A 115343-nucleotide genomic window follows, 5' to 3' on the forward strand; every position below is an offset into this window, starting at 1 on the left:
GTTTTGATGCCTACAATCAAAAGTTTTCCACCCGCTGCCACCTGGGCTTCGCCCAGGCCCAACATCAATTGGAAGATATGTTTCAACGGCAGGGTTAACTTCAAGGCTGGAAAAGGACAGCCGTTTACACAAAATTATTGACGGTCCCAATCATTCATCAGGTGGAGGTCACTCCGGTGCCGAACCATCATGAGCACGTCAAAGGAATTGTGCGCCTGCGCAATGAAGTCATTCCGGTCATTGACCTGAAAAAAGTACTGCGTTACGACGGAGCCGACGATGCCCGCCACGATAAATACATTATCGCAGAGCTGAACCAGGTGAAAGTAGCCTTTCACGTCGAAGAAGTGTCGCGTATTCACCGGATCAGCTGGGAGGATATTGAAAAGCCCAATGCTTTGTCCCAGGGGATTGAAGCCCGCTCCATCGGTATTGTCAAAATGGAGCATGCGATGGTCTTTCTGCTCGACTACGAACGAATTATCAGCGATATCTCCCCGGACACGCTGTTTGACCAGCATCTGCCGGCCTATACGCCGGAACGGGAAAATGCGACCGTGCTGATCGCGGAAGATTCCCCTGTGCTCAAACACTTGATTGCCGATACCCTTGCAGAAGCCGGCTACAAGCGCCACCGTTCCTTTGAAAACGGACGGGAAGCCTATGAATACCTCGAGGAATTACTGAGGGACGGGGGAGCCGCAAGCCTTCCAGATCTAGTGATTACTGACATTGAGATGCCCCAGATGGACGGCCATCATCTTACCAGGAAAATCAAAGAGCACGACCATCTCCGCCACGTCCCGGTCGTTATTTTTTCTTCGCTGATTACAGCGGATTTGTTCCATAAAGGGAAAAACGTTGGAGCTGACGCCCAGGTAAGCAAGCCGGAAATTAATACGCTGGTCAAAACGATCGACAGCTGCATCCGTGCCGCGACCGGTCGCTGACTCCCTGTCCGGACGCCCTCTGCCATCAGGCAGGGGATTTTTTTATAAAAAAATTCGAAAAATATTGAAATAACCGTTGACTGTATTATAACAACGGTATATACTTTGAATTACATTATAACAACTTTAACAAAAAGGAGCGATTTAGGATGCGTCATTTCACAAGATCGAAAGAAGACCGTTACACCCCGGAAGAGGAAAACCGGACGATTCTCGATATGATTAATGACTACCATACCAACACTAAATAACGCTCACGTCTCGAAAAGGCTTCCCGTATGCAAATGCGGGAAGCCTTTTCTGTGTTATAACACTAAAAACAGCCGGGATAGAAAAACAAACATACATTCGCTATAATGGAAGTATGCTGAGGTGAACAATCATGAAAAAACAATCCTTACAGGAGTTAATGCAGTGGATGAAAACTGACTCGTCCATTGCCCCCAATATAGAATTCTGGCACACCGTTGATGAACGGCCGGCGAAAACGGCTGATTTCCCGGCACAGCTGCATGAGCGCCTGCGCGCCGGGCTTGCCGCCCGCGGCATCGATTCGCTCTACACTCATCAGCATTCGGCGTTTGAAGAGGCCTACGGCCGGAGGAACAATGTCGTCACTATTACGCCGACCGCCTCCGGGAAAACCCTCTGCTATAACCTCCCGGTGCTGCAGACGATCATGGACGAGCCGGAAGCGCGCGCGCTGTACCTGTTTCCGACCAAGGCTCTCGCGCAGGACCAGAAAAGTGAAATTAATGAATTTATCGAGGAGATCGGGGCTTCCATTAACAGCTACACGTATGACGGGGACACCCCGCCGACGATCCGACAGTCGATCCGGCGCGCCGGCCATATTGTCATGACTAACCCCGACATGCTGCACTCGGCCATTCTGCCGCATCATACGAAATGGGTGTCGCTGTTTGAACACCTCCGCTATATCGTCATTGATGAAATTCATACGTACCGCGGTGTGTTCGGGAGCCACGTGGCGAACGTGCTCCGCCGGCTGCTGCGCATTGCCCGCTACTACGGGGCAGAGCCGACATTTATCACCACCTCTGCGACGATCGCCAATCCGCGCGAGCTCGCCGAGACCCTCACCGAACAGCCCTTCACACTCGTAGACAACAACGGGGCGCCGCAGGGGAAGAAACATTTTGTGTTCTACAATCCGCCGGTGATTAACGAAGCGATGAATATCCGCAAAGGCGTCCTCTCCGAAGTGAACCGGCTCGCCAACACATTTCTCGAGCAGCACGTCCAGACGATCGTGTTTACGAAAAGCCGGGTGATGGTGGAGGTGATTTTGAGCCACCTGCAGCATTTAAACAGCAAACAGACCGGCCAGCAGAGCCTTGTGACCGGCTACCGCGGCGGCTACCTGCCCAACCAGCGGCGGGCCATTGAGGAAGGGCTTCGCTCCGGCGACATCATGGGCGTGATTTCCACCAACGCGCTCGAGCTCGGCGTCGACATCGGGCAGCTGCAGGTATGCATCATGTCCGGCTACCCAGGCTCGATTGCAAGCGCCTGGCAGCAGGCCGGGCGCGCGGGACGGCGTCAGTCGGAGTCGCTGATCGTAATGATCGCAAGCTCCAATCCGATCGACCAGTACATGATCCAGCATTCCGACTATTTTCTGGAGAAAAATCCGGAAACGGCTCGCATCCATCCCGATAACCTGATCATTCTCGTGGATCATGTGAAATGCGCCGCCTTTGAGCTGCCGTTCCGGGACGATGATACGTTCGGCGGCGTTGACGTGCGCGACGTGCTCGAGTACCTGTCGGAGGAAAATGTCGTGCACCACCGGGGCTCCAAATGGTACTGGATGAGCGATTCCTTTCCGGCGCACGGCATCAGCCTGCGCTCGGCCTCGCAGGAGAATGTTGTCATCATCGACCAGACGGTGCCGTCCGCGTCGAAGGTGATCGGGCAGATGGACCGCTTCAGCGCGATGACCCTGCTGCATGACGAAGCCATCTACATTCACCAGGGCGTGCAGTACCAGGTGGTTTATCTGGACTGGGACGAGAAAAAAGCGTACGTGGAAGAAGTGCGGGTGGACTACTATACCGATGCCAACATGGCCGTCGAGCTGAAAGTGCTCGAAGAGGACAACACGGCGGACTATCCGTCGTACCACGCCGGTTTCGGCGACGTGATGGTGCATGCCAAAGTGACGATTTTTAAAAAAATCAAGCTGGCGACGTTTGAAAATATCGGCTCCGGCACCGTGCACCTGCCGGAGGAAGAATTGCATACAAATGCCTGTTGGATCCATTTCCCCGAAGACACCGTCCAGGAATTTGGGCGCGACACCCTGGAGCAGGCAATGATGGGGCTGGCAAACGTCCTCCGGCATACGGCACCGGTGCGGGTCATGTGTGACCCGTCCGACATCCATGTCGTCCCGCAGATGAAGGCGACCCATTCAGAGCAGCCGACGATCTTTCTGTACGACCGCTACCCGGGCGGCGTCGGCCTGTCGTCCACTATTTTTGCCGACCTGCCCGAGGTGCTCCGCGACTGCGCATCGTTGATTGACGCCTGTCCGTGCCATGACGGCTGCCCGTCCTGCATCGGGTCGGATATTATGCTGAGCGGAAACACGAAAGCGACCGTGCTTGCTTTCATTCACCGGCTTCAGGCCGAACAGGAGGTGAGCCCCGCCCGTGAACATGAAAAATAAACTCAAGCGAATGAAAACGCACCTGCAGGAAGAATCCCCGGCCGCTCCCGCTCCCGCAGAACCAGCCGCCGGCATCAGGCATCTGGAGGAGTGGGAGGCCTTTGGTGCTGTACCGAAACAGTACGACGGAGAAACGATTTTAAAACGCACCGTGACGTATCCGCTCGACTACGTTCACGGCAGCGCTTCGTTTGGCGAGCTGTTTACGGTGTTTGACCGCTGGCAGCAGGAACCCGCCTTTCATCCACTGCATCCGGAAGGGCGCCGGCCGGAGGATCTGCTGTTTTTTGATACGGAAACGACCGGGCTGAAAGGGGGGACCGGCACCACCATCTTTCTGCTCGGCGGCGCGCGCGTGTACCCCGACCGGGTCGAGGTAACACAGTACTTTCTCCCCGGGCCCGAGCATGAAGTGGCGCTGTATCATTATTTTCTGACCGAATGCTATTCGGCGGAAAACCTGGTCACCTATAACGGCAAATCCTTTGACTGGCCCCAGGTGCAGACCCGCCACACCCTCGTGCGCAACCAGGTGCCGAAGCTTCCGGCCTTTGGCCACTTTGACCTTTTGCACGCGAGCCGGCGCCTGTTTGCTGACCGGCTCGAATCGTGCCGGCTGAGCGTGGTGGAACGGGACATTCTCGGGTTTGTCCGCCACGACGACACCCCGGGCTACCTCGCCCCGATGCTGTACTTTGACTATGTGAACGAAGGACTTCCCGAGTTTGTGACCGGCATCCTGGAACACAATGAACAGGATATTTTATCGCTTATTACGCTTTACATTGATATTTCCAAACGAATTCTTGCCGACGGGGGCAGCGAAAAACAGTCGCTTGCCGTCGCCAAATGGTTTGACCAGCAGAAGGAATGGACCAAAAGCGCCCAGCATTACACGGCGATGGTCGAAAACGGGGAAGGTGATGGGGAAACGATGCACCGCTACGGCGTCAACCTGAAGAAACAGCACCGGTACGCCGAGGCAGTCCCCTGGTTTGAAAAGGTCTGGGAGCGTAACGAGGATTCCCGGTATACGCTCGAGGCCGGGGTGGAGCTTGCCAAATGGGAAGAGCACCAGGCGAAAAATCCCGAACGCGCGCTTCTGTATGCTTTAGGTGTGCAGAGCAAGGCGGAACGGGCAGGGCTCAAGCTTCCTGCCGGCAAGCAGGCCGATCTGCACAAACGGCTGGAGCGCCTGATGGCCAAACGGGGGCGGACGTCTTGAGGCGCCTGGCAGCGACCGGCTACAAGCCGGCCGAACTCGGCATCTTCAAAGACGACGCCCCGGAAATTGCCTACATCCGGAAAACGCTCGAGAAGCGGCTGCGGGCCCTGATTGAAGAGGGCAGCGAATGGCTGATTATTTCCGGCCAGCCCGGGGTGGAATGGTGGGCGGCCGAAGCCTGGAACGGGCTGCGGGAGGAGTACGACCATATCCGGCTCGCCGTGCTGGAACCGTTTCTTGAACAGGACTCCATCTGGCCGGAGCACGTCCGCACCGCCTATGCGGAATTAAAACAGAGCGCGGACTACGTGGACGCGATTTCCAAGCGCCCGTATGTGAATCCGTCGCAGCTGAAGGCCAAAAACGACTTTATTATTTCCCATACGGACGCGCTCCTGATTTTATATGACGAAGAGCAGGAGGGCGTGCCGAAGTATATGCTTGCCTCCGCCGAGCGCCGGCAGCAGAGCGACCATTATCCAGTCTATACGATCGTTCCGGAGGACCTTGAGGAAACGGTCCGGGAGGAAGCCGAGCGGGAATGGGACGAATAGGCGCAGGAAGGAAATTGACTTTTTTCATGTATTCTGAAAGAATGTAAGCAGATAAATGCGCGGACGTCCGCCCGGCAGGCGCCGGCGCCCGCGAATGTATCATACAAATAAAGCAGAGGTGGTCCTTGCTGATGGAACAGACACAGTTAACTGCCAAAGACATTTTAGACAAAGATTTCAAAAACAGTGTCAAAGGCTACAACAAAGACGAAGTCGACCAATTTTTGGACATGATTATTCAGGACTATGAGCAGTTCGAACAAAAGGTACGCGAGCTTGAAGACCAGCTGAACCGCTCGCCGGAGCAGCGCACAGCCGCGTCGCCGGAGGGCGACTCCCGCTACCAGCGCACCGTGACGTCGTCGATTTCCACCCGCTCCGAAAGCGGTGCCGGCAATGCGGACACCCCATCGAACGCCGCCGCAGCCGAACCGGCAGCCGGGACAACCAATTACGATATTTTAAAGCGGCTCTCGAACCTCGAAAAAGAAGTATTCGGCAAAAAACTATACGATTAAAGGCGGGAACCGGAAGATATGCGCACCATTCACATTGACGGGGCCAGCGCCGGCCAGCCCGGGCCTTCCGGCGTCGGGATTTTCGTCAGGCACGACGACGGCAGCGTGGAGGAATTTTCCCGCCCGCTCGGATGCCTGACCAACAACGAAGCGGAATTTGAGGCGTGCGTGTACGCGTACGAGCTCTGTCGCGAGCGTGGCTGGCATTCGGCCTCTATCCGTACGGATTCGCAGCTTGTGAATGCCTCGGTGGAAAAACAATTTGTGAAACGAAAGCTGTACCAGCCGTATTTAGCCAAAATCCTGCGTGCTGAAGAAGAACTGCCTCTTTGTTTTCTGAAATGGGTGCCGTCCCGGGAGAACCGGGCCGCCGACCGGCTCGCCAGGCAGGCCGTGCTCGCTTCGCGCAGGGAGGATTCGTGCTGAGCGGCAATTTCTTTTCTTGCTTCTCCCGCCCGGAACCGATATAATGGTTCATGGTCATACAGAGCCGGGAGCCGTTCAGGTGATCGCTGCATGTACCCATGCAGAGGAAAGTCCATGCTCGCACAGCCTGAGACGGCTGTAGTGTTCGTGTCTGACGAAACCATAAGTCAGAGCAGCTCCGTTTCGGGGCTGACGGCGGGGAAACAGCCTGTGTCCCACCGGATATGGCTGGAGTCCCCTGAACAGTGCCACAGTGACGTAGTCCGGCGGGAAACGGCCGGAGTGGAACGCGGTAAACCCCTCGAGCGAGAAACCCAAAATTAGGTAGGGGCGCCTTTCGGAAGGAATACAACGGAACGAAAGGGCAGAAGTTTTCTGCAGATAGATGATTACCACCCGAGTGCAAGGTGAACAGCCGCTGGCAGCACAAGGGAACAGAACATGGCTTACACGAACGGCCCCGGCTTCTTGAAGCAAAACCCCTGGAGGAATTCAGGGGTTTTTTTAGTAGATATGAACGGATATTTCACTCCAAGGAGGAACCTATGACACAACCAACATACACCTTAATCGCCACGGCAACGATGGGGCTCGAAGCCCTGGTCGCCAAAGAAATCAAAGCGCTCGGCTACCGGCACCTGCGCACCGAAAACGGCCGGGTGGAATTCGAAGCGCCCGCCGAGGGCATCGCCCGGGCCAACCTGTGGCTGCGGACCGCCGGCCGGGTTAAAATCAAAATCGGCTCGTTTACCGCCGAAACGTTTGATGAGCTGTTCGAACAGACGAAGGCTCTCCCGTGGGAGAAGTTTCTGCCCGAAAATGCCGAATTCCCCGTCAGCGGACGCTCGGTCAAATCTACCCTGTTCAGCGTCTCGGACTGCCAGGCAATCGTCAAAAAAGCGATCGTGGAACGGCTGAAGCAGTCCTACCAGAGCGAATGGTTCCCGGAAAACGGAGCGCTCTTTAGGCTCGAAGTGGCGCTGCATAAGGATGAAGCCGTCCTGTCGCTCGACACGTCCGGAGCCGGACTGAACCAGCGCGGCTACCGGGAAACGCATGCCCGGGCCCCCCTCAAGGAAACGCTCGCCGCGGCCCTGATCACACTCGCCAACTGGCACCCGGACCACCCGCTGGTGGATTTATTCTGCGGCTCGGGGACAATCCCCATCGAAGCGGCCATGATCGGCCAGAACATGGCGCCCGGCGTAAACCGCTCGTTTGTCAGCGAAACGTGGCCGTGGGCCGAAGCCATGCAATGGGAAACCGCACGCCAGGAGGCCGAAGACCTTCTTCGCGACGACCAGCCGCTGATGATTATGGGCAGCGACCTAGACCCCAAAGCGATCGAAGTCGCCGAGGAAAATGCCAAGGAAGCCGGCATGTACGGCCTGATTACGTTTAAGCAGATGGCGGCACGGGATTTTAAGCCGAAAGGCGAGTACGGGGCGGTGATCAGTAATCCGCCGTACGGGGAAAGGATCGGGGAGCGCGACGAGGTGGAGAAAATGTATCAGGCGCTCGGCCAGATCGCCCGGGAGACGCCGACCTGGTCCTACTACGTCCTGACGTCGCACGAACGGTTTGAAGCGCTGTTCGGCCGGCAGGCGACCAAACGGCGCAAGCTTTACAATGGCAATCTCAAGACGGATTATTACCAGTACTGGGGACCAAGGTCCCCGCGCCCGTCTTAATTGTTCGGGTGGTCGGTGTCCCCGAGCCGGGGGTTATCGAAATGAAGATAGTCGATGGCCGGATGATAGCTGATGGTCATGCCGTCGAGGTACCACTGGTCCTGCGGCTCGACAAAAAAGCGGAGGCCGCCTGCTTCTGTCTGGTAACTGACGGCGGACGGCTCGCCGGGGTCAACCCCGATGGAAAATCCGCCGGAGCCAACGCCGCCAATGCGGACAAACAGGCGCACCGCGGCACCGTCGGCCAGATCCATTTCCTGCTTGTAGTGCTGGCCGGCTTCTTCGGTAATGGTCATTTGCATACGTATCTTTCGCTCCCTTCCACTCTTTGTTATATCATGAAGGAAGGAGCCATACCAAACAGAGTTCATATCAAGGAGGAATCGTCATGCCGGATTATGCACAAATCGAACAGGAGTTTTTGAACGAACAGCGCAGCCTGAATGCCTACGACCAGGCGCTCAGCCTGCTTGGCTGGGACGCGCGGACCGGCGCGCCCAGAAAAGGCGTGGAGGAACGCTCGGAGGTGGTGGGGGCTCTTGCCGCTGAATTGTTTGCCCGAAAAACCTCCGGGCACCTGAAGGACATGAGCCAGCATCTGCTCGAACCGGAAGCGGCGGAGCAGGTCTCCGCCGTTGCGCGGCGGGCTGCGGAAGAGACCCTGGTGGATGTGGAGCGGATGGAGCGCCTGCCCCGGAACGAGTATCAAGCGTTCACCACGCTCACTTCCAAAACGGAATCATACTGGGAAGAGGCGAAAGCCTCCGGGGATTTCGAAAGTTTCCGCCCCTACCTGGAAGAAATTGTGGCGTACCAGCGCCGGTTCGCCGATTACCTCGGGTACGAGGCGCATCCATACGACGCGCTGCTGCATGACTTTGAGCCCGGCATGACCGTCTCGACCCTCGATGATACATTTTCCAAGCTCCGGGACGGCCTGCTGCCGCTTGTGGAACAGGTGAAAGCAGCCCCGGCCCGGCCCGATACATCGTTTCTGCATGCCCATGTTCCAAAGGACCGGCAACGTGCCTTCAGCGAGCACGTGCTCCGGCAGATGACGTACGACTTTGATGCCGGACGGCTTGATGAAGCCGTGCACCCGTTTGCCGTCGGCCTGAACCACAACGACGTGCGGGTCACGACCAAATACGACGAACACGATTTCCGCACCGCCGTGTTCGGTACGATCCATGAAGGCGGCCATGCGCTGTATGAGCAGAACCTCGGCACGGACCTGGCCGGCACCATTTTAGCGGACGGGGCGTCCATGGGCATTCATGAGTCGCAATCGCTCTTCTGGGAAAATTTCGTGGCGCGGACCCGCTCGTTCTGGGAAAACAACTACGGCAAACTCCAGGAGCTTAGCGGCGGCCAGTTTCAGCACGTGGCCCTCGATGATTTTTATTTTGCCGTCAACAGCGTCGAGCCGTCCCTGATCCGGATCGAAGCTGACGAAATGACGTATTCGCTGCACATCATTCTCCGCTACGAGCTGGAAAAAGCTCTGATCGAAGGCAGCCTGCAGGTAAAGGACCTGCCGGAGGCCTGGAATGAAAAAATGAAGCAGTACCTCGGCGTCCTGCCATCCAATCACGCGGAAGGCGTGCTGCAGGACGTGCACTGGGCAGGCGGGGCCTTTGGCTACTTTCCGTCGTATGCGCTTGGCTATATCTACGCCGCCCAGTTTCAGCAGGCCATAGTCCGTGACCTTCCGGCATTCGACGATCTGGTTGCAAGCGGCGACCTTGCGCCGATCCGGCACTGGCTGACCGAACGCGTGCACCAGCATGGGCGGATGAAGCGCCCGGCCGAGATCGTTACGGCCGCCACCGGGGAAGGGACGAACCCGGAGCCGCTGCTCGCTCATTTGTCCCACAAATATCAGAGCCTGTACCGCTGGTCCTGATCCCGCCGGTGCCTCCGGCGGCGAATTTCCGTCCCGGGACGTTTGAAGGAGGCGCTTTTGTGAAATAAAGTAGAGACTCTAATATTTTAGATGTCCCTTGCACCAGAACCATTAGAGGGGGATTGGCATGATTACATTCACTGACATTGCAAAGACGTTTCCGGGCGCTGAACACCCGGCCGTCCAGAACTTCAACGCCACGGTCGAGCAGGGGGAATTTTTCGTCCTGATCGGCCCGAGCGGCTGCGGCAAGACGACGACGCTGAAAATGATCAACCGGCTGATTGAGCCCACCGCCGGCACGATTCATATTCAGGGCAAGGATATCCGGGAATGGGACCGCCACGAGCTGCGCTGGAACATCGGGTACGTACTCCAGCAGATTGCGCTGTTTCCGACGATGACCATCGCGGAAAACATTGCGGTTGTTCCGGAAATGCGGCGCTGGAAGAAAAACGAGATCAAGGACCGCGTCGATGAACTGCTGGAGATGGTCGGTCTCGACCCGGATACATACCGCAACCGGAAGCCGTCGGAACTCTCCGGCGGCCAGCAGCAACGGATCGGGGTCATCCGGGCCCTTGCTGCCGATCCGGACATTATTCTGATGGACGAGCCGTTCAGCGCGCTCGATCCGCTGAGCCGGGAGCAGCTGCAGGAGGACATCCGGGCCCTCCAGCAGAATATCCAGAAAACGATCGTCTTTGTTACCCACGACATGGACGAAGCACTCGCCCTCGGCGACCGGATCTGTCTCATGAAAGATGGCGACGTCGTCCAGACCGGCACGCCCCGGGAGCTGAAAAATGAACCGGCCAACGATTTTGTGCGCGACTTTATCGGCGACCGCCGGGACGAATGGGATACCCCGGTCCGATCGGTCATGAGCGGGCGGGACAGCCAGTACATTGCAAGCGTCCACGATATGCCCGAGATGCCGCTGTACCCGGCGCCGCTCTATATTTTCGACCAGAATGACACGTTTCTCGGCCGGCGGGACGGCGACTCGATCACGTCCCAGAAAACCGTGATTTCCCCGGATCACGTGCTGTACGACGCCCTTAGAACCTTTAATGACACCGAGGCCGAAGCGCTGCCGGTGCTCGAGGAAGGGCGGCTCGTGGGGGCGCTCAGCTACAAAGACGTCATGCAGTTTCTGCAGAAAGCAAAGCTCGCATCCGCAGGAGGTGACACGAAAGCATGAACCTTCTCGAAAATACGTATCAGCTGTTTACTGATGAACAGGGACAGTTCTGGACCCTCGTGTGGGAGCACGTCAATATGAGCCTGATTTCGCTTTTGTGCGCGTCGTTTATTGCGGTGCCGGTCGGCGTGCTTTTAACCCGGCGCCGGTCGATTGCCGAACCAATCATCGGCGTCGCCGCTGTGCTGCAGACGATCCCGAGTCTGGCCCTTCTCGGGTTTATGATTCTCATACTCAACCAGATCGGCACGGTGCCGGCAGTGGTCGCGTTGACCGCCTATGCGCTGCTTCCGATCCTGCGTAACACCTACACCGGCATCGCCGGCGTGGATCCGGCTCTTGTGGAAGCGGCCACCGGCATGGGGATGAATTCCTTCCGGCGCCTGCGCAAAATTGAGCTGCCGATGGCCATGCCGGTGATCATGGCCGGGATCCGGACCTCCATGGTCTTGATTGTCGGGACCGCCACCTTGGCGGCTCTGATCAGTGCGGGAGGCCTCGGTGATTTCATCATGACGGGCATCGACCGGGCAGACAACGCCTATATTCTGCTCGGCGCCATTCCAGCTGCTCTGTTGGCCCTGTTTTTTGACCTGGTGCTACGGATCACAGAACGCACCTCCCAGGGCAAAGCGCTTGCTCCCGTAGCAGTTGTTCTCGGCGTGGCCCTGTTAGTCGTCATCACCCCGGCGCTGGCCTCCACCCAGCAGGAAGAGCTCGTGATCGGCGGGAAGGAAGGGGCCGAACCTGAAATTCTCGCCAACATGTATTCGCTCCTGATTGAGGAAAACACCGATCTTGAGACGAGCGTTGAGGCCGGCCTGGGGAGCACCAGCATCGCGTTTAACGCCCTGGAGTCCGACGACATTGATATTTATCCGGAGTTTACCGGGACCGTTACCGCCAACCTGTATGACCAGGGGGTGCCGGCCGGAAGCACCCGCGAGGAAGTATACGAAGAGGCGCGCAGCCTGCTTGAAGATGACGGCCTGGCCTACCTGGAGCCGATGGAGTACAACAATACGTATGCGCTGGCGCTCCGGCAGGAAGAGGCGGACCGCCTCGGAATTGAAACGATTTCCGAGCTCGAGCCGCATACCGATGAGCTTGTGCCCGGGTTTACCTTCGAATTTGCTGACCGTCAGACCGACGGCTATCCCGCGATTGTCGAGACGTATGGGTTTGAGTTTGACGAAGTGGAAACTCTTGATGCCGGCCTTCGTTCGAATGCCCTGCAGGAGGGCCAGATCGATTTAATTGACGCCTACTCCACCGATGCGTATATCATAGAGTACGGGCTTACCGTACTAGAAGACGACGAAAATGTGTTTCCGCCGTACCAGGGCGCTCCGCTCTTGAAGCAGGAAACCCTGGATGACAACCCCGGCCTGGAAGAGGCGTTAAACCGTCTTGGCGGCCAGATTACCAATGAAGAAATGCAGGAAATGAACTACCAGGTGGACTATGAAAACGCGGATCACCGGGAAGTTGCCCGGACGTACCTGGAGGAAAACAATCTGCTTGGCGGCAATTAACCGCCTGCTAGTTAGTATTTAAAGGAGGAATTCCCAATGAAAAACCCTGAACGACAGGAAATACGGGCCATTCTTGACCGCAGCCAGCGTATCGCGGTCGTCGGCCTGTCAGATAACCCGTACCGGACGTCGTACCAGATCAGCAAAGTCATGCTTGAAGCCGGCTATGAGATCATCCCGGTGAACCCAACGGTGGAGAAAGTGTTTGACATTCCGGCCGTGGACTCCCTGAAAGACATCGAAGGGCACATTGATATCGTGAATGTGTTCCGCCGCAGCGAGTTTCTGAAAGGTGTGGCCGAAGAAGCCGCCCAGGTGGATGCGGACGTCTTCTGGGCCCAGCTCGGCCTGGTGAGCGAAGAAGCGTACGACATTGCAGCCAATGCGGGCATGACGGTAATCATGGACCGCTGCATCAAAGTGGAGCATGCAATCGCATAGCACGATTATATCAACCAGCATTCAACCTTGGCAGGGCTTTCCTGCCAAGGTTTTCCTGTCTGCGGGCAGAAACAGGCCAAAATCGAAACATATGTTCCCGTTCATTGACAAACTGTGTTAGTATGAAATATAACTAGAACGGAGAAGGAAGAAGGGAGAGACAGGAGTGGCAGCAGATAAATCCTATCAATACAATGATGAATCCATTCAGGTACTGGAGGGGCTTGAAGCGGTCCGGAAACGGCCGGGCATGTATATCGGCAGCACGGACAGCCGCGGGCTTCACCACCTGATTTTTGAAATCGTCGATAATTCGGTGGACGAAGCGCTTGCCGGTTACGGCAGCGTCATTGAAGTAACCCTGCACAAAGACGGAAGCGTCGCCGTTTCCGACCACGGCCGGGGCATGCCGACCGGCACCCACAGCTCCGGAAAGCCGACCCCGGAAGTCATCCTGACCGTGCTGCACGCCGGCGGGAAATTCGGGCAGGGCGGCTATGCGACGAGCGGCGGGCTTCACGGCGTCGGCGCCTCGGTCGTAAACGCGCTGTCAGAGTGGCTCGAAGTCACCATTTACCGCGACAACCAGATTTTCACGCAGCGCTTTGAGAACGGGGGCCGGCCCGTCACCACCCTCGAACAGAAGGGCAGCACCAAAAAAACCGGCACGACGATCCGGTTTAAGCCGGACGCTTCGATGTTCAATGCGGTGCACTACCAGTTTGACGTCCTCGCCGAACGCCTGCGTGAAGCGGCATTCCTGCTGAAGGGCACAAGCATCCGCCTGCATGACAAGCGCGACAAAGAAACGGTGTCCGAGGAATTTCAGTTTGAAACCGGCATCCAGGCGTTTGTGGAATACTTGAACGAAGACAAGGAAACGCTCCATCCGGTCGTATCGTTTGAAGGCCAGGCCCAGGACATTCAAGTGGATTTTTCGTTCCAGTTCACCGACGGCTACACTGAAAACATGCTGTCGTTTGTGAACAATGTCCGCACCCGGGACGGGGGCACCCATGAGTCCGGCGCCCGTTCGGCGTTCACCCGTGTACTCAATGACCATGCCCGCAAGCTCCAGCTGCTGAAGGAGAAGGACAAAAACCTCGACGGCAGCGATATCCGCGAAGGCTTGACCGCCGTGGTCTCCATCCGGATTCCCGAGCATCTGCTGCAGTTTGAAGGCCAGACGAAAAGCAAGCTCGGCACCCCGGAAGCCCGGTCTGCCGTGGATCAGTATATTACAGATCGGTTGACGTATTTTCTCGAAGAAAATTCCACGGTCAGCACCATGCTGATCAAAAAGGCGATCAAAGCGGCCCAGGTGCGGGAAGCGGCGCGCAAGGCCCGCGAAGAAGCCCGGAATGGCAAAAAGAACCGGAAAAAAGACGCGCTCCTGAGTGGCAAGCTCACCCCGGCGCAGTCCAAGAACCCGGAGCGCAACGAGCTGTACCTCGTCGAGGGCGATTCGGCCGGCGGCTCCGCCAAGCAGGGGCGCGACCGGAAGTTCCAGGCCGTACTCCCGCTTCGCGGCAAGGTAATTAACACCGAAAAAGCCAAGCTCGATGACATCATGAAAAACGAAGAGATCCGCACCATTATCTATGCACTCGGGGCCGGGGTTGGTACGGATTTCACCCTCGAGGACCGGAATTACGACAAAGTTGTCATTATGACGGACGCCGATACCGACGGCGCTCATATCCAGGTGCTTTTGCTGACGTTTTTCTACCGCTACATGCGCGAGCTGGTGGAAGCGGGAAAAGTCTATATTGCGCTGCCGCCGCTCTATAAGGTCAGCAAGGGCAGCGGGGCCAGACAGAAAGCCGAATACGCCTGGGAGGAAAACGGCCTCCAGGAAGCCATTCAGCGTGTTGGCAAAGGCTACGCCATCCAGCGCTATAAAGGTCTCGGGGAAATGGACGCCTCCCAGCTGTGGGAAACGACGATGAATCCGGAGAGCCGGACCCTTATCCGGGTGACGGTGGAAGACGGCGCCCGCGCAGACCGACGCGTATCCACGCTGATGGGCAATAAAGTAGAGCCCCGGCGCAAATGGATCGAATCCAACGTGGCGTTCGGCATGGAAGAGGACTTGAATATTTTAGATAACACTGATTTGCAGATTATTAAGGAGGAACCGTAAGTGGCTGAGGCAGAACAATACTTGGATCTGCGCCTTGAAGACGTTCTCGGGGAACGTTTTGGGCGCTACAGCAAATATATTATTCAGGAGCGTGCCCTCCCGGATGCGCGTGACGGGTTAAAGCCCGTCCAGCGCCGGATTCTGTTTGCGATGCTTCAAGACGGCAACACCGCGGACAAACCATTCCGCAAAGCCGCAAAAACGGTCGGGAACGTGATCGGGAACTACCATCCCCACGGCGACTCCTCGGTGTATGAAGCGATGGTGCGGATGAGCCAGGAATGGAAGGTACGCGCCCCGCTCGTTGAAATGCACGGCAACAACGGGTCCGTCGACGGGGATCCGCCGGCGGCGATGCGGTACACGGAAGCACGGCTGGCAAACGTTTCGTCGGAGCTGTTGAAAGACATTGAAAAACAGACGGTGGAGCATGTAACGAACTTTGACGATACCCAGGAGGAGCCGACCGTCCTGCCGGCGAAATTTCCCAATCTGCTGGTGAACGGATCGACCGGTATTTCCTCCGGGTACGCCACCGATATTCCGCCGCACCAGCTGGGGGAAATTATTGATGCGGCCGTTGCCCAGCTGGAAAATCCGGCGGTGGCCACCGATGAACTGATGCAGTACGTCCAGGGGCCCGATTTTCCAACCGGCGGCGTGATCCAGGGCAGGGACGGCATCCGCCAGGCGTATGAGACCGGGCGGGGCAAAGTCGTGGTCCGTGCCAAAACGAGCATTGAGCAGGTGCGGGGCGGCCGGGAGCAGATCCTGATTACCGAACTTCCGTACGAAGTAAATAAATCCTCGCTTGTAAAGAAAATGGACGAGCTCCGGTTCGACCGTAAAGTCGACGGGGTCGCAGAAGTTCGTGATGATACGGACCGCACGGGACTGCGGGTCGTCATTGAGCTGAAAAAAGACGCCGATGCCCAGAGCGTGCTCAACTTTTATTACAAAATGACCGACCTGCAGGTGTCCTACAATTTCAATATGGTCGCCATCAACAACCGGACCCCGCAGCTGATGAATCTAAAGCAGCTGCTGGATGCCTACATCAGCCACCGGCGGAGCGTCGTCACCAACCGCTCCCAGTTTGAGCTCGATAAAGCGGAGCGGCGCCAACATATCGTCGAAGGACTGATTAAGGCGATCAGCGTACTCGACCAGGTGATTGATACGATCCGCCAGTCGGAAAACAAGAAAAACGCGAAGGAAAACCTCGTGGAGCAGTTTGCCTTTACGGATGCCCAGGCTGAAGCGATCGTGAACCTTCAGCTGTACCGACTGACAAATACCGACGTCACCCAGCTGGAGAAGGAAGCCGGGCAGCTGGAAAAGGAAATCAAACGTCTCCGCGGCATTCTTTCAAGTGAAAAAAAGCTGCAGCAGGTCGTGAAAAAAGAGCTGCAGGAAGTGAAAAAACAGTATGATGATACCCGTCGTACCGTGATTGAAGCGGAAATCGAAGAGCTCAAAATTGACCGCGAGGTGATGATCCCGTCCGAAGACGTGATTGTTACGGCTACGGCGGAAGGCTACATCAAACGCACGAGCCAGCGGTCCTATGCGGCTTCGAACACCGAACCGCCAGGGATGAAAGAAGAAGACGCCCTGTTGTTTTTCAGCGACATGAATACGACAGAGATGCTGCTGTTGTTTACGAAAAAAGGACAGTTTATCTACCTGCCGGTGCACATGCTCTCTGATATCCGCTGGAAGGATAACGGCCAGCATATCGGCAACATTTCTCCGCTCGATCCGGGAGATGCACTCGTGGCCGTGGTGCCGGTGCAGGAATTCACCGATGAGGATTATTTTGTGTTTATTACCCGCCAGGGCATGATCAAAAAAACCGCGATGAGCGCCTATCAAGCTTCACGCTACGGACGTTCCATGATCGGAATGAATGTCAAGGACGGAGATGAAGTGCTTGCCGTATACCAAACGAACGGGGAGCAGGAACTGTTTCTTACCACCCACCAAAACTACGGCCTTCGCTTCCACGAACAGGAGGTTTCTCCTGTCGGTGTGCGGGCGGCCGGGGTTAAGGCAATTGACTTGAAAGAAGACGATGCCGTGACCGGGGCGCATGTGACGTCGGCGTACGAAACTGAGGATGCCATCATGGTGACCCAGCGCGGCGGTGTTAAACGCATGAGCCTGGATGACATTCCAATAACGAACCGGGCCAAACGAGGCGTTGTCCTGTGGAAAGAGGTCAAATCCAAGCCACACCGGATTATTGCAAGCTACATTATGGCCAGCGAGCCATTTGTGCTCCAGGCCCGCACGAAACACACAACCGTGACGATTGATCCAGCCAAGTACCGGCGGGTCGACCGTTACAGCAATGGCTCCTATGTCATTGATACGAAAAAGCATGGGGTGATTGAAGCGGTATGGAAGGACGTACCTTACCAGTAAACCAGACTCCAGCTGCTTTTATAAAGGACGCTGAACAACCATGAAAGCAGGAACACATGTGATAGGAGCTGTCACAGGAGGGCTTGCCGTGCAGTGGCTGACGCCGGTGCCGTTTGCCTTTTTTGAATGGGAAACAAGCATCTACGTCGCAAGCCTTGTGTTTGGGGGCCTGGTGCCGGACATCTGTCAGCCCAATTCCTGGATGGGGAGGCGGGTGCCGGGCGTGTCCCATCTGATCTCGAAGCTGGTGGGGCACCGCACGTTTACGCACAGCCTGCTGCTCGTCCTGCTCGTCTTCCTGTCCCTTGCCCAGTGGCAGGAGGGATGGGGCCTGGCGCTGCAGTGGGGTATTAGCCTTGGCATTGCCAGCCACATTGCACTCGACATGATGACCACCAAAGGCGTTCATTTGCTGTTTCCGCTGCATTACGCCTTTCGGTTCCCATTCACAACAAAAACCGGATCCACCTTTGGCGAAGGGCTGATCAACGCACTGCTTATCGCCGGATTATTTTATGTGAGCTTTCAGCTGTTTTCCGTCGATCTCACGCTGTAAGCCACAGCAGGCAGAAGAACCTGGGAAGAAGCATCGGTACGAATCTGTACTGGTGCTTTTTTCTTTTTTTGTCTCAAAACATTAAGTTATCTTTGGTATTGAAACAACATATCCATAACTTCCGATAATATATATTATGTTAACTAGAAATAAATCAAGCGCCGCGGGCGCTGATATCAGCTTTATATCTTCGCCTTCCCTTTCAGTCCCCAGCTTTACCTTGCTCACCCTAGCACGTTGACACTGTCTCCTCCGGCAAAATGCGGGATAGTCGCTTCGTTCGTTTCCATTGATGATAATTAATGTCTTCTTCTGTGCGAGGTTTGTCTCCCTGTATGCCTTCGGGCCAGCAAGAATCACGGTTCCTGCTCAAAGCGATTTATTTGAGTGAGCTGTCAGCGGACTTTTGGATTGTCGAGGGTTTTTTGAGAGTCGATGAAAAACAATCGGTTTGCCGTGACGGCATTTTCGTCAGCAAGTGAAATCTCTTGTAGACTCTGATTTTCTTTAAGCTGTTCCCGCTCCAAACGGATTTTTATCTCATTTGCTGTCCCATAATTACCGGCTGCTGTCCCGCTCTCCAATATTTTTGTATTAGTCCCCAGTTCCGTCTGCGTCTCAGAACAAAATGAGACGACACCTGTTTCAATTCTTTCCCGTTGCCAATTGGAAAGGGAGATATTATCAATACCCAAAGACAGCAAAAAAGACCCCCGGAGGAGTCTTTTCTGGTTATTTCTGACTAAATCACTGGAAAAATGGCATTCTATTTTTAGATCACCGCGTGCAAAAGCTGTTTGTATGGCCCTGAAACGCCGCGCACGGACTGGTACGCTTCAAAGGCACGCTGTATGCCCTGCCTGGGGTTAAATTCATGAGAGCGGGCTGCTATGATAAGCATGGCATTGTCCGCTCTTCGCTTGATTAACAAAACTGGCACAGGTCCTACCACGGCTGCTCAGTGATTTCCTGGACTGTCCCCATGTCCTCACTCCGGTTAACCGTAAAGGTAATTTCGTCGCCGGACTGCATCAGCACCGCGTCCGCATCGTTTGAGGTATTGTAGACGTAAAGCCTCTCATCTCCTTCGAGCTTGAACTGAACGAGATTGGCATCTTCGGGGCCAGGAGTAATGGCCATTCGGTCCACTGTCCCGCTCGCTTCTTCCCGGTTTGCTTCACTCGCTTCGACGCCCTCCTCGGTGGAAGCAAGCGCCGAACGGTAATTCTCCAACGCTCCCTGCGCGGTATCGCCAAACGCGTATACATCGGCATCGTTGGCTTTAATGTAGGCATACTGGCGGAACAGCCCTGCAGGGTCAAGTGTATTCACCACCCAGGTAGCGGTGCCGTCGATGTTGTACATGATCGGCATGCTGCCGGTCCATTCTTTCTCCGGGAACTGCCGGTTCACAATGCCACGGGCGCCCTGGGTATCCATCGCACCTGTGTACTCCTCGCCGTTATACAGGCGGAGCTCTCCTGTGCGGGCATTGATGAAGGAAACACCGAGCGTGGAATCGGAGTCTTCATTCGGGCTTGTGAAGTCTGTAAAGTAGCTCATATTGCCATTTTCATCAAAGACGGGCGTCACTTTATTCTCCGTGCCGTTCTCATTTGGAATAAGAACATCCTCTTTTCCAAACATATAGTTGAAAAGCCCCTGGCCGTATTTTCCGTATTTGTCATTCATGTCACTTGCCATCGCCGGGCTGTACGAGCTTTCAATAAACGACGGGGCGTTTTCAGGTTTGTGCTTGGACGCTTCCCCTGTTTGAGGATCAACGACAACGACCTGGGCATTAGTATGGTCGGTATGCCACGTCCAGTCACGGTTCTGGTAAACCGTCTGCACGTACCACGGCTTGCCCTCCTCATCTACTTCCAGGTACGTGCTCCCGCTTTGGTACCAGGCCGGAAAAGCGCTGTAAATGACCCGGTTTAGTTTTTCATTAAAAAAACTGCTGCTCGTGTACTGCATGGAAGCTTCCACAAAGGTCGGGTTGTCGCCTGGGTCCACGGCAGAAATCTGAAAATACCCCGGCGTCCCGTCGCCGCGGAGCCAGCGGAACAAGTTCGTGTAATCGACGTTGGCAACATACATCGGCTCCCCGTCAATCACCTGGGCCTGAATGTCCCCAAAATCATAAAACTGCGCATTATCCACTTCCGACATCGCTTTCTGCATTTTATTGCGGGCGGACTCGGGTGCCACCTGCACCGGCGTTTCCTCTTCGGAAAATAAAGGCGGATTATCGGCCACCTGACTGTTGTTATCGATCGCCTCATGGGTTTTTTCATAGCCAAACAGGCTCCGTACAAGCAGCACGGCTAAAAATAGAAGAAGTACCGCCCCGCCCACCGCAGCGATATTGATGCTTTTCGCAGGCATCCCTTCTCCTGAGGCATTGGCGAGGGCGTAAAAAATACTGCTAAACACCAACAGAGCCACGAGGTTGGGAGCAGCCAAGGACAGCATGGTCCACTGCGGGAGAAAGAAATAGCTGGCAATGACGGCTAAAACAAACGTCAGCCCAAGCGCTGGCAGCACTGCCTTCAGCAGGAGACGCGGACGCATTAAAGAAATAACGAAAGCGGCCGCAAAAGAAAATATCATCACAAGTAACGCAGTAAGTAAAATCGTCAAAAAAACACTCCAAGCATCGTAAAATTAGGTATAGGAATCATTGTCGCTGCCGGCTTGCCCCTGGTTGTTCTTTTCTCATGACAGTGCTTATTGCACTTTCCCCAGGAGTTTTTGCTGAGGCATGGCCCGCCGCTTTTTTTATGTATTTGCCTGTCTCCGGGTGTTCCTGAAGTGTGATCCCTCCCTTTTTCTGAATGGGTATTGGAAACTGGGAATTCCCTCCATCGTCGCACCACCGCATGCCGCTGAATATTCGAAAACCGCAGCCGGAGACCTTATGAATAAAGAGTTCTCCCTCCTTTTTTCGAATTTATGCTATAGATCCCTTGCGAAATTCGCAGCCAGCGCAAAAGTAAATGAATAACTCTATAGTAAAAAAGTAAAAAAATTACTTTAGAGGCGCAAAAACCTCGTGTTTGCCAACGGGACCTGCGGAAAACCAGCCAAAAGAATTATATCAAACGTTCGGATATGATAACATGGACCGCTGCAGAGAATTAAAAAAGCCCTGCTTCCAGGGCTTAAAATTCCACTCGGTCCTGATTGGTGACTACAAGCAGCGTTTTGCCTTTTTGCAGTTCTTCTTCCAGCCGCTCTGACTTTTCCGAGTCAAAGCCAAGCTTCTGCAGCTTGGTTAAAATGGTCTTTGTTTTTCCGCGGAACACATTTTTCAGGCTTGTTCCGAATCCGACCACCTTTACCCCTACTTTTTTCGCGTCCGTTTCTTTTCTCGTCCGGCGGTCATGGTCGTTATCATAGGCCAGGATATACATGTCTTCATCCCGGATGCCATCGTTACGCAGCTTATCAATCGTTTCGCTCAGTGTTTCATCGTTATGGAAAATCTTGAATTTAGGTTCCATTCGCTTCACCTCATTTAATTAATATACGCAGCTTTAGGTATTGGATACTTTTTTTAATTTCTTCAATGTTTTCGCCGGCTTTTGCGCCGGGGCGTTCGTGCCTTCAAATTTTTCTTCTTCGTATTCCTTTTCCTGCTCCCAGGCGGCATTGGTCCCGCTGCTGGCTGACTCCTCCGAAGCGGCGGCTTCGTCCGTTCCGGACGGCGCCTGCACTTCACTTTCCGCTCCGTCTGCAGGTGGTCTCTCCGGATCGTACGCCGCCCCCTGAATTTTTTCGCCGGTATGAATGACGGCTTCCCCGATGTGATAGCGCAGGGTATAAATTTTCTTCTTAATCTTTTTCGGCACCTTGGCCATCGCAAATGCAGACGTCGATACCTTGGCTGCGCGTTTTACATTTTTCACTGCGCATTTGGCTTTTTTTCTCCGTATGCTGCCCGGATTTAATGGCCTGGCTCAAGGGCTCGGTGCTCAGCTTCCGGGCTTTTTTCGCCGCCTGATCCACATTTTTTTCCACTTTTTTGCTGAGGTCTTTGCGCAGTAATGGCAGGGCCCCGCCGATTAAGCTGCCGGCAGCCATGAACGCGTAAGTGAGGTTGTCATTGCCGTTGGAGCTTTTTTTCCTGCTGCTCACTGTTCCACCACCATTCAAAAGTATGATTGCATGTACCATACCCTTATCCCTCTGTTCTTAAGCTAAACTCATACCATAAGCATACTTTAGGTCTAGAGCAACGGATGAGCTGCTCCCGCTCAAATGCCGGCGTTTATCGTATGTACAGCAAACAAGCGGCCCTCGTAAGGCCCGCTTTTCTATCCCTGTATGCCACCTATCAACGCATAAAAGTTATTAATCGGTCCGCTTCTCCGAAGACTCGAGAATCAGGGTATTGTTTTCCTGGCGGATCCGCTGGTCTTTTAACAGCGCCCCCACCGCCCGCTTAAACGCGGCCTTGCTGAGTCCAAATTCCTTCCGGATGGCTTCCGGACTGCTACGGTCCCCGAACGGGAGCGTCCCGTCTGCCTGCTGCAGCCGCTCAAGAAGCAGCTGAGCATCCGAGCCAATCGCTACTTCTTTCGGCGGGTACATCGAGGCGTTTAGCGATCCATCCTCCTGGCGGTGCGTAATCCGGACCTTCAGTTCCTCTCCGACGCGTGGACGGTGCGTCCACTCCGATTCGTGCACAAAGATCTTATAGCGGTCGGCAGTTAACAAAAAGGCACCGAACGGCGGCGAACTATAGACTGTTGCGTTAACCCAGGCGTGGTGCAGGTCCGCCGGTGCCGGCGCCATCAGATGCTGCACATCGTTTTCACTGGCCGGAAAAGCTTTCAGGCCGCTCGCAGTGTACTCCAGGTGCACAAATAGGTTTTCGCCGGGACCGGGCCAGTACGTCTCATCCTGCAGGTAGTCGTGCCGCTCCACCGGAGCCTTCCACCGGTCGTCGACCGCTACCTCGATGCCGTGGTCCGCGTCGCTGGTGACGACCTTCCGCCACATAAAAACCTCTTCCTGCACATCGGGCAGATGCACGTCCAGCCGCTTGTTTCCTGCCCCGTCAAACCAGCTGATTGCTTCTACTTGCTCCCCGGAGGAAAGCTCCCTGGAAACATCCTCTTTGTACAGGCGGGCAATCTGGGCTCCCGAAGCGAGCACATAATATTCCCCTTTGTCATTTAATACGTTCCATCGCTGCATACGTGAAAATAATTGTTTCAATGAATTAGTCCTTTCGTTGTTCAAAATGTTTGGATAAGGCGACAATCATCGCACCCATTCGTTCGTTTTCCGGCACGACATAGTCGTCGACGCCTCTTTCGCGTAAGGCTTCCGCCGTTACTTTCCCCACAGCGGTTGGCACTACCTGGTGCCGGAGCGCTTCCTGCAGCTGCGCGGCCCGGCCGGCGTGCTCTGCATACTGAAACAAGGCATGAACCTGAATCGCGGTCGTAAAACAGATGGCGTCACTTTCTGCATGCAGTAGATTTTCAAGGCACGCAGCTGCCACGTCTTCCTCAGGAGGCATATGCTGGTACGGCAAAATATCGTACACTTCAGCGCCGCGTTCCTCCAGGTACTTCCGGAGCCGGGGATTTTCCATCCCATGCAGCTGGACCGTGACCTGTTTGTGCTGAAAATCATGACCGTCCAACGCCCGCAGTATGCCGGCCGTCGTGCCGTCATCATCCCGGGCGGCAATATCACACTGCAGGCTTTTTAAAACATTAGCGGTTTTGTAGCCGCGGGCCGCTACGCTGCTCTGCTGAATTTTTTGGACAAATGCTTCCCGAATCCCTTCTTCCTCCGCAATATCCAGCATGGCATTCAGCCCCATGCCGGTCATAAAAATACTCCAGTCCACCGGCTGCTCCAGGTATGCCTGCATTGGCGCCCGCAGCTGTTCTTTATTCAGAAACGAGGTGCCCTGGAGCGGGAAGTTCAGCGTCTCTCCTCCTTGCCGGCGAATCAGCTCTTCCATTTCCTCTGTTTTTCGGGACGCAGCAAGAATTACCTGCCGTCCGCTTAATCCTTTGGCCACCCAAATGCCTCCTCTGGTCTTTCTCCGTTTTCTGCATTTACTATATCATGCTTTTTCAGTCTCTAACAGCGGCGCCGCTCTTCTTTTCTGCGGAAAACCTCCCCTTTCCCTGTTCATTTCAAGCTGCCCCGTGTTAGTATGAAACAGACTGTTATTTATAAAGGAGATATGAACATGATCGATGTACAAAACGTTGGGCTCCGGTTCGGAGATCAAATTTTATTTGAAGACGTTAATATAAAGTTCACTCCCGGCAACTGCTACGGCTTGATCGGAGCAAACGGGGCCGGCAAGTCCACATTCTTAAAGATTCTTTCCGGTGAAATTGACTCTCAGAACGGCAATGTAATCATGGATAAAGATTCAAGACTCGCGGTGCTGAAACAGGATCACTTCGCGTACGAAGAATATACGGTTATCGACGTGGTCATTATGGGCCATAGCCGTTTATATGAAGTCATGAACGAAAAGAACGAAATTTACATGAAACCGGACTTTTCCGACGAAGATGGCATGAAGGCCGCCGAGCTTGAAGCGGAATTTGCAGAGATGAACGGTTATGAAGCGGAAACGGAAGCCGCGCAGCTGCTGCAGGGCCTCGGCATCAAAGAGGATTTGCACCAGAAGCCGATGGCTTCGTTAAGCGGTTCCCAGAAAGTAAAAGTTCTTCTTGCCCAGGCGCTGTTTGGCGATCCGGATGTGCTGCTTCTGGACGAGCCGACCAACAACCTTGACGTGCAGGCGGTACATTGGCTCGAAGAATTCCTGATTAACTTTGAAAATACCGTTATTGTCGTTTCCCACGACAGGCACTTCCTGAACCAGGTGTGCACGCACATTGCGGATCTCGACTTTAATAAAATTGAACTGTATGTTGGCAACTATGACTTCTGGTACGAATCCAGCCAGCTCGCCCAGAAGATGGCCCGCGAACAGAACAAGAAAAAGGAAGAGCAGATCAAGGAACTGAAGGACTTTATTGCCCGCTTCAGCGCGAACGCTTCCAAGTCCAAGCAGGCGACGTCCCGGAAGAAAACGCTCGATAAAATTTCACTGGATGATATTAAGCCATCCTCGAGAAAGTATCCATTCGTGCAGTTTAAGCCAAACCGGGAGCTTGGCAAGGATTTGCTGACAGTGGAAAACTTGTCGAAAACGATCGACGGCGTTAAAGTGCTTGATAATGTCAGTTTCACTCTTAACAGCGGCGACAAGGTAGCTTTCGTCGGCGAAGAGGAAACGAAAAAAACCGTACTGCTGCAGATTTTGGCCGGCGAATTGGAGCCGGACAGCGGTGATTATAAATGGGGGCTGACCACCAGCCGTTCCTACTTCCCGAAAGATAACTCTGCATACTTTGAAGGCCTGAATATTAACCTGGTGGATTGGCTGCGCCAATACTCCCCGGATGACCAGAGCGAAACATTTATCCGCGGCTTCCTCGGCCGGATGCTCTTTTCCGGTGAAGAAGTGTTTAAAAAAGCGGACGTCCTCTCGGGTGGCGAAAAAGTCCGCTGTATGCTTTCCAAAATGATGCTGAGCGGTGCAAACGTTCTTATCATGGACGAGCCCACCAACCATCTGGACCTCGAAGCTATCCAGGCGCTGAACAATGGCCTGAAGTCATTTAACGGCTCGGTCCTCTTTACTTCTCATGACCATGAATTTGTTCAGACCATCGCCAACCGGATTATTGAATTCACTCCGGATCGCATGATCGACAAAGAAATGAGCTACGATGAGTATATTGAAGAACAGTATGCACGTGCATAAATTTATATATTTACTTTCAGCACCAGGGCGCGTATGCTCTGGTGCTTTTTTTATGTTTATTCATGTTTTTTATTCTATTAGTGGTATGACTTATTAATATAATTAATACGGTAAATGAAATTTTAATTTATTCGAAAAATCCACGACTCTGTACTAGTCGCGGCGTTGCCGTCATATTTATTTATTTTCTGTTTCATTGATCAGTTCGTGTACCCGCTCTACCGGTACTGCAAGCCCGTAGCGGCCGTTTTCTTCTGTACTACTCGCAAAAACCACTCCGGTCACTTTTCCAGCTGCTGTGATTGCAGGACTGCCACTGCTTCCGTTAAACACAGGAGCATCAAGCACAAGCCGGCCCTTCTCTGTCTCGACGATGGATCCCCGATTGGCTACATCTGAGAACCCGAGAGGATTTCCGATGACGATAACGTCTGAGCCGGCAGACGCACTCGTTTTTGCAAGTGTAATGCCTCCTTCCCACTTCTCTTTTAACATCACGACAGCGAGATCAGCCTGCTCATCTACAGCTTCCACGGTTCCTTCTGCAAGATCCCCCTCTTCAGTTTCAACCGCTACACTGTCCGCTCTTTCCACGACGTGATAATTTGTTATAAAAGCATCCGGGCCTTCTACGAAAAACCCTGTTCCAAAAGACGTTTCCCCATTTTCTGTTGCCCTTATTTTCGTGACCGCCTGCTGCCACTGCTGTACATCCTCCTGCTTGGAAAGCTGATATGAAGCGGTTAAAAAGGACCACGTGTCCAGACGAAAGGTATCAATTAAGTAATAGGCAGATTGGAAAATCAGCATTCCTGTCATCAGCACCGCTACTGCCCGGAACAGACCCCGACGCTTATTTTTTGACGGACGTGGCGGTCCCGGCTCAAAATCTTCCGGCTCGGGTTCGCCTTCGACATGCTCGTCATTGCCTTCGTCTCTTCTCATATAACGCTCCTTTTCCCGCACCTCTTCTCATACTCTACTTCTGTATTATAATGAGAAAAAGAGATTTCCGCAAAAAGGAGGGACTTAACTGGTGAATTTTCTCCAATCATTCTTTAAAAAAAGCATCGAAGACAAAATTTATGACATTGCTGCCCAGCTGGCTTATTACTTTCTTCTGGCCATGCTCCCCCTTTTAATGCTGCTGATCAGTATTATTGGCTTTTTTTCCATCGATACGGACGGTATTCTTTCACTCATTAACGCCTATGTTCCTGGAGGAGCCTTTGTAATCATTCAAAACAATCTGAACGCCATTTTGAATTCACAGTCGGTTGGCCTGTTGTCTCTCAGTACAACAGCTACACTCTGGCTGAGTTTGATGGGCACATTCGCTATCATCCGTGCAATTAATGCTGCCTATCGCCTGAAGATTCCTTCGTTGCTATCCATGTTGGGAAAAGGCATCATTCTCGTTTTGTCTCTGCTTCTCGCCATCATTATATCCTTGTTGCTTCCTATCTACGGTGAACCACTCGGTGCCTTTGTTTTTCGTTTTATCGGCCTTGATGATTATTTCCTGCAATTGTGGAGCTGGATTCGCTGGATCATCAGCTTTTTGGTAATAGGTGCAATCCTTGGTATAATTTACAAAGTAGTACCTAACCGTAAGACCACCTGGCGAGAATCGCTGCCCGGCGCTACACTCGCTCTATTAACCTGGCAGGCTGCTTCCTTTGGATTTTCTTTTTACGTCAGCGTTAGTGATTATTCTATGATTTATGGAAATCTGGGCAATTTAATCGTCTTAATGCTCTGGTTTTACCTTACAGGATTCGCAATCCTGCTTGGAGGAGAATGGAATGCCTGTCTCTACGAGAGGGACAATAAAGCTATCGAAATATAACTTTACCAGCCTAGACGTTTTTCTTAGGAAGACAACAAATGAGTACGCCAGGACCCGGAAGGAATAAGTGGATAATGTTTTGCCTTAGAAAGAGGGTATACATAAATCCATCCTTCCGTTTCCCCTTCGGCATCTTTTACCCATACCCTTTCGTATTCATTTATCTGTCCCGGCTGTTCGTACTGCTCAAGCCAATCCAATACACTTATAGCCGCGTCATTTATTTGTATCCATTCACCTACAACATCCATTCCGTTTTCGTCAACAACAGTCGCAGGGTACGGCCCGGTGTTGTATAAAAATCCCTTCACTTTTCCGCGAACCACATCATATACACTGTTTTCAATGTAGTGATATTTGTTTAATTTTTGCAACAGTGTACCGTATACAAATACTACCTGCATTATATACCTCCTCAAATTGACAAACCTTGCGCCTGAAGCTATAATAATCCTTAGTAAATTAATCAGGATAGTTAACTTTAAAAGGAGAGGATGCTCATGTCTCAAAACCCAAGGGTATTGGACGGCGCTGGGTCACTTTATTTTCCCGGTGGTCCCACGGCAGTGCTCGTCTGTCACGGTTTTTTAGGTACTCCCCAAAGTGTCCAGTATGTGTGCCGCCAATTAGCCCGAAAAGGGTTTACTGTTTCTGCCCCAAGACTACAAGGACACGGCACCTCCTATCAAGACCTTGCGCGCTATACGCACCAGGACTGGATTAAAGATATCCATACAGCCTATCAGTCGCTGCGCGTTAATCACAGCAGCGTTTTCATCGTGGGACAATCTATGGGAGGAACTCTCGCCCTTCATACCGCCGCTTCCTTCCAGGATACTGCTGGCATTGCCTTAATTAATCCCGCTCTCGATGTTCCCGGGATGCAGAGGGCAGTGAGAGAAACTTCTGCTTCCTTCATTAAAGAAGACCGGCCTGATATCCGGTGTCCCCAGGAAGAAGAAATTACGTATTCGCACGTTCCGACAGCTTCCGTGCGCTCGCTGCTTCAACTAACAGCTGCTGTGCGCCCAAAGGTGCGTTCAGTTTCATGTCCCGCGCTTGTCGCAGCATCCCGGATTGATCATGTCGTACCGCCTGCAAATGCAATAGCTATCTATGAAAATCTCTCTTCCACCTCCAAGGCGTTTGAATGGCTTGAACAATCCTACCACGTGGCCACGCTCGACGCTGATCGGGATTTTCTCGCCGACCGCCTGTCCTTATGGATAGCTTCGGTCACTTCCAGCCGCCTTTCTGCTTCTCATAATTAGATTATGTAAACCAAAAGGAGCCGCAGCGTCTGCAGCTCCTTTTTATGCTTCTTCAAAGTAGTCTTTATAAAACCCGCCGATGCGGCCAGTGTTGTCGATAATGAAAATGAATTCGTCCGTTTCGTTTTTAACCGGATACTGCTTTCCAGGGGTTAATACACTGTCGACCTTATATTTGGCTGCTTCAGCATGCTTGCATGTAACGTATCTCAGCGTATCGCTGTTTTTCCATTTCTGATGAATCATCGTAAGCCTCCTAACCATTTTAGTCATTATTATTGTAGCATATCACTTGCTGCAATGCCGTAATGGATAAAAAAGCGCCCCTTCGAAAAGGAGCGCTTCTGGTAAATCTGAATTTTTACAGGACAAACATGCCGGCAATCGAAGCACTAAGGAGTGATACTAAAGCTCCGGCCGCTACTGCTTTCAGCCCCATTTGAGCGATATCGTTACGGCGTGTCGGCGCCAGTGAAGCGAAACCGCCTAAAATAATAGCAAGGGACGACAGGTTTGCAAACCCACAAAGCGCAAAAGTGATGATCGCCTGGGATTTTTCACTGAAGCTGTCAATTTCCGGGGCAAAGTTCGCATAGGCGACAAATTCATTCAGTACTAGCTTCTGCCCGATAAATCCGCCAGCCTGAAGAGCTTCACTCCAAGGAACGCCGATCATAAATGCAACTGGGGCAAATACATATCCAAGAAGTAGTTCAAGCGTAATTCCATCAGCTCCGAACCAACCTGTTACCCACCCAAGCAGCAAATTAATCATTGCAATTAAAGCGACAAATGCGATCAGCATCGCCCCAACGTTTAAGGCAAGCTGCAGGCCGGTAGATGCTCCGCGGGCCGCAGCGTCAATCACGTTATGAGACTCAGTGTCTTTTTCTATTTCAATCTCATCCGTCGTCAAGCTGAGATCCGGTTCCGGGAAAATCACCTTTGCAATAATCAGCCCGCCCGGTGCCGCCATAAAGCTCGCCGCCAGCAGGTAATCGAGCGGAATACCAAGTCCTGCATAGCCAAACAGCACTGAGCCGGCAACTGAGCCGAGTCCCCCGGTCATAACAGCAAACAATTCGGATTTGGTCATGTTTGCCAGGAACGGACGAACAACAAGCGGCGCTTCCGTCTGGCCAACGAAGACGTTTGCTGCTGCAGACATGGATTCGGCTTTACTCGTTTTCAGAAGGGCGGACAGGACACCGCCGATAAATTTGATAATTACCTGCATAACCCCGATGTAGTACAAAATACCGATCAGGGAAGAGAAAAAGATAATAACCGGCAGTACGGTAAACGCAAACGCACCGGTCTCTGTAATACTTTCTCCAAACAAGAAGGTATATCCTTCACTAGCAGTATCGATAACGTCCTGCACACGAACGACCAGCCATTCGAAGGCCGTGCTCCCCCACGTAGAGCCAAGTACTAAAAATGCAAATATAAGCTGGAATAGAAGCCCTACGAGTACGGGACGAAAACGAATTGATTTTTTGCGGGAAGATAGTAAAAAAGCTAAAAACAGGACAAAAACAATTCCCATCAATCCCCATAATATGTTCATATACCCACCACCATGTATGTAAGATTGATCTAATTCACAAAGAATAGATCAAAGTTAATGTATCAAAAGGCGGGCATGAAGTAAATAACTATCTCCTCTTATGCTTAAAAATTGTGTAATTTCTCAATTATCAGTCAGGCCCCTGTGCTTTTAACAAGAAAGCGGTTACGAAATTCACAGGCGTTGAAAATTAGAAAACCCCGGGGCATTTGCCAGGGGTTTCAGCCTGTATAATGTTTACTCTACGCTTAAGCGCAGATCCGGCAAGTGGTTTAAAATAAATTGGGCTTTGTTCGTATCTACTTTCATTTTGAACTGCCGGTAATACTTAAGCGCTGTTTCAAAATGAGCAGGCATATGATGATATTCGTCCATCACACGGTCAAAGGCGTCATAGGCAAGCATTAATGAACTGACCATCTCTGTAAGCGGTAAAATATATTTATCAGTGCCATGGTGCGGAGATGTGCACAGTGTCATTTGCTCTACCTGGTCATCAAAGAAAGCTGCTGCATCCTCCACGTACGGACGGTACACGGATTGGACACTCTTTGCTTTTTCTTCAAAATAGGAGCGCCATTCCCGGCAGAAGCTGATCATGTACGGAAGATCGTCCCGTGTAATAACAATATCAAAGCCGGCCTGCCGGACACGATCCATACTCATTGGTTCCATCTTTTCCTGGTGTAAAGGCAGATAAAAGAATTTGCGACGATACGCTTTCATGCTGCACCCCGTCTTTCTACTATTTTCGGCATATTTTAAAATATTATAACATCTTCCTCCGGTGTTTCCTACTCTTTTCCTTTACTTTTTTCAGGTTGGCCGTCTTCTGTTTACCACTCAAAGGAAAAAGGCATTTCTGTATCCACTGCTCCCCGAATTTTTGTGATCCGCATCGGCTCTGCGTTCAACCAGGAAGCAAACGGCAGGAGCGCCGGGTACCTGTTCCCGCCAATACCCACATATATATTCTTTTCCGCGGGAAGATACTGAGCTGTATGAATGGTGCCTGACCAATGCTCATAGTCATTCGAATAAATCATATCTGTATCATGGTTGAAACGGCGAAAAGCACTATAGACTGTCTCCCGGTTCCAGTCGATGGAACGAATATGGGCTTCACGTTCCCGTGAATTTCCCATTAAATGGCGGTTTTCTTGCTGCATGGACGGTACATTGAAATGATTGGTACAGGCTACTTCTCCTGCTGGACGAACAGCGGTGCCCCGGGGGGAGGCCTCCACCACTGCCCCTTCTCCCGAAGCATCCATCATGGAATAATTGAATGAATGCCGGTGCGGAAGTTCCTGGAGAAGCCGGACGGCCTCTTTTGTAGTACGGCAAGTCTCGAGCACGATACGGAGAAGGTTTGAACAGACAATTCCCGGTTTTGGCTTAATACGGTGCACAAAATGGTAGCCAACAGAGAGCCCATATTCATTCATCGCATCCGAACGGCCGATAATCCGCTGGGCAAACCCTGCTGTTCCGGGACCGCCGGTGGGCTTTGTGAATAAGAACCGCCCTTCATACGTACTCGGCAGGTAATCATAATTTCGAATATACATACCGTTTGCCATCAGCCCGCTGCATCCCGATCGCACTTTTGACGCCTGATAGCCGCTAAACTCCTGAAGCACATCCCGAAATGTCCATTCGAGTCCTTCAGCCAACCCTTTCAATTCTTCCCACAGCCCAGGAACATAAAGCTGGTAAAGTTTTTTGACGTCCTCTACTGGAACATCATATTTTGCAAGTGAACGCTTCAAACGTTCATTATAATGGTAACGTACGAGCGGCGTATGTTTTAAGTAACGGCCCTGCCGGTAGCCGATATCTGCATAAGTTCCTTTGTAAGCTTTTACGTCTACATGAATATTTTTCATTGCTCTTTTGGACTCCTTTGCCCAGCATTTCTATTTGCTTTTATAAGTATAGAAAATATAACTCTTTTTATCGAACCATGTGCTCGGCAGCATAAAAAAACGCCCGGAGTACGGACGTTTAAAATTTATCATTTTTATAAGCAGGACCAGCGCCTTACATCGCTGATGAGTTCGAGTGTTTCACTCTCACGAAAAGCAGTCTGTTCAAGCATTTCTTTGAATAGATAGATGACAATGGTATGGCGGTCCCGGTTATCAATCATTTCTACTCCGGTTTTTCCTTCGTTTCCATGCACAATATCGAGATCCAGGCGTTCGCTCACCTCTTCAATGGAAGTTCTTCCTTTTGGAATATCAAGCACCACTTTGAGGAAATTTTCCCTGTCATCATTAATCATGCCCCAGCGTTTTCCGAACCATGCCCGGCAGCCGGTCATGCTTACTAACGTATATCCGTACGGAGGAGTCGGGACAAGTTTCGTGCTCGCCCACCCTCTTAATTCCATCGCATTTGACAATTCTTTCGCCTTTTCCTGAACGAATGTCAATTGATTTTCCTGTACTTCCATTTTATAGCCTCCTTAACAATCTCGTTTTACCGCTTGGTCTACTTACCACTCCCCAAGATATACATTCGTCCATGTGTGTAAATAAATATATCACAATTGAAAGCGGTTGTCGATAAAATGAAAGAAAATTCAAACAATGTTTATCGGCACATTCACTGAATGCTTTTTCATTATACCTTATTTTCATATTTTTAAAACATCTCGTAAAAATTGTACTTTTACTGTTAGAATACGTTTGAGAGTGTTAATATAAGGAGATGAGTTTTTGAGCTGTTCAGAGGTAAAAGTTCGAGGCGTTTCTCTGGATGAAGAAACAAGATGCGCCCATTATCATACATCGGTCGATATTGTTGCCATGAAGTTTTATTGCTGTGGACGCTGGTACAGCTGCCACACCTGTCATGAAGAAAGTGAAAGCCATCCTATAGCACCCTGGCCTTCTTCGCTCTTTTCCGAAGAAGCAGTTTTGTGCGGAAAGTGCTGGCACACCATGAGCGTGACTGATTATCTTCATGCCGATCACCAATGCCCGAATTGTCATGCGGCATTCAACCCAGGATGCCAGCGCCATGCTTCCCTCTATTTTTCGCTATCACAGGGCTGAGAAATTTTTGAAAACCATTAGGTCTTCCTGACCTTTCTTTTCAACATAAATGCCTTTATTATAGATAAGTCGTTAATAGGTGAAGCACTGGCGGTGTCAAATGACGTTCAAAAACTAATCAGACCACCCAGAAAGGAGTTTGACCCGTCCCGTGAATGCACAAAAAATAACGTACATACTTGCTGCGGTCGTTGTCGCAGGACTGCTCATTTACGTAGGAGTAACAAACTTTGGAGGAAGCGACCAAAGCGGTTCCAGCTCTGAAGAAGAAAGTGCTCAAAATGACTCTAATTCAAGCTCCGGGGCTTCCAGCGACATTGCTTCCGGTTCTAACTACGAGGGCTACGGTGTTAGTACAGACAATGAGCTTGCGACAGAAGCCGGCATGCAAATTCTTGAACAGGGAGGAAATGCGGCAGACGCTGCGGTTGCTACTTCCTTTGCCCTGACGGTAACTGAACCATACGGATCCGGCATCGGAGGCGGCGGTGCGGCTCTTGTGATGAATGGGCCAAACGCTTCCCCGGAAGTTTACGATTACCGTGAAGAAGCTTCTACGACTAATCGTGCTTTAAATGTAGCAGTGCCTGGCTTCGTAAAAGGCATGGCTGCCCTGCACGAAGAACAGGGAAGTGGCCAGTTCACCCTTGCTGAGTTAATGCAACCGGCTATTGATTACGCCGAAAACGGGTATGAAATTAATAGTTATCTGGCCAGCCGCATGTATTACGCTCAACCGAGATTAAACCAGCAAAATTCTCCTGCCTTTTACGATGAGAATGGCAATCTCCTGCAGGAAGGCGATACTCTCGTTCAGGAGGAATACGCTCAAACCCTTCGTACCATTCAGGAAAATGGGCCGGAGAGCTTTTATAGCGCAAATGGAGCTATTGCCCAGCAGCTGACGACCGATTACTCACACATAACCCCGGAGAGCCTGCAGCAATACAATGTGCAAACCCCTGAGGTGGCACAGGGAACTTTTGAAGGTCAAAACGTCTACAGTGCTCCTTCTCCTCTTTCCGGGGTAACGCTGATTCAAATGCTCGGCATGGGCGAGCGCCTGAATATCGGTGAAGCTCTTCAGGGAAACGAAGCGGACTACATTCATATGATGAGCGCCATCACCCGGGAAGCTTATTACCAGCGCCTTGAAAACTTGGGAGATCCGGAGTTTAACGAAATCACCACCGAGGAATATGTGAGTGAGGGTACCATCGATGATCTAGCACAAAACGTCCGTGAAGAGCGTCTGGATACAGAAGAGCTTGAAAACGCGACAGGGTATAATTCTTCCGATGGCCAAAATACGATTACCCACTCGAGCACCACCCATGTAAATGTAATGGATGCTGATGGTAACACGGTGGCTCTTACAAACACGCTGGGTAACTTCTTTGGCAGCGGCCAGACGTCTGCGGGCATGTTTTTAAACAATCAGTTGAACAACTATAACGAGACTCCGTCTTCGCCAAACAATATCGAAATTGGAAAGCGTCCGAGAAGCTTCATTGCCCCTACCATTATTCAAGATCCAGAAGAAGAAACAGTTATGGGCATCGGCTCTCCAGGAGGCTCGCGCATTCCAACTGCGATGGCAGAAGTTATTTTCCGCATGGAATATCTAGATGAGAGCTATGAAGAAGCTTTCGCTGCTAACCGTTCCTTTGTAGATGTTGTCGAAGGCCAGGCAACACTTGCTATTGAAAACGGGGACCAGCCGGAAAATGCAGAACTTATTGAGGAAATCAACAGTAAATACGGGGACCGCTACTTCATCGCCCCTGATAAAGGCCCTTCCTATTTCGGAAACGTCACCTCATTAATTAAAGATTACGACGACGAAGAAATGCAGGGAATTATTGACCAGCGCCGCGGAGGTTCCGCCCAGACTCAATAAAGGAGAAGTGAATGTGAATATCTTAAAGAAAATCGGCCCTTACCTCTTTTTGTTTGCGTTAGTGCTGTTTATGTATTTCTTTAAAGTGGATGCTGAGCTGTCCACCACAGAAGAAGTTGAAATCAACAGCGCACTCAATACACCGCCGGAAACAGAAACTCAAGAAAATACAAATACGCAGTAACTATTTTCTTAGATAAGCGTCTTAGTATTGGCATTGTTTGTGGGAGTGTCTCTTAACACAAGAGACACTCTACGCTTGCAATGAAACGATTACTCCTGACGTAAGCGGGTATGGAATATTGTTGGTGTTATTTGACATTCAAAGGGAGATAATATTAGAGAGCACCGAGGAGGTAAAGCGTCGATGTTATTATTGTACGGTTCATGTATAGCAATTGCGTTAGTGGGCATTTTTGAACTTCGCAGACACCAGAAGAGAGTTGACCAGATACCACTTCGCATCAATGTAAACGGCGTTCGCGGCAAATCAACAGTAACCCGTTTAATTACGGGAATGCTGAGCGAAGCTGATTACAAAGTAGTTGGAAAAACGACAGGCACACAGGCACGCAGAATTTACTGGGATCGGACTGAAAAACCGATCGAACGTTCACTCGAAGGCCCGAATATCCGTGAGCAAAAGGAAATATTGAAGCATGCTTCGAGCCTTGAAGCCAATGCATTTGTCAGCGAGTGTATGGCTATCAATCCGGATTACCAGCGTGTACTGCAGGAGAAATACCTCCAGGCAAACGTCAGCGTCATTTTGAACGTATTTGAAGATCATATGGAAACACTTGGGCCAACCCTGAAATACGTAGCAGAAGCATTCAGCTCGACGATTCCATATAACGGCAAGCTTATTTTGTCCAACGGCCCTTATTTTCATTACTTCAGTGAAATTGCTGAAAAAAGAAATACGGAAGTATACCTTGCCAATCCGGAAGAAATCCCGGACGGCTTTATCGACAAATTCGATTACATGCTGTTCCCGGAAAATATTGCAGCGGCACTTGCCGTCGCCCGGGCAGTTGACATCGACAAGCGTACAGCTCTTTCCGGTATGCTAAATGCCAACCCGGATCCTGGGGCTCTCCGGATTGTTACCCTTGAAGACGGCAGCCGGGAGCGTTCCCACTTTGTGAATGGGTTTGCGGCGAATGACGCCCGGTCGACGCTTGAGATTTGGTCACGCGTACGGTCGTCAAGCTACATGACCGACAACCCGGTGATTATTATGAACTGTCGTGAAGACCGGGTAGACCGGACCGAAGAATTTACAAAGTATGTTTTGCCTTATTTACCGGCAGAGAAATTAATTCTTATCGGCGGAAACGTACGTCCGATCACCCAGGCTTTCGATCAGGGGGACCTGCCATTTAATTCCGTTATCAATCTGGAGGGCGAAGATGCAGATGCCATTTTGGCCCGGGTGAAGCGGGAAGCTTCCCATTCGCTTATATTCGGAATTGGAAACATTCACGGTGCTGCTGAAGAATTTATGGAAAAACTTTATGATTCCCCGGAAACACTCATTAGTAAAGTCGGCGAGGAGGCCATGTAACATTGTTTGGTACAGATCTTTATATCGCATTAGTCGTAGGAGTTATTATCAGTTTGATATACGCAGAAAAGACAGGAATTATGCCAGCCGGGCTAATTGCGCCCGGCTATTTGGCAATTGTTTTTGATCAGCCTGTCTTTCTGTTAACGATTTTTCTCATCAGTTTCTTGACGTATTTAATTGTCGCCCACGGGTTGTCCCGTATTATGATTCTTTACGGACGCCGGAAATTTGCAGCCATGTTATCTACAGGGATTGTGTTAAAGCTGATCTTTGACTACTTTTATCCTATTCTGCCTTTTGAAATATACGAGTTTCGTGGTCTCGGGGTTATCGTTCCGGGATTGATTGCAAACGCGATGCAGCGCCAGGGCGTTGTCCCTACCGTGGCAAGTACACTGGTTCTTACCGCTGCAACATTTGTAATCATCACGCTATACTATTTAATTTAGGGGTTCTTACATATGGCCAAGCGATTATTAAACTTCAAAGAAAAGTATTTAGCCTACACCAAACGCCAGCGCCGAAAAGCCGGCAAACATGCCATTCTCGGCATTATTATCTGCCTTGTGGCAATGACTTTAATCCGTGTGGTAGAGCCATCTGCTGCTGAAAGTGAATACCAGCAGGAACAAAACACTGTATTTACATCTGCTATGGTTGGCGACATGATGACCGGCCGCCATGTAGAAGAAATTGCCAATCAGGAAGGTTACGAATCACTATTCCAATATGCAAAACCAACGCTTGAAGCTGCCGATTACACAATTGGAAATTTTGAAAACCCAATCGTGGATAACCCGGACCAGACAGAAGAAGCTGACAAAATAATTAATCTTTCTTCAAAATCAGGAGCTATTGATGGTCTTGAAGATGCAGGCTTTGATGCTGTCAATTTGGCCAATAACCATATGATGGACTACCAGTATGCAGGATTGAATGAAACCCTTCAGGCGTTTCAAAACTCTAGCATAGATGTAGTCGGCGCTGGGGCGAATGCAAATGAAGCCCATAACTATACGTTAAGTACACACAATGGCATGGACGTAGCCACATTAGGCGTGAATGACATTACGTATGCGAATATGGAACAGGCTGGACCAAACTCCTCTGGTATTTTAACAAGCCAGGACCCGAGTGCTTACATTGACGCCGTTCAGCGTGCAGATGCGAATGCGGACCTGGTCATCGTGAACATCCACTTTGGCCAGGAGTACGACAGCACACCTACCACGCGTCAACGGCAGATGACTCAAGCCATCGCAGATGCCGGCGCTGATGTCATCATTGGCGCGCATCCTCACGTGCTTCAATCGGTAGAAGTGTACAATAATACGTTCATCATGCATTCCATCGGTAATTTTGTATTTGACCAGGGTTGGACAAGGACGAGAGACAGCGTCATTGCCAATTACTCACTTGGCGAAGACGGCACTGCCCATTTGGAAATGCAGCCATTCCGGGTGTTTGAAGCTACTCCGCGTCCGGTCGAAAGCGCGTTTCACCGTGAACGGATTTTCCGTCAACTGACGAAGGACACCCAAAACAAGGATGCTATCATAGAAAACGGTGAACATCTCGTGTTTGAAGCAGATCATTCTAATGTTATTGATAGCATGGAACAAAGCAGCAACCAAAATAACAACCAGAACACTACTCAAAACCAATAAAAATATTCATTTTCTACCTGCCGGTTTCATCTGGCAGGTATTTTTTTGTTTAATTTTTTATGTAAAACTATTTGTAATTACAATACGGTAAATGAAATTTTACATTTTGCTTTAGAAAGCCCCTGAATCCTCAGGGACTTAAACTGTCTCCATTTCTATAGTAGAACCGCTACCACCCGGACTTGCCGGAGTCACCACCAGTCGTTTCGGCACACGCTGCTGCATATCCGGAACATGGCTGATCACCCCTACTGCTAAATACTCCCCGTGCAGATTCTCAAGGGCTTCCATTACCGTCTCGAGCAAGTCCTGGTCCAGCGTCCCAAAGCCTTCGTCCAAAAAGAAAAACTCTAATGGATGCTGGCCCTTCAGCTGTATAGACGTGGAGAGGGAGAGAGCCAGTGCGAGAGAAGTCAGAAACGTTTCGCCTCCGGATAGCGTGGAAACAGGGCGGTAGACCCCTCCATTGGCATCGTCCCGAATAACAAAAGCATTCTGTTCGTTTACTTCAATGGCATAGCGTCCTCTCGTTAATGCATGCAGCCGCTGCGAAGCTTCTCTTGTCACCTGCACCAGCTGCTCTTCAGCAAGAAACTCGACGAATTTTCTTCCTTTCATGATCTGGTCAAGCTCTGTGAGCCGTTCTTTTTCTGCCTGCATTTCGATCCGGTTCTGCTCGAGTTCCTGATAACGTTCTACCTTTCGTTTAATATCTTCAAGTTTTTCTTTAATGCCTCCGAGCGTTTCTTTGTACCGGTCCCATTCCTTCGCTGCTTCTTTGTATTGCTTCTCCCCCTCGTTAAATACGTCTTCAGTTACCCGTTCATTTTGAAGCTTTCCCTGCAGCCGGCTATGTTCATACTGCAGTTCTTTCTGTTTGGTATCAAATTCCTCCACCTGCTGCTGAAGATTCGTTTTCTGCTTTTCCGAGAGCGAATAGGCAAGCACTTCTTCCGGGCCGGAGGTTGAGTCTTTCTGCTGTTTTTGACGAAGCCATTCGGTTTCTGCCTCTTTCCATTTGGCTGCGCATTTTTGCAGGGATTCTTCACTTTCTCTACTCGAAGTGCGAGTGCGTTCCAACTCCTTTTCAGTTTCCCGCTCCTGCCTCTGCAGGGCTTCCTTTTCTGTTTCAAGCTTCTTTGCCCGCTCGTCGACTGCTTCTTTCCACTCTTGCCTGGTGCGTCCTTCGAGCTGCACATTTAACTTGTTTTCTGCTTCTTCTCTGGTTTTTGCAGCCTGCTTCCACTCGGATACTGCTACCGCTTCCACACTTTTTACCTCATAGAATTGACGCTCGCGGGCAGCGAGATCAGCACGTTTTTTTTCAAGATAATTCTGGCCCTTTTCAATACGCTGTTGGATACTTTTTATTATTTCTTTTCGCTCTTTTGCCTGTTTATACTCTTCCTCAAATTGATCCAGGCGAAGGGGAGCGAAGGATTGTTCCCACTGGTGCTTTTGTTTCTGCCATTGGTCCTGCAGACGCTCGAGCTTTCTTTTCTGCTCCTCGGCATCTGCTTTTTGCTGGTCGATTTTCATGGCAAGACGGTCTTTCCGACGTCTCCACTCCTCCCAGGAGCGATTCAATTCCTGGGCTTGCTCTTTTAACCGGTCTATCGTGGCTAATTCCGCTTCCCACCGGGTAAACACAATACCTTCCTCTATTTCTTCCGGGGAGGTTTCTTCTATTTGTTCTTTCCCGGAGGAAAGTGTGGAAACCACATGCTGCAAACTAACTTTTGTATTTTCCCACGCTGTTTTCCATTGGCGGAGTGCTTCCATTTCTTCCTGTACGTGCTCTTCCACTTCTTCATGCGGATCTGCAGTCGGCGATGGATGCTCTGTGGAGCCGCATAGCGGACATGCTTCCCCCTGTTGAAGCTCTTCTGCCAGGATTCGGAGCTGCCGTTTTTGTTCGGCTCGCTGCTTTTTTTCGACATATTTTAATTCCTGCTCAACGCGACGAATGTGCGTGGCTGCCCGGTCATACCAGTAATAGATATTCTGCGCTAATTCTCTAGAACGTGTCTGAAGCGTTTCCTCTTCTTTATCTGCATTCCTTGTTTCTTTGGCAACATCATTCAGTTTTTCTTTAGCGGCTGTGTCCTGCGTCATCTGTTCACTCAGCTGCTGATTAAGAGCATCAAGCCACTGCTTTTGTGACGAGGCTTCATCCATATCTGGAAGATGCTCTTCTTTTTTTTCAGCTGCGTTAAAGTCCTGCTTAAGCTTTTCGAGCAGCTTCTGTGCTTTTTGTTCTTCCTTCTGCAAATGAGTAACCTGAGCGGAAGCTTCCTCATACAACCGGCGCTGCTTTTCCATCTCCAAAAGCTTTTCCTTTTCAAGTTCACTAAGGCGCTGATATTCCTCTTCCAGCGTCTCAATTTGTTCGTAGCGGCGCTGCCAGTCCCGCACCAGCCGTTCTTCCTCCTCCCATCGTTTTTTATTTTCAGCAGCATTACCTTCTGCTTCCTGCTTTTTGTTTTTCGCCTTTTCGTGTGCTTTTTGTTTTTCTTTTAAGTCCTGCTCCTGCTCCCTGTGCTCCTGTGCCGCTTTTTGAAGCCGGTCAGCATACGGATAAAGCGCTTCATACATTTCATTTTCTTTTAACGTGAGCCGCTTTTTTTCTATCTCCGGCCTCGACGCTTCCCATTCTTGTATGGATGACTTCAGGTGTTCAAGCTCTTCTGTCCACTGATACTTCTGTTTAACTTCTTCGTACCGTTTCCTATACTTTTCCACCTGCTTTTGCTGCTGTTCGACAAGCTTCGTCCAGCGGGCGTGTTCTTCTTGAGCTTTCTTTAAATCTTCATTCGAAGCAGGTCCGAGTCCCTGCTGTTCTGCTTCAATATTATGTACGCCCTGCTCGGCAGTTGTTTTCCGGGATTTCACAGAAGCGATCAGCTGATTGCCGTATTTCTCCAGATGAAACAGCCGTTCAAGCATTTTGCTGCGATCGCTGCCCCCTAAATGAAGAAATTCAGCAAATTTCCCCTGGGGGAGCACCACAGCACGCGTGAAATCATCGAGGGTCAGCCCGAGAAGCTCTTCAATTTTTTGATTGACCGCTTTTGTTTTTTCCGCGAGCACTACCGGCTCCTCTGTTTGATCGGTTAATCGGCACAGCTTTCCAGCCATTGTCGCTTCCCCGGTACGTTTATAATGGCGCTCGATATGATACACTGACGGCCCAAGCGAGAACATAAAGGAAACCCGCAGTTCGTTCTCCGACTGGTTCATGATCCCTTCGGTTTTCGAAGCCCGCTCGACATTTCCATATAACGCTAGCGTCATTGCGTCCAACAGTGATGATTTTCCGCTGCCAGTCGGCCCAAAGATGCCGAACACTCCATTTTCGCAAAGCGTTTTAAAATCTACGGTCTGTTTTTGGCGAAAACTATGCAAGCCTTGAATCTGCAGTTGTAATGGTTTCATTTTATCCGTCCTCTTGCTGAATAAGTTCTAAAAAAAGATTTGTCACTGACGGGTCAGGCACCGCCCCACCGGACTGTTTTTCATAAAAGCGTTCAAACAGCTGATCGATGGGGATATGTTTTTTGCTTTCCACCGGTTCAAGCTCCTGGCGGGAATAGACCGGGCGGATCGTCAGCAGTCCAGTATGCTTCGTTCTCAGGGCATGGATATCTTCAATGGAGAGCTGATTTTCCACATATACATCCACCTCCACCCAGGCGTTCCAGTCCCGCTGTTCCTCCACCCACTGCTGCAGCTCCGCGAGCCCGTTCTTTGCCTTCCATATACTGAGCGGTTTGCCTGCTGTTAAAGGAATAGTAGAAATCTGCGCTTCACTTTGGCTATCATTTGTATCTATAATTGTTACCGACTTCTGCTGGCCTGCTTCGGAAAAGCTGTAAGCAAGCGGGGAGCCTGAATACCTTGCCGGCCCTGCTGCTCCCCTAACATCCTGAGGCCGGTGCATGTGGCCAAGAGCCGTATAGACTGCGTGCTCGGGAAGGCTGTCAGCAGTGACAGTGTAAGCTCCCCCTACTTCGATCGGACGCTCTGAATCAGTAGAGTCGCTGCCGGCAATAAATAGGTGGCTCATGCCTATAAGAATATCCTCCGGACGCCGGGAGGATGCAAGCCGCTGAAAAATTTCCCGGACTTTTTGATTGTAGGCGTCCCGTAGATCTATTTCTGTTGCTTCCTCCATAAATGCCTGCTTCAATCTTGATTCCGACGGGTATGGAAGCGTCTGCACGTACAGCCGTTCTTCTGAGAGCGGGACTACCACCGGTTCGATACCAGGATAACCACGCAAATGAATACCGTGTTTCCGAAGCAGTGTCCGTGACGCTGCCAAGCGTTCCGGATGATCATGATTGCCGGCAATGACTATAACCGGCACCCGTCCGTTATCACTCATTCTGGCCATCGCTTCATAAAACATTTCTTCTGCAGCGGCAGGCGGGTTGACAGAGTCAAACACGTCCCCTGCCATCAGGACCGCATCGATCTTTTCTTCTTCAATAATCTGAATCATTTCCTCAAGGATACGCTGCTGTTCTTCAAGTCTCGAACGCCCCTCTAGCGTCCGTCCTAAATGCCAGTCGGCGGTGTGCAGTAAGCGCATAAACTCCTGCCTCCTTTCCTTTCTTTCATTGGCCGTTCATGGAAATGGCCTGCATGCCGTCGAAGGCGAAAATATAAGCTTCTGATATAGCCGTCTTCCATATGCTCTCCAGCGACGAGCGGTATAAATCAAGCTGAGTCTGGTAGCGTTCCCGCAAAAATTCCTGCTGCTGCAGCGGGTTTCCTGGAAATCGGGATTGTACCCGGTCCGTTTTATAATCAATAAGTACCCAACGGCCATCCGCTTCCTGGATCACGAGGTCTGCCACTCCCTGGAGAAGCTGCCGGTTTTCAAGCCCTGCCTCGGTTACTCCAGCTGTAATAGGAACTTCTTTCTGCACTTTTTCTGCCGCCAGGACACGCCGGCCCAAATCAGTGTCAAAAAAGGCGATGACCGCAGCAGTATCAACGCTTTCTGCCTGCGCAGACGTTATATATTCTTCATCCACCAGCCTCCGCAGCAGCCGCTGCACCCGTTCTTCATCAGGGGCTCCAGTAAAAGCCAGCTGTTCCATAACAATATGAAGAACGGTTCCTTTTTCTGCCGGACTCACCGCTTCTTCCATCATAAATGATGGTCTTCTTGCATAAGTTGATGTGAACGTAGTCGCGTGTCGCTGCTCCGCCTGAGGATCCTCCGAGCGCCGCTTCCATTCGCTTACTGAAATTTTGGCTGCGTGCCTCGTGTCTGCCTCATATTTATAACGCCAATACATACGGCGCCGGACTTCTTTGCTCCACTCCTCGCCTGCAGGTACCTCTTCTTTATCCTTAACCGCCTGAAGCCAGCCGGCTGTCTCCGTCTCTTCCTGCACTGAACCAATCTGCAGGGTGGATGCCGGCACAATATGGACCCTCCAGGTGGAATTATCCCTCAGGTTTCTGCTTGTCCGCTGCTCTAATGGGTCTACATCGGCGTGCTGCAACAGCACAGGCATCAGCCAGTCAAATGCATGCTGGGCCTCCAGACGGTCATGCAGTTCAAGAGTGTTCCCCGCCTGGGCACTTTTCTGCTCCCATTCTTCGAATTTCTTCTCCACTCGCTGCATCGAGCTTACGAGGACTAATTTTTCTTCCGCTCTTGTGAACGCTACATAGAGCACACGCAGTTCTTCGGCAAGGCTTTCTGTTTTCATTCGGTGCTTAATCGCCGCATGCGGAAGGGTCGGCCAACTGATGCGTTGTGTTGGATCTACGTATTTCATACCGATGCCAAGCTCTTTATGAAAGAGCAGCGGCTGCCGTTGATCCTGCACGTTAAAGCTTTTTTGCAGACCGGCAGCATAAACAATGGGAAACTCCAGGCCTTTGCTTTTGTGGATGCTCATAAATCGTACGACATCTTCCTGTTCCCCAAGCGCTCGCGCTGTGCCCAGGTCTTCTTTTCGGTTCTTCATGCCTTCAATAAAGCGGAGGAAGCGGAAGACACCACGAAAAGATGTCGATTCATACACCCGGGCACGCTCATACAGAGCAAGCAGATTTGCCCGTCGCTGCTTACCTCCATGCAGACCGGAGCAGAAATCCAAATAGCCGGTTTCTTCGAGCAGTGCCCAAATGAATTCTGACAGTGGTTCGTATTTGGAGCGGCTGCGCCAGCCTTCAAGCTGCTCCAAAAAAGCCTGGGCCCGGGCCTGCATGCTGGAGGAACCAGCAGCTGCCAGCTCTACACACTGATAAAAAGAAGCACTTTTGTCCTCAAGTCGTACCTGGGCGAGCATTTCTTCATCCCAGCCGATGATCGGCGACCGGAGCACAGCGGCGAGCGGAATATCCTGCAGTGGGTTATCAATAATCTGAAGCAGGGAAATCATAATTTGAATTTCAACTGCCTGAAAATATCCTCCGGACACTTCCGCGTACACAGGGATGCCATACGCCTGCATCTCTTCCATCATTTCGTTTACCCAGGGCATCGACCGCATTAAGATCACGTGGTCCCGGTACACCGGCCGGCGTTTTTCCCCTGTTTCCTGGTCCGTCACCCAGCCATTCTGCATTGAAAGACTGATCGCCTGGGCAATCCACCTGGCCTCTGCCCGGGCATTAGTCAGCTCTGCCGCCTGCGGATCCTGGTCTGCGACATTTTCCTGATCTATAACAGCTACCTCAGTTTCAATATTTCCTATGTCCGGGTACTGATCGTTGCCCCATTTTAATTCTGCCTGTCCGTCGTAGGCAATCCCGCCGAGATCGTTATCCATCAGTTGGCGGAATAAGTAATTGACAGCATCAAGCACCTGGCGGCGGCTGCGGAAGTTTTTATCAAGCATGATCCGTTCACCGTCATCGCTTTCTCCGTACCGCTGGTATTTTTCTAAAAACAGGTCCGGCTCTGCCAGCCGGAAACGGTAAATGCTCTGCTTAACATCCCCGACCATAAACAAATTATTACCAGAAGCAAGCTGATTGACGATGTTTTCCTGCACGAAGTTTGTATCCTGGTACTCGTCCACGAGTACTTCCTGGAAAAAACTGCGATAATGCTCCGAAGCTTCTTCAAAAGCCAGAATCTGCAGGCATGTATGTTCCAGATCGGAAAAGTCCATCATCGCCCGTTCCTTTTTTATCTGGTAGTACCTTTCACTAAACACCTGCACCAGCCGGCACAGCTCCCGGACCGAGGGATGGAGAGAAGCAATATCACTCAACGCGTCTTCCGGGTTTTCGGCTCCCATTTCCTCCTGCAGTTTTTGAATTACTTTTTTGGCTCCGTCCCGGCCGTTTTTTACCTGTTCCCTTCGTTCAGGAGCCACCTCTTCTTCCTTTTTTCCCGCCAGGCGTTTAAAGGTGAATGCAGCCAACGTCTGCTGCAGATCCTTCCACGTCTGAGCTTCAAGAGCCTTCCGACACGTTTCAAGCTCATTCTGCAGGAGAGCGAGGTTTGCTTTTGGCCCATCCGGCTGCTCTGCAGCTGCAATTGCATTTTCGTATTTGCGGGCCGCCCCGGCCAGCGAGGTCTTTGCCTGCTGTATCATTTCATGGCCCCATGGCAGTTCTTCGACCGACCTGCTTCCGTCTGTCCGGTATTGATCGGCCACTTCCCGAAGCCATCCCGACGGGTCTGCATGAGCCCGGGAATACTGGAACAGCCGGAGCACTGCTTCGCGCAGCGAGTCGTCGCTCCGATCTTTATTCAGCCGGTCAGCAAGCAGGACAAAATCATCGTTATCCTCGCCGGCATAATTTTCCTCAAGCAGTTCCTCAAGCAGTTCCTCCTGAATCATCGCCCCCTCATTCTGGTCCATAATCCGAAATTGGGGATCCACATCCACCAGATAATAATACGTGCGGATGACGTTCATACAGAACGAGTGCAGGGTGGAGATGGACGCCCGGTTCAAAAGCGCCAGCTGCCTGCGGATATGCAGATTGGCAGGCTCTGCTTTCAATTGTTCCTCGAGCGCTTTGCCTACTCTTGTCTTCATTTCTGCAGCGGCTGCATTAGTGAATGTTACGATCAACAGACGGTCTACGTCTACCGGGTTTTCTGCCTGTGTAATTTTTCGAATCACCCGTTCAACCAGCACAGCGGTTTTCCCGCTCCCCGCTGCAGCCGAAACTAAAATATTTGCTCCTTCTGCCTGAATTGCTTCCCACTGGCTGTCCGTCCAACGGGCATCTGTCGGTTTTTCAGGAATGGTCCTCAGACTCATCGTTTTCCTCCTCCTGGAACAGCGTCTCCCATTTCATGCCACCGCTTCGAAAGCTCCGGAACTCGTTGCCCGGGAACCCGCGGTCAAACTGGCATACAGAATGAAATTCACAGTAGTCACATGCTTTTTTTTGCTTCATTTGAAAAGGTTTAATACTCGTATCGCCGGAGCTCAGTTGTTCGCCGATAGCACGGATTTTTTCGCGGATATGCCCGCGAAGGCGTTCAAACTGTTCTTTTGAAACTACTGGCGATTGTTTATTAAATTCTCCGCCTTTAGTCAGACGTGCTGGAACGATAAATGAATCGGTTTCCGATTCAAGCCGCTCATCCATCATTTTAGCAATGCCGGGATCATCAGGAAGAATCCCTTTCATCCGGAACTGCTTCATCATTTCCTGTTCAATATCTTCCGGTGACCAGGATCTTCCCGCCTGAATAATCGGGTTATGGACGTTAAAATATAGCACCCCCGCAGGGTCTGCTTTCGTTCCGAGCCACTCTTCCGAAAACGACAGCACCACGTCCAAATATACAAGCATCTGCAGCGCCAGCCCGAAAAATACTTCTTCCGGACGCAGATCTTTTTCACTGGATTTGTAATCAATCACCCGCAGCAGCACTCCACTGTCCGATACAGCCTGATCAACGCGGTCAATTCTCCCTGCCACTTCCATCTGTGTGCCATCAGCCAGTTCAAATAGAAGCGGCGGAATTTCTTCGCTCGGTCCAAAGCCTACTTCAAGCCCAATAGGAGAAAAACGGCTTGATTTAGCCTGTTGGCTCAAAACCATCGAAGCCCGCTGCACGGTCTCTTCAAGCTTTTTCAGTAAATACTGGTGTCTGGAATTGCTTAAAAGAATCTGCCGCTGAATCGCCGGAGCCAATTCATGCACAGCTTCTTCTGCATAGTCACGGGCATTTTGCTCGGAAAGCTCCTCCCATGTCCGGCCGTCCCGGTACACTGCTTTTGTCACGTCTTTTAAAGCCGCATGGAACAGCTGCCCGATATCCGGTGCTTCAAGCTTGTACAACTGTCTTTCCTTGAGTTTTAATCCGTATGAAGCAAACTGCCGGAAAGCACAGGCTTCATACTGTTCCATCCGCGACACGCTTGTTTTCATTTTTCGGCCGTACAATTCCCGGGTCGTTTCCCTGGAAAGGTCCACGGCTTCATTGCGGTAAAACAGGCTCTTAGTCAGTTTTTCAAGACGGTTGTGTTTAACAAAAACATTATAGACGCTCCACCAGAGGCCTGCCACTTCCTCGCCCTGTTTACAGCGTTCGAGTTCCCCAATTAAAAAACTCATTGTTTTCATAGAAGCATTCACAAAATGCAGCTGCTGGTCTTTCGGGTAAACGCTTGGTTCATTTTGAACCAGGATTGGCGCCTGGTCCGGGAACATATCCAGCAGCTGCTGGATCACGATCGAAGGCTGCAACCGTTTCCCTTCTTCATCTGCCATCGGATAGCTGACAATCAGCTTGTCCGCTGGCATGCTCATCGTACGGTAAATGAGAAAATTTTCATTCAAAAGCTTTGCCTCACCGCTTTCTTCAAGCTCGATTCCGCGCTGCTCCAGCCAGGCACGGTCTGCCTCCTGCAGCATGCTGCTCTCTTCGAGTGCGGCCGGAAGTATGCCTTCATTCACGCCAAGCAAGTATACCACTTTAATACCGAGCAGGCGTGAACGTTCCATATCAGCTGCCGTTACCTGATCGAGGGAAGGCGGAACAATCGAAAATGTAGCTTTTGTAAGGCCCGCTTCCATCATCTGTTGAAACGTCTGCATCCCTGCTTTGTCATTACCAGCAACTTCTACCATCTGCTCAAGCAGTTCCACCATCATGTCCCAGATCTGTTCGTGCTCTCTCGCCATTTCCAGGCGATTATGCCGGAGGCAGTCATCACGCATCGTTTCAAGCTTTTCCGGAATCCGCAGCTCCTCCAAAAATGTAAATAGCGCCCCCGCTTTCCCTCGTACGGTGTCCGCTTGTTTCAAGCGGGCCTGCAACGAGAACAACGGAGCGCTTAACCGCATCCGCGTGTGATGAATATCCTGCTCGATTTCGTAGTTGTCTTTATGCTCCCACTCGTCCTCCACATTTGTGGCATGGTACCGGTACACCCACCGTTCTTCGCTTTTCCAGTCTTTTTCTTTGATATTTCGTGCGAGCACATAGTTTTCCAGAAAGTCTACCTGTTTTCTCGCTTCTGCCCAGGACTCCTGCACGTCAAAGAGCATATCTGTCTTAAATGTGCGAAACACCGACTCATATCTCCAGCGTTCTGCAATTGTTTCAAGCGCCGAACGAATAAATTCTACCACCGGGTGGTTTAATACGGGACGTGTTTCATCCACGAACACAGGAATACGATAATCATGAAATACAGTTTCAATGATGTGATTGTAATCCCTGGGATTTCTGGCGACCACTGCAATGTCTTCATACCTGTAGCCGTCGTCCCGGACGAGCGCTGCGATATCCCGGGCACATTCTTCTACTTCGGTCCGGCGGTTGACCGCATTTTTAACTGTAATAGCTTCGCCAGCACGAAGTGTTTTATAAGAACGGTTTTCCATAAATCTTTCTAAATGCTGTAGTGCTTCGTTTTTAGTTGATGCGCTGTCGTTGAACCAGTATGGCTTGTTCACCGGCACTGCATGTTCTTCTGCCAGGGCGCTTAGCTGATAATACGTTTTTGTTGTCTGCCTGAACATATCCGGGGCGGGATGAGCCTCTTCCTTATTTGTCAAATCATCGAGCGTCAACGCCACCCGGACGCCTTGTGAATACTGGAGCAGCTGCTCGACCACTGCCAGTTCCTGCGGCGTGAACCGATGAAAGCCGTCAATATATATGACGGCATCTGCGATATACTCAGATGCAGACACCTTTTCGGTCAGCCAGAACAGCTGCTCTTCGCTGCCAATGTACCGGTCGCCGATGACTTTATCCATCTCCTCCCAAATCAACAGAAGATCCTGAAGCTTTGCTGTTAAAATACGATCAGCCCCGGTTGCCCCGCTATTTTCCAATTCTTCCACCATACCGTGCATAGCCGCTTTCGACACGTTATGGGTTTTCCATTCCGTGATCACGTCATCCACCTGGTCAATGAACCCGTCCGTATAACTTGAGGTTTCGTACAGTCGAAAATGCTTACGCTGCTCACTGATAACCTTTCGAATCAGCATCTGCTTGCCTGTTTTCTGGAGAGCTGTTTTTGCTGCTCCGCCTGTTTCCTGAAAAATTTTCCATGCCAGCCTGGGAAAACTGTAGACCTGGGCTCGCGTCATTCCTTTTTCCGACAAGTGGACTAGCTGCTGTTCCACTTGAAATGTCATTTGGTCAGGGGTAATAACGATTACCGGCGGCCCGTTGGGGTCACTGGTAATCATTTCGTTAATTTCATGATATATGGCGGTGGACTTCCCCGTTCCGGAACGCCCAAGGTAAAATTGTAGGCTCATGAACATTCTCCTCTACCGGATTAAAAACCGGATCATATGTTTGGTTTTATTATATCAGATTTTTATTTTTTTGTTTAACTTGGTATGTGAAATTAAAAAAATGATTAATAAAAACGCCCTGGCTGCAGGGCGTTTTTTGATAGTATTAGGAAACAGCGTTTGCTGTTTTTTGAGGTTTGCTGAATCGCTTCACGCCTGCACAATTAAGATGTTCGAACGGACCGAATCCATGGAGGAATAGGCGCAATTCTTTTTTCAACTGTAGGCGTTCATGTACGTACACAGAGATATCTTCAAATTGGTAAAGCGTATATGTAGCAGTTTCAGCAGGGCTTCCTACCTGTACTACCGTATCAACTGGGCCTTTGTCTTTTTTCTGATTCCAAAAATAAAATGGGTCCAGCGTAACTACGCCTCCATCTCTTCTAATACGCGCAGCTGTTTTTCGGTCCATTTTAATATTGCTCATACTATCCCTCCTTGATATATCGCGTTCTCTTAACGATCACAAAGCGATTATATCAATAGGTACAAGATGTACGCAAGCGTTATTTAAAGAAAAAATCATTTATTTTTACTTCACCTCTAATTTTACGAAGAAATAGCTGAAAATCAGGTTTTATCGCAAATTATCAAAAAATGTGGTTTTTTACTCCCATGGTTTCGCACATTCATCATCCACCTGTTACTTATTTCCATAGAAAAAAGCCCGCGATCAGCGGGCTTTTTTTCCTCGGATATTAGCCTTCAAGGAGAAGGTTTTCCGGATCTTCAAGCAGCTGCTTAAGCGTTACGAGAAAACTCACTGCTTCTTTTCCATCTACGATACGGTGGTCGTATGAGAGGGCTGTATACATCATTGGGCGATTCTCCATCGTATCCTGGTCAATGGCTACCGGGCGCCACTGAATAGTGTGCATTCCGAGTATGCCAACCTGGGGAGCGTTCAGGATTGGAGTCGACAGCAGGGAACCAAACACGCCGCCGTTCGTAATCGTAAATGTACCGCCCTGGAGATCTTTCAGGGTTAATTTATTGTCCCGGGCTTTTAAGGACAGGTCCATAATCTCCTGTTCGATTTCGGCAAATGTTTTGCGATCGGCGTCCCGGACGACAGGCACCACGAGGCCATCATCAGTGGAAACAGCCATACCGATATCATAAAATTGTTTTTTAATTACTTCTGTTGCCTGAATTTCTGCATTTAATAGCGGGTATTTTTTCAGTGCAGCAATAACACCCTTCGTGAAGAAAGACATAAATCCGAGGCGCACGTCGTGCTGCTCCTGGAACGTATCCTTCCGGCGCTTTCTCAGGTCCATAATTGCTGACATGTCCACTTCGTTAAATGTAGTCAGCATCGCCGTTTCCTGCTGGACTTCCTTCAGGCGGCTTGCAATTGTCTGGCGGCGGCGGGACATTCTAATACGCTCGACCGGCTTGCCTTCGAACTCATCCTTTTCACTTTTAGCCGCAGGTTTTTCAGGCTGTTTTTCCTCTTTTTTGCTGCTGCCTTTTACTTCCTTATCCACATCTTCTTTACGGACACGTCCCTTTGGATCACTTCCGGCCACTTCGTTCAGGTCAATGCCTTGTTCGCGCGCGTATTTGCGCACTGATGGGGAAGCAACCGGACGGTCAGCCGGAGATTCTTCTTTCGCTTCCTCTTTTGTTCCTTGTTCAGATTCAGATGCTGCCGGTTCTTTGGAATCTTCCTGTTTTTCTTCCTGTTTCGCTTCGCTTTCTTTTTCAGGGGCCGCTTCTTCCGAACTTTTTTCTTCTGAGCTTCCGCCGCCCGCTTCGCCGTTTTCATCCACTACAGCAATTACTTCGCCGACTTCCACGTTGTCGCCTTCTTCTTTCAGCAACTCCTGGAGGACACCAGATTTTTCCGATGGGATTTCCACATTTACTTTATCGGTTTCGAGTTCAGCAATGTTTTCTCCTTGTTCGACTTTATCGCCTGGCTTTTTTAACCATTCTGCAATTGTTCCCTCTGTAACGGATTCACCTAGTTCTGGTACTTTGATCTCTGCCATGACTGCGTCCTCCTTATTCGTTTCCTTTTAGGGCTTCCTGAATAATGCGGTTTTGCTCTTTTTTATGAATCGTGGGATCGCCCTCTGCCGGACTTGACCTTCTGCGGCGTCCAATATAGTCCACCGTTGTCCCTTTTGGAGCCAGATTATGCAGAAGCGGGTACATATAAGACCATGCGCCCATGTTCTTCGGCTCCTCCTGGACCCATTGAATCGATTTTACGTTTGGATAAGCTGTTAAAATATCTCGAATTTCTTCTTCCGGGAACGGGTAGAGCTCTTCGACGCGGACGATATGAATATCACTCGGCACTTCGCCTTCAGCCAGTGCTTCATGCAGATCAATTGTCATCTTTCCGGTGCCTACAAGCAGACGTTTAACTTTCTTTTTATCTTTACCAGTCAATGGATCCTCTACTACAGACTGGAAAGAACCTTCTCCGAAAGCTTCGGGTTCACTTGCTACGGTCTGATTACGCAAAAGACTCTTTGGCGTCATAAGCACAAGGGGACGCATCTCGTCTTTTCCGAGAAATTCCGCCTGGCGCCGAAGCAGGTGAAAATACTGGGCTGAACTTGACAGATAAGCAACATTCCAGTTGTTTTCTGCCGAGAGCGTCAGGAAGCGTTCAAGCCGGGCGCTCGAGTGTTCCGGTCCCTGTCCCTCATAGCCGTGGGGGAGCAGAAAGACCATACCTGATTTTTGTCCCCACTTGGCCCGGCCTGCAGATACAAACTGATCGAATATTACCTGGGCAGCGTTGCCGAAATCACCAAACTGGGCTTCCCATAATGTCAATGTTTCAGGAGCCTGCACGTTATAGCCGTATTCAAATCCGACAATGCCGTTTTCAGAAAGCGGGCTGTTATAGAGTGCAAAAGCCGCGTTCGCTTTCGAGAATGTATGCATCGGAGAATAAATGTCGCCATTTTTATGGTCATGCAGCACCAGGTGTCTCTGTGCGAATGTACCACGCTGGGAATCCTGGCCCGTCAAGCGCACCGGCGTCCCGTCAGCCAGGATTGTCGCAAAAGCTAATGCCTCAGCGTGGCCCCAATCCACTTTGCCGTCTTCTTCCATTGCCGGACCGCGGCGCTCAAGGATTTTTCTTAATTTCGGGAATACGTTAAAGTTTTCCGGCCAGGTAATAAGCTCCTGGTTAATTTCTTTGAGCTCGTTTAAATCATAGCCGGTTTCTACTTTTGGAAGGCGTTTCTCCACTTCTTCCGGCACTGGCCCGATCTCAGTTTCTGTTTCTTTATCTTCTGCTACTTTATTGTATTGGTCCCGCAGGTGATTCATCGTATCTTCTTTCAGCTGATCTGTTTCGGATTTACTCCAGAATCCGATTTCGTCCAGATAGTTCGCATAATGCTCACGCACGGTCGGATGCTCCCGGATCAACCCGTATAAGTAAGGCTGGGTCGCCGCTGGTTCGTCCGTTTCGTTATGGCCGTAACGGCGGTAGCCAATCAAGTCAATCAGGAAGTCTTTGTTAAATTTGTTTCTGTATTCGTAAGCAAGCTGCACAGCTGCGAGACATGCCTCCGGTTCATCCGCATTCACATGGATAACCGGGATTTCATACCCTTTAGCCGGATCACTCGAATAGGTAGTGCTTCGTGCATCATGCGTATCTGTCGTAAAACCGAGTTGGTTATTGGCAATGACATGCACAGTTCCACCCGTCTGGTACCCTTTCAACCGGCTCATGTTTAAGGTTTCCGTTACAACACCTTCACCGGGGAAAGCTGCGTCCCCGTGCACCAAAATAGCCATGGCTTTAGAACCGTCCTGCTGTGGAAAGCCCGGTTCGCTGACATCGTCCTGTGCCGCCCGTGTATAGCCCTCCACAACCGGGTTTACATATTCCAGGTGGCTTGGATTGTTTGCCAGGGAAATACGGGACTCAAAGGATTCCTGGTTAATGTTTTTATCCGCACCCAGGTGGTACTTAACGTCCCCGGTCCAGCCGTAGTTAATCCCGACCGACCCTTCAGAAGGCACGAGATCTTTATTCGGAGAATGCTGAAACTCGGAAAAAATTAAATCATATGGCTTGCCGATAACCTTAGCGAGAACGCTTAACCGTCCCCGGTGGGCCATGCCGATCATAATATTTCTTGCGCCGTCCTGCATCGCGCTGTGTGTGAGCTCTTCCATAATAGGAGCGAGGATGTCGATCCCTTCTATAGAAAAACGTTTTTGCCCGACGAATGTTTTCTGCAGAAACTGTTCAAACGCTTCTACTTCTGTAAGGCTTTTCAGCAGTGCTTTGCGCTTATCGTCCGAGACAGCACTGTAAATTTCGCCGGACTCCACTTTGCGGTTAAGCCAGCGATGTTCTTCCACATCGTGTACGTGGTCGAATTCAAACGCGATGGTTTTAGTGTACATCTGTTTTAAATGCTCAATTGCTTCAAGTCCGTCAGCCACTGATGCCGGAGCGTCCGGGCAGAGAATTTCCTTCGGAATCGTGCGAAGATCCTCTTCGCTTAATCCGTACTCTTCAATTCGTAAAAACGATGTTTCTCCGTTTGGTTCCTGCAGCGGGTTAATATCCGCAGACAGATGGCCATGAATACGAATGTTTTCAGCAAGCTTGACGGCATGCGCGATTTTTTCCATATTAAGTCCGGCACCGACTGCCTGGTCTTTTTCGTCCACAGCAGGAGCATAACTGACTGCTGCTTCCCCGTTTGAAGAGGGCGGGCCGTACTGGTCAAACCAGCTTTTGATATCCGGATCTACATCTTCCGGATTTTCTTTATATAGGTCGTATTGCTCCCACATATAACCCAGATTGGGACCATAAAATTCCTGCCAGGCTTCTTCAGCCCTGGATTGATGCTTACTCATCGAGTGATACCCCCAGCTTATGTGATCAATAAGTTTTCCAAACTAACATATTAGTCGTGTATTATCTATGAAAGTGAACCATTGGAATGGAGTTTCCACCATCACTTCCCTTCTTCGACTCAACCAATTCTTCGAGAACATGTCTTTTCATAAATCAGACATATTTTAACATGCTTAAAGCAGTTGCTCAAAACCGTACACAGTCAAGTATACGTAAAATATGTATGTTCCTCGCTGCAGGAGGCCGAAAATTCACCTGATTCCCGTTTCAAGGCACCTTTAGAGCGGCGTTTCTTATGAAGCGTTCTCACACACCTACATTGTACACTAATTCTTTTCACTTGACAGTCCCTAAACTGAATTATTTGCTTTTCAGTACGGCGCGGCATATTTCTTTTTCTTAAACAATAATCGCTGTGCTATGATTTATACATACTTTTTACTTTCACGGGGGAATTTTTATGAAGACACTTATCTTTGATTTGGACGACACCCTGCTTTGGGACAAAAAAAGCATCTCCGAGGCCCTGCGTGCTACAGCCTTCGACGCTGAGATACGCACCGGGGTAAAAGCGCCGCTGCTCGTGGAAACTGTGAAGCAGACAGCACCCGAACTCTACAAGAATCTCTCTGTGTATGACTTCACTAAAACCATCGGTATTAACGCATTCGAAGGTCTCTGGGGACATTTTGACGATATCGAGCACCGGCGCTTTCAAGAAATGAGCCGGCTTATTTCCTCTTACCAGAAGGAGACCTGGACAAGGGCGCTTTCGGCCCACGGTATTTATCAGCCGGAGACAGGGGAATGGCTGAAAAATCGTTTTATTATGCACCGGCGGCACCTTCCCTACGTCTACTCCGATACTTTTGAAGTACTCCACACGCTAAAGGACCAGTATCAGCTGCTTATGCTTACTAACGGCTCCCCGAGCCTGCAGCGGCTGAAGCTCTCCCTGACTCCAGCCCTGGTGCCTTTTTTTGATCATATTATTATCAGCGGCGAATTCGGAGTTGGAAAGCCCGACCCTTCCATATTTACTCATGCGCTCCGGCTTGCCGGCAGCGATCCCGAGAATACATTAATGATCGGAGACAATATGAACACCGATATTTCCGGGGCCAAAAACGCCGGCATCAGCAGCGCCTGGATCAACCATGACGGCAGCATCCCGGCACACGACTTCCGGGCTGACCATGAACTAGCGTCACTTGGGGAGATTCTTCATATTCTGCGCTGAGCCTCTGCCTGCTCTGTGTAGCTTATAAAAACGGTCGCAGCTTTTTAACATATCGTTTCACACGGAAGAGCACCTCACGCTGTACCGCCGGGCGGGGAATCTGGGAGGCCACTGCTTTTACGTCAGGATAAACTCCGTAAGCATGATAAGCAACCGGTATGAGGGCTTCAAATAGTATATCGCCGTGTTCCCGGTGGATGACTTCAGTTTTCACCTCCGCTATATGTGTCCGGAGCTCATCCTCTGGTTCTTTTAAATAAACGGCTTCAATATCAAAAATGTATTGCGGCATAGCCTGTTCGTTTCTCCTTTCCAGATGAAGGGTAAAAATATTCTTTGCAAATGGCGGCTTTCGTGTTAATTTAGTACAATGTTTGTAGTAATTATACATAAAATTGTATGAATATCGAGGTGAAGAAAATGAGTTCCACCCCATCCAATCGGGCGTCCCACGCCCTTAAGTTTATTATCCCTTCGTTGATCGGGATTTTCTTATTTATGGTTCCTATTTCTACCGACGCCGGCTTAACTGTTCCGGTGGCCCTTCTTGCCGGGTGGCTCGAAACAATGCTAAGCGGCATACTGCCCGCTCTGGGCGTTATTTTCATTGGCATTTCCGTAGCCGGCGCCATCATTGCCAGATTTCGGCCGTTCTCTTCAGGCATTGCTGTTTCATTGTTTCATGTAACGAACGGCTGGCTTTTCATCCGGATCTTAGGCTTTCTGTTTGCCTTTTTAACATTGTTTCAAATCGGCCCTGACTGGCTTATCGGGGATGCCACCGGCGGTCTCCTTCTTTATTCCCTAATACTGCTTTTAATTACCGTCTTCTTTTTCGCCGGTTATTTCCTGCCGTTTCTGCTTAATTTCGGCCTGCTCGAGTTTTTCGGCTCCATCCTTACCATTCTGATGCGCCCGTTATTTACGCTTCCGGGTCGTTCGTCGATTGATGGTCTTGCTTCCTGGCTGGGAGATGGAACCATCGGAGTGCTTTTAACAAGCCAGCAGTATGAAAGCGGCCATTACACACAGCGGGAGGCTGCAGTTATCAGTACGACGTTCTCGGTGGTCAGCATCACCTTCACTATCACCATTCTCGGTGAGTTGGATCTGCTTGCCTACACCCTGCCGTATTACCTCACCATCGTTGCTGCAGGTGTCGTATGCGCACTCATTATGCCCCGTATTCCTCCGCTTTCCCGGAAGAAGAACGAGTATTACAACCAGCAGCCTGCAGACGAGATTGCCAATGGCCAATCAGGCAAGAACCCTGTCGTTTCCGGGTGGGAAAAAGCGCTCCATAAAGCTTCCCACACCCGCTGGTCTTCCGTCCTGGTCAGCGGCACAAAAAACGTACTCGACATGTGGATCAGCGTGATCCCAATTGTCATGGGCCTTGGTACTATTGCTGTTGTAATTGCTGAATCCACGCCGCTGTTCGCGTGGCTTGGGGCCCCGTTTGTTCCGCTCCTGCAGCTCATGCAGGTCCCGGAAGCTACAGTAGCCAGCGAAACGATGCTCATTGGCTTTGCGGATATGTTTCTGCCGGCTATTCTTGGCACGGACATTGAAAGCGAAATGACCCGCTTTATTATTGGGGCTTTATCGGTCAGCCAGCTTATTTATATGTCCGAAGTCGGCGGCCTGCTGCTTGGCAGTAAGCTTCCTGTCCGATTTGCCGATCTTGTTCTCATCTTTTTGGAAAGAACCATTATTTCACTCCCAGTTATTGTTCTTATTGCTCATTTCATTTTTTAATACAGCGGCAGGAGACAAAAAAGCTATAAAAAGCCGGCGGAGGGCTCCGCCGGCTTTTTTATGCTTCAGTACGCTGTTTTCCGTACCATTCATCAAGCACTTTTGCATCGAGTACCTTGCTTTCAATAAAGTTCTGCTGCTTTGTTTTAAATTCTTTCTGCCAATTAATATTCAGCTCTTCTGCAAGCTCTACAGTGGTAAGCAGCTCCTGCCAGGCTACGTAACGTTTGTACCAGAAAAACTGCGGCTGTTCATTCATATAAGGATACAAATCGTCAAAAGCTGTGTGTTTACAGTCGATGGTGCGTTCAAATTGAGTTTTTGCTTCCTGCAATTTGCCGGCAAAAAACGTGCTGAGGTTTGTTTCGTTTTGACTCATCAGTTCTCCATCCCTTCTGTTATTTACCTATATTCTGCCACAGAAACGCCTGTTCGAAAAGAATTAAGTTCATCCTGATCTTTCCAGAAAACAAAAAGCGCTGCGGAGCTGCAGCGCTTTGTTTATCTATTAACCAATTCGGTCAAGCCGGCGTTCCATCCGCTCAAGCTGATGGTCTCCGGCTTTCTTTTTATTGGAGGATTTAATCAATTTTTTCAGTTTTTTCTTCGTCGTTCCTGCCGGAAGAAGGCCCTCGCTGAGCAGAAACTTGTAGAAGAAATCAAGGCGTCCGGTCTCGAGTTGGTAAGCGCGCGGCACCTGCTGCAAATACGAGGTAACGGCCTCTGATAAGGAAGAATTGTGAGCATCCAACTCGCTGTAACGTTCTTTATACATGCGGTAATTGTTTTCACTGAGGCGGTTCATAAGCGTCAGCAGAAAACGCTCTTCATTCCCCTGAAGCTGAAAGCCTTTTTTCTCAATCAAACGAAGAAACACCGCAAGGTCCGTGTTATAAAAGTCGAGTGCCAGCTTCATTTCGCTTGTGACAGAAAGCGTCAGCGAGTATTTTCCCTGGGCACGGGCAAGCAGCCGATTGTAAAGCGCCCGGTTTACACGGTCATTTAAAAGAAACGACGGATGGATCGTATACAAATACTTTTCGATATCCTTATTGAGAAGTTCATCAGTCCAGTCATCGTTTTCACGTCTCTGCCTCATTTGTACCTGCAGGTCTGTGTTATGACCCTGGATCCGTTCTTCTGTTTGGCGGGCAAGCTGATTGCGCTTATCTCTCCATTTTTGCTTCATTGCTTTAAGCATATGAAAGCCTCCCTTCCTTATCCTCTCTCTTATAGGCTGGTTTTATCCAACCCTCTCTTTATTTCCTAGAGCAGTGTATCACATCACAACTCAAAATAAAATAGAGCATTTAAAAGTTTTTCGTATTAATTTAAACCTTTGCGCTACTGAGAAGACTTATTAAGCTCACATAAGGATATATCGCTTTTTAAAGGCATTCATTTCTGTTTTTTGTAACAAAAAAAACCTTTCCGGCCGGAAAGGTTTTACGTATCAATATGCAGGCGGGGACCCGCAGTCGTTATGTATAATGAATTAATTGAATTCATGCAGGCCCAGGCTTATTTCGAGGCCTTTACGCACCTGCTCCATGGTATCATCGTCCAGGTGGGTAATCTTATCCGTTAACCGCTGCTTGTCAATGGTACGCAGCTGCTCAAGCAGAATAACGCTGTCGCGGTCAAACCGATGCTTAGCTGCATCAATTTCCACGTGCGTCGGCATTTTTGCTTTTTTAATCTGTGCCGTAATAGCTGCTACAATTACCGTGGGACTGAAGCGGTTACCAATATTATTTTGAATGATAAGTACGGGTCGGACGCCTCCCTGCTCAGAACCGACTACTGGAGACAGGTCCGCAAAAAATACGTCCCCCCGTTTAACTACTTTTTTATGATGCTGATTGTTTTGTTTCGAATCACTCAAACCACCCATTCACCTCCTTTTCCGGTTGCGCGCTTATGCTGCCGGACAGGATGAACAGCTAGTTTTGTTCGTTCAGCCGTCGTTCTGTCAATTGTGTAGATTCTGTTTCGGCATATTCAAATTCAGCGCATATTTCAGCATTTAGTGCAGCCATTTCTGCATATCCGTTCTTCAATTTTTCCTGCATGTCTGTAGATTTTTGTTTTTCGATCTGGTCCTTTAACACCTGATGAAAAAAAGAATCCTTTTCGGACTGGGACAGATGTTCGATTTCCGTATAGAGTTCTTCTGGAAGTTCTAGAGCGATCTGCTGAAGCTGCGACATACGTAATTGGCCCCCTAATGTTCTGTTTTCCCTCCCTTATTATATAAGAAAGCTCCCCGAAAATGAAATGTGTTTTTAAAAATTTTTTATTAACATAGCTGTAGAACAGTCAAAACAACTGCGGAGAAGGGATAAATAATCGATATTTAATTATGTTTATGTACATTAGAATTGGGCAATATAGAAAATACAATTAATTTTAAGACGGACTATTGTCTTTTAGGACGTTATCTGCTATGGTGTAATTAATTAATTTCATATCCTGCTTCTTTATTTGAGAAGTGAGGTTAGAGGTTGCGAAAATTATTAGTACGCTTTAGGAAGAGAAGGAGCTCTGGTGATTAAAGCGGAAAGGGGTTTTTGCCGAAGCTGAGAACGACTCACTCGTTCAACGCTGGTCTCGTATTAAATAAATGCGGGACTGTCATACAGGTTTTCTGTATGGAGGGCTATCTCACGCACGTGCGGTTCTGCTTAACAGCTGAAGCGTTCCTGCAACGATGGACTCCTTCCATGGTTGCTTTTTTCGTGTCCAGGCGGAGGCGAAGACGTGAAACCGCAAGCCCTCTCTTTTTAGGCAAGACTATACTTTTAAGAGGGTGAGTAATTATGAATTTTGGAAGATTAAGTACAGCGATGGTGACTCCATTCGATGAACACGGAGATATAGATTACACTGCATTAACCAAATTAATTAATCATTTGATCAGCACTGGAACAGAGAGCATTGTAGTTGCCGGCACCACCGGCGAATCTCCAACGCTTTCCCATGAAGAGAAAATTTCATTATTCCGTCATACGGTCCAGACTGTTAACGGCCGGGTTCCGGTTATTGCAGGCACCGGCTCCAATGACACTAGAGCTTCGCTTGCATTATCCCTTGAAGCAGAAAAAACCGGCATTGACGCTGTCATGCTCGTTACTCCTTATTACAATAAACCGAGCCAGGAGGGAATGTATCAGCATTTCCGCACGATTGCCGAAGGAATTAACACTCCGGTGATGCTGTATAACATTCCGGGAAGAAGCGCGGCCGGCATGACCCCGGAAACGATTGTCCGTCTTTCCCATGTCAAAAATATATGCTCTATTAAAGAAGCTAGCGGCGATCTTGAAGCTGCTGCCTATATTCTGCAGCATGCGCCTCAGGACTTCACTTTGTACAGCGGTGATGACAGCCTTACACTTCCACTGCTGTCCGTCGGAGCTACAGGCGTCGTTTCTGTCTCTGCCCATGTAGCCGGAGAAAGCATGCAGGACATGATTCAGAGCTTCTTTAACGGCCAGCCGGTATACGCCGCTTCCCGGCACCGGGACCTGCTGCCACTCATGAAGTCCATGTTTGCAGCTCCTAGTCCGACACCGGTAAAAGCAGCCCTTGAAATGCGCGGCATCATTTCCGGCGATGTCCGTCTGCCGATGGTCCGTTTAAATGCCGAAGAAGAAGCGCAGCTCCGCCAGGTAGTGGCGCCAGCAGCTTCCTTTTATGTTGGCTGATACTGGCTAACAGCCTTAAACCCCGCTGTTTTAAGCGGGGTTTTTCTGTTTTGTTTCTATTTATGCTACGATGTAGAGGCAAAAATGATTATAGGAGTGCGTATGGATGAAAAAAATAATGATCGCGCTGATTCAACTGTATCAACGATATATTTCCCGGTTCACTCCACCTTCGTGCCGCTTTTATCCTACCTGTTCACAGTACAGCATCACCGCCTTTGAAAGGTTTGGATTTTGGAAAGGGGCCTTTCTAACAATTCGGCGCCTCGTCAAATGCCACCCTTTTCATCCAGGCGGTTTTGATGAAGTGCCAGAAAAAAAACAAGCGCCTGCTAAGAATGATGCTTAACAGGCGCTTGTTTTCGTTTTTTTAACAGCAGCTGGTCCACCCAGCCGGTACCAAGCAGCACGCCAGCAACAATAAATACGAAGCCTCCAAGCTGCGCTGGTGATACGTTTTCTCCGAGGATAAGCGCAGAACTCAATAAACCAAAAAAGGGAACGAAATTATTAAATATAGCGGTTTTCCCCGGACCGATTTTCGAAATTGAGGCGTTGTATAATATCTGGCCAAGGCCGGTGGCAAATATCCCGGAAAGCAAAAACACGAGCCATACCCAGCCGGGCGCCGTGATGTATGATTCCCAGCCGGACGGGGCGAGGATAAAGCTGACGGCAAACAATCCGACAGAACCGACCATCAGCGTATAAATCGTCAGCACTCTCGGGGCTACCAGCTCGGAGGCTTTTTTTATAAACAAAAAGCTGATAGCCTGTGCTGCCATTGCGGCAAAAATAAAAGCGTCTCCTGTAGCTGCGCCTTGAACTGCGCCCCCATCTTCTCCAGTAACATTGATGAGCACTGCCCCGGCGAACCCGGCAAATACACCGAGCCAGCGAAGCTTCGTAAAGGCATCACCTAAAAAAATCATAGCTAACAGCGATGTGGTAATAGGAAGAAGAGCCAGAATCAGGGAGCTTTTCACAGCGGTTGTTTCACTCAGCCCTACAGCCAGAAAGGTATGGTGGCCGGTCATGCCAAACACCGCAGCCAGCAGAATATACTTAATGGCGGCCCTTGGGACCCATTCAAACTCCCTGCGCAGAAAAACAAACAGAGCTACGGAAAGACCGGCGAGCAGGATGCGTGCTGCCTGCATGTAAACCGGGTTTATTTCCGCCACCAGCACCTTCAATGCCACCACGTTAAGCCCCCACATCAGCATAACAAGCATGACAGATCCATATAATTTTCCGGCTTCAAGTGGTCGCATTCCTGATTCTCTCCTTCTTTATTACATTATTGTTTCGCCTAGTATAAATAACACAAGACTCAATACTACGGCAGCGCTTAAAATAAATGCAGCATTTTTTCTTATTACCTGGATGGTGGTTGTCCCCATTAGATGAGAAGACATGAGGATGGCGCCTGTGAATGGAGACACCTGGACACCAAGCATCCAGGACATCAAAAGCAGTACAGCCATAAACGAAGCCTCCACCCCAAAAACTTCTGGAGAGAGAGCCCCGCCAAGTCCTGTAACGATGATCACTGGGTGAATCCCTAAGGTGGAGAGACCCATTACAATAGCCACCACCCAGGCAATCAGCAGAATCATATAGCCCTGGGATAAAAAGCTGACAGCCTCTGAAAGCCAAGCCCCGGCATCACTGCTTCGGAGCGCAACGCTAAAGAAACCGGCCGTTACAAAAATACCAATTTCATTATACAGGCGTTCAAACGACCCGCTCACGTGTTTCCAGGTGGACTGGGCAAATGAAGTGGCCTGTTTGAGCGCAAGAGCCCATGTCCACGGATACAATAGAGCCAGTATAGAAACAATTGTCAGCATATTATAAGGTAGAAGCATTTCAAGCAAAAAAGAAGCCCCAAGCAGTATGCCCAAAAATAGTAAAAACGTACGCATCGAAGTCATCGGAGGTCTTGCTTCTTTGTTTTTTTCTGGCGACGTCCAAGTATCATCAGCAAATGCGGAGGCCCGGAAGAATACAATAACCAGGGTAGTCAACACGGCAGCCATTATGATGCCGTATGGACCGACTTCGCTCCAGCTTAAATCATAGATACTTAAAATAAGGGCCATGTTTACAAAGTATGGCGACCAGAGCATACAGGAACCGAAGCCCCGCAGCACCGTCAATGCCATTCTTTTTTGTTCAAAAGATGGAAAGCTTTCCTTGGCAATACCGTACACAAGTGGCATGGAGCCGAGATTAAGTATGGCACCGATGCTTGCTGTTACTCCGTAGCCAAGCTGATGCGGAGGGACCGCTTTCTTTTCATTTCTCCGTTCAAGGTACTGCTGAAAAGCATGCAGGTGACCCGCTTCAGACATGTACGTGCCGATGAGAGGCACTGTTAGAAAAAGTGCCAGCAGGGAAAGGTTCTCCCCAAAGCTTGTCCATACAATATGCCAGGAAACTCCGTAAATCCAGAACAAAGCAATGCCGACAGCAAGCAGCACATAAACGATGCGGCGGTTCAATGCAGGCATAACAGGCAAGGAGGCCACAAGCAGTACTCCGGCAATAAAACTGTACGCGTATTCGATGTAAGGCACGTGTAAAAGCACTTCTAAAAAATAGCAAAAAACAGCCACAAAGGCAGCGGCTCCGAGTGTAGTTCTTATGCAGGCCTGATGGTTCATGTTCATACCTCTTTTTAGTCAAGTCATCGTTGCAAACATCTTTTATGCTATCACTATCCGGAAAAAATAGCCAACACCTGCCTCTCACAAAAAAAGCAGGCCCCTTTAAAAGGAGCCCGCTTCCTGTATACTATCTGTAATTGGCATTCATCCTGCTTTCCGCAAAACCATCACCAAGCACTCCGGGTTCTTTAATATACATCTCCCTCGGCACGTGGCTTAGTAATTCACACCCGTTTTCCGTAATACGGATTGATTCCGTAATTTCCACGCCGTGGTCATCCAGCCATATGCCGGGCATGAGATGAAATGTCATGTTCGGCTGCAAAATAGTGTGGTCGCCTTTCCGGAAGCTGACGGTATGCTCGCCCCAGTCCGGGGGATAGCTGAGTCCGATGGAATAACCGAGACGGGATTCTTTAAAATATCCACGTCTTGCAATGGTCCGGCTCCAGACATTTTCCACTTCTTCCGCCGTCATTCCAGGCTTAATTGCGTCCATCGTTGTTTCGATCCCTTCAACCACTGTTTCCGACAGGTCGTACATTTTCTCCGGAGCCTGTCCGATCGCCATCGTCCGTGCCATCGGAGTATGGTAGCGCATATAGGCTCCGGCGATTTCAACTGTCAAAAAATCCCCATAGTTATATTTCCGGTCTGTCCATGTCAAATGAGGCGTTGCTGTGTTTTCATTGGCAGGAATCATCGGCACAATGGACGTATAGTCACCGCCGAATTCCTTCGTACCAAGAATTTGAGCGTTAGTAATGGCCGCGGCCACTTCATTTTCCCGAACGCCGACATCCACTGTATCAAACCCTGCCTGCATGGCATTTTCAAGTATTCGGCCGGCGCGGTACATGCATTCGATTTCCGCGTCTGACTTCACGAGCCGGACCCAGTTGACGAGCGTGCTGAAATTACGGAATTCTGCATTTGGGAGACCAGCCTGAATTCGCTCGTAGCACATCGCGGTGAAGTAGAATGCATCCATCTCCAGGCCAATTTTCCGGTTGCCCTGTCCAATTTCTGTCAAAATATTCGCCGCGAAATCCATTGGGTGCTTGATTGTCGACTGTACAAATTCATCAGGGTACGGGATGATATGATCGTCATCGAGCCAGGTGGTGACTACTGCACTATGGGCATCCATTTCCCTGCCGATCCATAGCGGCTGATCTTCATCAATCATTACAATCACCATCTGATGCACATAAAACGACCAAGCATTGTATCCCGTTAAATAATACATATTGGACGGATTAGAGACCAATAGTACTTCAATCCCGTATTCCATCATTTTCATTTTTGTCTGGTTCATTCTCATCAGGTACTCATCTTTTTCAAACAACATGAGCTGATCCCCCCTTTTATCCCGTCTACATTTATTTATTCATCGATGGCAAAGCATACGAGCCGTTTTTCCGACATTTCCTCGATTGCAAAAGCCACGCCTTCCCGGCCGATCCCGGAATGTTTGACGCCGCCAAACGGCATGGCATCAATGCGGAAATCGCTGCTGTCATTTACCATGACGCCGCCGACATGGAGTTTACGTACAGCCTTCAGCGCAATATTAACATCTTTCGTATAAATGCCGGCCTGCAGACCGAAAGGCACGGCGTTTGAGCGGGTGATTGCTTCATCAAACGTGGCAACAGAAGCAAGTATGACGACCGGCCCGAACACTTCTTCTTTTACTATCGCCAAATCCTCCGGAACATTCGACAGGACGGTCGGTTCGATAAAGGCACCGTGCCGGTTTCCGCCGGCGAGTACTTTGGCTCCGGCCTCCACTGCTTCTTTTATCCAGCTTTCAATTCGCTTAGCCTCTTTTTCATTGATGACCGGTCCAATATCGGAATCCTTATCCATTTTCCTTCCGGCACGTACCTGTCTGGCCTTTTCCACAAATGAAGTCTCAAAAGCGTCGTAAATATCTTCATGAGCGTATACCCGCTGCACACTCAGGCAGTTTTGGCCAGCAGCCCCAAATGCTCCGTCTACGCCTGACTGGGCTGCTTTTTCAATGTCCGCGTCCTTCCAGACAATATATGGGGAATTTGATCCGAGCTCCATGGACAGCTTTTTCAGACCTGCTTTGTGGGCGATACTTTTGCCTGTTTCGTACCCACCAGTAAAGCTGATCATCTGTACATCTTCTGACTCCACCAGAATGTCGCCAATGCCACGGCCTCTTCCGGTAATCACCGTCATTACTTTTTTCGGCAGCCCGGCAGCGATAAATGCTTCGGCCAGCTTCAGGGCACTGAGCGGCGTTTCTGTCGCCGGTTTCACGATAAGCGCATTTCCAGCAGCGATGGCCGGCGCTACTTTATGGGCCACTAGGTTCAACGGATCGTTAAACGGTGTAATAGCTGCCACAACTCCCACTGGAAAATGATAATAGTAGCCCATCCGGTGCGTATTGCCTTCCATCTGGTCAAAATTAATCGATTCCCCGGAAAGACGGCGGGCTTCTTCCGCCCCGAGACGAATAGTTTCGGCAGTTCTCCTTGCTTCACCGGAAGCTTCTGCTATCGTTTTGCTCCCTTCAAGAGCAATTATTTCCGCAAACTCCTCTGCATGGTCGAGCACGTAATCCGCCACTTTGTTTAATATATCCATACGTTCCCGTACACTCAAAGCTTCGGCAATCTCTTTACCTTCAACAGCAATCCGCACAGCTTCGCGTGCATCGTCGCTGCTTGCCATCGGCACTGTGCTGATCACAGATTGGTCTTCGGGATTGACAACGTCCAGCGTCTGCTCACGGCCGACCCATTCTCCGCCGAGAAGCATTTTTTGCTCTGTGATTTTTGTGGTCATGTTATCCCGCCTTTATATAGTATTTCGATCCATGTTAATCAGGTCGATCAACAATGCAAATCCTGTCTCCGGCACGCCGGCTCCAGCCCCCATCAGCGTAATTGGACCGCTCAGGTCGCATTCATAAGTGACAGCGTTTACTGCACCTCCTACATTGGCGAGGGCGTCGTCTTCGGAGAGCAGCTCTGGTTTTACCGATCCTTTGATTGTGCCTCCATTGTTTTCAACACGCCCGATCAGCTTCCAGTGCTTGTTTTCATTTCTTGCCTTCTGCATATCTTCTGCAGAAAGAGCCGTAATTCCTTGGCGTTCCACATCGTCTTTTTTCAAATCCGCTCCCATCACAACATTGGCGAGAATAACTACTTTATACAGTACGTCATAGCCTTCGACATCGCTGGTAGGATCCGCTTCTGCATATCCACGGGACTGAGCTTCTTTTAAAGCTTCGCCGTACTCCATCCCCTGCTCCATCTGGGTGAGCATGTAGTTTGTTGTTCCGTTCATTATACCTTTAATTGAGGTAATCCGGTTCCCGGAAAGGCTTGTCAGCGGCATTCGAAGCGCCGGGGTGCCGCTCATGACCGTCCCTTCGAATAAAAACCGTACGCCATTATCCTGGGCAAGTGCCTGAAGTTCTTTATAGGCAAGCGCCACTGGCCCTTTATTCGTAAGCACAGCATTTTTTCCAGCCTTAAAGGCTGTTTTGCAGTGATCAATCGCAGGCTGGCCTGTGTCCACATTGGTAAACGTGATTTCAATCACGGTATCTGCGTTTGACTGGGTGATTGTTTCGATACTGTCCCAGCCGCGCACGAGCCCTTCGGTATCAGGGTAGTTTTCGACTGTTCCATCTCTTTTCAGACAATCAAGAACCTTCTGCATGTCAAGGCCCTCCGGGTGGTGAAGGGAGCCTTTATACAAATCGGACACGGAAACTACTAAAAAGTCGGAACCAAAGGTTTCTTTCAGCCAGCTCCCCCGTTCGAGCAGTATTTCTGCAAGGCCGCGGCCCACTCCGCCAAACCCGATAAAATCTAATTTATGCGGCATATTTTTTCCTCCCAGTCTAATCTGTCTTGTGCTTTGTCATATAGTGTACAGCTGCTCCTGCAAGCAAGGAAGCGCCAATTGGTAAAATGGTTTCTTCAATATCAAACTGGGGCATGTGCAGCCCACTGTCTGCACGATCAGGATAACCTGCGCCGAGAAACATCATGCAGGACGGCACCTGGCGGGCCATGTAACTGAAATCTTCTCCGCCCATGCCGTAGGATTCTTCGTGGATCATTGTTTCCGGGTACAGTTCTTCAAGCACCGCCCGGTAAACCTTTACCGCTTCGGGACTGTTAACGAGTGCCGGCTCGCCTTCAGCAATCGTTACCTCCTGGGAGGCGTTCATTGATTCCGCTATGCGAAAGGCCTGCTGAAGCTCCTCGCGAAGCCGCTTACGGGTAGCATCTGAATAGCTGCGCATTGTGCCCCGGATACGGACTTCGTCCGGTATGACGTTGGTCGACGCTCCGGCCTTTAATTCACCGATACTTACAACCGCTGGTTCAAGCGGAGATGTCCGCCGTGACACGATTCCCTGCATCGCCTGCATCACAAACGTGCTGATCCATACTGGGTCAGTCGCAAGATGCGGATACGCCCCGTGGCCGCCGCTTGCGCGGATGATCCCTTCAAACGTATCAATGCCTGCCATGCTCGGACCTTCCTGCAGCCTTACATGACCCGGCGTGAACTCAGGGTCCATGTGCAGCGCAAAGGCTGCTTCGGCTCCTTCGAGCCATCCACGGCTGATTAAATAAGGACTGCCGGTGCTTCCGTATTCATCCGTATCTTCTTCAGCCGGCTGAAAAATAAACCGGATTGTTCCTTTTAAATGCTCCTGCTGCTTGTGTAGCATAAAGCAGGCACCGAGCAGCATGGCCGTATGAGCATCATGCCCGCACGCATGCATTTTCCCTGCACACGTAGAAGTGTAATCACAGTCGTTTTCTTCCTGAATCGGAAGGGCATCAATATCAGCACGCAGAATGACGAGAGGGCCGTCACCGGCCCCGAGCTCTGCGATCACGGCCGTGTCGAGACCTGTCTCTTCTCTTCCGCTATATACTGTTAAATTGGGGAGTCTTGCAAGCGTCTGTTTAATAAATGCTGCTGTCTCATACTCCTCAAAGCTCAGTTCCGGATGGCGATGCAGGCTGCGTCTCCATTCCACCAGCTGCTCTTTGATCGCTTCTGCTTCTTCCTTAATCGTTTTTGTCATTATCGTCATCGCTCAAACCGTCCTTTAGTTTTGCACGCTTTCAGCTTTTGGCAGCGAAGCCAGCGCCTGTTCCAGATCGTTAATGAGGTCATCTGCATCTTCAATGCCGACCGAGTAGCGCACAAGGCTTTCGGGGATACCGAGCGCTGCCCGCTCTTCCGGCGTATTTTCTACGTGGCTCGTCGTTCTTGCCGGACCAACCGTTGTTTCCACCGACCCGAGGTTTGCCGCCCGGTTGGCGTACTCAAGCTTTGGCAGAAACTGGCGTACAGCATCCATTCCACCTTTTAGCGAGAAGCTGAACATGCCGCCAAACTGGTTCATCTGTTTCGCCGCAATATCATGACCCGGATGAGTTTTAAGCCCTGGGTAGAAAACCTGGTCGACCTGCTCATGATTTTGCAGATGTTCAGCGATTTTCATCGCGGATTCACACTGCTGGCGCACCCGGAGATGTAATGTTTTCATGCCCCGAATCATCAGGTAGGCAGCCATTGGATCCATTGTAGCTCCGTTAATTTCGCGGTAATGAAAGATTTTTTCTACCAGGTCTTTCCGTCCGCATACTGCTCCACCGAGGGCGTCTGCGTGTCCTCCTAGAAACTTCGTCGCACTGTGAATAACAAGATCCACACCAAATTCGAGCGGGTTCTGGTTGATAGGGGTTGCGAACGTATTGTCAACAAACACAAGTGCGCCTACTTCTTTTGCTACCTTGGTCATTCGCTCAATGTCAGTAATTTTCACTGTAGGGTTTGTTGGCGTTTCTAAATACAAAACGTCGCAGCCTTTCCGCACTTCTGCTTCAATTTCTTCGTGGTTGCCTGTTTCACAGAGTGCAACCTCGATGTCCATATGCGGAAGAAACTCAGTAAAGATTTTATTGGTGCCTCCGTACGTATCTTTCATCGATACTACCCGGTCGCCAGGGCGAAGGAACGTAGCCAGGGAGTTGCTGATTGCCGCCATGCCGGTTGAAAAACTTGTAGCCGCTTCAGCGTCTTCCAAAATACGGATTTTATCTTCGAACGACTGCAGGGTTGGATTGGTGTTCCGGCCATAGATATGCCCTTCTTTTTTTCCTGTTGCCACATCATACCAATGGTCTAAATCATCGTAAGTATAGGCAACACTGTGGACTACCGGAACCTGGGTAGCTCCAAAAGCGCGGTATTCTTTTTCTCCTGCCCATACTGCTTTCGTTGAACGATTAATGTGTGTGTTTGCCATGATTGAACACAACCTTCCCTGTTACTATTTTTTCTCTATTTTTAGTGTATAGATTATTTGGTTAAATTCCATTCACACAATTGTATGAAGTTTCGCACTTTTTTTTGCACAATGTGCATGACACATTATCTTCCATGCAAATATGGTAGAATAAAACTAGAAGAAAAATTTACGTTTTTGGTACTGTAAAGGGGTGTCTCGCGATGATTTCCATGCAACAAATATTACAGCTTCCGATTATGAACACGGCCCTTCCATTGACGTCGAATGCCGATTCAAGCTCAATTACAGTCTACTGGGCATCGGTCATAGAAACACCTGTAGAAGATTTTGTCCGGCCGCGGGAATTAATTTTAAGCTCGGGGATCGGCTGTCAAAATGACCGGGAGCTGCTGGAATTTATTGAAGAACTGATGGAAGCGGGAGCGAGCGGCTTAATTTTGTCGGTCGGTCACTATATTTCGTCTATTCCTGATGTCGTAATTGATTTTTGTGAAACAAAAGCGTTTCCGCTTGTGGAAGTTCCGTGGGAAGTTCGCTTTTCGGACATTACAGAAGCGATTTCTGGAGCTCTTCATAAAAGCTCTCTGCGTTCCATTGATGTGTCAAATAAAATCCGCACAGACCTTCTCGAAATTATTCTCGAGGGCAAAGGTATGGAAGCGATTGCTTCTTACGTATACGAACAGCTGCAGATCCCAATGCTCGTAGTGGATAAACGCGGCCGCCTGAAAGCCCAGACGGACCAGTCAGCCGGGGCAGCTGAGTGGTGGAACAAGTATTTAAGCCAGGGGGGCAACCCGCTTTTTCCTCCTTTTCAGCAGCCGGATCCGGAAAAGACCCTGCCGGCAAATATGGAATGGATGGACACTGATGCCGGCACTCTGCTGCGTTTAACTGTGCAGACGACCCAGGATATCCAGGGCTATATGATTCTTCAATGGCCCAGCAATAAAGAAAAGCATGACGTGTTTGAAGAATACACCCTGCTTCTTCTTGAGCACTCGGTCACTACTTCTGCTCTCTGCTTTCTGCATGACCAGACAGCGCTTGAAACCGAGATGCGCTTGAAGGATGATTTTGTCTGGAGCCTGGCCAAAGACAATTACGAATCCCGGGACCAGGCGTTATCCCGTGGAAAATCATTAGGCTATAACTTAGAGCTTCCTTACATCTGCTTTGTGGCAAAGCCCGAAAATGTTGAACGGGTTTTCCACGCAGAATCCCCACCGCTGTCGTATGACCACTGGCTCGAACAGATCGGCTATACGTTTGAAGAAGAAGTCTCCCATGCAAGTCGTTATTTAAAAGCCCGGGTGATGAGCACTTTTCAAAAATCCGAACTCATTGTCTATTTGGAAATGCATCCGACCATGATGTATGATACCGTTTATTATTTCGCTGAAACGGTGCAGTACCGTCTCGAGCAGAAAATCCCTCACCTTGTCATCTCCTGGGGTGTCAGCAAAACAGCCGCCCCGTGGGAATTTGTGGCCAGCTTTTCGGAAGCTTCCTCTGCGCTTGATGCCGGCCGCAGACAGCGGGGCTTCGGCTACATTCATACGTACGAAGACACGCGTTTCGACCGGGCTCTGATGTCTCTTGCCAAAAATGAAGAAATCCGCCAGATTGCTGAAGCTACAGTTGCCCCCCTTCATCATTATTCCGTTGAACGGGGCATTGATTTAATGAAAACGGTCCGCACCTATAACGAATGCAAAGGGAACGTCAGCCAGACCTCGCGGGAGTTAAACCTGCACCGCCAGTCCCTTTTATACCGCCTAAAAAAAATTGAGTCGCTTACAAGCTGTGATTTAAATAATTCCGACGATTTGTTTTTAATCGAGCTTTCCATCCGGCTTCATACGGCCGGAGCCCTGTTTGTTACCGATGAGCGTACGTCTCACGCATAAAAGAACAAAACACGAAAATAACTCTGCCCACGGGCAGAGTTATAATAATTTTTGCCGCTCGTAATCCGTTTTTACGTCACGAAGCGTTTTTAACGATTTTTGGGAAAATTCATCTTCTTTACTTTCAAGTTCCTGCTCGTAAGCATTAAATGCCTGCCGGAGAGATTCTTTATAAGTCATGTCAGGCGCTGTGTCAATTGGCTTCACGGCTTTTTTCTGTACCCAGATTTTTTCCTTTTCCGCAAGCGCCCGGCGTTCATGAAAAATTGGCACATTCGTCTTTTTTGGCTGGTGCAGATCTCCCTGCTTAGGATGCTCTAGTACCATCTGTACTTCCATCAGCCACTGTTCTGGATTTTCTTTCACAGGGATTCCAACATAAATTCCTGATTTGTAAGGAAATCGATACTGTTCCATCTTTTTTCCACCTTTCCTGTCAGCCTCCCGGCGTTATCGCAACAAACCATTCCCACAACATCTCTGCCCACGGCACAAGATGCGTGTTTGTCCATTCATTATATTCGCTCCATCCGAAAAGCACCTGGGCCATTTCCCCGGAAAACGAAACCATTACAAACAATAACGCCGTTGCCAAAATTAGTACGATGATGACTGCATAAACAATTAGTGCTGTTAAAATCCCTTTCGTAACTTTTTTCACTATAAACCCTACTCCAACAAAGTTTTAATCTATTGTATCAGATTATTTATAAAAATTCATTACAGTACGTGAAATTTAAATATTTTTTCTTAAAAAAGCCCGGAGTTACCGGGCTTTTTTCTACTACTGCAGATTGGTCGTTCCCATCAAAAATCGATCGCACTCGCGGGCTGCTTCGCGTCCTTCGTGGATAGCCCAGACTACAAGGCTTTGGCCACGACGGTTGTCGCCTGCTGCGAATACTTTTTCATTGTTAGTCACATAACTTCCGTACTCGGCATTCACTGTGCTTCTTTCAGTACGCTCGATTTCCATCTGCTCAAGAAGCTCCTGTTCCGGGCCGGTAAAGCCAACAGCTAGCAATACAAGGTCTGCTTTCCAGACACGCTCGGTCCCAGGCACTTCATGGCGGACCTTTTGGCCATCCTCAAAGACAGTTTCCACTTCCACCGTATGGATTTCTTTTACCTGGCCTTTTTCGTTTCCAACAAATTTCTTAGTCATAACTTTGTATGCACGCGGGTCATCACCTTGAAGAGCGGCCGCTTCTTTGTGACCGTCCTCCTGCTTATAAACAAGTGGATACAGCGGCCACGGGTTATCTTCTGGACGGTCGTTGTCTTTTTCTTTATTGATATCAAATTGTGCCAGGGAGGCGCAGTTGTGACGGAGGGAAGTCGTAATACAGTCCACACCGGTGTCCCCGCCGCCGATGACGATTACATGCTTGTCTTTTGCGCTGATATAGCGTCCGTCTGCGAGATTCGAATCCAGCAGGGATTTTGTGTTTCCGCGAAGAAAGTCCATCGCGTAGTGGATTCCTTTTAATCCGCGTCCTTCTGCTGGCACATCACGGTGCTTCTGGGCTCCGGTACAGAGAATAACCGAATCGTATTCTTCGTCAAGCTGCTCGGATGTAATATCTTTTCCGACATCGACGCTTGTCCGAAATTCGATGCCTTCTTCTTCCATAATGTCTGTTCGCCTGGTAATTGTTTCATTTTCCAGTTTTACTTCCGGGATACCGTAGGCAAGCAGTCCACCAATGCGATCGTCCTTTTCGAAAACTGTAACCGTATGACCCGCACGGTTCAGCTGTTGTGCTGCTGCAAGTCCAGCCGGTCCGGAACCAATCACTGCCACTTTTTTGCCTGTTCTCGTTTTTGGAGGCTCAGCTGTAATCCAGCCTTCCTTAAACCCTTTTTCAACGATATGATACTCAATTGATTTAATGGTTACAGGGTCATCGTTGATAGCTACCGTGCAGGAGCCTTCGCACGGAGCCGGGCACACTCTTCCGGTGAATTCCGGGAAGTTGTTCGTTTTATGCAGGCGTGTTAATGCTTCCTGCCATTTCCCGCGGTAGACAAGGTCATTCCATTCTGGAATTAAATTGTACACCGGACAGCCAATTTCATCGGAACCCACCATGGAAGTGCCGGCCTGGCAGAAAGGAATTGCACAGTCCATACAGCGGGCGCCCTGTTCCTGGAGTTTGTCTTCCGGCATCATGATTTGAAACTCCTGCCAATTTTTCACCCGTTCGAGCGGATCCAGCTTGCTTGGAGCTTCTCTTTTATATTCTAGAAAACCTGTTGGCTTCCCCATTTCCTTCACTCCCACTTTTAAAATCGTTGCACGCTGTTCGCACAACGCCTTTATTTGAAAAGTCAGGAAGGCTCTAAAAGCCCCCCCTATTAATTTCCAGTGACTTTCTCTTTATCTTTATCTCCCTCAGTTGTTGCCTCCTGGAAGGCTTCAAGTACAGCGTCCGCTTCGCTTAAACCGTTGTCTACTCTTTCCTGAATCGACTGCAGCATCGCCTGGTAGTCGTATGGAATGACTTTCACAAAATGCTCTTGTTCGGTTTCCCAGGCAGCGAGAATGCGTTCTGCCACTTCACTGCCTGTCTGTTTTCCGTGCATTTCAATCATCTGACGGACTTCCTGCTCGTCCTGTGCGGATTCGAGCGGCTCCAGGCCTACCATTTCGCTGTTGTATTTGCTTTCCAGTGTACGGTCGGGGTCGTACACGTACGCTACGCCACCAGACATCCCTGCTGCGAAGTTCTTTCCAGTAACGCCGAGATTGACGACCACGCCTCCGGTCATATACTCACAGCCGTGATCCCCGACGCCTTCGACTACGACTTTCGCTCCGCTATTTCTGACACAAAACCGTTCTCCGGCTACCCCACGGACATAAGCCTCTCCAGAAGTAGCTCCGTAAAACGTGGTGTTTCCGATGATAATGTTATCCTCCGGCTCAAACGTAGACGTATCCGGCGGCGTAACGATCAATTTCCCGCCTGAGAGTCCTTTGCCGATATAGTCATTGGCATCACCAATCAGGCTTAGCGTCATGCCCTTAGGGATAAACGCCCCGAAGCTCTGTCCCGCGGAACCGTAGAAGGTAAATCTGATGGTGTCCTCCGGCAGGCCTTCGACTCCGTATTTCTGGGTAATTTCGCTTCCGAGCATCGTTCCGGCCACCCGGTTCGTGTTTTGAATATCGAATTCTCCAAATACCGGTGTCCGGGATTCAAGAGCGTCCTTGGCCGCGTGCTTTAGCGTCGTTTCATCAAGAGATATATTCAACTCATGGTCCTGTTTAATGTGAGCCACGTGCTTCGATTGATTTTTCGCTTTCGGCCGGTGAAGCAGGTTAGACAGATTCACGGTCTGTGCTTTTTTATTATTGACTGATTCTACCTGCTTCAGCACCTCGGTATGTCCGACCATATCGTCGACACTGCGGAAACCGAGCTCTGCCATAATTTCACGCAACTCTTCAGCCACAAAAGTCATAAAGTTTACGACATTGTCGGGCTTGCCCATGAATTTTTTCCGCAGTTCAGGATTTTGTGTCGCCACACCTACCGGACACGTATCGAGGTGGCAAACACGCATAATGACACAGCCGAGCACTACGAGCGGTGCCGTAGAAAATGCATATTCTTCTGCGCCGAGAAGTGCGGCCACCGCTACGTCCCGGCCTGTCATCAGCTTGCCATCCGTTTCCACTGAGATCCGATTCCGCAGATTATTCATTACAAGCGTCTGGTGTGTTTCCGCCAGGCCAATTTCCCAGGGAAGGCCGGCATGCTTAATGCTTGTCCGGGCTGCTGCCCCTGTGCCGCCATCGTAACCGCTGATGACTACGTGGTCTGCGCGTCCTTTTGCGACTCCGGCAGCAATGGTGCCGACCCCGGTCCCTGAAACAAGCTTTACGCTGACACGGGCATTCGGGTTGGCATTTTTCAAATCATGGATCAGCTCCGCTAAATCCTCAATCGAATAAATGTCATGGTGCGGCGGTGGAGAAATCAAGCCGACACCTGCTGTCGTACCACGCACTTCCGCAATCCATGGGTACACTTTTTTGCCGGGAAGCTGTCCGCCTTCGCCTGGCTTTGCCCCCTGAGCAATTTTGATTTGTATCTCATCGGCGTTCACCAGATAGTGGCTTGTAACACCAAAACGTCCTGAAGCTACCTGTTTGATTGCACTCCGGCGCAGGTCGCCGTTTTCATCCGGCGTAAACCGCTCTGGATTTTCCCCGCCTTCACCCGTATTTGATTTCCCGCCAATACGGTTCATCGCAATTGCGAGTGCTTCGTGGGCTTCCTCGGAGATAGAGCCAAACGACATTGCTCCGGTTTTAAAGCGTTTAAAAATGTTTTCCACCGGTTCCACTTCATCGATACTGACAGGTTCACGTACGCCTTTGTTAAATTCGAGCATCCCGCGAAGAGTTGTCTGCTCCTGTTCCTGTTTATCAATAGCATCTGAATATTTTTTAAACAAGGTAAAATCATTTGTTTTTGCGGCGTGCTGAAGCATATGGATGGTATGCGGATTATACTGGTGAGGTTCGCCATTTCGCCTCCACTGCAGATCATCTCCCGGGTCAAGCGTTGTGTCCAGGCCTTCCCGGTCATTGTAAGCCCGGAAGTGGCGCTCGAGGACGTCTTCAGCAATAATTTCTGTGCTTACACCACCGATTCTCGAGGATGTCCATGTGAAATAGCGATTGATCACTTCGTCATTAATGCCGACAGCTTCAAAAACCTGGGCGCCCCGGTAACTCTGTACCGTAGATATGCCTATTTTCGAAAGAACCTTCATGATCCCTTTCGTAGCCCCTTTAATATACGTGCTTACTGCTTCCACGTAGGAGCCTTCCATTAATCCTTCTTTGATCATGTCATCGACCGAATCAAAGACGAGATAAGGGTTGATCACTTCTGCCCCGTATCCGAGCAGCACTGCCAGATGATGCACCTCCCGTGGTTCAGCACTTTCAAGCACCAGGCTGACGTCTGTCCGGCGGCCCGTGCGGATCAGGTGGTGATGCAGGCCGCTGACGGCAAGCAGAGCTGGTATTGGGGCAAAGGTCTCGCCTACATCGCGATCGCTTAAAATAAGAATGGTCGAGCCGTCATCGATGAATTGGTCCGCCTGCTCAAATAACCGTTCGAGGGCGTCTTCCATTTCATTAGCTCCTTTTGCAGCTTCAAAAACGATAGAAAGCGTAGAAGCAGCAAACCCTTCCTGTTTATTGGATCGCAGCTTGGCTAAATCCTCGTTGTTGACTATTGGCTTTTTTAAATACAGCTGCTGGGCATGCGAAGGTTTCGGGTCGAGCAGGTTGCCCTGTTTACCGATAGTCGTGCCAACAGCAGTGACTATTTCTTCACGGATGGCATCTATTGGCGGATTTGTCACCTGGGCAAACAGCTGTTTGAAATAGTTATACAAAAGCTGCGGCTTTTTCGAAAGCACTGCAAGCGGAGAGTCGTACCCCATTGAACTTACCGGGTCGCCCGCTCCGGTTGCGAGCGGCTTAACTACTTTTTCCAATTCTTCATACGTATAGCCAAAAGCAAGCTGGCGCTGCTCTAATTTTTCAAAGTTAGTATTGTAGACGTCCTGACTTTCAAGCACATCCTCTAAATCCGTCAGGTATTCATCAGTCCACTCCTGGTATGGATGCTCACCAGCAATTTTGTCTTTGATCTCTCCGTCAGGAACAATACGCCCTTCTTCAAGATCCACAAGCAGCATATGACCCGGATGCAGGCGCTCTTTGTACAGAACGTCTTCCGGAGCGATATCAAGTACGCCCACTTCCGAAGACATGACAATCTGATCGTCTTTAGTGACATAATACCGGGCAGGACGAAGTCCGTTGCGGTCAAGGCAGGCGCCGATCTGGCTGCCGTCAGTGTATGCTATGGCTGTCGGCCCGTCCCACGGCTCCATTAAACAACTGTGATACTGGTAAAATGCACGTCTCTTTTCATTCATTAACGGGTTATTTTGCCACGGTTCCGGAATCATCATCATCGCTGCATGAGGCATTTTATGTCCCGACAACGTCAAAAATTCAAACGCGTTGTCAAACATCGAAGAGTCGCTGCCTTCGGCGTCCACCACCGGATGCACCTTCTCCATATCGCTGCCAAAGAGCTCTGATTCAAACTTTGGCTCTCTCGCATGCATCCAGTTAACGTTCCCTTTGATCGTGTTGATCTCTCCGTTATGGATGAGATAACGGTTCGGGTGCGCGCGCTCCCAGCTTGGAAATGTGTTCGTGGAAAAGCGGGAATGCACAAGCGCCAGTGCCGTTTCAAACTGGCGGTCATTCAAATCTTTGTAAAACTGATTGAGCTGCTCGGTCGTAAGCATCCCTTTATAAACAATTGTGCGGGACGACAGGCTTGCAAAATAAAAGCTGTCCTGGTCATGAAGCTTAACTCCGTGCTCATGCTCAGACCGTTTTCTGACAATATACAATTTTCGCTCAAAATCTTCTCTCGTTTTTACATTTTCCGGGCGTTTAATAAAAAGCTGCCGGATGGCAGGCATTGCTGAGAGTGCAGCATTTCCAAGCATGGAGTCGTCAGAAGGCACTTCGCGCCACCCAAGCAGGGGGAGGCCTTCTTCCTCTACCATTTTTTCAATAGCCTGTTCGCACTGGGCACGCCTGGTCTGGTCTATAGGCAGAAACAGCATCCCCACTCCGTAATCGCCTTCTTTCGGCAGCGAAAAACCGAGCTCGTTTTCTTTATTTTTAAAGAAACGGTGTGGAATCTGCAGAAGCATTCCTGCCCCGTCTCCTGTATTCACTTCATCTCCCTGGCCTCCACGATGATCCAGGTTTCTTAAAATTTGCAATCCTTTTTCAACAATATCATGTGATTTTTTTCCTTTAATATCCGCAAGAAAACCGATCCCACAGTTATCCTTCTCAAACTGGGAGTCATACAAGCCTTCTTTATAATGTTTTCTAGGCAATAACATATACCCCTCTCCACCTCTCTCCATGGTGTCCAAATTTAAATTGGTTTGCATATTATATCATTTTTCTAAACATTCGACAAATTAAGATTTGAGTTCGACAAGTCATGTAAACGCTTATAAACGGATATACACGTTTTCATCCTTTGAACGTATTTTTATATTCATACGCATCAAGGAATAAATATTCACGTTTATACATGCCATTCATAACGGCCTGTGCCAGTACGGGCGTCTGTCATCCGCTCGATCATCGTAATTTTTCCGTCTTTTCGCACCGTGAACAGTGTCTGGCATCTCGTTTTGTATTCAGGCAGATCAATAAACATTGAGGACAGCTGCTTTTCAAGCTGTTTGTCTATTCCCGTGTCCGGCAGGTCCTGGTCGGCAGCAGGCTCTGCATTCCGCATCGCCGTGAAAAAGCTTTCAGGGTGGAGCGTGTTTTCTGAAGAAGCAAGCAGCGTTTCTATTTGTTTTTTCGCTTTTTCCACCTTTGGCCACGGAGTGTTCAGGGAGGCGTTACTGAGAGCGTGCACTCCGGGAGTAAGACGCTCCACATGCGGGCCGTCTTTGTGGTTATGTAAATAAAAAACTTCTTTCCCGGAGCCGGCGATCATGTTGAACCCTCTGTATTCATTCCGGTCCTTCTGTACCGCTTCAAGAGCCTGTTTCGTTTCATTCCGCAAGAACCGCAGTGGCAGATGGCCCCGTGATTTTTCCCCGGCTTCCATTCCAGGTCTGCGGATATTTGTTACTGCTGCGAACCGTCCGGAAAGGCTGCCCCCCATCCATGTTCCGCCCTGCTTTAAATCTTTGCCTGCAATAATGCCTTCCCCCTGCCACTTATGAAGACGTTTGGTCGGCCTTTCTAAAAATTCATCCCGGTTAGAAACCACGACAAGCGGAAACCACGGGTGTGCCTGGTGCGCCAAAGCAATTAAACACATACCATTCGTTCCTTTCTTATTCCAGCGGATACTTTCTCCACTCCGGATCTGCATCATCGTCTGTCGCTTCGATTCTTTTTCTTTTCGTATACACCGCAAATAATTCCCTGTACCTGGAAATAGCGGACTCCCCGAATTTCCAGCTGAGCATAACTGTACGCCCGTTCGCTTTTGCCGGGAGATCAATTTGCCCGTTCTGAACGCTGCGGACAAACACGTATTTCGTCTCGAGCTGTCTAATAAGATCCCGTGTCTGCCATTCTAAAAAATCAATGGCTGCCTCGAGCAAAAATACCTCTTCTTCCCCGGCTTCCGCTGCAGCCCGTCTCTTTCTGTATGTACGATGAAGAGTGTCCTGCAGGTATTTCAGGTAAATTATTTCTTCGTGGAACCATGGAATTAATGTATTTGCTTCTTCCAGTGAATAGTATTTGCTGAACATGGCAATTCTCCTTGGACACGCTTTCCTGCTTCTGCTCCCTAATTTATATACTGCTTCTATAATATGTTACAAAAAATTTTCAAAATTGCAAAGGAAAATGATTTGTTTTACATGCCCGGGCCCAACTATATGAACGAACATTTTTTTACTATTGCCCGCTCTAATGCTAAACTATAAGTATTATACTTCCTGTTCATAAACTATTGTTAATAACATACGATATATAAATAAAGGCCCCGTGGAATTAACTATTGAGGAGGAATCTGCATGACTGATGCATCCAATACGAATCAAGAAGATTTAACCCCCTCCACAAACGAAGGGAAAAGCAGGGAAGAAGCTGAAAAGTTTATCGAGCGTTTCAAGAATGAAAAGGATTCAGACCAGCTTGTCAGCACACTCGGCGGCCTTGGGGAAACGGAACAGCGCAAGGCTGGTGATTCTCTTGAAGCACTAAAGCGGCCTGTCCGTGAAATGATGGATCAAAAAGACAATGAACTTCCTGATAAACTTCATGAATTAAAAACGGTGGTAGGCGAGCTTGAACCGGAATACCTGAAGGAAGGCCGTTTCCAGAAAACGCTGAATAAAATTTTGCGCCGGGACCCAGTAGAGCAGTATGCAAAAAAGTATGAAACTGTGGAATCCCAGGTGGACAATATTATTCATGGCCTTCTCGCCGGCAGGGATAAGCTGCAGGAAGACAATGTCATGCTTGAAGAATTAAGAGAAACTGCCATCAAGCGTATTGAAGAGCTCGAAACACAAATTGAAACCGGCAAACAGCTGAACGCCATGCTCGAAGAAGAAATGCTTCAAGAAGAATGGCGGGATAATCCGGCAGCTATTCAAAAAGGCCAGCAGAAAGTGATCTCGCGGGTAAAAAACATGGCGCAGGCAGTGATGGTTCTGCAGCAATCGATTGCCTCGATTGACCTGATCGTTGACAACAATGGAAAGCTCGAGGAAGCGATTTTTAATGCTATTACCATGACCAAAAACATTGTTACCGTCACCGCTTCCATCCAGCTTGCTCTCGGCAATCAGCGGAAAGTGATCAATGCGGTGCAGAGTGTCAACGAATCCACCGAAAATATGCTTACCAACAATGCACGCATGCTGAAAGAAAATACGGCTGACACGCTGAAAACACTTGAGGAACCGGCTATTGCCCTTGAAACGTTTCAGCAGGCTTACCAGGATGTGTATGAAGCCATCCAGATGACCGAGCAGTCCAATGAGCGTATTGTCGCATCAAGCAAACAATTTATTTCTGAAATGGACGAACTGAATAATCAAATGAAACACAAGCTGTTAAACTAATATGATAGACACCAATGTATAGGACGGTGAATCACTTGGCTAACAAATGGTTCGAACATCCCTGGATCGAGCGCTTCCTGCCGGACCATATGCGACCGGTGGATGATCATATCTTCTCCGACAGCCACGGACTGTTTATCGTGGAGGAAATGGAAGCAGCGATCGACCGGGTGATTGCCCGGGCGGAGGAACTCCGTCAGTCAAAGCGCCTAAAGCGCGAAAACGAACTTTTTTTGTTCCGCATGAAGCTGACAGCCCGGCGCATCCGCATAACGAGCTCCGAAAAAGAAAGGTCCCAGGCGGCCATTCAAAAAACAGTGACGATTGATTATGTAAGAAGTACTGATGGGCATACCCCGGCTTTTTTGCGGGAAGCGCTGGTGCATTATATGAAGAATGGCAAAATGCATGCCCGGAATATTGAAAAATCTTCCTATTTTCAGCATATTTTTCGAAAGCTTGAAATGCTTGATTATACCCTGCAGGGCCGGGCTCCCCGTGATATTCAGCTGCACACGGCCGAGTCGGTCCAGACAGAAAAAGCCCCCGAAGAAACACCGGTGAAATGGCATGCAGCGCTCGACCGGTTTTACCAGCACTATGTAGTTCAAGACGCTAGTATCCCGCCAGACATCCAACAGGAAATCCAGCAGATTGCTCAAGAGCTTGAAGAGCTGCGCTCCACGTCTTCCCTGCAGTTTGACGTGGAGGAGGAGTACCTGGTAGAACGTATGCTCAGCCGAGAAATACCGGATTTAATCGAAACGTACCGGCTCCTTGAACCGAATCACCGGCACGAGCAGCACGATGCGCTCCTGCAGGCGCTTGAAGCGATGCACAGACGAATTGGCTCACTCCGCATGGAACAAAACGATGTCCATGCCCGGAAGATGCGCCAGCTGTTGAAGATAAACGAAAAAAGATACCGGCAGGAAAAGAAATTTTAAAGGAATAAAGCGAGGTTCACTATGAAACGACAAGAAGCATTTGAGCACCAAGGCCGCCCCGTGGTTGTCGATTACGGCAGATCCGGGGCCTATTATGGTATTTTGGAACAAACTTCCGCCGCTCCCCGTAAAATATGGGAAGGCCGTGTCCGGATCCAGCAGGCCCACCGTCTTCCAGAAGTAGAAAAAAAAGAAGCAGTCCATGAATTTAATTTAGAGACTATCACCGCTCCAGGCACTAAAATCTACGCGGCTGATGAGCGTACTCCTGCCTCCTATGAGCATTCCGTCGTCCAACTGCTGGAAAAGGAAATCTCTTCCCCGCTCGTATCCTACAGCGATAAAAAAGAGTGGAAGCGCCTTTTGCACTCACTTTCCGTTACCTTTACACCGGAGCCGAAAGAACCACAGGAAGAGTCTTATATTTATTACGAAATTCACCGTTCGAGAGGAAATGTGTTTCTGCGGGAGGCGCCAAACGGCCAGGCCCTCGACATTGAAGACTGTCCATTCGAACTTGAGATTTCTCCGGCAGGTCTTCCGTGGCGCCGTGCAGTACATTATTACGATATGTATTTCCGCAACGATCACGGACAAATTTTCGAACTCCAGGAGTACGACCATGTCCGTATTCACAGTGATCAATTCCGCCCGTTTGCTATCTTTCTGAATGAGCTTGAAGACCCTTCCCGCTATAGCCTGGTTAAAAATATACACTCTAACGGCTTCAGCAAAGAGGATCTGATTGAGTGTCACAATCACCTGCTGTATCAATTGATGCAGGAGCCCGAAGAGACTTCTTTTACCGGAGTGAATTTTTTGTATTTCCGGAAACAGCAGTCCGTGCTCATCGTCCAGCACCATTATGAGCGCATTCTGCACGCAGAGAATGAGGACTATGTGTTCGACCGTTTTGAGATTACCACCGATAAAGGAGCCCGTAACCTGTTTATTTACACTAACTCGTTTTCCTGCAGGCAGTAATTATAACCATGCACAAAAAGGCTTTTGAACTGTGGTTCAAAAGCCTTTTCTTTGTGTTTTAGCAGCAGCGCTATCGCATGCCTTCTGGTACCAGGAAAAATAGGCCGCTTCGTCTTGTTCATCTACATCCCGTAAATAAACTGTCCTTCCGGTCACGCTGCTGATAACCGAAGCTGAAATTGTATACAGCTTCCGTTTCCGCTGGAAAAAGGACTGGGTGTTTTCCAAATATTGAATACGTCGCTTCGGTACGAAGTTATATATAGCACTCCAGGCTCTTTCCCGGACAATCAGCTGCTTTTCTTCCACCTTCATGCCGGATCCTTTGTAGCACATCCATCCCCACCAGGTGAAAAAGAACGGCACTACGGCTGCTGTCCAGCCATAAGGCACCCAGATGGCTGTTGGAATGAAGACCAACCACCAAAAAACCGAGGCCCGGAACATGTATCTTCTTGCAGCCCGTTTCGGCAGTTTGTTTACCTTTTCCGGAATCAATGCCGTATCGTCAATCTGCTTCATAAAGGTATGTAACTGCTTTTGGTGAATAAGCGGCAGCAGCATGATCGAATTCTGGCCCCGTTCGGTACTTCCACCAGCACTGTCTATATACACCGCCCACATCCCGAGCGCCTGCCTGGCTGGATTACTGATAAAACGAATACACGTTATCCGGTGCATTTGAAGCGTAATCTGCTTTCGTTCGAGAAGCCCCCATGTGATTTCAAGATCATTTCCGGTTCGGTTCACTTCGAAATTTCCGTGCTGCACGAGCGTCCATGCAGACGAGACGAGCCAGCTGAGCAGTGCTGTCCCTAACAGTCCCCCGATAATAAACCAGTAGCTCAGATCAATTAACACACCAATCGACTGCTCCACCCACGCATCGGGAAGAAGATTTCCCACTTGGGAATACAAGCCGGCTAAAGCAGCAAAAATGAGGCCTGCGCGCCCGGAGGTGAGCCCGGCTATGAAAATGGCCCGCATCGGCACTTTCCAGGAAAATGCCGGTGAAGCCGGCTCCGGGGCTGCCTCCTCCCCTGAATAATCTTCTTTTTCTTCTTCCGCCGAAAGCGGGGATTTTTGGATGAGGGCTGCCTGAATCATATCTGCCTCTTCCCGGCGGATCGCCTGGACCGACGCTTCCGCTTCTGCTCCACCGCCCGCTGTTTCAATATTAAGGCGGACAAGGCCGAACATCCGCTGAATGATGCCTGCAGTAATGTCTACCGATTGGACACGCTGGCTGCGGATAAAACGTTCCTTTTTCACAAAAATGCCGTAGTGAATCTGAAGCTCTCGTTCTATTAAACGGTAACGAAAAAAAACCCATTTCATGATGCTGCTGATGATGATAAACAGAACTAACAGCAAAAAAATCCAGTTAACTGGAAGCGGTCCGGAAGCCGTGCTTCCAGCAAAAAACGTAATAATCAGCGGAAAAAGAAAATCTTTCAACTGACGAAAAAAAACGGTTACAATAGCTGCCGGGTGCATGCGTCTCCATTCATTCATCGTCATCATCCGTTCCAGCTAAAAAGGCTATGCGATTTCGCAGCTCCGGCGCCGTCTCTTCTTTAAGAGCCGGAATTTCATGCATGCCGGCTGCGGTGGAGATGGTGACGGTGGAAAGCCCGTAGCGCTTGTAAATCGGCCCCTGAGCTGTGTCTACATGCTGGATGCGCACCATCGGAATCAGCACGTGCTTAGAGATAATGACGCCGTACTGAAGCTCCACTTCCGTTTCGTATACCTCGTAGCGCCAGCGCTGCCATTGCCATTTCGGCAGCGCCCAGGCGTACCAAACAGAAATAACAATTAAAAACCCAAGGACTCCGCCGAGAGACCAGCGGAGCCATTCCGGCCACCCGAACCAGATGGCGATCACAAGTAAAGCAAGAGGGATGAAAGAAACTACAGCCATTTCAATCATCCCCTTGAAGCGCCAGACCGTCAGCGCGTCTTCAGATATACGCTGTGACGGAGCCGGCCTCGTTGCATTTTCTTCCTCATAGATGCCGTCATTCATTCCTCATCCTCCACGTAAATAATCGTGACTCCTTCGTCCTGCAGCACTTTCAGCACTGCGTTGTTCAGCGTTTCATCACGAAGAAGGCCAAGAGAAGCGGCCAGCTCAAGCTCTTTTAAATCACCATTTTCAGCGTCCTCAATCAGCTCGAGCACTTCCTCCATATTTCGTTCTTCAAGCTGCTGTCGTACTTCTGCTTTTGTCATCGTTCAGGCTCCTTCCCTTCTCTATTACGACCTGGGTTTTCGCTCCTGTTCCATTTTCTCACTCATCTGCTTCCAGATGGACCCTTTTGCTTCTTTCCCGCCTTCAATTCGTTTTAGTGCGAGCTTAATCTGCAGATCCACTTCAAATTCCGGGTCCCCGCTGGCTTCTTTTAAAGCCTCTACGGCGGAACTGTCACCTACTTCATATAAAAACATTGCCGCACGCCAGCGCACCAGCTTGTTTTTGTCCTTCAGCGCTTCAATCATGTCGGGGATGCCCGCAGGGTCCCCCAGATCAGAATACGTGTCTGCTGCTGTTCTTCGCACGGTGACAGACGGATCCTGCATCGCCTTTTGCAGATCCGGAAGTACCTGAGGATCTTCAAGCATGCCTAAATACACGACGGCGAGCCGGCGAATCGCCGGTTTTTCATCTGCAAGCCCTTTTTGGATGACCGGAAGATCTTCCATGGAAGGATCCATCTGGTCAAAGGCTGCATAGCGCTGTTTCCAATCCGGCTCCTCCATCATCTCCATGGTCACTTTTTTAAACTTCGGCTCTGTTTCTTCCGCTTCCGGCGTATTCGCGATTCGCACCAGCCGTTTCAGCCGTTCATCGGGATAAGCAGCAGCAATCTCTTCTGCCATGTCGCTGCCTATCTGTTCCAGATCCTGGCCGTAACGAACCCCGTAATCCTCCCATTTGCGCTGCATCACGATGTTATCGTCTTCAAGCTGGGCTTCAAACGCAGCGGTCTGAAAGCGTTCCGGCAGACCCTGGCGTTTTTCTTCCTCGCCAGCCAATAGTTTTATCTGCATCGGGATGTTTTTAAACATCTGTACCTGTGCCTGTACTTCCCCGAACGCTTCCTGCGGCTCTTCCGGCTCTTCGGCCGGCTGCTCCACCTCTTCGCCGAATGCCTGGCGCACCTGAGGGAGCAGCTGCTCCCAGTCGGCTTTTGGATGACGCTCGAGGGCCATAAAGTCAGCGACGTGATACACACCTTTAATGCCTTCGATCTCCAGCAGCTGCTGGATCGGTGCCGGTGCATCTTCTTTATTTTCCGGTTTATAATTGCCTGTCGTTCCAGCAGGCAGCGTTTCGTTAACATTCAGCTTCATCGTATGAGGACTCGGTGTTGGCTCAATGGATGTAATATGCATGATTAATCTCTCTCCTTTAAAATAACGTCCCGATTTGCACGTCTGATTATAGCACAGGAGAAGCCTCTCCTGCCAACCGGCTTGTGCATTTGCATTCCAAACCAGCCCGCTGTTCTGATACACTATAATAAGATTGTTTTAAAAGCTCATGAGGAGGTTATTACGTTGCAAATTGCACTTCTTTCCGACGTCCATGGCAATGCACGAGCGTTAAAAGCTGTATTAAACGACCTGCATGCCTTATCGGTAGACCATATGTATATGCTTGGCGATCTTGCTTTTCGCGGACCGGAGCCAAAAAATTCTATTGAAACCGTTCAGTCCCTGCCTGCAAAAGTACTGAAGGGAAATGCAGACGAATGGATTGTCCGCGGCGTGCGCGAGGGGGAGGTGCCTGAAGCTAAGCGCTCTATTATGAATCAGGAGAGAGAGTGGGCACTCGAGCGACTTTCCAGCAATGACATTAAATACTTAGAAGAACTTCCTGAGTCATTTCTCGATGACTATGAAGGCTTCCGCTTGTTCGCCTTCCATGCGGTGCCGGGCAGCCTGTTCCCTCCAGTGCCTGTCGACAGTGATGCTTCTGTTTTTGAAGAATCATTTTTCCAGAAGCAGGAGGCAGACATTTATGTATACGGCCATGTGCACACTCCATCCATTCGAAAAATAGGAGCGAGATGGGTGATCAATACAGGGAGCATCGGCCTGCCCTTTGACGGGGACCCAACACCGTCCTACGTTCTTTTGACTATCGAAGACGGAGAAATCATCCCGGAAATCCGCCGGGTGCCTTATGATACTGATGAAGTTTTAGCACAGTTTGATGCTAACGATTATCCAAACAGCGACCAGGTAAAACGCATTATTTCTTCTGGACGCCCGCCAAAATGAAGCTTATCCAATATATGCAAAAAGCCCGCCGTCCGCAGCGGGCTTTTTATATGCTGTTTACCTTCTGCAGGCTTTGCATAATATCAATAAATGATGCTTTATCTCCGTATTGGGCAACAATGTCGCCTTGTTCATCAATAATAAACGTACTCGGCACACCTTCGCATTTATAGCGTCTGTACGTATCCACGCCTTCGTCCTGAAGTACCGGGAAACGATAATTGTTGTTTTCCACATACATTTCAGGATCTTCTTCCCGCCGTTCACGGCCGGTTACGTTAATTGTAACAAACTGCAGCGGACTGTCTACGTTCATTTGTTCATAAAACCGGTTTTTCTGCACCAGATCCGCGGAAGAATCCGGGCACCAGGATGCCCAGAACGTTAACAGTACCGGCTTTCCTTTCAGCTGTTCCAGCGACCATTCAACGCCGCTCGACATTTCTTTGAGTTGAAACTGAGGGGCCTGCATGCGAATCCTCCTTTGATTCTGTCAAATCTTTTTTCAAGTATGAATGCAGCTGCTCGAGCAAATATGCGCCCGACTGCATTTTGTACAACCGCTGCTTTTCTTCTCCACTAGCAAAAACCATTAAGCACGGCACGCTCTGGATCTCGAGCTGCCTGGCCCGCTCAGGAGCGGTGTTAATATCTACTTCCAGAAAAGAAGCACCGGCATACAGTTTTTCTATCGGTGCAAGCATCCGTTTTGCCAGCTGGCACGTGCCGCACGTCGGGGAGGTAAACAGGACCACCTGGCGTCCCTCCCGCGCTTTTAGCATCTGCTCAAGCTGTTCGCTCGTTTTTCGTTCCAATTAGTCCTCCCCGCTTTATCTCCCAGACCTTTACCAGCTGGCTTCTTATAAAATGCCCGGCTGGCGCGGCCTGGTCTTTTTACTGCGCACGAAAAGCTTCGACAAGCGCCTGATTGTAAGCTGGAATATCCGGCGGGCGCTGGCTTGAAACGATATGGCCGTCTACGACTACCGGGTCGTCTGACCATACTGCGCCTGCGTTGGTCATGTCGTCCTTGATGCCTGGCGTGCTTGTTACATGAACACCCTTCAGAATCCCTGCTGAAGCAAGTACCCACCCGGCATGGCAAATTTCACCAATGATTTTTTTATGGTCATTCATATACCGTACAATCGAGAGCACTTCACTGTAGCGGCGGAGTTTATCCGGTGCCCATCCTCCGGGCACCAGCACACCGTCATAGTCTGCCGGGTCCACGTCGGCGAGCGCTGCTTCAGCTGCCGCCGGCACGCCGTGTTTTCCCGTGTACGTTTTGCCGTTTTCTTTTCCGGTAAGGAGCACCTCAGCGCCTTCTTCACGCAGCCGCATGACCGGCACCCACAATTCTAAATCTTCAAAGTCGTCTTCTACAAATGCAATAATTCTTTTGCCCTGCAGTGTCATGATGATTCCTCCTTTATCGTGCTTTTAACAGCTAGTCCGCAGGCTGCAAAGTTACCCGGCGGCTGTCCGGCTTCACATCCCACAAATCCTTGGGCGCCTGAAGCGGCTGTTTTACGCAGCGCCGTTTTACCTCAACGGTAAAAGGTTCCGTAAACGGAAACGGCTGCAAAACTACCGTCTCTTCATCTTTCCAATGGGCCTGGATCGTTTCATGATTGAGCGAGTCGAACGTCTGGCGGAAGCCGTCCCGAAACCAGGGAACCTCCTGTTCTTTGGAAGCCCCCGGCGTATTCATGCATATATAAAGAGATAAGTCGTCAAAAAACTGAAGCAGATGAAAATGCTCAGCTGCCATCAGAAAATTCCACTGCCAGCCGACAATCAGCCGCTGCTGGCGGGCAATTTCTTCCTGCATAAAAGCGATTTCCTCCGGCACCTCGGATTCTTTAAAAAACGAGCCGTAATGGCTGCTGAGCAGGTAAGCCTGGTACGGATCTTCCTCTTCAAGAGCATTAATAGTATTTCGGTAGGCGCCAAGCTTCGGCGGCACCGGGTAATGCACAAACGATACCGGCCACCCGTTTTCATCAAGCATCGGTTCTTCATCCAGTGTTTTCCAGGCATCGTCGTGCCTGGAGGTGGCTTGAAGCGCTGAAGGCCAGGATGGCTGCTGTTTGAATGTTTCATGGTGCCAGTATTTCATGCACTCTCCTGAAAGAGCCGCGTGCTCCTGCTGCATCATAACCTCTACCCAGCCGTTCCGATTCTCGCTGATCATTGTATCCGCTCCTTTTCTGCCCTTGTACCGTTTTTAGATTAGGAAATTAAACAGCGTTTCTTCTTTATTGATTTCCGTATATTTGATGCCGCGGTCTTTCATCCTTGTCAGCAGCTTGTCGTAGTCCGAAGGGTAAGTCACTTCAATACCGACAAGCGCCGGCCCGTTGGACTTGTTGTTTTTCTTGTTGTATTCAAAGCGGGTAATATCATCATCCGGCCCAAGCACGTCGTGTAAAAATTCCCGTAAAGCGCCCGCACGCTGCGGAAAATTCACAATAAAGTAGTGCTGCAGTCCTTCATAGATCAATGATTTCTCCCTCATTTCTTCCATGCGGCCGATATCATTGTTCCCTCCGCTGACAATACAAACGACCGTTTTTCCTTTGATTTCTTCTTTATGGAAATCAAGAGCTGCAATCGACAGGGCGCCTGCCGGTTCAGCCACCACCGCATTTTCATTGTACAGTTCCAGAATAGTGGTGCATATTTTGCCTTCAGGCACGAGCGTAATGCTGTTAAGAAGATCCTTACATACATCATATGTCAGTTCTCCCACCCTCTTTACTGCAGCTCCGTCTACAAATTTGTCGATATAGTCGAGGGAAACGACGCCCTGATTTTCAATGGAGGCCTTCATTCCAGGTGCACCGGCCGGCTCACAGCCGATGATCTTCGTGGAAGGAGAAATGGAGTTAACATATGTGCCGACCCCGGACACAAGCCCTCCACCGCCGATACAGGAAAATAAATAATCGATCGGCTCTTCAATATCATTCATAATTTCCATCCCGACCGTGCCCTGTCCGGCGATCACTTTTTCATTGTTGAACGGGTGCACAAATTCCATGTCGTGCGCTTCCCCGTAAGCATTCGCTTCATAATAAGCGTCGTCAAACGTGTCTCCTGTAAGTACTACTTCCACATACTCCTTCCCAAATAACTTCACCTGGGAAATTTTCTGGCGCGGAGTCGTATTAGGCATGAAAATATGGCCCTTTACCTTCAGTGCCTGGCAGGAATACGCCACCCCCTGGGCGTGGTTACCAGCGCTTGCGCACACGACGCCATTTTCAAGCTTATCCTTGGGAAGGCTGCTCATCATATAGTACGCTCCGCGAATTTTAAATGAGCGCACCACCTGAAGATCCTCCCGTTTTAAATAAATATTGGCCCCGTAACGTTCAGAAAGCACCTGGTTTTTCTGCAATGGGGTATGCGTTACCACGTCTTTCAGCGTTTGATTTGCAATGATAATGTCTTCAATGTGTATATTCCCCATACAAGCAACGTTCCTTTCTACTAAGCGCGCCTTCACTTTAGGTGTGAATGCCCGGTTAACATGATTATTGTAAATGCTCGAAAGCGGCAGAGATCTTCTCCGCCGCTTGTTGCTCTCGTTCAAACCCTTACTATTATAACATGAATATGCACACTGAAAAGCCGTGCGTTTTCAGGCTTTGCCTGCAGGGTACATAAATGATAATTCCGGCATTTCTTTATCCGTCCCGATCTTTGGTATAATGTATTTAGTGCAATTCTTTCAAATCATAAAGGGGGATTTTTCATGAACGATATGCTGAAAAAAGGATTTTTTCTCGGACTCGGAGCGGCCTCATATGGACGGGAAAAAGTCCAGACATACCTTGATGATCTGGTGACCAAGGGAAAGATTACCCCGAGGGAAGCAGACGAATGGAAAGAAGAAATGATTCAACGAGGATCGGTGCAGAGCGATTCCTGGAACAGCCAGGCGAAAAACTCCTTCGAAAACCGGGTGGAAAGCATGGGCATCGCAACAAAACGGGATATTGAGCGGCTTGAGCTAAAGCTCGATGCCATTGAAAGGGCGATGAACAATTCTGACCGCGAATAACCGCAAATTTTAATTAAAGGAAGGAACGCTTCATGGCCATAACAAAAAGTATCCGGCACGCAAATCGATACAGAAAAATTGCTACCACTCTTGCGAAACACGGCTTCGGATATATTTTGCAGGAAGTGGGACTTTTTCATATTCTTTCTCTTCCTAAGCGGATCATGTCGGATCCCAACGACTGGAATACCCAGTCTATCGGGGTCCGCCTCCGGCTTGTTGTGGAAGAGCTTGGCCCAGCATTCATCAAACTCGGCCAGCTTGTAAGTACCCGAAGGGACATTTTTCCTCCGTCCATTGTCGATGAACTTGCAAAGCTTCAGGATCATGTGCCGCCGTTTCCGTATGAAACAGCCAAATCGGTAATCGAGCATGACCTTCATGAACCTCTTGGCAACATTTATTCCTATTTTGATGAAATTCCTATAGCCGCTGCATCAATTGGCCAGGTACATAAAGCAGTACTTCATGACGGACGGGATGTTGTTGTAAAAATCAGCCGCCCGCATATTAAAGAGATTATCGAACAGGATATCGATATTCTGCGGGATCTGGCCCGTCTCCTCACTCAACGATTCCAATGGGCCCAGTTTTATCAGCTTCAGGATGTTGTAGAGGAATATGTTGCTGCCATACGGGACGAATTTGACTATTTTACCGAAGCACGCAATGTAGAAAAAATGGCACGGGCCCTTCAGCACTTTGATTCTGTTCAGGTTCCTGAAGTTTATGAAACCTGGTCATCACGCCGCGTGCTGACTATTGAATATATCGAGGGGTATAAACTCTCCGAGCTTAGATACGCTACTGTTGAATTTGATAAAAAGAAGCTCGCTCACCATCTGGTGGACTCTTTTTTACACCAGGTGCTGCGTACCGGTTTTTTTCATAGCGACCCCCATCCCGGGAACCTGCTTTTTAAAAAGGGAAACATTGTTGCCTACATTGATTTCGGGCAGGTCGGCCGCTTAAGCAAAAGCATGCGCAGACAGTTCATTAACTATGTTATTGCCATGACGAGGCAGAACACCCGGGATGTAGCGGCTGCGATCTATGAAATGGCCGACTTTCCGGAAGATATGGATACAGAAATTTTTGAAGAGGACGTAGAATACCTTTTATCCAAATATTACGAAACACCTTTTAAAGAGATTGAAATCGGCGCAGCCATCAACGATGTATTTTCCACCTCACACCGATATGGTATCAGCATCCACAAAGAATTTACGATGCTTGCCAAAGCCATTATTACGATTGAATCCATTGCTACTGAGCTCGACCCGGACTTAAGCATTGTGGAAATTGCCGAGCCTTACGGCAGGATGCTTGTAAAAGAACGGCTGAACCCGCAGGACCGGATCGAGGATGTATTTCGCGAAGGCAAAGCACAGTTTGGCTATATCCGCGAGCTACCGAAGGAAATTCGTTCTGCATTGAAAAAAATTAATGATGATGAACTCGGCGTCGATGTGCGCATGCCCCGCATAAATATTTTAATGAACAAGCTTGATCGGATCGGCAACCGCCTAAGCTTCAGCGTCATCTTACTTGCGTTTAGCATCGTGATGGTCGGCTTGATCGTCGGCTCTACGTTCGGGGATAACAATTCAATCCTCGTTCAGCTCCCAGTCATCGAAATCAGCTTTATTGTCGCGTTCTTTTTGTTTGTCTGGCTGCTGTACGCAATTTTCCGATCGGGGCGTTTTTGATGCATTTATATAAAGCAAAGCTGCCGGCAGGAAGCCGGCAGCTTTATTATTTCATCCACCTTATAAAGTATTTGGCTCTTTTTCAATTGGAAGGTCCGGATAGGAAATCCAATCACTCCAGCTTCCATTATAAAGACGCACCTGTTCGATTCCAGCCTCTCTCATGCCGAGTACGTTGACGCAGGCTGTAATACCCGAGCCACAGTAAGAAATAACTTCATCAAATCCCTCGAGTCCCCGGAAGTGGTCACGCAGCTCATCCTGGGATTTCCATGTGCCGTCTTCGCGAAGTACATCCTTCCAGAAATAATGATAGGCACCGGGAATATGACCAGAAACTGCATCCACTTCTTCGTTTTCTCCAGCATAGCGCTCATAGCTTCTCGCATCCACGAGGGCCACATGTTCGTTTCGCAGCTGCTGCTTTACTTCTTCGAGATGGACCAGCTGGTTCGGCTCACGGTCTATTTTCATCTGCTTCATAAGCGGCGTTGGGATTTCCTCTGTTGTCGGGAACCCTTCTTTCACCCAGTGAGTATAAGAGCGGTCGAGGACATATGTATTCGTATGGCCCGCATACTGCATCAGCCACCAAAATCTAGCTGCCCCCATGCCTCCCTGGTCGTCATAAGCTACCACGGTCGTCTGCATGTCTATTCCACGCTCTGACAAAACCTGGGCGAAAAAGTCCATATCCGGTAATGGATGGCGCCCTCCGTGGGTACCTGCCTGGGCAGATAGATGCTTATCTACATCGATAAAGACAGCACCGGGAATATGATCTTTAACATACGCTTCATGCCCCGCGGCTGCATCTTTCAGTTCAAACCGGCAGTCCACCACCCGGACGTGTTCATCGCGGCGGTGTTCATCCAGCCATTCAGAAGAAACTAAAAAGCTCAACTTACTCTCCCCTTTCTAGGATTCTTGTTTTAACTGCGTTTGAATGCTATTTAGAATAAACTCCACAGCCTGCAGCGTTTCCTTGAACTGTTTTTCTTTTGTTGTCCGCTGGTAGGCCTGGAGAGAGGCATTCATAATGTTATCGTACGTATCCTCCATCTGGGATTCGTGCAGGTACGGATAGCTTGTCGTCTGCACCCAGGCAGAAGCCTCCTCTTTCCATACATCTGCTTCCCCTTTTACCTTGTCGACAAACGGCTTCACTTCCTCGTAAAAATCCGGACGGTCGTCCCGTTCCTGTACCTCGTAAAAAACCTGTTCCGCTTCGTCCATCCGGCGCTTCATCTGGTCGCAGCTTTCGAAAAGCCCTGGCATCGAAAAACCCCCTTTTGATACAAAGAACGCTTCCCTTTTCAGGAAAGCGAATATTTTATGAAGTGCTCTCTTCCTGCTCCTGCTGATTGCTTACCCTTTGAGCAACTGTTTCCGGCTGAATGGCCGACAGCAGCACATGGTCGCTGTCCGACAGGATGATGCTCCTTGTTTTCCGTCCGTTGGTTACATCGATAAGCATTTTTCTTTCACGTGCTTCCTGAATCAAACGTTTTGTCGGGGCAGAATCAGAGCTCACAATTGAAATTACCCGTTCTGCCATCACCATATTGCCAAATCCAATATTAATCGGTGTATCGCTCATGCTATCCCCTTCCTTTCTCATTCTTTTCTATCCTAACACGAACAACCAAGGCTTTGTCTATCATTGTAAGCACAGGAAACATAATTCCCGGCAGAAATTATGGTAAAATAGCAGAAGGCAGTAATTTTTAGAAAAGGAAGATTCCTATGGCTTACCGCTACCCCAATGGAAAAGTATACCGCCCGAACAAAAACACTCCCTCCCGGCAGAGCCCGCCGGCGGAAAAAAGCTTTGCCAACCGCGGCATGACACTTGAAGAAGACATTAATGAATCCAACGATTACTACATTGCACGTGACATCGGAATCATACATAAAAAGCCAACGCCCGTACAGATTGTCGATGTGCATTATCCGAAGCGAAGCGCTGCACGCATCACCGAAGCATATTTCAAACAGGCTTCCACCACAGATTATAATGGTGTTTTTGCCGGGCGTTATATTGATTTTGAAGCGAAAGAAACGCGCAATAAGACAGCCTTTCCGCTGCAGAATTTTCATGATCATCAGGCGGAGCACATGCATAAAGTCCAAAAGCAGGACGGTATCGCATTTGTGCTTCTCCGTTTCACTGTACATGGGGAGACGTACCTGTACGACGCTTCCCGGTTTCTTCACTGGTATTACGGCCAGTCGAAACGAAAATCCATTCCTTATAAGGAACTTCAGGAACACGGGCATCCGATCCCGCTCGGCCTTCATCCAAGACTCGACTATTTAAAGACCGTGAAGGACGTTTATTTTCACTGAACATACGTGTAACAAAATAAAAATTTGAACGTCTAATGCCTGGGTACACAGAACTAGATGCTATGCACAACGAAAGGACGAACGTCAATGAGTGACAATTACCGGTCCCGCCGGGAAAAACGAACGGCCGACCAGAAGAACCCTAAAAATAAACAAAAGAAAAAGCGCAAACGGCCGCTTTGGCAGACATTCATTATATGGGCGCTTTCGCTCATGCTTGTCTTCATGACTGCCGGTGTCATTATTGTCGCTTATATGATCAATCAGGCCCCGGAACTAGACGCGGAAGCGATCGTTTTATCGGAGGCTGCTACGGTATACGACCAAAACGATGAAGAGATTGCCCAGCTGCAGAACAGCAGCAACCGGGAACTCGCCGACATTGAAGAAATGCCCGACTATGCGAAGGAAGCATTTATCGCGGTAGAAGACGAGAGGTTTTACAGCCACTTCGGCATCGACGTTCAGCGGATTTTTGGAGCATTATGGGCAAATTTTACTGACGGTTTCGGCTCCCAGGGGGCTAGCACTATCACCCAGCAGGTTGTGAAAAATGCGTTTCTTTCCCCTGATAAAAATATATCGCGTAAAGTCCAGGAGCAGTATTTAGCCATCAAACTTGAGCAGCAGTACAGCAAGGATGAAATTCTCGAAATGTACGTCAATCTAATCTATTTCAACCAGGGAGCCTACGGCATCACCCAGGCCGGGCAGACCTATTTTGGAAAAGAGGATCCAGGCGAGCTCACGATCGCAGATGCTGCTCTTCTAGCCGCTATTCCGCGCCGGCCTACGTATTATGACCCGGTGCAAAATCCGGAAAATGCCGAGGAACGAAGAAACCAGATTATTTCTATGATGAATGAACAAGGCTACATTACCGACGAGGAAGCGGAAGAAGCTTCTAGTACCCCGGTAGATGAACAGCTTAACTACCAGCCGCCGGAAAACGGCGCCGCCTATGACTCCTTTATGTCTTACGTCCAAAACGAGCTTGAAGACTTTGACGGCATTGAGGCATCTGATATATACACAGCTGGCCTGAAGGTCTACACGACGCTTGATACTGAAGCACAGGAACAGGCCGAAGAACTGATCCAAAGCCCCGAGGCGCTTGCAAGCTTTCCGGATAATGAAGAATTTCAAATCGGCTTCACGCTGCTTGACACCCAGACTGGCGCAGTGAAAGCCATTGTCGGCAACCGTCAGAGCCCTGATACGGCAATGAGCTATAATTTCGCTACCGACCCGAACCAGCCAGGTTCCACTATCAAGCCTGTCCTGGATTACGGTCCGGCTATCGAAAATATGCAGTGGTCTACGTACCATCAGATCGAGGATGAAGAATACCAGTACCCGGACACAGACACCGACGTACGCAACTATACCCGGGACTACCGGGGCAGTGTCAGCATGCGTGAAGCGCTGACGGATTCCCTGAACGTCCCTGCAGTAAAAACGCTTGAGGAAGTCGGCCTTGATAATGCCAGGTCGTTTGCCAACGGTCTTGGCCTTGGCCTTGAGGACGTCTACTATGGTTCAGCTCTCGGCGGGCTTGAGCAGGGGGTTTCCTCTGAGCAGATGGCCGGGGCCTACGCCGCTTTCGGAAATGAAGGGGTTTATAACGATCCTCACTCTATCCGGCGGATTGAGTTTCCGGATGGACGGACGATTGACTTTGAACCAGAGCAGGAGCAGGCGATGGAGGACTACACTGCCTATATGATTACAGACATGCTAAAAGACGTTATATCTGAAGGCACCGGCACCGGCGCTCAGATCGACGGTCTCCCGCTCGCCGGCAAAACTGGCACAACCAACTTTACAGAGGACGAAATGAACAGCCTGAATATCCCTGAGGGCGGTGTACCAGACGTATGGTTTAATGGTTACACTACAAATTATACAGCTTCTGTCTGGGCGGGCTTTGAAAGCCGATCGGAAAATAATTATCTTGTAGACGGGCAGACTGAAGCTGCCAAAGATGTTTTCCGCGAGATCATGCAGCAGGTGAGCAGCGGCATCGACACTCCTGACTTTGAACAGCCCGATTCTGTTGTGACAGTACAGTTGAATGAACAAACGGGGGAACGGGCTACATCCAGCACCCCGGACGCTGAGACAATTACGGAGCTGTTTGTAGAAGGTGAAGTGGACTTCCAGGTTACTGAACCATCCCCTGAGAATGAATCGGAAAACGGGAGAGCACCAGAGAATGAAGAGCCAGCTGAAGACAACAGCTCTGACGAAACTGAAGACAGTCAGAGTGATCCCGAACCGGCAGAGGAGCCAGCTGAAGAAGCTGATGAGAACCCAGAAGACACACCAGAAGACACACCAGAAGAAAACCCAGAACAGAGCCCGGAAGAAAGCGGTGGAACTGAAGAGGGGACGCCGGCAGAGGAAGATTCCGGCACCACAGAAGAAGGCCGCGAAGAAGAAACAGACACAGACAGCGAAGCCCCGGCCGAATCTGAATCAGATGCCGGCGGGGAAAGCGGTACCGGCGGCAATAACGGGGGCGAGGACACCGGAGATTCCCCACCGGAGTCAGAGACCTCCGAACCTGCGGAGCCAGAGGATAGTGCGTCTGAACCGGAAGAAGAAGCCCAGACAAACGAATAATAAACAAGAACCGCACGCCTTGTGGGCTGTGCGGTTTCTTTTATATATGAACCTCATTTTCTCTTTTAACCAACGGCGCAAGTTTTTCCCATTCTGCCTGCAGCACGGTGTAATAGCTCTGGTCATACCATGTGGACAGTCGCTCGAATTCCCTATTGAGAGCCTGGCTGTGTTCAGCATAAATATATTCAGAGACCGCCCCGATGCCGGCTTCAATGTTTTCTTCAAGCTCCTGGACTATTTCTTTCGTTACTTTTGCTGCTTCATTTTGAACTTCTTCCCCGTAGACCTCTTTCAGGTTTTTTATTTCCTGATGCACAAAGAAATCCTTTGCTGAGCGAAAATACGTTTCAAATGCTTTAGGCTCCACCTCGATACCGAGCGTTTTTTCTGCTTTCGGAATAAAAGAGCGGCTGGCATCGGGAACCTGAAACATTGGGAAATCTTCCCGGACGTTTCTGTACTGTTCTTCTATTTCCTGCTTCAACTGCCGCTTCATTAATTCTTCAAGACGGATAAACGCTGTTTCTCTTTCCTGGCCGGCCTGCACCAGCAGTTCCTCTTTAATTTCAGTCAGCCGTCCGGCCAGCTGCCTTCGCTGTTCTTTCCGGGTAGCCCCGTCGATAGTAACTGGGTTCACGGCTTTGTTGAAGTAGTCCTGATAAAATAGATAGAGACGCTTACGCACATGAATCAGCCGCTCTTCGGTGTCTGAGGCGAGCTCTTTTCGCAAACGCTCCATATGAAAGCGCTCCGGGACTTCTTTGTACTGCTGAAGCTTTTGCTTTAGCCGTTCTGCTTCTGCAGCGACACTTTTTGCATCGTGCTTTTGTACCTGCAACGCCCGCTCGAGCTGTTCTTTTAAATTGAGCGCCTGCTCGACGACATACTGCTGCTGCACCACAAGCAGCTCCTGCCAGATCTGTCCGGACAAATAATTTTCAAAGGCTGAAAACATCTCGTCTTCTTCGCCCTGCTGTTTTGCCTCCAGGCCGCGCTGGCTTGAAACAGGCAGCAGAAACGGGGCCTCAAACCCGTTCTGGCGCAGCTGTCCGCGCACATGATTGACGACCTGCCGGCGCTCATTGTCATCTCTTGCCAAGTCGGCGGCATTGATCAGGAAGTACAGTTTATTTTGTTCAAATTCCTCATTTGCCCGCGAAAGCTGCTGGATAAATCGTTCATCGGCATCTGAGAATGCATGATTGAAGTACGTAACGTAAAAAATAGCATCCGACTGACGTAAATGATCAAACGCGACATTGGTATGGCGCCCGTGGATGGAATTAACCCCTGGCGTGTCGGTTAATACAAGTCCCCGGTTCGTCCAGTAGCTCTCATAATAAAGAGTTACCTGTTTGACGAGACATGCTTTTTGTTCATCCGCCACCCAGGAGCTCCAGTCCTCCATATCGATGGTACGAATTTCGCCGAGCGAGGAATGATGTTTTTTGATGCTTTCCTGCAGGGTGTACATATACTGACTGTATGTTTCCATCCGGGCGTCGCGGGTCCGGTTTGGCTTTTTCCATTTTTGAATGGAGGCAAGCGAATACTGTTCCCCAAGCTCTTTTGATACAGCCTGGATTTCCTCGTCCAGAAAATCTTCATCTTTCAACTGCAGAATAACCGTGCCATGCGTGTAATCATTCTCCGGCGCACGGACAATATTTACAGCAGCCGTTGTCGGATGCGGTGATACGGGGAGCGCCGGAGCGCCAAGAAGCGCGTTGATAAAGCTCGATTTACCCGCACTGAAAGCGCCAAACACTGAAACATGAAGCTCCTGGTGCTGCAGATTCTCACATAGACGCTGCAAATGCTTCTTTTCTTCTTCAATTAACGGAGAATCAGAAGAATCGGCTGCGAATGCTTCCACCATCTGAATTTCTTCTTTGTACGAAGGAAGTTCCTTTTGTACTGGAGAAATACTTTCCTGTTCTTCTGTCGTTTCTTCCTCCTGCGATATAATAATTTCCGGAACATCGAAAGGCGCCTCTTCGCTCATCATCTGCCGGATTTCCTGCTCCCATTCCCGCCGGGAGGCTACGCTTTCCATCTGGCGTTCGAGCCGGGTGATTTCCTGATTCAGCCGTTCTTTTTCCTCTTGCCAGCCGTTTTGCAGTTCATTTAGTTTCGTTTGCTCCTCTTCCGACAATACCGGGCCTGCAGTTGAGGTAAGCACCCGTTCTTTTTCTTCGAGCAGTGCCTCCGCCTGATCTTTAAAGCGCCGGGTAATTAAAGCGGCGAGCTGATCGGTCACTTGAAATACATACTGCCTTCCCGTTTCCCCATCCGGGATAAACACTTCCAGGTCTTTACGTCCGAGTTGAACATCAATATCCTGCACACGATCTGTAAAAGTAGCGCTATAGGAAGAAGCGTCCTGCTTCTCAGGCTGCAGCAGTTCACGCACGTGAAACGTCAGTGACGCTTTAATGTTCTCATTTATATCTGCCAGCAGTGCTTCTGCCCGCTCCTCTCTGGCTTGTTCCGTTTTCCGTTTTTTATTAAACAAGGACCCTGCTTTGAATCCGGGCTGCCAGCTTTCAAGCCAGTCTCTTGCTTTATCTACAGTGGATGCTGGAAACAAATGTGCCTGGTCCAGTGTTCGTTTCCATTCCCTGAACCACTCGTTCCATCTTTCTTCACTGTCAGGCTGAGCGCTATCGTCAATAAGCTGTGCAGGAATTCCGGCGTGCTCTGTCCGTTCCTGCCAATCTTCAAGGGCTGTCTGCTGTTCCTCCCGCAGCCTGTCGCGGATTCGTGACAGCACGGTCTGGCGCATCCGTTCCTCACTTCGTTCGAGCAGTTCGCTTCCGTGATACAGGAGGCTTCGCACGTGGGCGGCAAACGTCTCCAGCTCGTTATCCGGGTACTGCTCCTCGCGCATAGAAATATAATACGTCGCAAGCACGTGCACCTGATTACGTTCAAGCGTTGCGGCAATCTGGTTGCGGTACGCCCGCAGCGTTATTTCTTCTTCCCAGTGCTTGTCCATCTGGTTGACAACAAAAATAATCGGTTTGCCCTCTGCCGTCAGCTGCTGCAAAAACCGGATGTTTGTTTCCGACTGAGCATGGTTATAGTCTGTAACATAAATAACAGCGTCGGTGGCCAGCAGTCTCTCCATTGTCACTGCCTGGTGCAGTGGATCCGTCGAATCCACTCCCGGGGTGTCCACCATCCGGCTGTGAGGCCCTAAAAACGGCAGGGGGGCCCGCATACGGATAGAACGGATATCCGCTCCATCCCGTCCCCACTTTTGCACCTGCCCCCACGGAATATCGTCTTCCCAGGCTTGGATTTGACCTTCGCGCGTCTCAACTTCAAGACCAAGCTCCCCGTTTTCAATCGATATAATATTGGCGCTTGTTGGAATCGGACTTGCGGGCAGCAGTTCGTTTTGAAGCAGGCCGTTTAATACAGTCGACTTCCCAGCTGAAAAATGCCCGCAAAACGCAGCTTCAAAATAAGGGCGCTCAATCTTTTCCTGCACCTCTTTAAGCATGGCGGTTTCTGCCGGATCCAATTGTACGTCTGTCTGCAGCCATTGTTGTTCCCAACCGCTCGTATATGCCATATTTTACTCCTTTATCATTCGTGATTTCGGGATCGTTTTGCCAGCGCTTCTTTTTTCTTCACTTCTGTATACAGCTCCTTCAGCTGCAGATAGGAATGAAAATAATTCGGATACTCAAGCAGAAAGCTGAGCCTTTCCTCTACGTTGATCGGCTTATGGGCGAGCTTTCTGCTTTCTGCGATCAATTCTTCCGGCTCTGCAGAAGGCACCGGCCGCTCGTTCATCCAAAACAGCATGCACAGCCAGTGGGCGAGCCCGCGTCTCATGTAGGGAGCCGCCTTTTCCTTGTCTCTTTCGTCCCAGCATTCATCCAAGAAAGGCAGATGCTCTTCCCACCACTGTATAAATGTTTTGATATGCTGGTTAATGTTTTCCTGCCACGGCGGAGTACCGGCCAGTCCATTTTCATAAGCAATCTCATACCAGAACGGGTAACGAAGTGCTAATATCTGCTGCCCTTCCGTTTCGTCTGCTTCGATTTGCGTTACGGTATAAAAAATTTCGTGCTGAAATGACGCTGGAATTTGTATGTTCACCATGCTGCACCTTCTTTCCGCATCCGTTTTTGTCCTTCCCTGCAGTACTCAAGCACTGGACAGGACGGACACTGTGGGGCCTGGGACTTGCAGTGATAGCGGCCGAAAAAAATAAGCTGGTGGTGCATCTGTGACCACTTTTCCTTTGGCAGCCGCTTCATTAATGTCTGCTCTACCTGGGTAACATTGTCTTTCCATCTGCATATGCCTAAACGTTTGGCCACCCGCTCCACGTGTGTATCCACTGCAATGGCCGGCACCCCGAAGGCTACCGATGCTACCACGTTCGCCGTTTTTCTTCCGACGCCGGCAAGTCCAACCAGCTCTTCCTGCGTTTCCGGGACACGCCCGTCATGTAACTCGAGAAGAGAGGCTGAAAGCTTTTTTAAATTTTTTGCTTTGTTACGATAAAGTCCAATGGAACGAATCGCCTGTTCAATATCCTCAAGTGGAGCATGGGCAAAATCTTCCGGAGAGCTGTACTGTTCAAACAGGCCGGGAGTGACTCTGTTTACCAGCGCATCAGTCGCCTGGGCGGAGAGCACGACCGCTACCAGCAGTTCAAACGGGTTGCGGTGATTCAGTTCACATTCCGCCTCCGGAAACATGTGCTCGATCCGTTCAACCACAACTTGTAAATCTTTATTCGTCAATGCCATTTTTTTCTCCTCTACTCTTTATCCAGCCAGTTAATATTAGGGTATTCGGGCAGTTTTTCCGACTGGGCCGCCTGCGTACGCCTTCCGCCTTTTTGTTTAAACTGTTCGGTCTGCGCTTTAGCGTCTTCTTTGGTTTGAATGCCTTTGCGTTTCCACTCGTGCAGCATCCTGTCCATGTAGCGAAGGCTGAATTTCTGATTCATGACCGCTTCTTTCAGCGCAATCTGAATCATATCCGGCGAATAATGATCCTGATCGAGCCAGACATTAATCGTTTCCCATTCCATTGGGGAGAGCGGCCGGGAAAATTCCTGCTCAATGTTTTGAAACAGATGCTGCTCTTCGATCTGCTCCCCTTCACTGGACGGAACTTCAGCCGTAAGAGCCTGGCGGAAAAAAGGGTAGAGCGAATATGATTCCTGGCGCACTGCCTCGCGTTCGTATTCGTCAATCTGCAGCAGGTTCCGCTTAATCATTGAGCGCAGGCAGCCGGCGCATTCATTTTCATCCATGCTCATTTTCTCTGCCAGTTCCTTCGGTGTTGGTAGCGGCACGTTGTTTTGGCCAAAACGGTAGATATGCAGGAGCATCATTGCTTCTTTTTCATTCAGCCCCACCTGATGATATTTGTCCAGAATAATTACTGGAATGGAAAGATGACCATGCATCAGTGCTTCTATTTCTTTATCCTTGTTCATCTGTTTGTCCTCCTCTTCACCCGGCCGGCCGTCGGCAAAGTGCATAAAGGAAAACCCCCGGGACGGGGGCTTCTTCTCTTATGGGTACAGCCTGTTCAACAAACGCGGAAACGGTATGGTTTCCCGGACATGTTCAGTGCCTGCAATCCAGCCGACTGTACGTTCAAGTCCGAGACCGAATCCGGAGTGCGGCACGGTGCCGTATTTTCTTAAATCCAGATACCAGCCATAGGCTTCCTCCGACAGGTTGTGTTCTTCATACCGCCGTTTCATAAGCTCCAGGTCGTCAATACGCTGGCTGCCGCCAATAATTTCCCCGTAGCCTTCCGGAGCAATCAGGTCGGCACAGAGCGCGGTTTCTGGATAATCCGGGTCCGGCTTCATGTAAAAGGCCTTGATGCCGAGCGGGTAATTAGTAATAAATACCGGCTTTTGAAACTGCTCTGCTATATACGTCTCATGAGGCGCACCAAAATCCTCGCCCCAGCTTACTTCATAACCTGCCTCCTGCAGCATTTCAATCGCTTTATCGTACGTGATGCGCGGAAAAGGTGCCTGAATGGCTTCTAGCTTGGATGTGTCGCGCTCCAGCGTAGTCAGCTCCTGTCGGCAGTTGGCAAGCACCGCCTGCACGACATGGGAGACGTACTGCTCCTGAATTTCCAGGCTCTCATTATGATCACAAAAAGCCATTTCGGGCTCAATCATCCAAAATTCAATCAAGTGCCTTCGGGTTTTTGATTTTTCCGCACGGAATGTCGGGCCAAATGAAAACACACGCTGAAAAGCGAGAGCCGCAGCCTCCATATACAGCTGGCCGGACTGGGACAGGTACGCGTCTTCATCAAAGTACTTCGTATGAAAAAGTGATGTTGTCCCCTCCGCCGAGCTTCCTGTCAAAATTGGGGGATCGACTTTAATAAACTGATTTTCCCGGAAAAAAGCGTAGGTTGCCTGAATAATTTCATCACGTATACGCAAAAGCGCGTGCTGCTTGCTCGAGCGCATCCAAAGGTGACGGTGATCCATCAAAAATTCTGTCCCATGCTCTTTCGGGGTAATCGGGTAAGGTTCTGCTTCCTGGATAACCTCGAAGCCGGTCACCTGAAGCTCCACGCCGGTTGGGGAACGATCATCTTCTTTCACCGCACCGTCCACATACAACGAGCTTTCCTGAGGAAGATTTTTGGCCTGGGCGAACAGCTCTTCCCCGACTTCATTTTTTACGATAACACCCTGCACGAAGCCGGTGCCGTCCCGCAGCTGTAAAAATGCGATTTTGCCGCTGGAGCGCTTATTGGCCAGCCAGGCGCCAAACCTTACCTCCTGGCCGATATATTGATTTAAACGTTCAATGGTTACTTTCACGTTAGTCCCTCCGGTTCGTCCTGTTTATACTCATTAAATTATTTTTCTACGAAACGGCGTATTCTTGCCACTGCTTCTTCCAGCTGTCCCAGGGACGTAGCGTAGGAGAGCCTCACGTTTTGCGGAGAACCAAATCCGCTGCCTGGAACAACCGCCACGTTTTCTTCTTCCAACAGTGCCTTCACCCATTCGTCCACGTCTTTATATGAGCTGGCTGCTTTTTCAACATTTGGAAATAAATAAAAGGCGCCTTCCGGCTTCACGCAGGTAATTCCCGGGATAGAGACGAGCTTGTCGTAAATCGTGTTCAGCCGTTCGCTGAATGCCTGGCGCATCGTTTCTACAGCACCGTCGTCTTGCGTATAGGCGGCGATCGCTCCGTACTGGGCATTCGTTGTCGGGTTAGACGTTGAATGGCTCGCAAGGCTCGTCATTGCCTTGACAATCGCACGATTGCCGGCTGCGTAGCCGATTCTCCACCCGGTCATCGAATGGGATTTAGAAACGCCGTTAACGACAATAGTCTGCTCTTTTAATTCCGGGGAAAGCTCTGCGATGGATGTATGCTGCTTGTCTCCGTAAATCAGTTTTTCATAAATTTCATCGGAAACGATCAGCAGATCTTCGGCTTTTGCTGCTTCTCCCAGGGCCTCGAGTTCCTCCCGGCTGTACAACGTGCCAGTCGGATTGCTCGGTGAATTAATAATGACGGCTTTCGTTTTGCTCGTTACTGCCTCGCGCAGCTGCTCCGGAAGGATTTTGAACTGGTTTTCTTCCTTGCCGTCGACAAATACCGGCCGCCCGCCGGCAAGCTTAACCTGCTCCGGATAGCTGACCCAGTAAGGCGTTGGAATAATCACTTCGTCTTCCGGATCAAGAATGGTTTGAAACAGTGTAAACAGAATATGCTTGGCGCCGGTTCCAACGATGATTTCGTCGCGGGAGTACTCAAGTCCCTGATCCTGCTTGAATTTTTGAATCACTGCATCCTTTAATTCCGGCAGACCGCCGGAAGGGGTGTATTTCGTTTTTCCTTCCTGCATGGAGCGCACCGCTGCATCTATTACGTACTGCGGGGTATTAAAATCCGGCTCTCCGGCGCCAAGGCCGATAACGTCCTGGCCGGCAGCTTTTAATTCATTGGCTTTGGCTGTAATCGCCAGAGTTGATGAAGGGGTAATTTCTTTCACTCGTTGGGACAATTCCATACTTTTTCCTCCTCAATAATTTCCGTGCTCAATCTATCCATAGTTAGTGTAAAGAAAAGCGAAAAGGAGTTCAAGCGTGGTTTAGCGTACTTAGCCCCGGTCCAGGCTGAAGCTTTTCACAAATTCTCCCGTTTCCATATCAATGTACACATAATGCTGCTGGTTTTCCGTCCGGTATTTGCCTTCGTATACCGGACGGTCGTCTTCGTAGCCGGGCGTCACCTTCCGTACAGCGTCAATCCCCTCTATTTCCACTATACGCTCCTCAGCTTCCTGCATACTCAACGTATCAGCAACGGCCAGGCGTTCGAGCAATTCCCCGTCGTGGAAAAACAGCCAATCCCTGCTGCCGTCATTAGTTTCGACGCGCACTGTTTTCACCGGCTGTTTGCCGTTATAAATAAATGTATTCTGTACTTCGGCAACATTATTTTCTTCAAGTGCCAGCGTTTCTGCACGCTCCTTGTCATCAGCAAGCGGCGCCCGGGCCTGAAAATAGCCGACGACAAGGCCGACTACCACCAGAAAAACAACCAGAAAGGCTGCAAGCGTCATCCAGTTTTTCACGACATCTCCCCCTATGTGCGGTAAATGGTAAACACCATCTGCTCTTCGTTTTCCTTATCAAGAGAAAGGCCGAACATTAATTCCTCCTGCTTTAACGTGCGATTTAGTGTATCAACAATTTTATACAGATCCGACGACGCTTCGATTTTTACAGAGGCGACGACCTCAAGCTGTTCGTTTCCCATTATTTCACCTCGCCCGGCGTACTATAAGTACGCTTCATTTAATTTACGGTAATGGCGGTTGGCCTCGGCGTTAATTTTTTCTTCATCGAGCGTCAGAAGTTCGCCGTCTTTCATCAGCTGTCTGCCGTTCACAAAGCTGTCAGTGACATCTCTGCCGGAGGCCGCGTACACTAGGTGCGATAAAATATTATCATACGGCTGGAGCGCAAATGATGCACTGTCGAGTAGAATAAAGTCGGCTGCAGCTCCTGATTCCAGCTTGCCGCTGTTGTCAAATCCCATCGATGCTGCACCGTTCTCTGTTGCCATCTTCCAGACCGCTTCTGTTTCTATTGAACTGGGATCCTGAAAGGCAACTTTCTGCATCAAAGCGCCCAGGCGGAGCTCTTCAAACATGTCAAGGTTGTTGTTGGAAACAGCACTGTCCGTGCCAATTGTCACCCTTAGGCCGCGTTTTAGCATTTCCGGAACACGAGCAATACCTGAGCCAAGCTTGGCATTGCTCATTGGATTGTAGGAAATAGTCACTTCCGGCACGCTCATGTCGTCGAGATCCTCATCTGTCGCATGCACGACGTGCGTAAGCATCGCCGGGCGTGAATAAAATCCAATCTCCTTTAATTTCCTGGCCGGAGTCATGCCATAATCGTGCTGATAATCTGCCACTTCCCTGGCCGTTTCCTCAAGATGAATACCAAGCGGCAAATTGTAGCGGTGCCCCGCATCAACAATTTTTTCCAAAAAGTCCGGTGTGCATGTATACGGTGCGTGTGGGAAAAGCATCCCTGTTATTCTTCCGCTTGAATCCTGCTCCCACTCTTTTAAGTCACGGGCGGCCGCTGCAAGCTTTTCGCTCTGCTCCTCCGGCGTTCCAATACTCATCATGCCCTTAGAAATCATTGACTTGATGCCCGAGCTTTTCACGAGTTCATATGTGTTTTGCATGCCCATATGGTACATGTCGAGGAATCCAGTTGTGCCAGTGCGGATCATTTCCGCGAGAGCAAGCTCTGTGCCGGCCTTCGCTGTTTCGCTGGTAAACAGGCGCTCTCTTGGCCACACATGGTTGTTCAGCCATTCCTGGAGCACCACGTCATCCGAAACCCCCCGCATCATTGTCATCGGGGTATGGCCGTGGGTGTTGTACAGACCCGGGCTCAGCCATTTGCCCCGGCCATCCAGAATAATAGCGCCGCTTTCCCTATTCTGGTAGTCTCCCGGGGCTACAGTAATGATTGTGCCGTTCTTCACTTCAATATGGCTTTTGACCGCCCGGACGCCGCGTGCATTTGGGATTGGGTAAACATGCTCGATTACAAAGTGTTCCATTTCTGCACTCCTTTTAACGTTTTTTTGCTTCTTCAAAAAAATCAGCGATACGGTCCAGCACCGCATACATCGGTTCATAATACGTATTGGTGCGGGGAATCGAGTCAATGAATGAGGAGCCATAGGAAGCCTCCATAATCCTTTTATCAAGGACCGTTACTACGCCCCGGTCATCAGAATGGCGGATCAGGCGGCCAAATCCCTGCTTGAACCGGAGCACAGCATGCGGCAGGGCCTCTGTATAAAATGACCTTTTTCCTTCGCGCTGCAATTTATCCGACACAGCTTCGTAGACGGGGTCTGTGGGCGGGGAAAACGGCAGGCGCACAATAATTACATGCTGCAGCTTTTCACCGGGGATATCGACACCCTCCCAGAAGGCATTGGTCCCAAGTAAAAGAGCATTGTCCTGCTGTTGAAACAGCTTGGTCAGCTTGGCATGGGTGCCGCTTGTAATCCCTTGCCCGATAACACTCAATGTCGACTCTTCCGTCCATTCCTTGAGCTGATGATACACCTGTTTAAGCATATTAAACGAAGTAAACAGCACCATTGTTTTACCTTCCGTAATATTAACAGCATGGAAAATATATTCAGCCGCTTCCAGCTCAAAGTCTGCGTGTTTGTCGTTCACCCCGGAAATGTCTTTTGGAACGAGCAGCTGTGTCTGGGACGCGTAATGGTAAGGAGAAGCGATCAGGTTTGTTTGCGGCAGGAAATCATTCAACCCCATTTTTGATTTCATGTAATCAAACGAGCCATTAACCGCCAGGGAACCGGACGTAAGCACCACGCTGTCTTTTCTCATAAACAGCTGTTCACTCAGCTCCGATGCCACTTCCATTGGGCGGGCATAAATATACGCGGCATTTTTGGCGCCGCTCTGCTCTGCTTCCACCCAGTACACATGCTCAGGCTCCCGTTCAAACAGCAGGTGAAACAGATTGTCCCCAAGTCCGTCCAGCTGTTCCATATATGCATTTAGTTCAGCAAGTTCATTTACAAAACTTTTAGCTGATGGCTGGGTTTCCCACACTTTCTCAAACGTTTGCCATTCCTTGAATTCCTGTTCCAGCAGGGCGAGAAAACGACGGCCGGCTTCCTCCACCTGTTCCCATACCGGACCCGCTTCTCCGCCGGGAATAAAGCGCTGGCTGTATCTGCCCACCTCCGAACGACGACGGCCGGAAGACGTGCGGCACCAGCGGGTGAGAAGGCGGAACAGTTCGTCACATTCATACATGAGCACCGCGTGGTTATCCTCGCGTTCCTGGTACCAGCCTGACTCAAACGTGATTCCGGCTTCTTCGCCAAACCAAATGAGCGGCCGTACCACACTCTGCTTCGTATCCAGGCCAAATCTGCGGAGCAGGCGGTTCGCTTTTGTATAGTGCACGGCTCTGCCTGCATATTTTCCTGCCGTGTCCGGCAGATGATGCGCTTCATCAATAATCACATAAGGGTAGGCGGCAAATAAATTATTTCCCTGGTATATGTCGCTTAAAAGCATCGCATGATTGGTAACGACAATATCAGCATATTCAGCTTTGCGGCGGGCCCGTGCATAAAAGCAAAACGCCTCCCATCCTCTTTGGGCATGCTCCTCCTGGTAATGGTTTTGACGCAGACTTTCCCACAGGGCATTTCTGCGGCCGCCGGCCATATTTATTTCATCCAGATCCCCGTGCCTGGTTTCCGTCAGCCATACCAGCACCTGGCCGAGGCCAAGCGCTTCTTCGAGCGAAAATTGGCGGTGCTGCAGCCATTTTTCAAACCGCTGAAGAGAGATATAGTTGCTCCGGCCTTTTAAAACTGCCACAGAGATCCGGTCGTCAATGAGCCGCTCGAGCAACGGCAGGTCCTCATTCATCAGCTGCTCCTGCAGGGTAAGTGTCTGAGTGGAAATTAAGATTTTTTGGTTATATGTACGATGGTATTTTACTGCCGGAAGCAAATAAGCTAGCGTTTTCCCCAGGCCGGTGCCGGCTTCTATGACAGCATGAGACCGCTCCTTAAACGAAGCATAGACCATTTCAGCCATCTCCAGCTGCCCCGGGCGCTCCTCAAAGCGTTCCCAACCGCTTCGTTTAGCATGGCCTTTGCTGAGGGTTTCCTTAAGCGATACGCTTCTCTGCTCCGGCTTATCCGCTGGAAGCTCTTTACGGAACACAATGCCGTGGTTTTCCTCTAAATCGTAGGGAAGCTGCTGCGGTGCTTTTGCAATGCAGCGTTCAATATACCGGTGGAGATCACTGTGCAGAAAGCCAGCCAGCCGGTCCAGATGGTGGAGCACAGCCTTCGGAAGCATAGCAAGTTTTTTACGGATGGATATCCACAGTTCCGCCGTGACGAGGGCGTCACTGTCCGCCCGGTGTGGACGATCATGGTCGAGGTCCAGCCACGACGTGATCTGCGACAGCCGGAACCCCGGAGCTTCGGGATAGGCCAGTCTCGCACACTCCACCGTATCCACTACGGCTCCCTGAAACAGCGGGAATCCCGCTTCCTGCATGCCGGCATTGATAAATGCCAGATCAAACTGCACGTTGTGTCCGACAAAGGCGGCATCCTCGAGCCAGGCAGTTAAGGTGGGAGCTACTTCGTAAAACTCGGGGGCGTGCTCTACATCCTGGTCATGAATGCCCGTAAACTGCTGGATAAAAGGAGGAATCGGCATATGCGGCTGGATAAAGGTCGAAAGAGTGTCAAGCACTTGTTCATCCTCCATCAGCACTGCGCCGATTTCAATTATTTTTGCTCCTTTTCTTGGAGAAGTGCCGGTCGTTTCTACATCTATGACTACATATTTTTGTCCCATCTGCCTGCCTCCTTTCTTCCGTTACCCGGACGGCGGATCATCCAAAATTTCGCCGCTGTGCACCGTCTGGGTGTTTCCGTCTGACCTTTGAACCTGCAGTGCCCCTTCCTCCGTTATACGAAGAGCTTTTCCTTCTACTGTCTGCCTGGACGTCTCTACCTGGATAAAGCTGCCCAGAGTATCAGCCTTGGCGGTCCAGGCTGCTTTGACTGCACCAAATCCATTCGTTAAGTATTCATTATACCAGGTCTCGTAGCTTTTTAAGATAGAAGCGATAACCTGCGGACGGCTCTGGCGGACACCTGCGTACTGACGGATAGAGCCAGCTTTTTCAGCAAGTTCTTCAGTGAAATCCCCGTCGTTTTGATTCACATTAATACCCATGCCGACAATGACCGTCTGTACTTCATCCATGTCTGCCTGCATTTCCGTTAGTATCCCTGCGACTTTTCTTTTATGAATGCGTATATCGTTCGGCCATTTAATCGTCGTCGGCTCCGGCAGATAACTGTCAAGCGCCTCGGCAAGAGCTACCGCTGACAACAGAGTGAGCTGCGGAGCGTAGCGCGGGGGCACCTGCGGGCGAAGCAGCAGGCTCATCCAAATGCCTTGTTCGGGCCTGCTCTGCCATACGCGCCCAAGTCTTCCGCGGCCCTGCATCTGTTCATTCGCGACCGCAATAAGTCCTTCTTTGGCTCCTTTTTCAGCTTCTTCCCTCACAATTTCCTGAGTGGAGGTAACGGTATCTTTATAAATAATCGGGCGGCCGAGACGTGCAGTTGTAAGATGAAGCATTATTTCTTCTGTGCCGACACGGTCGGGAATACGCACCAGCCGGTATCCGCGCCGGGACGCTGCTTCAATTTCGTACCCGTTTTTCCGCAGTTCTTCAATTTGTTTCCATACAGCAGTACGGGACACCTGCAGGTCATCGCTGATTTCCTGCCCGGACACCGGGCGATCCTGGTGAGCCATCAACAGCTGCAGCAATCGGTTTTTATTCATCGTTCTTTTTCCTCCAAATAGGCTAACAGCTTTTGTTCACTGTTTTCTACCTTTTCGTTCACAACCGCCTTTTCCAATAATGCTACTGCCTCTCCAATCTTCGCCGTGCCCTTGTAGGCCGGCATTAAAGCGATTGTCTTCGGCGGAAGCGCAAGCTCCTGACTGGAATGGATTGGAAGCCCTTCCCATTTTCTTTTCCATTCTGACCTGGGGCGTCGGTGGTAAGCAAAATACTTCCACTGTTTAAGTTCTTCAAGATCCGCCACCTGCTGCGGCCCGAAATAATACAGCCACTGCAGCCATGTATCGGGGGAAGCGGGGACGTCGATCCGTTCCAACAGCCAGCGACACTGTTTTCGTGCCTGGTTGGAAAACCTCCATCCATGCAGCATGTTCAAGCTTCTATGCCCATACAGGGCGTATAATAAAGCTGCCCACGAAGCCTCTTTGCCAGCAGGGAATTGTACAAGCGTCGAATGATAAAAAAAGGCGGACACCGTTTGTACTGCTTGCGGAAAATACGAAAACAGACGCAGCTCCCTCATGTTTTCCAGGGCGTCCAGCCGCTTTTGGCCCTCAAGCAGTCTGGTAATTTCATCACGTATTCGTTCCACAGCGGTATGTGCAAGACCAGCCGCAGCTGATTCTGCTGCCCGCTCGACTCCCGGGTCCAGCGAAAATCCGAGGACCGAACTAAACCGAAACGCCCGCACAACCCGAAGCGGATCAAGGGAAAAGGTCTGTTCAGCCGGGCCCGGCGTGCGCAGCACCTGCTGCCGGATGTCTCTCCGGCCGTTAAATGGATCTATTACCATGCCCTGTTCATCTGCTGCTATCGCGTTACATGTAAAATCCCGCTGCTGCAGGTCCTCTTCAATTGTTTTTGCCCCTGCGCGGAATGGGGTAACCTCCACGATATTCTTTCCACTCTTCACGAGCAGGGTTCCGTGTTTTTCCGACGGCTTCACTGCGTGCGGAAATATAACCGAAAGTTCCTTCACAGTCGCGGCGGCTGCTATATCTATATCACTCGGCTCCCGGCTCATCAGCCCGTCGCGCACGGCTCCCCCTACCACGTAGGCATCGATGCCGCGCCGTCGTAACGTCTTGATAATATGCAGCCCTTCTTCCCACGTCTGCCCTTCGTTCATTATTCGTCCCCCATGGTCCGGCGGTACACTTCTTCGTATTGGGTTACGATGCGTGAGGAGGAGAAATGTTCTTCCACCACGTCGAGCGAACGCTGCTCAAACCGTTTCATTTTGTCTGGATCAAGTAGCAGTTCCACCGCCTGCTGGGCGGCTAGTTCCACAGCCCCGAGCGGCACAACATAGCCGGTTTCATTATGAAAAACTACTTCAGGAATGCCTCCAACATCCGTGCCGATTACTGGCACTCCGCACGCCATTGCTTCCAGCGCGGCGAGTCCGAAGCTTTCTTTCTCGGAAAGAAGCAGCATCAGGTCAGCAATATGCAAATAGTCGGCGACCTCCCGCTGATTGCCTAAGA

Annotated in this window: 102 protein-coding genes, 1 other RNA gene and 1 riboswitch (1 of these 104 running past the window's edge); of the genes, 37 read left to right on the plus strand and 66 right to left on the minus strand. The window is 49.9% G+C overall.

The genetic code is table 11. From position 1 onward, the window contains the following. Nucleotides 1-137 precede the first annotated feature (137 nt). From CHL76_RS05220 to CHL76_RS05255, 8 genes are all read left to right on the plus strand, one after another. The gene (locus CHL76_RS05220; RefSeq protein ID WP_094908034.1) at nt 138-950 is read left to right on the plus strand and encodes a chemotaxis protein; all 813 of its coding nucleotides are present in this window, start codon (nt 138-140) and stop codon (nt 948-950) included. A 382-nt stretch (nt 951-1332) separates the two neighbouring features. Beyond that, entirely contained in the window at nt 1333-3645 is a 2313-nt protein-coding gene (locus tag CHL76_RS05225; RefSeq protein WP_094908035.1) for a DEAD/DEAH box helicase, read from the plus strand. Continuing rightward, nucleotides 3635-4870: a ribonuclease H-like domain-containing protein gene (locus CHL76_RS05230; RefSeq protein WP_079476476.1), complete on the plus strand. Its 1236-nt coding sequence runs from the start codon at nt 3635-3637 to the stop codon at nt 4868-4870. Before CHL76_RS05225 ends, CHL76_RS05230 begins: the two co-directional genes overlap by 11 nt. After that, on the plus strand, nt 4867-5424 hold the full coding sequence (locus tag CHL76_RS05235; RefSeq protein WP_079476477.1) for an SLOG family protein: 558 nt from the start codon (nt 4867-4869) through the stop codon (nt 5422-5424). Before CHL76_RS05230 ends, CHL76_RS05235 begins: the two co-directional genes overlap by 4 nt. A gap of 131 nt (nt 5425-5555) precedes the next feature. After that, nucleotides 5556-5942 carry a cell division regulator GpsB gene (gene gpsB, locus CHL76_RS05240; protein ID WP_079476478.1) on the plus strand — a complete coding sequence of 129 codons (387 nt, stop codon included), beginning with the start codon at nt 5556-5558 and terminating at the stop codon, nt 5940-5942. 18 nt (nt 5943-5960) lie between these two features. Beyond that, nucleotides 5961-6368 (plus strand): ribonuclease HI family protein, encoded by a 408-nt coding sequence (locus CHL76_RS05245; protein ID WP_079476479.1) that lies wholly within the window; start codon nt 5961-5963, stop codon nt 6366-6368. A 72-nt stretch (nt 6369-6440) separates the two neighbouring features. Next, nucleotides 6441-6822: RNase P RNA component class B (gene rnpB / locus CHL76_RS05250), an RNA gene on the plus strand. A 91-nt stretch (nt 6823-6913) separates the two neighbouring features. Further along, entirely contained in the window at nt 6914-8059 is a 1146-nt protein-coding gene (locus CHL76_RS05255) for a THUMP domain-containing class I SAM-dependent RNA methyltransferase (protein ID WP_079476480.1), read from the plus strand. Here the strand turns inward: CHL76_RS05255 and CHL76_RS05260 are convergent. Further along, complete coding sequence (locus CHL76_RS05260) at nt 8056-8361, minus strand: HesB/YadR/YfhF family protein (protein ID WP_079476481.1); 306 nt, start codon at nt 8359-8361, stop codon at nt 8056-8058. The genes CHL76_RS05255 and CHL76_RS05260 overlap by 4 nt on opposite strands. A gap of 26 nt (nt 8362-8387) precedes the next feature. Here CHL76_RS05260 and CHL76_RS05265 point away from each other — a divergent pair, with 26 nt between their 5' ends. The 7 genes from CHL76_RS05265 (at nt 8388) to CHL76_RS05295 (ending at nt 18271) form a co-directional block, all read left to right on the plus strand. Beyond that, nucleotides 8388-9965 (plus strand): carboxypeptidase M32, encoded by a 1578-nt coding sequence (locus CHL76_RS05265; protein ID WP_307725189.1) that lies wholly within the window; start codon nt 8388-8390, stop codon nt 9963-9965. 127 nt (nt 9966-10092) lie between these two features. Beyond that, the gene (locus tag CHL76_RS05270; protein WP_079476483.1) at nt 10093-11169 is read left to right on the plus strand and encodes an ABC transporter ATP-binding protein; all 1077 of its coding nucleotides are present in this window, start codon (nt 10093-10095) and stop codon (nt 11167-11169) included. Further along, nucleotides 11166-12704 carry an ABC transporter permease/substrate-binding protein gene (locus CHL76_RS05275; RefSeq protein ID WP_094908037.1) on the plus strand — a complete coding sequence of 513 codons (1539 nt, stop codon included), beginning with the start codon at nt 11166-11168 and terminating at the stop codon, nt 12702-12704. Before CHL76_RS05270 ends, CHL76_RS05275 begins: the two co-directional genes overlap by 4 nt. A 36-nt stretch (nt 12705-12740) precedes the next feature. Beyond that, a complete protein-coding gene (locus CHL76_RS05280) occupies nt 12741-13145 on the plus strand; it encodes a CoA-binding protein (protein WP_079476485.1) in 405 nt (134 codons plus the stop codon). Nucleotides 13146-13311: 166 nt separating this feature from the next. Beyond that, nucleotides 13312-15288, plus strand: a complete 1977-nt coding sequence (gene parE / locus CHL76_RS05285) for a DNA topoisomerase IV subunit B (RefSeq protein ID WP_079476486.1) — start codon at nt 13312-13314, stop codon at nt 15286-15288. Further along, nucleotides 15289-17715, plus strand: a complete 2427-nt coding sequence (gene parC / locus CHL76_RS05290) for a DNA topoisomerase IV subunit A (RefSeq protein WP_079476487.1) — start codon at nt 15289-15291, stop codon at nt 17713-17715. A gap of 40 nt (nt 17716-17755) precedes the next feature. After that, nucleotides 17756-18271, plus strand: a complete 516-nt coding sequence (locus CHL76_RS05295) for a metal-dependent hydrolase (RefSeq protein ID WP_094908038.1) — start codon at nt 17756-17758, stop codon at nt 18269-18271. 395 nt (nt 18272-18666) lie between these two features. Here the strand turns inward: CHL76_RS05295 and CHL76_RS05305 are convergent, their stop codons facing one another. From CHL76_RS05305 to CHL76_RS05340, 8 genes are all read right to left on the minus strand, one after another. Next, complete coding sequence (locus CHL76_RS05305; protein WP_147041497.1) at nt 18667-18966, minus strand: hypothetical protein; 300 nt, start codon at nt 18964-18966, stop codon at nt 18667-18669. A gap of 77 nt (nt 18967-19043) precedes the next feature. Beyond that, a complete protein-coding gene (locus CHL76_RS16970) occupies nt 19044-19211 on the minus strand; it encodes a hypothetical protein (protein ID WP_158219074.1) in 168 nt (55 codons plus the stop codon). Between the two features lie 5 nt (nt 19212-19216). Continuing rightward, the gene (locus CHL76_RS05310) at nt 19217-20917 is read right to left on the minus strand and encodes an FUSC family protein (protein WP_094908041.1); all 1701 of its coding nucleotides are present in this window, start codon (nt 20915-20917) and stop codon (nt 19217-19219) included. 521 nt (nt 20918-21438) lie between these two features. Then, nucleotides 21439-21780: a YflT domain-containing protein gene (locus tag CHL76_RS05320; RefSeq protein WP_079476493.1), complete on the minus strand. Its 342-nt coding sequence runs from the start codon at nt 21778-21780 to the stop codon at nt 21439-21441. A gap of 33 nt (nt 21781-21813) precedes the next feature. Further along, a complete protein-coding gene (locus tag CHL76_RS05325; protein ID WP_158219075.1) occupies nt 21814-22185 on the minus strand; it encodes a hypothetical protein in 372 nt (123 codons plus the stop codon). Beyond that, a complete protein-coding gene (locus tag CHL76_RS05330) occupies nt 22112-22453 on the minus strand; it encodes a hypothetical protein (RefSeq protein WP_094908044.1) in 342 nt (113 codons plus the stop codon). The genes CHL76_RS05325 and CHL76_RS05330 overlap by 74 nt, the downstream gene beginning before the upstream one ends. Nucleotides 22454-22630: 177 nt before the next feature. After that, nucleotides 22631-23479 (minus strand): S1 RNA-binding domain-containing protein, encoded by an 849-nt coding sequence (locus CHL76_RS05335; RefSeq protein WP_147041498.1) that lies wholly within the window; start codon nt 23477-23479, stop codon nt 22631-22633. Nucleotides 23480-23504: 25 nt separating this feature from the next. Further along, nucleotides 23505-24320, minus strand: coding sequence for a uroporphyrinogen-III synthase (locus CHL76_RS05340; RefSeq protein ID WP_158219076.1), 816 nt, complete (start codon nt 24318-24320; stop codon nt 23505-23507). Nucleotides 24321-24494: 174 nt separating this feature from the next. Between CHL76_RS05340 and CHL76_RS05345 the strand changes: the two genes are divergently transcribed. Beyond that, entirely contained in the window at nt 24495-26093 is a 1599-nt protein-coding gene (locus CHL76_RS05345; protein ID WP_079476497.1) for an ABC-F family ATP-binding cassette domain-containing protein, read from the plus strand. 177 nt (nt 26094-26270) lie between these two features. On the opposite strand, the gene CHL76_RS05350 is transcribed toward CHL76_RS05345, so the two are convergent. After that, a complete protein-coding gene (locus CHL76_RS05350) occupies nt 26271-27038 on the minus strand; it encodes a S1 family peptidase (protein ID WP_094908047.1) in 768 nt (255 codons plus the stop codon). A gap of 91 nt (nt 27039-27129) precedes the next feature. On the opposite strand from CHL76_RS05350, the gene CHL76_RS05355 reads away from it, so the two are divergent. Further along, on the plus strand, nt 27130-27942 hold the full coding sequence (locus CHL76_RS05355) for a YihY/virulence factor BrkB family protein (RefSeq protein ID WP_158219077.1): 813 nt from the start codon (nt 27130-27132) through the stop codon (nt 27940-27942). Nucleotides 27943-27965: 23 nt separating this feature from the next. On the opposite strand, the gene CHL76_RS05360 is transcribed toward CHL76_RS05355, so the two are convergent. Next, nucleotides 27966-28346: a gamma-glutamylcyclotransferase family protein gene (locus tag CHL76_RS05360; protein WP_094908049.1), complete on the minus strand. Its 381-nt coding sequence runs from the start codon at nt 28344-28346 to the stop codon at nt 27966-27968. Nucleotides 28347-28442: 96 nt separating this feature from the next. Here CHL76_RS05360 and CHL76_RS05365 point away from each other — a divergent pair, with 96 nt between their 5' ends. Further along, on the plus strand, nt 28443-29213 hold the full coding sequence (locus tag CHL76_RS05365; RefSeq protein WP_158219078.1) for an alpha/beta hydrolase: 771 nt from the start codon (nt 28443-28445) through the stop codon (nt 29211-29213). Nucleotides 29214-29255: 42 nt separating this feature from the next. Here the strand turns inward: CHL76_RS05365 and CHL76_RS05370 are convergent, their stop codons facing one another. The 5 genes from CHL76_RS05370 to CHL76_RS05390 form a co-directional block, all read right to left on the minus strand. Next, nucleotides 29256-29459, minus strand: coding sequence for a DUF6501 family protein (locus tag CHL76_RS05370; protein WP_079476502.1), 204 nt, complete (start codon nt 29457-29459; stop codon nt 29256-29258). Between the two features lie 115 nt (nt 29460-29574). After that, nucleotides 29575-30783 (minus strand): NupC/NupG family nucleoside CNT transporter, encoded by a 1209-nt coding sequence (locus CHL76_RS05375; RefSeq protein ID WP_079476503.1) that lies wholly within the window; start codon nt 30781-30783, stop codon nt 29575-29577. 237 nt (nt 30784-31020) lie between these two features. Beyond that, nucleotides 31021-31509, minus strand: a complete 489-nt coding sequence (locus tag CHL76_RS05380; protein WP_022792179.1) for a hypothetical protein — start codon at nt 31507-31509, stop codon at nt 31021-31023. 110 nt (nt 31510-31619) lie between these two features. After that, nucleotides 31620-32672 (minus strand): C45 family autoproteolytic acyltransferase/hydolase, encoded by a 1053-nt coding sequence (locus CHL76_RS05385; protein ID WP_094908051.1) that lies wholly within the window; start codon nt 32670-32672, stop codon nt 31620-31622. A 134-nt stretch (nt 32673-32806) separates the two neighbouring features. After that, nucleotides 32807-33241, minus strand: a complete 435-nt coding sequence (locus CHL76_RS05390; protein WP_079476505.1) for a hypothetical protein — start codon at nt 33239-33241, stop codon at nt 32807-32809. 265 nt (nt 33242-33506) lie between these two features. Here CHL76_RS05390 and CHL76_RS05395 point away from each other — a divergent pair, with 265 nt between their 5' ends. From CHL76_RS05395 to CHL76_RS05415, 6 genes are all read left to right on the plus strand, one after another. Then, the gene (locus CHL76_RS05395; RefSeq protein ID WP_244897374.1) at nt 33507-33845 is read left to right on the plus strand and encodes a CHY zinc finger protein; all 339 of its coding nucleotides are present in this window, start codon (nt 33507-33509) and stop codon (nt 33843-33845) included. 151 nt (nt 33846-33996) lie between these two features. Next, a complete protein-coding gene (locus CHL76_RS05400) occupies nt 33997-35745 on the plus strand; it encodes a gamma-glutamyltransferase family protein (RefSeq protein ID WP_094908052.1) in 1749 nt (582 codons plus the stop codon). Between the two features lie 13 nt (nt 35746-35758). After that, a complete protein-coding gene (locus CHL76_RS16975; RefSeq protein WP_158219079.1) occupies nt 35759-35929 on the plus strand; it encodes a hypothetical protein in 171 nt (56 codons plus the stop codon). Nucleotides 35930-36112: 183 nt separating this feature from the next. Continuing rightward, nucleotides 36113-37312 carry a poly-gamma-glutamate synthase PgsB gene (gene pgsB, locus CHL76_RS05405; protein ID WP_079476507.1) on the plus strand — a complete coding sequence of 400 codons (1200 nt, stop codon included), beginning with the start codon at nt 36113-36115 and terminating at the stop codon, nt 37310-37312. A gap of 2 nt (nt 37313-37314) precedes the next feature. Beyond that, nucleotides 37315-37764, plus strand: coding sequence for a poly-gamma-glutamate biosynthesis protein PgsC (pgsC, locus tag CHL76_RS05410; protein ID WP_022792185.1), 450 nt, complete (start codon nt 37315-37317; stop codon nt 37762-37764). Between the two features lie 12 nt (nt 37765-37776). Continuing rightward, nucleotides 37777-38982, plus strand: a complete 1206-nt coding sequence (locus CHL76_RS05415) for a CapA family protein (RefSeq protein WP_094908053.1) — start codon at nt 37777-37779, stop codon at nt 38980-38982. A 138-nt stretch (nt 38983-39120) separates the two neighbouring features. Here CHL76_RS05415 and CHL76_RS05420 read toward each other — a convergent pair whose 3' ends face one another. From CHL76_RS05420 to CHL76_RS05450, 7 genes are all read right to left on the minus strand, one after another. Continuing rightward, complete coding sequence (locus CHL76_RS05420; RefSeq protein WP_094908054.1) at nt 39121-42417, minus strand: SbcC/MukB-like Walker B domain-containing protein; 3297 nt, start codon at nt 42415-42417, stop codon at nt 39121-39123. A gap of 1 nt (nt 42418) precedes the next feature. Beyond that, nucleotides 42419-43576: an exonuclease subunit SbcD gene (sbcD, locus tag CHL76_RS05425; RefSeq protein ID WP_094908055.1), complete on the minus strand. Its 1158-nt coding sequence runs from the start codon at nt 43574-43576 to the stop codon at nt 42419-42421. 25 nt (nt 43577-43601) lie between these two features. Next, nucleotides 43602-47231 carry a helicase-exonuclease AddAB subunit AddA gene (gene addA / locus CHL76_RS05430; RefSeq protein WP_094908056.1) on the minus strand — a complete coding sequence of 1210 codons (3630 nt, stop codon included), beginning with the start codon at nt 47229-47231 and terminating at the stop codon, nt 43602-43604. Beyond that, nucleotides 47209-50706: a helicase-exonuclease AddAB subunit AddB gene (addB, locus tag CHL76_RS05435; protein ID WP_158219080.1), complete on the minus strand. Its 3498-nt coding sequence runs from the start codon at nt 50704-50706 to the stop codon at nt 47209-47211. Before addB ends, addA begins: the two co-directional genes overlap by 23 nt. Before the next feature lie 145 nt (nt 50707-50851). Continuing rightward, nucleotides 50852-51175, minus strand: coding sequence for a hypothetical protein (locus tag CHL76_RS05440; RefSeq protein ID WP_079476513.1), 324 nt, complete (start codon nt 51173-51175; stop codon nt 50852-50854). Between the two features lie 271 nt (nt 51176-51446). Further along, nucleotides 51447-52745: a 2-oxoglutarate dehydrogenase complex dihydrolipoyllysine-residue succinyltransferase gene (gene odhB, locus CHL76_RS05445; RefSeq protein ID WP_094908058.1), complete on the minus strand. Its 1299-nt coding sequence runs from the start codon at nt 52743-52745 to the stop codon at nt 51447-51449. Nucleotides 52746-52758: 13 nt separating this feature from the next. Next, a complete protein-coding gene (locus CHL76_RS05450; RefSeq protein ID WP_079476515.1) occupies nt 52759-55605 on the minus strand; it encodes a 2-oxoglutarate dehydrogenase E1 component in 2847 nt (948 codons plus the stop codon). A gap of 461 nt (nt 55606-56066) precedes the next feature. On the opposite strand from CHL76_RS05450, the gene CHL76_RS05455 reads away from it, so the two are divergent. Beyond that, nucleotides 56067-56846: an HAD family hydrolase gene (locus CHL76_RS05455; protein ID WP_094908059.1), complete on the plus strand. Its 780-nt coding sequence runs from the start codon at nt 56067-56069 to the stop codon at nt 56844-56846. Between the two features lie 22 nt (nt 56847-56868). Here the strand turns inward: CHL76_RS05455 and CHL76_RS05460 are convergent, their stop codons facing one another. Beyond that, nucleotides 56869-57138 (minus strand): hypothetical protein, encoded by a 270-nt coding sequence (locus CHL76_RS05460; protein ID WP_094908060.1) that lies wholly within the window; start codon nt 57136-57138, stop codon nt 56869-56871. 128 nt (nt 57139-57266) lie between these two features. Here CHL76_RS05460 and CHL76_RS05465 point away from each other — a divergent pair, with 128 nt between their 5' ends. Then, complete coding sequence (locus tag CHL76_RS05465) at nt 57267-58604, plus strand: YjiH family protein (RefSeq protein ID WP_094908061.1); 1338 nt, start codon at nt 57267-57269, stop codon at nt 58602-58604. A 58-nt stretch (nt 58605-58662) separates the two neighbouring features. Here the strand turns inward: CHL76_RS05465 and CHL76_RS05470 are convergent, their stop codons facing one another. The 4 genes from CHL76_RS05470 to CHL76_RS05485 all read right to left on the minus strand — a co-directional run bounded on the left by CHL76_RS05470 (nt 58663) and on the right by CHL76_RS05485 (nt 60814). Next, nucleotides 58663-58983, minus strand: a complete 321-nt coding sequence (locus tag CHL76_RS05470; RefSeq protein WP_079476519.1) for a hypothetical protein — start codon at nt 58981-58983, stop codon at nt 58663-58665. Nucleotides 58984-59112: 129 nt separating this feature from the next. Next, nucleotides 59113-59805 (minus strand): hypothetical protein, encoded by a 693-nt coding sequence (locus tag CHL76_RS05475; protein ID WP_079476520.1) that lies wholly within the window; start codon nt 59803-59805, stop codon nt 59113-59115. A gap of 294 nt (nt 59806-60099) precedes the next feature. Next, complete coding sequence (locus CHL76_RS05480) at nt 60100-60489, minus strand: type II toxin-antitoxin system PemK/MazF family toxin (protein WP_233133223.1); 390 nt, start codon at nt 60487-60489, stop codon at nt 60100-60102. Nucleotides 60490-60547: 58 nt separating this feature from the next. After that, nucleotides 60548-60814, minus strand: a complete 267-nt coding sequence (locus CHL76_RS05485) for a hypothetical protein (protein WP_079476522.1) — start codon at nt 60812-60814, stop codon at nt 60548-60550. Nucleotides 60815-61094: 280 nt separating this feature from the next. Beyond that, nucleotides 61095-61274, plus strand: a riboswitch (Lysine riboswitch). 149 nt (nt 61275-61423) lie between these two features. On the opposite strand from CHL76_RS05485, the gene dapA reads away from it, so the two are divergent. Both dapA and yidD read left to right on the plus strand, forming a co-directional pair. Beyond that, on the plus strand, nt 61424-62311 hold the full coding sequence (dapA, locus tag CHL76_RS05490; RefSeq protein WP_094908062.1) for a 4-hydroxy-tetrahydrodipicolinate synthase: 888 nt from the start codon (nt 61424-61426) through the stop codon (nt 62309-62311). A gap of 106 nt (nt 62312-62417) precedes the next feature. Next, entirely contained in the window at nt 62418-62660 is a 243-nt protein-coding gene (gene yidD / locus CHL76_RS05495) for a membrane protein insertion efficiency factor YidD (RefSeq protein ID WP_094908063.1), read from the plus strand. Here yidD and CHL76_RS05500 read toward each other — a convergent pair. From CHL76_RS05500 to CHL76_RS05530, 7 genes are all read right to left on the minus strand, one after another. Continuing rightward, entirely contained in the window at nt 62644-63585 is a 942-nt protein-coding gene (locus CHL76_RS05500) for a DMT family transporter (protein WP_094908064.1), read from the minus strand. The genes yidD and CHL76_RS05500 overlap by 17 nt on opposite strands. Before the next feature lie 21 nt (nt 63586-63606). Further along, nucleotides 63607-64980: a hypothetical protein gene (locus CHL76_RS05505; protein ID WP_094908065.1), complete on the minus strand. Its 1374-nt coding sequence runs from the start codon at nt 64978-64980 to the stop codon at nt 63607-63609. A 130-nt stretch (nt 64981-65110) separates the two neighbouring features. Further along, nucleotides 65111-66334 carry a M24 family metallopeptidase gene (locus CHL76_RS05510; RefSeq protein WP_079476527.1) on the minus strand — a complete coding sequence of 408 codons (1224 nt, stop codon included), beginning with the start codon at nt 66332-66334 and terminating at the stop codon, nt 65111-65113. A 35-nt stretch (nt 66335-66369) separates the two neighbouring features. Then, entirely contained in the window at nt 66370-67809 is a 1440-nt protein-coding gene (locus tag CHL76_RS05515; protein ID WP_094908066.1) for an aldehyde dehydrogenase family protein, read from the minus strand. Between the two features lie 12 nt (nt 67810-67821). After that, on the minus strand, nt 67822-68862 hold the full coding sequence (locus CHL76_RS05520) for a homoserine dehydrogenase (protein WP_079476529.1): 1041 nt from the start codon (nt 68860-68862) through the stop codon (nt 67822-67824). A gap of 16 nt (nt 68863-68878) precedes the next feature. After that, on the minus strand, nt 68879-70084 hold the full coding sequence (locus CHL76_RS05525; protein ID WP_158219081.1) for a M20 metallopeptidase family protein: 1206 nt from the start codon (nt 70082-70084) through the stop codon (nt 68879-68881). Between the two features lie 24 nt (nt 70085-70108). Beyond that, complete coding sequence (locus CHL76_RS05530) at nt 70109-71314, minus strand: cystathionine gamma-synthase family protein (protein ID WP_079476531.1); 1206 nt, start codon at nt 71312-71314, stop codon at nt 70109-70111. 203 nt (nt 71315-71517) lie between these two features. Between CHL76_RS05530 and CHL76_RS05535 the strand changes: the two genes are divergently transcribed. Then, nucleotides 71518-73227: a PucR family transcriptional regulator gene (locus CHL76_RS05535; protein WP_079476532.1), complete on the plus strand. Its 1710-nt coding sequence runs from the start codon at nt 71518-71520 to the stop codon at nt 73225-73227. Between the two features lie 39 nt (nt 73228-73266). On the opposite strand, the gene kapB is transcribed toward CHL76_RS05535, so the two are convergent. From kapB to CHL76_RS05565, 6 genes are all read right to left on the minus strand, one after another. Next, nucleotides 73267-73644, minus strand: coding sequence for a sporulation phosphorelay system protein KapB (gene kapB / locus CHL76_RS05540; RefSeq protein ID WP_094908067.1), 378 nt, complete (start codon nt 73642-73644; stop codon nt 73267-73269). 19 nt (nt 73645-73663) lie between these two features. Further along, nucleotides 73664-73888, minus strand: a complete 225-nt coding sequence (locus CHL76_RS05545; protein ID WP_094908068.1) for a hypothetical protein — start codon at nt 73886-73888, stop codon at nt 73664-73666. Between the two features lie 123 nt (nt 73889-74011). Next, on the minus strand, nt 74012-75496 hold the full coding sequence (locus tag CHL76_RS05550) for a glutamate synthase subunit beta (RefSeq protein WP_094908069.1): 1485 nt from the start codon (nt 75494-75496) through the stop codon (nt 74012-74014). A gap of 89 nt (nt 75497-75585) precedes the next feature. Further along, nucleotides 75586-80193: a glutamate synthase large subunit gene (gltB, locus tag CHL76_RS05555; RefSeq protein ID WP_094908070.1), complete on the minus strand. Its 4608-nt coding sequence runs from the start codon at nt 80191-80193 to the stop codon at nt 75586-75588. 191 nt (nt 80194-80384) lie between these two features. After that, nucleotides 80385-81194, minus strand: a complete 810-nt coding sequence (locus CHL76_RS05560; RefSeq protein ID WP_094908071.1) for an NRDE family protein — start codon at nt 81192-81194, stop codon at nt 80385-80387. Then, nucleotides 81154-81579 carry a DUF2203 family protein gene (locus tag CHL76_RS05565; protein ID WP_094908072.1) on the minus strand — a complete coding sequence of 142 codons (426 nt, stop codon included), beginning with the start codon at nt 81577-81579 and terminating at the stop codon, nt 81154-81156. Before CHL76_RS05565 ends, CHL76_RS05560 begins: the two co-directional genes overlap by 41 nt. Before the next feature lie 267 nt (nt 81580-81846). Here CHL76_RS05565 and CHL76_RS05570 point away from each other — a divergent pair, with 267 nt between their 5' ends. Genes CHL76_RS05570 through CHL76_RS05580 form a run of 3 tightly spaced genes read left to right on the plus strand, consistent with a single transcriptional unit; the run spans nt 81847 to nt 84833 of the window. Further along, nucleotides 81847-82902, plus strand: a complete 1056-nt coding sequence (locus CHL76_RS05570) for a toxic anion resistance protein (RefSeq protein ID WP_094908073.1) — start codon at nt 81847-81849, stop codon at nt 82900-82902. A gap of 35 nt (nt 82903-82937) precedes the next feature. Continuing rightward, a complete protein-coding gene (locus tag CHL76_RS05575) occupies nt 82938-83849 on the plus strand; it encodes a hypothetical protein (RefSeq protein ID WP_094908074.1) in 912 nt (303 codons plus the stop codon). A 21-nt stretch (nt 83850-83870) separates the two neighbouring features. After that, nucleotides 83871-84833: a DUF2777 family protein gene (locus tag CHL76_RS05580; RefSeq protein ID WP_094908075.1), complete on the plus strand. Its 963-nt coding sequence runs from the start codon at nt 83871-83873 to the stop codon at nt 84831-84833. A gap of 36 nt (nt 84834-84869) precedes the next feature. Here CHL76_RS05580 and CHL76_RS05585 read toward each other — a convergent pair whose 3' ends face one another. Genes CHL76_RS05585 through CHL76_RS05600 form a run of 4 tightly spaced genes read right to left on the minus strand, consistent with a single transcriptional unit; the run spans nt 84870 to nt 88232 of the window. Further along, nucleotides 84870-86348 (minus strand): PH domain-containing protein, encoded by a 1479-nt coding sequence (locus tag CHL76_RS05585; protein ID WP_158219082.1) that lies wholly within the window; start codon nt 86346-86348, stop codon nt 84870-84872. Further along, entirely contained in the window at nt 86341-86862 is a 522-nt protein-coding gene (locus CHL76_RS05590) for a PH domain-containing protein (RefSeq protein WP_094908077.1), read from the minus strand. Before CHL76_RS05590 ends, CHL76_RS05585 begins: the two co-directional genes overlap by 8 nt. Next, nucleotides 86859-87068, minus strand: coding sequence for a hypothetical protein (locus CHL76_RS05595; protein WP_079476544.1), 210 nt, complete (start codon nt 87066-87068; stop codon nt 86859-86861). Before CHL76_RS05595 ends, CHL76_RS05590 begins: the two co-directional genes overlap by 4 nt. A gap of 24 nt (nt 87069-87092) precedes the next feature. After that, nucleotides 87093-88232 carry a conserved virulence factor C family protein gene (locus CHL76_RS05600; protein WP_079476545.1) on the minus strand — a complete coding sequence of 380 codons (1140 nt, stop codon included), beginning with the start codon at nt 88230-88232 and terminating at the stop codon, nt 87093-87095. Between the two features lie 165 nt (nt 88233-88397). Here CHL76_RS05600 and CHL76_RS05605 point away from each other — a divergent pair, with 165 nt between their 5' ends. Continuing rightward, nucleotides 88398-89123 (plus strand): metallophosphoesterase family protein, encoded by a 726-nt coding sequence (locus CHL76_RS05605; RefSeq protein ID WP_079476546.1) that lies wholly within the window; start codon nt 88398-88400, stop codon nt 89121-89123. A 46-nt stretch (nt 89124-89169) separates the two neighbouring features. Here the strand turns inward: CHL76_RS05605 and CHL76_RS05610 are convergent, their stop codons facing one another. The 5 genes from CHL76_RS05610 to ilvA all read right to left on the minus strand — a co-directional run bounded on the left by CHL76_RS05610 (nt 89170) and on the right by ilvA (nt 92601). After that, nucleotides 89170-89595, minus strand: coding sequence for a TlpA family protein disulfide reductase (locus CHL76_RS05610; RefSeq protein ID WP_079476547.1), 426 nt, complete (start codon nt 89593-89595; stop codon nt 89170-89172). Next, nucleotides 89549-89938 (minus strand): thioredoxin family protein, encoded by a 390-nt coding sequence (locus CHL76_RS05615; protein WP_079476548.1) that lies wholly within the window; start codon nt 89936-89938, stop codon nt 89549-89551. The genes CHL76_RS05610 and CHL76_RS05615 overlap by 47 nt, the downstream gene beginning before the upstream one ends. Before the next feature lie 79 nt (nt 89939-90017). After that, complete coding sequence (locus CHL76_RS05620; RefSeq protein WP_079476549.1) at nt 90018-90542, minus strand: type 1 glutamine amidotransferase domain-containing protein; 525 nt, start codon at nt 90540-90542, stop codon at nt 90018-90020. 31 nt (nt 90543-90573) lie between these two features. Next, nucleotides 90574-91320 (minus strand): DUF3891 family protein, encoded by a 747-nt coding sequence (locus CHL76_RS05625; protein WP_094908078.1) that lies wholly within the window; start codon nt 91318-91320, stop codon nt 90574-90576. A gap of 33 nt (nt 91321-91353) precedes the next feature. Next, entirely contained in the window at nt 91354-92601 is a 1248-nt protein-coding gene (gene ilvA / locus CHL76_RS05630; RefSeq protein ID WP_079476551.1) for a threonine ammonia-lyase IlvA, read from the minus strand. Nucleotides 92602-92886: 285 nt separating this feature from the next. Between ilvA and CHL76_RS05635 the strand changes: the two genes are divergently transcribed. Then, on the plus strand, nt 92887-93195 hold the full coding sequence (locus CHL76_RS05635; RefSeq protein ID WP_079476552.1) for a phasin family protein: 309 nt from the start codon (nt 92887-92889) through the stop codon (nt 93193-93195). 32 nt (nt 93196-93227) lie between these two features. After that, on the plus strand, nt 93228-94904 hold the full coding sequence (locus CHL76_RS05640) for an ABC1 kinase family protein (RefSeq protein WP_094908079.1): 1677 nt from the start codon (nt 93228-93230) through the stop codon (nt 94902-94904). A 60-nt stretch (nt 94905-94964) separates the two neighbouring features. Here CHL76_RS05640 and CHL76_RS05645 read toward each other — a convergent pair whose 3' ends face one another. The 3 genes from CHL76_RS05645 to CHL76_RS05655 are packed head-to-tail and all read right to left on the minus strand — an operon-like array spanning nt 94965 to nt 96504. Beyond that, nucleotides 94965-95807: a sulfurtransferase gene (locus tag CHL76_RS05645; protein WP_094908080.1), complete on the minus strand. Its 843-nt coding sequence runs from the start codon at nt 95805-95807 to the stop codon at nt 94965-94967. A 15-nt stretch (nt 95808-95822) separates the two neighbouring features. Beyond that, a complete protein-coding gene (locus CHL76_RS05650; protein ID WP_079476555.1) occupies nt 95823-96182 on the minus strand; it encodes a DUF1798 family protein in 360 nt (119 codons plus the stop codon). A gap of 55 nt (nt 96183-96237) precedes the next feature. Continuing rightward, nucleotides 96238-96504 (minus strand): DUF370 domain-containing protein, encoded by a 267-nt coding sequence (locus CHL76_RS05655; protein ID WP_079476556.1) that lies wholly within the window; start codon nt 96502-96504, stop codon nt 96238-96240. Between the two features lie 146 nt (nt 96505-96650). On the opposite strand from CHL76_RS05655, the gene recU reads away from it, so the two are divergent. Then, entirely contained in the window at nt 96651-97253 is a 603-nt protein-coding gene (recU, locus tag CHL76_RS05660) for a Holliday junction resolvase RecU (RefSeq protein WP_079476557.1), read from the plus strand. An 87-nt stretch (nt 97254-97340) separates the two neighbouring features. Continuing rightward, complete coding sequence (locus tag CHL76_RS05665) at nt 97341-99878, plus strand: PBP1A family penicillin-binding protein (protein ID WP_094908081.1); 2538 nt, start codon at nt 97341-97343, stop codon at nt 99876-99878. A 40-nt stretch (nt 99879-99918) separates the two neighbouring features. Here the strand turns inward: CHL76_RS05665 and CHL76_RS05670 are convergent, their stop codons facing one another. The 13 genes from CHL76_RS05670 to bshA form a co-directional block, all read right to left on the minus strand. Beyond that, the gene (locus tag CHL76_RS05670; protein WP_094908082.1) at nt 99919-103461 is read right to left on the minus strand and encodes a dynamin family protein; all 3543 of its coding nucleotides are present in this window, start codon (nt 103459-103461) and stop codon (nt 99919-99921) included. A 14-nt stretch (nt 103462-103475) separates the two neighbouring features. Further along, a complete protein-coding gene (locus tag CHL76_RS05675) occupies nt 103476-104000 on the minus strand; it encodes a YpoC family protein (RefSeq protein WP_079476560.1) in 525 nt (174 codons plus the stop codon). Next, on the minus strand, nt 103994-104656 hold the full coding sequence (nth, locus tag CHL76_RS05680; protein WP_079476561.1) for an endonuclease III: 663 nt from the start codon (nt 104654-104656) through the stop codon (nt 103994-103996). The genes CHL76_RS05675 and nth overlap by 7 nt, the downstream gene beginning before the upstream one ends. An 11-nt stretch (nt 104657-104667) precedes the next feature. Continuing rightward, nucleotides 104668-105399 carry a DnaD domain protein gene (locus CHL76_RS05685; protein ID WP_079476562.1) on the minus strand — a complete coding sequence of 244 codons (732 nt, stop codon included), beginning with the start codon at nt 105397-105399 and terminating at the stop codon, nt 104668-104670. Nucleotides 105400-105432: 33 nt separating this feature from the next. Then, entirely contained in the window at nt 105433-106722 is a 1290-nt protein-coding gene (gene asnS / locus CHL76_RS05690; protein WP_094908083.1) for an asparagine--tRNA ligase, read from the minus strand. 38 nt (nt 106723-106760) lie between these two features. Then, nucleotides 106761-107930: a pyridoxal phosphate-dependent aminotransferase gene (locus CHL76_RS05695; RefSeq protein ID WP_094908084.1), complete on the minus strand. Its 1170-nt coding sequence runs from the start codon at nt 107928-107930 to the stop codon at nt 106761-106763. 90 nt (nt 107931-108020) lie between these two features. Continuing rightward, the gene (locus tag CHL76_RS05700; RefSeq protein ID WP_094908085.1) at nt 108021-108497 is read right to left on the minus strand and encodes a PepSY domain-containing protein; all 477 of its coding nucleotides are present in this window, start codon (nt 108495-108497) and stop codon (nt 108021-108023) included. Nucleotides 108498-108508: 11 nt separating this feature from the next. Continuing rightward, the gene (locus CHL76_RS05705) at nt 108509-108682 is read right to left on the minus strand and encodes a YpmA family protein (RefSeq protein WP_022792243.1); all 174 of its coding nucleotides are present in this window, start codon (nt 108680-108682) and stop codon (nt 108509-108511) included. A 21-nt stretch (nt 108683-108703) separates the two neighbouring features. After that, complete coding sequence (locus tag CHL76_RS05710; protein ID WP_158219083.1) at nt 108704-110011, minus strand: amidohydrolase; 1308 nt, start codon at nt 110009-110011, stop codon at nt 108704-108706. Between the two features lie 13 nt (nt 110012-110024). Then, entirely contained in the window at nt 110025-112829 is a 2805-nt protein-coding gene (gene dinG / locus CHL76_RS05715) for an ATP-dependent DNA helicase DinG (RefSeq protein WP_094908087.1), read from the minus strand. Nucleotides 112830-112850: 21 nt separating this feature from the next. Further along, nucleotides 112851-113834, minus strand: a complete 984-nt coding sequence (locus tag CHL76_RS05720) for a biotin--[acetyl-CoA-carboxylase] ligase (RefSeq protein ID WP_079476568.1) — start codon at nt 113832-113834, stop codon at nt 112851-112853. Further along, nucleotides 113831-114985, minus strand: coding sequence for a hypothetical protein (locus tag CHL76_RS05725; RefSeq protein WP_094908088.1), 1155 nt, complete (start codon nt 114983-114985; stop codon nt 113831-113833). Before CHL76_RS05725 ends, CHL76_RS05720 begins: the two co-directional genes overlap by 4 nt. After that, on the minus strand, nt 114985-115343 hold the 3' end of the coding sequence (gene bshA / locus CHL76_RS05730) for an N-acetyl-alpha-D-glucosaminyl L-malate synthase BshA (RefSeq protein WP_079476570.1). It continues 769 nt past the right edge of the window; 359 of the gene's 1128 nt are visible here — the last part of the coding sequence; its start codon lies beyond the right edge, outside the window; it ends in the stop codon at nt 114985-114987. The genes CHL76_RS05725 and bshA overlap by 1 nt, the downstream gene beginning before the upstream one ends.

Origin of the sequence: Marinococcus halophilus (assembly GCF_002265875.1) — a bacterium.
In the GTDB taxonomy this organism is placed as follows: Bacteria; Bacillota; Bacilli; order Bacillales; family Marinococcaceae; genus Marinococcus; species Marinococcus halophilus.

Bases quoted from the DNA above. Each gene is read 5' to 3' on its own strand.
- CHL76_RS05225 (WP_094908035.1), top strand. From the start codon at position 1,333: ATGAAAAAACAATCCTTACAGGAGTTAATGCAGTGGATGAAAACTGAC.
- CHL76_RS05230 (WP_079476476.1), top strand. From the start codon at position 3,635: ATGAAAAATAAACTCAAGCGAATGAAAACGCACCTGCAGGAAGAATCC.
- gpsB (WP_079476478.1), top strand. From the start codon at position 5,556: ATGGAACAGACACAGTTAACTGCCAAAGACATTTTAGACAAAGATTTC.
- CHL76_RS05245 (WP_079476479.1), top strand. From the start codon at position 5,961: ATGCGCACCATTCACATTGACGGGGCCAGCGCCGGCCAGCCCGGGCCT.
- CHL76_RS05255 (WP_079476480.1), top strand. From the start codon at position 6,914: ATGACACAACCAACATACACCTTAATCGCCACGGCAACGATGGGGCTC.
- CHL76_RS05260 (WP_079476481.1), bottom strand. From the start codon at position 8,361: ATGCAAATGACCATTACCGAAGAAGCCGGCCAGCACTACAAGCAGGAA.
- CHL76_RS05270 (WP_079476483.1), top strand. From the start codon at position 10,093: ATGATTACATTCACTGACATTGCAAAGACGTTTCCGGGCGCTGAACAC.
- CHL76_RS05275 (WP_094908037.1), top strand. From the start codon at position 11,166: ATGAACCTTCTCGAAAATACGTATCAGCTGTTTACTGATGAACAGGGA.
- CHL76_RS05280 (WP_079476485.1), top strand. From the start codon at position 12,741: ATGAAAAACCCTGAACGACAGGAAATACGGGCCATTCTTGACCGCAGC.
- CHL76_RS05295 (WP_094908038.1), top strand. From the start codon at position 17,756: ATGAAAGCAGGAACACATGTGATAGGAGCTGTCACAGGAGGGCTTGCC.
- CHL76_RS05320 (WP_079476493.1), bottom strand. From the start codon at position 21,780: ATGGAACCTAAATTCAAGATTTTCCATAACGATGAAACACTGAGCGAA.
- CHL76_RS05330 (WP_094908044.1), bottom strand. From the start codon at position 22,453: ATGGTACATGCAATCATACTTTTGAATGGTGGTGGAACAGTGAGCAGC.
- CHL76_RS05335 (WP_147041498.1), bottom strand. From the start codon at position 23,479: ATGCAGCGATGGAACGTATTAAATGACAAAGGGGAATATTATGTGCTC.
- CHL76_RS05345 (WP_079476497.1), top strand. From the start codon at position 24,495: ATGATCGATGTACAAAACGTTGGGCTCCGGTTCGGAGATCAAATTTTA.
- CHL76_RS05350 (WP_094908047.1), bottom strand. From the start codon at position 27,038: ATGAGAAGAGACGAAGGCAATGACGAGCATGTCGAAGGCGAACCCGAG.
- CHL76_RS05360 (WP_094908049.1), bottom strand. From the start codon at position 28,346: ATGCAGGTAGTATTTGTATACGGTACACTGTTGCAAAAATTAAACAAA.
- CHL76_RS05365 (WP_158219078.1), top strand. From the start codon at position 28,443: ATGTCTCAAAACCCAAGGGTATTGGACGGCGCTGGGTCACTTTATTTT.
- CHL76_RS05370 (WP_079476502.1), bottom strand. From the start codon at position 29,459: ATGATTCATCAGAAATGGAAAAACAGCGATACGCTGAGATACGTTACA.
- CHL76_RS05375 (WP_079476503.1), bottom strand. From the start codon at position 30,783: ATGAACATATTATGGGGATTGATGGGAATTGTTTTTGTCCTGTTTTTA.
- CHL76_RS05380 (WP_022792179.1), bottom strand. From the start codon at position 31,509: ATGAAAGCGTATCGTCGCAAATTCTTTTATCTGCCTTTACACCAGGAA.
- CHL76_RS05385 (WP_094908051.1), bottom strand. From the start codon at position 32,672: ATGAAAAATATTCATGTAGACGTAAAAGCTTACAAAGGAACTTATGCA.
- CHL76_RS05390 (WP_079476505.1), bottom strand. From the start codon at position 33,241: ATGGAAGTACAGGAAAATCAATTGACATTCGTTCAGGAAAAGGCGAAA.
- pgsB (WP_079476507.1), top strand. From the start codon at position 36,113: ATGTTATTATTGTACGGTTCATGTATAGCAATTGCGTTAGTGGGCATT.
- CHL76_RS05415 (WP_094908053.1), top strand. From the start codon at position 37,777: ATGGCCAAGCGATTATTAAACTTCAAAGAAAAGTATTTAGCCTACACC.
- CHL76_RS05420 (WP_094908054.1), bottom strand. From the start codon at position 42,417: ATGAAACCATTACAACTGCAGATTCAAGGCTTGCATAGTTTTCGCCAA.
- sbcD (WP_094908055.1), bottom strand. From the start codon at position 43,576: ATGCGCTTACTGCACACCGCCGACTGGCATTTAGGACGGACGCTAGAG.
- addA (WP_094908056.1), bottom strand. From the start codon at position 47,231: ATGAGTCTGAGGACCATTCCTGAAAAACCGACAGATGCCCGTTGGACG.
- addB (WP_158219080.1), bottom strand. From the start codon at position 50,706: ATGAGCCTACAATTTTACCTTGGGCGTTCCGGAACGGGGAAGTCCACC.
- CHL76_RS05440 (WP_079476513.1), bottom strand. From the start codon at position 51,175: ATGAGCAATATTAAAATGGACCGAAAAACAGCTGCGCGTATTAGAAGA.
- odhB (WP_094908058.1), bottom strand. From the start codon at position 52,745: ATGGCAGAGATCAAAGTACCAGAACTAGGTGAATCCGTTACAGAGGGA.
- CHL76_RS05450 (WP_079476515.1), bottom strand. From the start codon at position 55,605: ATGAGTAAGCATCAATCCAGGGCTGAAGAAGCCTGGCAGGAATTTTAT.
- CHL76_RS05455 (WP_094908059.1), top strand. From the start codon at position 56,067: ATGAAGACACTTATCTTTGATTTGGACGACACCCTGCTTTGGGACAAA.
- CHL76_RS05460 (WP_094908060.1), bottom strand. From the start codon at position 57,138: ATGCCGCAATACATTTTTGATATTGAAGCCGTTTATTTAAAAGAACCA.
- CHL76_RS05465 (WP_094908061.1), top strand. From the start codon at position 57,267: ATGAGTTCCACCCCATCCAATCGGGCGTCCCACGCCCTTAAGTTTATT.
- CHL76_RS05470 (WP_079476519.1), bottom strand. From the start codon at position 58,983: ATGAGTCAAAACGAAACAAACCTCAGCACGTTTTTTGCCGGCAAATTG.
- CHL76_RS05475 (WP_079476520.1), bottom strand. From the start codon at position 59,805: ATGCTTAAAGCAATGAAGCAAAAATGGAGAGATAAGCGCAATCAGCTT.
- CHL76_RS05485 (WP_079476522.1), bottom strand. From the start codon at position 60,814: ATGTCGCAGCTTCAGCAGATCGCTCTAGAACTTCCAGAAGAACTCTAT.
- dapA (WP_094908062.1), top strand. From the start codon at position 61,424: ATGAATTTTGGAAGATTAAGTACAGCGATGGTGACTCCATTCGATGAA.
- yidD (WP_094908063.1), top strand. From the start codon at position 62,418: ATGAAAAAAATAATGATCGCGCTGATTCAACTGTATCAACGATATATT.
- CHL76_RS05500 (WP_094908064.1), bottom strand. From the start codon at position 63,585: ATGCGACCACTTGAAGCCGGAAAATTATATGGATCTGTCATGCTTGTT.
- CHL76_RS05505 (WP_094908065.1), bottom strand. From the start codon at position 64,980: ATGAACCATCAGGCCTGCATAAGAACTACACTCGGAGCCGCTGCCTTT.
- CHL76_RS05510 (WP_079476527.1), bottom strand. From the start codon at position 66,334: ATGTTGTTTGAAAAAGATGAGTACCTGATGAGAATGAACCAGACAAAA.
- CHL76_RS05515 (WP_094908066.1), bottom strand. From the start codon at position 67,809: ATGACCACAAAAATCACAGAGCAAAAAATGCTTCTCGGCGGAGAATGG.
- CHL76_RS05520 (WP_079476529.1), bottom strand. From the start codon at position 68,862: ATGCCGCATAAATTAGATTTTATCGGGTTTGGCGGAGTGGGCCGCGGC.
- CHL76_RS05525 (WP_158219081.1), bottom strand. From the start codon at position 70,084: ATGACAAAAACGATTAAGGAAGAAGCAGAAGCGATCAAAGAGCAGCTG.
- CHL76_RS05530 (WP_079476531.1), bottom strand. From the start codon at position 71,314: ATGGCAAACACACACATTAATCGTTCAACGAAAGCAGTATGGGCAGGA.
- CHL76_RS05535 (WP_079476532.1), top strand. From the start codon at position 71,518: ATGATTTCCATGCAACAAATATTACAGCTTCCGATTATGAACACGGCC.
- kapB (WP_094908067.1), bottom strand. From the start codon at position 73,644: ATGGAACAGTATCGATTTCCTTACAAATCAGGAATTTATGTTGGAATC.
- CHL76_RS05550 (WP_094908069.1), bottom strand. From the start codon at position 75,496: ATGGGGAAGCCAACAGGTTTTCTAGAATATAAAAGAGAAGCTCCAAGC.
- gltB (WP_094908070.1), bottom strand. From the start codon at position 80,193: ATGTTATTGCCTAGAAAACATTATAAAGAAGGCTTGTATGACTCCCAG.
- CHL76_RS05560 (WP_094908071.1), bottom strand. From the start codon at position 81,194: ATGATGCAGATCCGGAGTGGAGAAAGTATCCGCTGGAATAAGAAAGGA.
- CHL76_RS05565 (WP_094908072.1), bottom strand. From the start codon at position 81,579: ATGTTCAGCAAATACTATTCACTGGAAGAAGCAAATACATTAATTCCA.
- CHL76_RS05570 (WP_094908073.1), top strand. From the start codon at position 81,847: ATGACTGATGCATCCAATACGAATCAAGAAGATTTAACCCCCTCCACA.
- CHL76_RS05580 (WP_094908075.1), top strand. From the start codon at position 83,871: ATGAAACGACAAGAAGCATTTGAGCACCAAGGCCGCCCCGTGGTTGTC.
- CHL76_RS05585 (WP_158219082.1), bottom strand. From the start codon at position 86,348: ATGAATGAATGGAGACGCATGCACCCGGCAGCTATTGTAACCGTTTTT.
- CHL76_RS05590 (WP_094908077.1), bottom strand. From the start codon at position 86,862: ATGAATGACGGCATCTATGAGGAAGAAAATGCAACGAGGCCGGCTCCG.
- CHL76_RS05595 (WP_079476544.1), bottom strand. From the start codon at position 87,068: ATGACAAAAGCAGAAGTACGACAGCAGCTTGAAGAACGAAATATGGAG.
- CHL76_RS05600 (WP_079476545.1), bottom strand. From the start codon at position 88,232: ATGCATATTACATCCATTGAGCCAACACCGAGTCCTCATACGATGAAG.
- CHL76_RS05610 (WP_079476547.1), bottom strand. From the start codon at position 89,595: ATGCAGGCCCCTCAGTTTCAACTCAAAGAAATGTCGAGCGGCGTTGAA.
- CHL76_RS05620 (WP_079476549.1), bottom strand. From the start codon at position 90,542: ATGACACTGCAGGGCAAAAGAATTATTGCATTTGTAGAAGACGACTTT.
- CHL76_RS05625 (WP_094908078.1), bottom strand. From the start codon at position 91,320: ATGATCAGCGAGAATCGGAACGGCTGGGTAGAGGTTATGATGCAGCAG.
- ilvA (WP_079476551.1), bottom strand. From the start codon at position 92,601: ATGGGGAATATACACATTGAAGACATTATCATTGCAAATCAAACGCTG.
- CHL76_RS05635 (WP_079476552.1), top strand. From the start codon at position 92,887: ATGAACGATATGCTGAAAAAAGGATTTTTTCTCGGACTCGGAGCGGCC.
- CHL76_RS05640 (WP_094908079.1), top strand. From the start codon at position 93,228: ATGGCCATAACAAAAAGTATCCGGCACGCAAATCGATACAGAAAAATT.
- CHL76_RS05650 (WP_079476555.1), bottom strand. From the start codon at position 96,182: ATGCCAGGGCTTTTCGAAAGCTGCGACCAGATGAAGCGCCGGATGGAC.
- CHL76_RS05655 (WP_079476556.1), bottom strand. From the start codon at position 96,504: ATGAGCGATACACCGATTAATATTGGATTTGGCAATATGGTGATGGCA.
- recU (WP_079476557.1), top strand. From the start codon at position 96,651: ATGGCTTACCGCTACCCCAATGGAAAAGTATACCGCCCGAACAAAAAC.
- CHL76_RS05665 (WP_094908081.1), top strand. From the start codon at position 97,341: ATGAGTGACAATTACCGGTCCCGCCGGGAAAAACGAACGGCCGACCAG.
- CHL76_RS05670 (WP_094908082.1), bottom strand. From the start codon at position 103,461: ATGGCATATACGAGCGGTTGGGAACAACAATGGCTGCAGACAGACGTA.
- CHL76_RS05675 (WP_079476560.1), bottom strand. From the start codon at position 104,000: ATGGTGAACATACAAATTCCAGCGTCATTTCAGCACGAAATTTTTTAT.
- nth (WP_079476561.1), bottom strand. From the start codon at position 104,656: ATGGCATTGACGAATAAAGATTTACAAGTTGTGGTTGAACGGATCGAG.
- CHL76_RS05685 (WP_079476562.1), bottom strand. From the start codon at position 105,399: ATGCACTTTGCCGACGGCCGGCCGGGTGAAGAGGAGGACAAACAGATG.
- CHL76_RS05695 (WP_094908084.1), bottom strand. From the start codon at position 107,930: ATGGAATTGTCCCAACGAGTGAAAGAAATTACCCCTTCATCAACTCTG.
- CHL76_RS05705 (WP_022792243.1), bottom strand. From the start codon at position 108,682: ATGGGAAACGAACAGCTTGAGGTCGTCGCCTCTGTAAAAATCGAAGCG.
- CHL76_RS05710 (WP_158219083.1), bottom strand. From the start codon at position 110,011: ATGGAACACTTTGTAATCGAGCATGTTTACCCAATCCCAAATGCACGC.
- dinG (WP_094908087.1), bottom strand. From the start codon at position 112,829: ATGGGACAAAAATATGTAGTCATAGATGTAGAAACGACCGGCACTTCT.
- CHL76_RS05720 (WP_079476568.1), bottom strand. From the start codon at position 113,834: ATGAATAAAAACCGATTGCTGCAGCTGTTGATGGCTCACCAGGATCGC.
- CHL76_RS05725 (WP_094908088.1), bottom strand. From the start codon at position 114,985: ATGAACGAAGGGCAGACGTGGGAAGAAGGGCTGCATATTATCAAGACG.